Genomic DNA, 113,688 nt, shown 5'->3' with positions numbered 1-113,688 from the left:
CCTTAATTTTGGATACCCGAAAACAAACAAGGCCAGAGCCTTTAGGGCTCTGACCTATAGAAAAAGATGAAACGTTTGGCAAATGAAATTCTTCACCAGACATTTCTGCGCACCACTATGGCTTGGCCTGTGTGGAGGCCTGACCCGGGCGCATATTCAATGCAATGCGCTCAGCGGTTCCGATCGGGATTTCCCCGACCACCGTGGCGAGCATATCGCCATTATTGGTGGTGAGATGCCTTGAAACCGCCGCAGTAGGCCCTAGCTGGACCCGTGTATCAGGGGCTGAAGCGCCATTGAGAGGCTCAAGAAAGACAGAAAATCGTGTCAAACCGTCGTCGTACAAGAGACTGGTGACTTCGGATTTGCTCTTCGGATCACGGTGAACGGTGCTGTTGACCAATTCAAAGCCCGGAGGCAGCCAGTCGGAGTGCCAATTATTGACTTGCTTGACGACAAGGTCTTTGGGCTCCAGAGCAGCGATCTGACGGCATTGAGCGCCGGGGTTGAGCAAGGTGACCTCTGGCGCATGAGGATCGAGTTCGGTGAACTGGAAGCGCTCCAGCAACTGCCCCTTGTCATTGAGTAACAATGACTTGAGCGGCAGACCGGTCTGGTTATCCAGATACAACTCAACCCCATAACGGTGCTGATCCCGAGGGGTCAGTGAGATGATGGCGACGGGACGCCCCGCTACGCGCGAATCACCCGACTTGGCGACGCTGTACCAGTTGCTGATTTTATCGGCATCCAGTTTACGTACCGCACTTGCAGATACCCCTGCGAGCCCGGAAACCAGCTTGCCCGTTACACATTCAGTACGACCATTGGTGCGAACGACCTCTTGCGCAGGGCCGTCAAGTTGCAGCAAGCGCTCACGAACGCTCCCATCCTGCACCAAGTGCCAGATGCTGTGGGTAGAAAAACTACCGTTGCGTTCGTAGACGAAAGTGCCTTGATAGCTCTGCTGCTGCTCAGCCTGACCGAGACGTTTAATCCAGTCCCGGGCTTCATCGGCATGGGCTGGTACTGCAAACCAGCCACTGAGCAACAGCGGTAACAGAGGGAGGACGCGCATGGTGGTCTTAACGGTTTTCCAGGCTGGCTGCACGAGCGTATGGCAGGACACCTTCAGTGCCTTTCATGGCGGCTTGCTGGGCATGCTGACGCAGGTAGCCGGGTAAACGCTGATCCTGCCAGCCGGACTGGCCTTGCAGTACACCGTTAGCCATCGGACCCGTCGCCTGATCGGCGCTTTCGCTGTAGTTGGCCAATACGGCAGGACCTTTAACCATCGGAGCGCTCATGCTTGGCTGGCTGCCTTGCTGGGCAAGTTGCGCACCCACGATGTCATCCTGGTTGTAAAGCCTTACACCTGCCAGTACTGCCACAGTCACCGAAGCAGCAACAGCCAGACGGCCAATGCTCTTCCAGGGACCACGGGCCACTTTGGCCGGGGTTTGCTCTTCGGCCAATGCAGCCGATACGGCCGATGCGATGTCCAGCCGTGGAATCATCAAATCCTTGTGCATTGCCGCACGGGCCACCTGGTAACGCGACCAGGTATCACGTGTGTGCGCATCGTCGAAGGCATTCAACACCCGACGTAGTTCCAGTTCGTCCGCTTCGTTATCCATCACCGCGGACAGCGATTCCTGCAGGGCTTCACGACTCATGGCGGTTCCTCTCTTGGCTGTCGCCGCTGTCTCAGGTTTCCTGCAACAAAGGTTGCAGGGCTTTATCGATGGCTTCCCGAGCGCGGAAAATCCGGGAGCGCACGGTACCCACCGGACATTGCATGACGCTCGCAATGTCCTCGTAACTCAGACCGTCGAATTCGCGTAAAGTTAACGCCGTTCGTAGATCTTCTGGTAATAGCTGAATCGTGCGATGAACGGTCCCTTCAATCTCGTCACGGAGCAATGCGCGCTCCGGCGATTCAAGATCTTTGAGGCCATGGTCACCATCGTAAAACTCAGCGTCCTCAGAACTCACATCACTGTCAGGCGGACGTCGACCGCGTGATACCAGGTAGTTTTTCGCCGTGTTAATGGCGATACGGTACAGCCAGGTATAGAAAGCGCTGTCACCGCGAAAATTACCAAGTGCCCGGTAAGCCTTAATAAAGGCTTCTTGTGCAACGTCCTGGGCTTCATGGGTGTCGTGCACAAAACGCACGATCAACCCGAGAATTTTGTGCTGGTATTTCAGCACTAGCAGATCAAATGCACGCTTGTCGCCACGCTGTACGCGCTCGACCAGCTGCTGATCCTCTTCCTGGGTTAGCATGAATACTCCTCATAAGACCGAGAGGGAGATTGCTTTGCTAAGTGATCAGGCTTGCAAACATAGACTCGGGCATTGCGCAAAAGTTCTCTCCCCCTGGCAAGTTTCCTGCGCACTCGGATTTGGCACGCACGAAAACGCAGCTCGGGCCTTGCCGGCTGCGTCGATAATCTTGTCGTTGAATTTACCTGCTGAAGCCGTACCGCAAGCTCCGCTTCAAAGCCAACGCTGCTCCCCTTCATGATGGGCAACCCTCTATGGAACATTGGCCTGTAGGAAAAGTTCAATATTCCGGCGAGGTGCCGCGCATTGTTTCACTGCATCGTCAGGGTGCTCTACACCCCTGGGGCCCGAACGATTCTGGCAGATTAATTCTGCAAATCGGCATACAGATCCCACACGAGTGAGGCACACTTCGTGCCCGCTGTAGTTTCACAATGCCATAAAGGCCCGGCTATTGTGCCGATCCCCCCCTCTATATACTAGTGGGCGCTTTTTTTGCGGACGTCAGAAGAATGAGCCAACATTTTCAACATGATGTGCTGGTGATTGGCAGCGGCGCTGCCGGTTTGAGCCTCGCGCTTACCCTGCCCAGCCATTTGCGCATTGCAGTCCTGAGTAAGGGCGATCTGGCCAATGGCTCGACGTTCTGGGCACAAGGTGGCGTAGCCGCCGTGCTGGATGATACCGACACCGTTCAATCCCATGTCGAAGACACGCTTAACGCCGGTGGCGGGCTGTGTCATGAAGACGCCGTGCGTTTCACCGTCGAACACAGCCGCGAAGCCATTCAGTGGCTGATCGATCAAGGCGTGCCCTTCACCCGCGATGAACCTGCCGACCCGCAGCATGCCGGTTTTGAGTTTCACCTCACCCGGGAAGGCGGGCACAGTCATCGGCGCATCATCCACGCCGCCGATGCCACTGGTGCGGCCATTTTCAAAACCTTGCTCGAACAGGCACAGCAGCGGCCCAACATTGAGCTGCTCGAACAACGGGTAGCGGTGGACCTGATCACCGAGCGCAGACTGGGCCTGGAGGGCGATCGCTGCCTTGGCGCCTATGTACTCAATCGCAGCAGCGGGGAAGTCGACACGTTCGGGGCGCGCTTCACCATTCTGGCGACCGGCGGAGCCGCCAAGGTCTACCTCTATACCAGCAACCCGGATGGCGCCTGTGGCGATGGTATTGCCATGGCCTGGCGCTCGGGCTGCCGAGTGGCGAATCTGGAGTTCAACCAGTTTCACCCTACCTGCCTGTACCACCCGCAAGCCAAAAGCTTTTTGATCACCGAAGCCCTGCGCGGCGAAGGGGCGCATTTAAAACTGCCAAATGGCGAGCGATTCATGCACCGCTTTGATCCGCGCGGTGAACTGGCGCCTCGCGATATCGTCGCCCGCGCCATTGACCATGAGATGAAGCGCCTGGGCATTGATTGCGTCTACCTGGACATCAGCCATCAGTCCGAAACATTCATCAAAACCCACTTTCCGACGGTGTATGAACGCTGCCTCGGCTTTTCCATCGACATCACCCGCCAGGCCATCCCGGTCGTCCCGGCCGCGCATTACACCTGCGGCGGCGTGATGGTTGACGCCCATGGCCGAACCGACGTCCCGGGCCTGTATGCCATTGGCGAAACCAGCTTCACCGGCCTGCACGGCGCCAACCGAATGGCCAGCAATTCGTTGCTGGAATGCTTCGTGTACGGCCGTGCAGCCGCTGACGACATCCTCTCGCAATTGCAACAAGTGGCCATTCCAGTGGCCTTGCCCAGTTGGGATGCCAGCCAGGTCACCGACTCGGATGAAGACGTGATCATCGCCCACAACTGGGATGAGCTACGGCGCTTTATGTGGGACTACGTGGGCATCGTACGCACCAACAAGCGATTGCAACGCGCGCAACACCGCGTGCGGTTGTTGCTGGATGAAATCGACGAGTTCTACAGCAACTACAAAGTGAGCCGCGACCTGATCGAGTTACGCAATCTGGCGCAAGTCGCCGAATTGATGATCCGCAGCGCCATGGCGAGGAAGGAGTCCCGTGGCTTGCATTACACCCTTGACTACCCGGACATGTTGCCCGAAGCACTGGACACTATTCTGGTGCCAACCACCTACGCCGACTGAATTTGAGCCGTACGCGCAAGCGCCTATGCTGATCGGGCGCCAGCGCGTCGCGGGGAATGCACACCGCTCGCACGCGGCGCTCCCCGCGTCGGCTGAAGCGCACAATCACCAACATCGGCAGCGCCATGCTGTCACGACGCAACTGCACCGCTTGCCAACCCGTGGCGCGACTCCATAGCTGCCAGCCCTCGGCCGTACGGCGCAACCCCGTAATAGCCGTCGGGTGAGTCAAGCGAATATGCCGTGGACACACCCAAATCCCATGAGACAGGCACGCTAAAACACCGAGCATGCGGGCCCAGAGGGGAATCGACAGAAGGCATATTGAGATCAGCGCCAAAGACTGGGCTGCGAGATACGCCGCCAGCAAGTGCCCGGAAGCACGCCAGCGGCATTCGAAATACTTACTTAGGCTGGACACGATCCAGAATCATGCGAACCATGCGCTGCAGCTCAGGGTCCTCAGACTCGCTGCGCTCCATGAACCAGCCAAACATGTCCTGGTCTTCACACTCAAGCAGCCTGCGATAGCACTCGCGGTCAACATCATTGAGGGTGGCATACACCTCTTTAACGAAAGGCACCAGCAGCACGTCCAGTTCAAGCATGCCGCGACGGCTGTGCCAGTAGAGACGATTGAGTTCAACATCTTCGACCATGGAGCGCTCCTCAAATAGAGCGCAAGTATACAGGCCGCTCCAACATAGACCAGTCGGCTTTGGTCGGGCCCCCACAGGTCCTGCGCGAACTATCCATTTGAGGATCGCCCCTCTATGATGTCCTTCAGACTTTTTGACCTGCGATGAACCATGGCCGACTCTGCTTTTTTCTGCACCCTGACCCACGAAGGCGTTCTTGCTGTGATCGGCGCTGACGCCAGCAAGTTTTTACAAGGGCAGCTGACCTGCAATCTCAACTACTTGAGCGACACGCGCTCCAGTCTGGGCGCGCGCTGCACGCAAAAAGGCCGCATGCAATCGAGCTTCCGTATCCTGCTTCAGCCCGACGGCTGCTTGCTGGCCATGGCGCGGGAACTGGTTGAGCCACAGTTGGCCGACCTGAAAAAGTACGCCGTCTTCTCAAAGTCCAAACTCACCGATGACAGCGCTAACTGGGTACGCTTCGGCCTCTCCGGTGCAGACGCAGTGCTGGCCGGGCTCGGGCTCGACCTGCCAGCCGACACCGACAGCGTCGTGCGTGCCAACGGCTTGATCGCGATTCGCGCCAGCCACAATCGTGCAGAACTCTGGGCCCCCGCCGATCAGGCCGACAGCGTCACCCGTGAACTTCACGCCCACTTGCCTCAGGCAAACCTCAATGAATGGTTGCTCGGGCAAATACGCGCCGGCATCGGTCAGGTGATGGAACAGACCCGCGAGCTGTTCATTCCGCAAATGATCAACCTGCAGGCCGTGGGGGGCGTGAGCTTCAAGAAAGGGTGTTACACGGGTCAGGAAATCGTGGCGCGCATGCAATACCTGGGCAAACTCAAGCGCCACCTCTACCGCTTGTCGCTCGACCTCAATGAGGTGCCATTGCCGGGAACTCCGCTGTTTGCCCCGACTCATAGCAGCGCCATTGGCGAAGTCGTGATCGGCGCCCGCAGTGAGCACGGCGTTGAACTGCTGGCTGTCCTGCAATCTGAAGCAGCACACGCCGGCGACGTGCATCTGGGTGATGCGCAAGGCCCTGAATTGACCCTTCTGGATCTGCCTTATCAACTGGACCGTGATCGCGAAATCCAGCGCTAAATTGCAACACCTTGAAACGCAGCATCCTAGAGAACAGAAATGAGCAACCTGGCGCATAAGGTCCAAAAGGATTTGATTCAGGCCATTACCAAAGATGACCTGGTTCTGCCCACGCTACCCGAAGTAGCGTTGAACATTCGCAAGGCCGCCGAAAACCCCGACATCAGCGTCAGCAACCTGAGCAAAGTGATTGGCCGTGACACCGCGCTGTCAGCGCGCCTGATCAAAGTGGTGAACAGCCCGCTGCTGCGCGCCGCTCAGGAGGTCACCAACCTGCACACCGCCATCACCCGATTGGGTGTCAACTACAGCAGCAACCTCGCGATCGGGCTGGTCATGGAGCAAATCTTCCATGCCCGCTCCGAGGTGGTTGAAAACAAAATGCGTGATGTGTGGCGTCAAAGCCTCGAAATCGCCGGCATTTGTTACGCCTTGTGCCGCCGTTGCACCTCCCTTAAACCGGATCAAGCAGCGCTGGGGGGGTTGGTGCATCAAATCGGGGTGCTGCCGATCCTGACCTACGCCGAAGAACACAACGAACTGCTCTCGGACCCGGTTTCCCTTAACCATGTCATCGAAAACATCCACCCGCTGATTGGCGACAAACTGCTGAGCGTCTGGGAATTCCCTGAAATGCTGGTCAAGCTGCCGGGCCAATATCTGGACTTTTCTCGCGAATCCGCAGCAGTGGATTACATCGACCTAGTGCAAATCGCCACGGTTTTCTGCCTTAAGCAGGGCGATTCCGCCCTCTTGAATCTTGAGCTGAGCACCCTGCCCGCCTTCAAAAGGCTGGGCCTTGATGGCATGAGCATCAAGCTGCAGGAAGAACTGAACGCCGCGCGCGTCATGTTCATCTGAGCCACACCGCCTTTAACCCCCTTCAGCAACCCCCTTCAGCGCTGGGCGTACACAAAACTGACCCGTACTTTCAACCCGCCTTGCGCGCCATCATGCAAAGTGATGTGTGCCAGATGGGCGCGACAGATCTCTCCCACAATCGCCAGCCCAAGCCCTGAACCCGCCACAGAGGGATTTCGTCGGTAAAACCGCTCGAATACCCGTTCACGGTCTTCATGGGGAATCCCCGGACCGTCATCTTCCACCTCCAGCACGGCAGGTTCAGTCACGCGCAAAATCACGTTGCCGCCCACGGGTGTGTGGGCCAGCGCATTGTCCATCAGGTTACTGAGCAACTCGTTGAGCAAGGTGGGCTCGCCGTGCAGCCACACAGGCCGGTCCGCTTCAAGTGCCAGCGCCACGCCACGCGCATGCGCCAGGGGCGCCATCGCCATGCCCAGCTCACGCGCCAATTGGCTCAGATCCAGTAACTGCGCGCCGCCTTCGGCAATCGCCCGGGCTCCGTTCTCCACCCGCGCCAACGACAGCAATTGATTGGCCAAGTGGGTCACCCTGTCCGTGCCCTGCACCGCCTGTGTCAACGTCGTGCGCCATACGTTCGGATCATGCGCGCGCAAGCCCAGTTCAAGCTGGGCCTTGAGCACCGCCAGCGGGGTTCTTAGCTCGTGGGCGGCATCGGCAATAAACTGCGCCTGACGTTCAAACTGCCCACGCAAACGCTCGGTAAAGTGGTTGAGCGCCTGCACCAGCGGCCACAGCTCACGCTGCACCGGCACTAACGGTAAAGGGCGCAAATCATCAGGCTCACGCTCCTCCACCGCAGTGCGCAAACGCTCCAGCGGACGCAACGCAGCGCTCACGGCAAACCACACCACCAACAGCGCGCCCAGCCCGAGCATGCCCAGACGCAGCACGGTGTCCGCCATCAGGCTGCGCGCCATCGCAACCCGCGCCTCATCGGTTTCTGCCACCCGAATTTCAGCCATGCCGTTCATGTTCGGCTCGCTGACGGCCTTGAGCAAACTCACTACGCGCACGTTTTGCCCCCGATACTGGCCATCATAAAAACGCGCCAGCGCCGGGTAATCGTCAGTCCGTAACGTACCGGGCGGCGGCGCTGGCAGGTTTTCGTACCCTGAAATCAGGCGCTGATGAATGTCATTGACCTGGTAGTAGATCCGCCCCGCGCTGTCATAGGCAAACGTGTCCAGCGCGACGTAGGGCACGTCGGCGCTCAGGCTGCCATCTCGCTGCGACAAGCCCGCCGCAATGGTGCGCGCCGAAGCCAGCAGGGTTCGGTCGTAAGCGGTGTCAGCAGCCTCGCGGCCGTTGAACCAGGCACTCAAACTGCTGGCCAGCATCAACACCACTAACATCAGCGTCAGGTGCCAGAGCAGTCGCCCGCGCAAACTGTCCAGCTTACGCATCACGGCTTTCCAGCAAGTAGCCCAGGCCACGAAAGGTCACGATCGCCACGGGCTGGCCGTCGAGTTTTTTTCGCAAGCGATGGACATAAATCTCGATGGCGTCCGGGCTTGCGTCCTCGTCCAGACCAAACACCTGCGCCGCCAGTTGTTCCTTGCTCATGACCCGCCCCGGCCGGGCAATCAAAGCCTCCAGCACCGCTTGCTCGCGGGAGGTCAAGGTCAGCAGTTCGTCACCGAGCGTAAAGCGGCGGGTTTCCAGGTCATACACCAACGCCCCGCAGCGTTGCTGACGTTCGCCGCCCAACACACTGCGACGCAACAGGGCTTTGACGCGGGCTTCCATCTCGGTCAGCTCGAAAGGTTTGGCCAGATAATCATCGGCGCCCAAATTGAGGCCGTGTACCCGATCCTTGACGTCACTGCGGGCAGTCAACATCAACACTGGCAGGGTTTTGCCACGGGCACGCAAACGCGCCAGCACCTCAAACCCATCCATGCGCGGCAGCCCCACATCCAGAATCGCTACGGCATAGTCTTCACTGGCCAACGCCAGATCGGCAGCCACGCCATCGTGCAACACGTCCACGGTCAGGCCGGTACTTTTCAACGCCTGAGCCACACTTTCGGCCAGTTGCGGCTGGTCTTCGACCAAGAGCACACGCATCGGATCGTCCTCATTATTGTTCTAGGCACCTGCCCTTCTTTGCGCGGAGTGTACAGACGCCAGCCCGGCTGTGAAGTACGAAACGGCGTGAAAAAGTCTTGAAAGGTTGGTGAAAGGTTGGCCGATTAGGATCCTGAAACGGACAGTTACAACTGTCTTCGCTATGGATGCCGTAGCGACCCGAAAAGCGCCCTGAAGCGTTTTCGCCAATAAGAACAATAATGGAGCACTGCCTCATGCCGGCTTTAAAGCCTTGGGCCACCTGGCCCGTCCGTTTATTGCGTATTCGCCAAATCGCCTCACTCAGCGCCAGGTTGCGCCTGCGACACCTGCTGCCTCGCCCCTCACTGCCACGCAATGCCACTGAAATCAGCTTGCTCATCGGTTTCGGTATCGCCTTGTAGTGACGCGGCCCCGCCCCTCTCTAAAAACAAAAACGCACCGGGAGACACCATGAATCAATCACTGCGCGCCCTTGCCCTTGCGGCCAGTTGCCTTGTGTTGGCGGGCCACGCGCTTGCCGAACCCAAACGCCCCGAATGCATCGCCCCCGCCTCACCGGGTGGAGGTTTTGACTTGACCTGCAAACTGGCGCAAAGCGCGCTGGTGAACGAAAAGCTGCTGAGCAAACCCATGCGCGTGACCTACATGCCGGGTGGCGTCGGGGCAGTGGCCTACAACGCGGTCGTGGCGCAACGCCCCGCAGATGCGGGCACGTTGGTCGCCTGGTCCAGTGGCTCATTGCTCAATCTGGCGCAGGGTAAATTCGGACGTTTCGATGAGGGCGCAGTGCGCTGGCTTGCCGCCGTGGGTACCAGCTATGGCGCCATTGCCGTTAAAAGCGACTCACCTTACAAAAACCTCGATGATCTGGTGCAGGCCCTTAAAAAAGATCCCAGCAGCGTGGTCATCGGCTCCGGTGGCACCGTAGGCAGTCAGGACTGGATGCAAACGGCGCTGATCGCCAAGGCGGCCGGCATCAACCCGCGCGACTTGCGTTACGTGGCGCTCGAAGGCGGCGGCGAAATTGCCACCGCCTTGCTCGGCGGCCACATTCAGGTTGGCAGTACGGATATTTCCGACTCCATGCCGCACATCCAGAGCGGCGACATGCGCATCCTCGCAGTGTTCTCTGACACCCGCCTGGATGAACCCGAAATGAAGAATATTCCCACGGCCAAAGAGCAAGGCTACGACATCGTCTGGCCAGTGGTGCGCGGCTTTTACCTTGGTCCAAAAGTCAGCGACGAGGACTACGCGTGGTGGAAAGGCGCTTTTGACACGTTGCTGGCCTCTGAGGAATTCGCCACGTTGCGCGATCAGCGCGAACTCTTCCCGTTCGCCATGACCGGCCCCGAGCTGGACACCTACGTGAAAAAACAGGTGAGCGATTACAAAGTGCTGGCCAAAGAATTCGGCCTGATCCAGTAACCGCCGCTGACAGTTGATTGCGCGCCGTACCGCCGGCGCGCAGCGCAGGAGTGAACCATGCTCTTACAACGCATTTTTGCCTCGGTGTTGCTGCTGGTCTGCGTCGGTCTGGCGCTGATGGCTTGGCCGTATCAGGCAGCATTTTCCTACGAGCCCGTCGGCCCCCGGGCTTTCCCGCTCTTAATGTTGGGCCTGATGGGGCTGGGCCTGATCTACATGATTGTGCGCCCGACGCCCGTGGTGCACAGCGAAGAAGACCCACAGCTGGACCGCGACACCCTGCTCAAGATCGCGGTATGCGTCGTGCTATTGCTGATCTTTGCCGGCACCTTCGAACCCCTGGGTTTTATCCTCAGCAGCATCCTGATTGGCATTCCGATGGCCCGTCTGTACGGCGGTCGCTGGATGCCCAGTGTCGTGATCATCAGTGTGATGAGCGTCGGCCTTTATCTGCTGTTCGATAAAGCCATGGACGTTCCACTGCCCCTCGGCCTGCTCGACGTTCTGGAGAACTGATATGGACACTTTTGGTTATTTGGGCCAGGGCTTCGGCGTCGCACTCAGCCCCTACAACTTGGTCACTGCGCTGTGCGGGACGTTGATCGGCACGGTCGTAGGATTGTTACCCGGCCTTGGGCCCATCAACGGGGTTGCGCTGTTAATCCCGATTGCATTTGCACTGGGCCTGCCGCCCGAGTCCGCACTCATCCTGCTGGCAGCGGTGTATCTGGGCTGTGAATACGGCGGGCGGATCAGCTCGATCCTGCTGAACATTCCCGGCGAAGCGTCAACCGTCATGACCACCCTGGACGGCTACCCGATGGCCCGCAAAGGCCTGGCGGGCGTCGCACTCTCGCTGTCAGCCTGGAGCTCGTTCATCGGCGCCTTTATTGCGACCTGCGGCATGGTGCTGTTCGCGCCACTGCTCGCCAAGTGGGCCATTGCATTCGGGCCCGCCGAGTATTTCGTGCTGATGGTTTTTGCAATTGTGTGCCTGGGCGGGATGGCGGGCGACCGCCCCCTGAAAACCTTTATCGCCGCGCTGATCGGCCTGTTTCTGTCCAGTGTCGGTATCGATGCCAACAGCGGTGTGTACCGTTTCACCGGGGACAACATTCACCTGACTGACGGCATTCAGTTCGTGGTCCTGGTGTTGGGCTTGTTCTCCATCAGCGAAATTCTGTTGCTGCTGGAAAAAACCCACCGGGGCCAGGAAGCGGTCAAAGCCACAGGCCGCATGATGTTTAACCTCAAAGAAGCGTCTGCGGTATTTGTCGTGAATATCCGTTGCGGGTTATTGGGTTTCATCATGGGCGTGCTGCCCGGCGCAGGCGCGACGCTGGCCAGTGCCGTGGCCTACATGACCGAGAAGCGCATGGCCGGCGCGACGGGTCAATTCGGCCAGGGTGACATGCGCGGCCTGGCGGCCCCTGAAACGGCCATCGGCGCCTCGGCGTGTGGCGCACTGGTGCCGATGCTGACCCTTGGCGTGCCGGGCTCAGGCACCACGGCGGTGATGATCGGCGCCCTTTCGCTGTACAACATCACCCCCGGTCCACTGTTGTTCCAACAACAGCCGGACATCGTGTGGGGCCTGATTGCCTCGTTGTTTATCGCCAACATCATGCTGGTGATCCTCAACATCCCGATGATCCGTATCTTCACGCGCATTCTGTCCGTGCCGAACTGGGCGCTGGTGCCCGTGATTGCCATCATTACCGCGATCGGCGTGTACGCGGTGCATGCGACCACCTTCGACCTGTTCCTGATGATCGGCATAGGCATCTTCGGTTACATCCTGCGCAAGCTCGACTTCCCGCTCTCGCCTGTGCTCCTGGGCTTTATTTTGGGCGGCCTGATGGAACAGAACCTGCGCCGCGCCCTGTCGATTTCCAATGGCGCGCTGGAGATCTTGTGGTCAAGCCCGATCACGCTGGGCGTGTGGATGCTCACGGTCGTGATGTTACTGCTGCCCATCGTACGAATCTGGCGCAAGCGCAGCGCTCAGCGCCGTGCGCTGGCCAATGCCTGACAGCCGTTTCCAACACTGGGGGGCAACGCCGCTGGTCGGGCTGGCTGGCGGTTATCTGGCCAGCCTGATCGGTTGGCCGTTGCCCTGGATGGTCGGCTCATTGCTGGCAGTCATCCTGGTTCGCTGCCTGACACCCTGGCAGTTGGCCGAAATCCCCGGTGGCAGAAAGTGCGGCCAATGGATTATCGGGATTGGCATCGGCCTGCATTTCACGCCAACGGTGATGGAGCAGGTACTCGCGCATTTTTGGCTGATTGTGTGCGGTGCGCTGCTGACGAGCCTGTCGAGCATCATCAACGTATGGATCATGCTTCGCAGCGGAGAAGATCGAGCCACTGCGTTTTTCTCAAGCATGCCTGGCGGCTCGGGCGAGATGGTCAACCTCGGCGCACGCAACGGCGCTGTTCTGAGCCGTGTGGCGGCGGGCCAGAGTTTGCGCGTATTGACCGTGGTCTTATGCGTACCCGCCGCATTTAAATACACGTTGGACACCGGCCCGACGACTTTGCAGGCCGTACCCGTGGATTTCGCCTGGCTGACGCTACTGTTTGCGGCCGGTGCCATGCTGGCCTGGACTTGGCAACGTTTGGGTCAACCCAACCCCTGGTTGTTCGGCCCTCTGCTTGTCAGCGCTTGCGTCAGCAGTGTGTGGGACGTACACACGGGGCTTCCTGAAGGCAGCAGTCAGGCAGGCCAATGGCTGATCGGCAGCGGCCTGGGCTGTCACTTTAATCGCGAGTTCTTTCGCCGCGCCCCTTCTTTTATCGCCCGCACACTCCTTGGTACAGCGCTCACCATGATGATCGCCAGTGCATGCGCTGTGGGGTTAAGCGCGCTCACGCATCTAGACCTGCGCTCCCTGACCCTGGGCATGATGCCAGGGGGAATCGCAGAGATGAGCCTGACCGCCGAGGTATTACAACTGTCCGTGCCTTTGGTCACGGCACTGCAAGTCATGCGCCTGCTGTTTGTGTTGTTTCTCGCGCAACCTGTGTTCCGGCGCTGGACACGGCTTAAATCCTGACAGTCGAAAACAGCCAGCCCCACGTAGGAAAATGCACGCAATGTAAGACCGATTCTTACAGCCTAATTACATTGAGCGCCTGAGACTCAGCATTTACTGTGAAGCCTAATTCCTTCAACAGTGCAGGCTTTGAAATGAAACAGGACGAGTCTTATAAATCATTAATTCTGGATAATGAGCACGCGCCCTGCACGCCAAAAATCACCGTTCGCGAACAGCAAATACTGCAACTTTGTGCAAAAGGTATGACCACCGCAGAAATTGCCAGAACACTTCACCGCGCCGAGAGCACCATCAACTTTCACTTCTTCAACCTCAGAGCAAAGTTTGGAACACGGTGCCGTCACGCCACTGTTTTAAAAGCATTAAAGTTCGGCATCCTGACACACATCTGACGTCTATAAACCTCAAAAAACTGACCGACGCGATACGTATTAATCCGTCTGAAATGCACGTCAAACGATGTTCTGAACCCTGCACAGCCCTACGACAAAAGAGCGTCCCGACATGGCCACTGAAGAATTAGCGTACACAGCCAATAAATACCTAGAACTGTGCCTGCTCGTGCTGGAAAACATGGTGAACAACCCGATGTTCTGGGGAGCTTTTTTAGGGGCATGGCTGGTGGCGAGCTCACGAAAAAATAAAAATATATTCAAAAAAATGGCGAGCTTTTTACTCAGCGCAAGTGTGGGTTACTTATTCTCGCCGGTGGCATCACTTTACTTACCCGTCATACCGCCCGGCGTGTGCGGTTTTATATGTGCATTGGTGGTAATCCCCCTCAGCCGAAAACTGACTGACTGGATACAGGTGACGGACATTGTCGACCTGATACGACGGTTTAGAGGGGGAAAGTGACCTGATGGCTGAGCAGACTACTCGACACGCTGTGACAAAATTTCTATGCGTTCCGTCAAACCCTGCACATGTTGACGATCCTGTATAGCACTTAGCGCCAGCCCTTGATTGAACGTATTTAAGGCGCGGTAAAGCCGTAAAATTTGAAACTCATTTGCATTAAAAACGTCATGCCCTGACGTTACTTGATGGCAGTTAGACAGCAACATGGGGCCATGCCCGCTAAACAACCAGTCAAGAGAAATATCGTGCTTTTCTGCGAGATCAATGCAGTGCGCATAGGGAATCTTTGAGCGTCCTTTCCAACTGCTCAATGTTTGAGGGCTAACCCCCATGGCGCCTGAAAGGTCAGCGTCAGTTTTAACACCGAAGACCTGCTTCAACCTTAAAAGTACTTCAATTGATTTCTTGTTACTCATTTTGAATAATCCAAATTTGACTCAGCGAGATTTTGCTTCAATATCTACTCACATTGAGTACTTCAAGATTATTAAAAAATTGCAACCTTATAAATATTTCGAAAATGACAACACTGACTTACCTCTCATACAACTCGCTTCAGGCTCAAAAAAACGCAACTCATACAAAACTAATCAAAAAATCCTACAAAAAGAAAACCAAAAACTTACTTAATGCCGGAACTGCTTATTGCCGCCTGTTCCGACACTCACCCACCGAGATCAAAGGAGTGGTCTTTTCTATACGCCGTGCCTGCTACAACTGGCACTTAACAACGTTTAACCGGAGTCACTCATGAGCACCTACAAAATGGTTTGCCCACATTGCTTGAGTAAAATGCGGATCCGCACCAGCGAAGGCAGACATATTTTTTTACGTGTTGCCTATTTGCAATGTACAACCGAAGCCTGTGGATGGTCAGTCCGAGCTGAGTTCGAAATGACCCATGAGCTATCACCCAGCGGTATGCCCAATCCGGATGTTCGTCTTCCTCATGTTGATAAAGACCTGCGTCGCGCTGCTATTCAGAACGTTGATAATGCGTGCGGAGTAACACCATGACATCTGCCCATTTAGTCGAGGATGACGAGCAACAGATACAGGCCTCAGCGCTGACATTCTTGCGAAAGTTCCAACCCCAGCATCCGGAAAGCGATCAGATTTTATTTTGTAAAACCGTCAATTACCTGGTCAGTATTTACGCGCTGAGCGTTCCGGCGGCACAGAAGTTGGTCAGTCGCGCCTACGGCGAACTCAAAATCATTGATGAACGGTGCCGACTGGATCTGGATGCCAGTACTGAACATCTGGCCGTTATCACAGACCCGGAAAGTGGAATGACGTGGGCCGTTCCAATTAAAGCCATTGTAGAAAGAGTTATTGAGGCACCCGACAATTGTCGAATGCGACTGGTTTAATTCGCGCGATTTTCACGTGTTATCACTTACACACCAGGCGTCACACCTGGTGTGTCATGCCGCGTTTCTCTGACCACACCTGTAGTGGTCGCAGATCAATCGGCAGGCAATGTCCAATTGATGGGCGTTAAACCGTTTTGCTCAAGAAACTTGTTGGTGCGGCTGAAATGCCCGTTACCGATAAAGCCACGATAAGCCGAAAGCGGCGAAGGATGCACTGAGGTCAGCACCAGATGTTTGGTGGCATCAATCAGCTTTTGTTTGCCCTGCGCATGTGCCCCCCACAGCAAAAACACTAACGTGGGCTGCGTCTCGCTGACCACCTGGATTATCCGGTCGGTGAAGTGCTCCCAGCCTTTTTTGGCGTGAGACGCTGCGTTGGCGCGCTCTACGGTCATGGTGGTATTGAGCAGCAACACCCCCTGATCGGCCCATGACTGCAAACAACCATGCGAAGGAATGTCGATGTTCAGATCGCGCTTGAGTTCTTTGTAGATGTTGACCAGCGAAGGTGGCGCAGGCACGCCGCGCTGCACGGAAAAACACAGCCCATGGGCCTGACCCGGGCCGTGGTAAGGGTCCTGTCCCAGAATCACCACCTTGACCTTGTCCAGCGGCGTAGAGTTCAGGGCATTGAAAATCAGGGGGCCTGGCGGATAAATTTCTTTGCCCGCAGCGTGCTCCTGACGCAGGAACTCACGCAGCTCGCCCATGTAGGGTTTTTCGAACTCCTCGCGCAGCGCCTGCTTCCAGAGGGGTTCAAGTTTTATACGGTCGTCCAGCGTCATGGCTACATCTCGAAAAACAATGATGCGGACACTAAAAAAGCCCACCCGCCTTGTCAATGCAATCAGGCACGTCTGTCGCGGATGACCATGCCGGTCGCCCAACTGTTGTATAAAGGCGGCCAGCTCCCACGGTTTTATTGGATTGACCATGCCAACACCCGCCCTGTGCCCTGCCTGCGGCGCCAGCAATGAATGCGCGATGCTCGCCAGCGACGATGTGCCGACGAGCGCATGCTGGTGTTTTAGCGTCACCCTCGACCCGAGCGTCATTGACGCGTTACCTGCCGAACTGCGCAATGCGACCTGTCTGTGCCCACGGTGCGCCGGTGTGCTTGAGCAACTTCCTGCAACGACTGGCGACGCCTACCGTTAAGCTACGCGCCGGTTTTTCATGTGATCGATGGCTATGCGTTTAGACCGTTTCCTCAGCAACTTGCCGCAATTCAATCGCAAACAGGTGCGCCTGTTGCTGATCGAGAAGCGCGTTCAAGTCGATGGCCACATCGTCTGCGATCCTCACCATGAGGTGCGGGCCTTCAGTCGCATTGAGTGCGACGGGCAATGTCTGCAGGTCGGCAAGCCCGCGCGGTATTTCATGCTGCACAAGCCGCCCGGCTGTGTCAGCGCCACCCACGACCCGCAACACCCCACTGTGCTCGACTGGCTGAACGAGCCGGACAAGGGCGACCTGCATATCGCCGGGCGCCTGGACTTTAACACCAGCGGGTTGATGCTGATTACCAACGATGGGCACTGGTCACGACAGGTCACGCAACCTGAAACCAAACTGCCCAAGGTGTATTACGTTGAAACAGAGCACGTGATCACCGACGCGTATGCCGTCACGTTCAACCACGGCATTTATTTCGCGTATGAAGACCTCACCACCCAGCCAGCCCACTTGCACGTGCTTGGCCCGCGTTGTGCCCGGCTGAGCATCGTTGAGGGCCGCTATCACCAGGTCAAGCGCATGTTCGGCCACTTCAACAACAAAGTGCTGCGCCTGCACCGCGAGCGCATCGGCTCGTTGGTACTCGATGAACGCCTGGCGCCAGGCCAGTACCGGGCACTGACTGCGCAGGAAATCGAGTTGTTCTGAGACCGCAACCCTCTGGCGCAAGCTCAAGCCCCGCACGATTGACTGTCACATTCCGGGTTCACTCTCGGATTAAACGACGTTCGATGTGCTGGAGTCCGACGCCATGAAGCCTGAAATCGCCGTGCTGGATATACAAGGTCAGTATCGAATCCATACCGAGCATTACCGATCCGAATCGGCACACCGCACCATCATTCTGGTCAACGGGTCGATGTCCACAACGGCCTCATTTGCCCAGACCCTCAAGAACCTGCACCCCGCACTGAATGTCGTGCTGTACGACCAACCCTACGCGGGCCAGTCAAAACCCCACAATCCTCATCATTCCCTGCTGACCAATGAGCTTGAAGCCCACGTGTTGCTGGAGTTGATCGAGCACTTTAACGCCCATTACGTGTTGTCGTTTTCGTGGGGCGGACTGGTTGCACTCGCCGCCCTGGCTGAACGACCACAGCGTATTGAGAAAGCCGTGATCAGTTCGTTCTCACCCGCCATCAATACAGCCATGCAGGATTATCTGGAACGAGGCCGTCACGGGCTGGCCAGGGGCGACCGCACCCTGCTGGGCCATCTGGTGAACGACACACTGGGCAAGCATTTGCCGCACCTGTTCAAACGCTTTAATTTTCGTCACATCAGCACCCTTGCCGATCACGAATACGCGCAAATGCACTTCCACATCGACCATTTGCTGGCGAGTGATTACGCGAGTCGGCTCAAGGCGGCTGAACGCATTGCTATTCCCGTGCTGTTCATCAATGGCGAATGGGACGAATACACGGCGGCAAAAGACGCTCGACAATTCGCACACCCTGTTACCAACAGCCAATTTGCCATCGTGGACAACACCGGTCACTTTCTGGACATGGAACACACGGCTGCCAGTCGACACACGAAAAGCGTCGTGCTGGACTTCCTGAACCCAGTGCAATCCCCTTCATCGGCAGGGCTGACAATGACGCCATCCGGTGAGCACATCGGGCTGTAAACGAGGGAATGAACAATTAAACCTTCTCATCCGCGCCGACTTCTGGTACAAAGTCAGCCGCTCTGAGCGGGTGTCGTATAATGGCATTACTCCAGCTTCCCAAGCTGATAACGAGGGTTCGATTCCCTTCACCCGCTCCACTTCTTCATTGCGCTGTCAGCCTTCTGAAAGCGACATTTCTTCGCAGCACTCCTCACACTGCCCGACCACTTTTCTTCACGCTGTACATCACCGTATCCGCGTGGTGTAGCAATTGCTGCGCGACTTCTCCGTTCTCGGGGTAGACCGCAACACCAATGCTCGGCAACACGTGCAGGGTATGGCCTTCTATCAGGAGTGGCTGACTGAGGTTCTGGCGGATTTTTTCCGACACGATCTGTGCATGGTCAGGGTGCTTGAGGTTATCCAGCACGACCACGAATTCATCCCCGCTCATCCTCGCCACGGTGTCGCTTTCACGTACGCAGTGCTTCATGCGTTTGGCAATCTGTTGCAGCAAGCAATCGCCGATGCCGTGCCCATATTGATCATTGATCTGTTTGAAATGATCCAGGTCGACATACAACACGCCGACAAACCCGTACTCCCGCCTCGCTTTGGCCAGTGCCCGGTCGAGCCGTTCATACAGTGATTCGCGATTGAACAGTTGTGTCAGGGGATCGTACTGCGCCAGGTACTGCAACCGGGCGTGAAGTTGCTTGCGCTCGATGGCGGCAGCCACTTGCGTCGAGACATATTGCAGCAGTTCCTGATGCTCCTCGGTATAACGTTCTTCGCCCAGCGAACTCTTGACCAGCAGCGCGCCAATAATGCCCTTAGGCGTGGCCAGCGGCACACCCAGCCTCGAAGGCGCATCCGGTGAGCGGTGCAGCATCGCTTGCCCGGTGCGTATCACCTGCTCGCTCAACTCAAGGGCTTCGTTACTGTGTCGTTGCGGGTGGTCATCCACGTGATAAGGAAAGCTCAACGTGCCTTGCGCCTGATCCCACAGGGCGACCGAAAAATTCAACGCGGGCAGCCATTGCCCGATGAGCAAGTGCACACGTTTGAACAGCTGCATCAAGTCTTCGGCGCCATGGGCCGCTTCAGAGATATCAAACAGCGCCTGCTGCCGCGATTCGGCGTGCTTGCGTTCGGTGATGTCACGTGCAACGGCGATGCGCATCTGCCAGGTCTCGGACCAACGGGCAGACCACAGGATATGCACGACTCGGCCATCCTTGTGCAGGTATCGGTTCTCAAAATTGAGTTTGGGCTCGCCGCCCATGACGTCCTGAGCCGCCTGCAACGTGCGCGCCCGATCAGCGGGCAACACCAGCTCAATCATGTACGTTCCGATCAGTTCCTCCTGCGTGTACCCGAAAATGCGCTCGCAGGCCGCACTTACAAAGATAAACCGCCCCTGACGGTCCACCACGCACACGGCATCAAGCAACAGATCGATGAAGCTGGATTGCGACAGGTAGCTTTTAATATCCATTGGGCAGCTCTATGCCAGAAGGTAAAACCTCACACTCCATCCTCTTGATGCGGCACTCCCCCCGGCTGATTCCTTGCAGCTCAGGTCACACAACACTCATCCACAAACCGGGCAAGGCATGCGCCAGTGCGCTGATCGCAAACCCGATGAACATGACGCCACACAACCGCGTAATCAGTAATTCATGGCGCTGGTACAGCGCGCGAACGTGCCCAGCCCCCACAATCCCGACCAGAATGGCATAGGCCGCCGCGCCGCCCACAAAACTGAGAGCAATCAGCCAGGGCAGCATCGTCCATGTGAGCAACTCTGCGCGGCTGGAGAGCAAAGCCGTGAACGTGGCAACGGCAACGGGATACGCCTTGGGGTTGGTTAAACCGAAGAAAATGCCGTGGGCAAAAGGCTGGCGGGCAGGGCCTTGCTGCGCCCCGCGGCTAGGCTGTGCACGTACGGCACGCACGCCCAGCCAAAAAAGGTAGAGCCCACTGAGCAGGCCCAGCACGTTGAACGCCGTGCTGCCGAACTCACGGGCGCCGACAATGGCGATCAGCGCAGTGCTGCACCACATCACATCGCCCAGCAGGTGCCCGCACAAAAAACCGGCGCCGGCGCGGCGACCACGCGCGGCGCCAATCCCGAATACAGCCAATACGCCTGGCCCCGGCGTGATGCCATAAATGAAGCCCGAGGCCAGTACCGCCCACAACAGCGAAGGTGTCATGCAAAAACGCTCCAGAAATCCCGCTCACGCTCTCCAAGTGCCCGTGAGGCCGCTTGATTTTGCACGTTCTGAAACGTTATGTAACCGCGTGTTGAATAAAACAGCGGCTCGCTTGATAAAACCGCTATCGACGCCCGACCAGATTCACCACTAGCCGGTCCACCCAACCCCAGACCCGCTGTTTGACCCGCCGCCACAAAGGCCGCGATTGCCAGGCCTGCAAACTGACGGCCTGACTCTGCGCGAAGTCGGTGACAAAACTGGCCGCCACAGCGCGAGTCAGTGCAGGGTCCAGCGCCTCCAGATTAGCTTCGAGGTTGAAGTGCAGGTTCCAGTGATCAAAATTGCATGAGCCAATACTGACCCAGTCATCGATCAACACCATTTTCAGGTGTAAAAAACACGGCTGATATTCAAAGATCTTCACCCCGGCTTTGAGCAGCCGCGGGTAGTAACGATGCCCGGCATAACGGACAGAAGGGTGATCGGTGCGCGGGCCAGTAAGCAGCAAACGCACATCCACGCCCCGGTTGGCAGCCCGGCGCAGCGACCGGCGCACTTGCCAGGTGGGCAAAAAATAAGGCGTTGCCAGCCAGATACGCTGTTTTGCACTGTTAATGGCCCTGACCAGCGACTTCAAAATATCGCGATGCTGATGGGCGTCTGCGTAGGCCACACGGCCCATGCCTGTTCCCGACGCCGGCACGCGCGGTAAATGAGGTAACCCGAAGTGGGTGGCGGGTTTCCAGGCTTTACGACTGATATTGGCGCGCCATTGACGGTCAAACAGCATTTGCCAGTCCAACACCAACGGCCCTTGAATGTCGACCATCACTTCATGCCAGTCACAGGTATTGGTGCCCGGCTGCCAAAACTCATCGGTCACCCCAGTACCGCCCACTACCGCCAGACGTTGATCCACCAGCAACAGCTTTCGGTGATCGCGATAGAGGTTATTCAACCCTTTGCGCCAGCTGATGGCGTTGTAAAAGCGCAGCTCCACGCCGGCATCGATCAGCCGTCGACGCAGCCCCAAGGTAAACGCCAGGCTGCCATAGCCGTCGAACAGACACCGTACGCGCACACCGCGCGTGGCCGCTTGCTCCAGCGCCGCCACAATGGCCTCGGCACACGCGCCGCTTTCGACGAGATAAAGCTCCAGGTCAATGTGGGCCTGAGCGTCGTCCATCGCCGCGATCATGCGCGCAAAGAATTGCGGACCATCGATCAGCAATTCGAACTGATTGGCGTCACGCCATGGAAACACTGCGCCAGCCATCTCAGCGGGCCGTGAAGATCAAGACGGCACCCACCGGCACTGAAAAACTGATTGCGGACAATCCCGCCAGTTTGCGCAGTGTTTCAAGCTCGGGCTGCACACCGAAGTCCTCGGCCTGCACCACCAACGGTTCCAGCGTCACTACCTGAAACCGATGCTCATCCAGGCGGGTGGCCAACAGTTGAGCATCATAGGTGTGCTGCTTGCCCCGCAGGCTGACCGTGACCGGCAAACGCAGCTCAAACTGGGCGCCGGGTGCCAGGTCGTTAATCGGTTGCAGGTCTATTTGCGCGGTGATCTGTGCTTCCGGAAAGTGCTTGAAGTCGAACAACACATCACGCATCCGCTCGTCGAGCAGTGGCACCGCGCTGTTGACCGAATCCATCTCGACCCTCAATTGCGCCTGCCCTTTGCTATTCACCTTGCCGTGCAACACCAAAAAACGGTGCACGTTGGCAACGTTGGCATTTTGCGTGGTGATAAACGACAGCCGTGACGACTCGCCATCCAGATACCAATTGGCCTGTGCGGACAGGCTGACACCCAGCGTCAGCAAGAGTGCGCACACAGAAGACAAACACGCTTTGAACATAAGAACTCTTCGGCAATTAAACGTGGGCGAACATTACCCCGAGCCGGGGCACATGCAAGCGGTGCGAGGGATTTTTTTAGCTTATCGGGTAGGACGCCAGCCGGCCCAAACAGTTCATCAGGCCCAAAGCGGCGCGGCGCTTGTCACGCAAGCATCACTCAATTGTCATGGCGATGACATTGCGCCTGCCTAGCCTGACGTTGCGCCCCTCAGTCGATTGGCAGTCACCCTCGGCGGGCACTGGCCTGCATGGAGATTCGCAATGTCTCAAATCGCCCGCATTCGCGACACCGCTCAAGAACGACGCCTGCAAGCAGAACGCCTGATCGGCCCCGAAGCGTTGCGCGAGGCACAGGCCCTGCGCTTCCGGGTGTTCAGTGATGAACTCAAGGCCACGCTTAAAGGCGCAGAAGGCGGCCTGGATCAGGACGACTTCGACAGGCATTGTGCGCACATCGGCGTGCGCGACCTCAACACCGGCCATCTGGTCGCCACCACCCGGCTGCTGGACCACACGGCCGCGCGCGGCATCGGGCATTTTTACAGCGAAGAAGAATTCAATCTGCACGGGCTGGCGCACCTGCAAGGGCCTGTTCTTGAAATCGGACGAACGTGCGTCGACCCCGCCTACCGCAATGGCGGCACCATTGCCGTGCTGTGGGGCGAACTGGCTGAAGTCCTCAATCAGGGCCACTACCGATACCTGATGGGCTGCGCCAGCATCCCGATGCAGGACGGCGGCATTCAGGCCCATGCCATCATGCAGCGCTTGCGCGAACGCTACCTGTGCACCGAACACCTGCGCGCCGAACCGAAAAAGCCGATTCCGCACCAGGAACTGCCCGCCAATGTGATTGCCGAACTGCCGCCGCTGCTCAAGGCCTATATGCGCCTGGGAGCGAAAATCTGCGGCGAACCCTGCTGGGATGAAGACTTCCAGGTGGCCGACGTGTTTATTTTGCTTAAACGTGACGAGCTGTGCCCGCGTTATGCCCGGCACTTCAAGGCGGCCATGTAATGGGTCGCTTGCGGCGTTACGGCCGCGTGATCCACGTGTTGTGCGTCGTAGGGTTGGGGCTGGGCATGGCCAGCGTATTTGGCGTGATGGAACGCCTGAAACTCAACAGCACTCAGGTCAGGCGCCAGCGCTGGTCACAGTTTTTCATGGCGCGCCTGAGCCATGCCCTGCCCTTTCGCATCAGGGTGTTCGGACAGTTGCCGGACACCTCGATGCTGTGGGTCAGTAACCATGTGTCATGGACAGACATCGCACTGCTGGGGCAATTGACGCCACTGTCGTTTTTGTCCAAAGCAGATGTGCGCGGCTGGCCGGTCGCAGGATGGCTGGCCGCCAAGGCGGGCAGTCTGTTCATCCGGCGCGGTGCCGGCGACAGCCAATTGATCCGCCAACAGATGCACCACCATTTGAGTCAGGGCTTGCCGCTGTTGATGTTTCCCGAGGGCACCACGACAGATGGCCACTGCGTGCGCACCTTCCACGGCCGACTGCTCTCAGCGGCGATCGACAGCGGCGCGCACCTGCAACCGGTCGCGATCCGTTATCTGCGTGATGGCTCGACCGACCCGATTGCGCCTTTCATCGGCGATGACGACTTGCTGTCGCATTTGATGCGGTTGTTCAGTCACGACACGGTGGACGTGGAGATCCACCTGCTCGAACCCATTGCGTGCCTGAATCAGGAACGGGCCGTCCTCGCCTTCCGCGCGCAGCAAGCCATTGAACGCGTGCTGGTGCAGCCCCAACAGACAGGGCCTGCGGGTGCAGCTCAGGCCAGCTGGTTAATGCAGCGCTAACTCAACGCGCATTCAGCGGCTCAGCGCATGAGCGGCGTAAGCCTGTAGCTCGGGGTAGAACGCTTGAAAGTCGTCGCTTAAAGGCTGATACAGCGCATCCAGGTCCTGCATGGCGCCCGCCAGTTCCTGGGGGCGTGACAGGCGGCGGGCAATCCCGCTAAACACCCGCTCCAGCGTTGGGTAGTCCTGATAGGAACCCAACCAGTCGTGGGCGGCCATGTGCGGTGCAATGGCCGCCAATCGGGCGGGCAACTGCGGCTCGGCCCCCAACACACGATAAAAACCCGACGTAAAGCGCTCCAGCGGTACATCGGCATAGTGCCCCCAGTCGCGGGCCAGGCAATGGTCGAAAAACACATCGAGCACAATGCCTGCATACCGCCGTCGCGTGTGGGTAAACCGCGACAGTGCCTGCCCGACTAAGGGGTGAGCGTCGGTGAAGGCATCAATGCTGCGGTGCAACTGGATGCCGGACTCAATACCCGGCCGGAATTCACCTTGCAGCGGGCCTTTGACAAAGTCGCCATAGAGGCTACCGAGTAATTCTTCAGGGCGCTGGCCGCCAAGGTGCAGATGTGCGAGATAATTCATGGCGCGCAGTTTAGCACTGCACCCTCCATATCGTTATAACCCGATATACCGATTTGTACTGATCTCAGATCAAAATCATATTTGTATATCGCGATATTACGATTTAAAGTTCGCCTCATCGCGATATAACGTTGTACCTCATTGAGCACTGCCACCATGAACATCGACCTCGACGAAATAATAAAAGCGCTGGCACACCCAGTACGCCGAGAAATCCTTCACCTGCTTAAAGATCCCGAAAAGTCATTTCCTGACCAATTGCATTCCACCGAGCACGGCGTGTGCGCCGGTCAATTTGACCAGCATTGCGGCCTCTCGCAGTCGACGGTCTCAGCGCACCTGGCGACCTTGCAGCGCGCGGGCCTGATCACCAGCCAGAAGCATGGCCAATGGCACTTTTTCAAACGTAACGAAGACACCATCAGGGCCTTCCTCGAACAATTCAACCAAACGCTTTAACAAGGATTTTCATGCCCCTCTCGCTTCTCATCCTGGCGCTCAGCGCCTTCGCTATCGGGACCACCGAGTTCGTCATCATGGGCTTGCTGCCCGATGTGGCTGCCGACCTGGGTGTCTCCATTCCCGGTGCTGGCTGGCTGGTCACCGGTTACGCGTTAGGCGTGGCCATCGGCGCGCCGTTCATGGCGCTGGCGACTGCCAAGCTGCCACGCAAAGCCGCGCTGGTGGCCTTGATGGGTATTTTTATCGTCGGCAACCTGTTGTGCGCTGTGGCCAGCGATTACAACGTGCTGATGTTTGCCCGTGTCGTCACAGCGCTTTGCCATGGCGCTTTTTTCGGCATTGGCTCGGTCGTGGCGGCGGGCCTGGTGCCCGCCAACAAGCGCGCCTCCGCCGTTGCGCTGATGTTCACGGGGCTGACACTGGCAAACGTGCTGGGCGTGCCGTTGGGGACCGCGCTGGGGCAAGCCGCCGGATGGCGCTCGACGTTCTTCGCCGTCACCGTCATCGGCGTGATCGCGCTGATTGGCCTGATCCGCTTCTTGCCGACCAAGCGCGACGAAGAAAAACTCGACATGCGAGCCGAGCTCAGAGCACTCAAAGGCGCTGGCATCTGGTTGTCCCTGAGCATGACCGCTTTGTTTGCCGCGTCGATGTTCACCCTCTTCACTTATGTGGCGCCATTACTGGGTGACGTGACTGGCGTATCGCCGCGGGGCGTGACCTGGACCTTGCTGCTGATCGGCCTCGGGCTCACCGTCGGCAACATCATCGGCGGCAAATTGGCTGACAAGCGTCTGGCCGCCACCCTGATGGGCGTCTTCATCGCCATGGCCGTGATATCGACCGTCCTGACCTGGACCAGCGTGGCCGTGATCCCGGCTGAGATCACCTTGTTCCTGTGGGCTACCGCCTCGTTTGCAGCCGTCCCGGCGCTGCAAGTCAACGTCGTGACCTTCGGCAAAGCGGCCCCCAATCTGGTTTCAACCCTGAACATCGGCGCCTTCAACATCGGTAACGCACTGGGCGCCTGGGTAGGCGGCAGCGTGATTGCACATGGCTTCGGCCTGACCAGCGTGCCGCTGGCTGCCGCAGCGTTGGCGGTCCTGGCGTTGCTGGTGACCCTGATTACTTTTCGCCAGGGCGGGACGCCCGACCTGGCCACTGCCACACACTGATCCGAGAGGCTACAGACATGACCACCCTTTTCGACCCTATCAAACTGGGCGAGCTCGAACTGCCCAACCGCATCATCATGGCCCCGCTGACCCGCTGCCGCGCCGATGAAGGCCGCGTCCCGAATGCGTTGATGGCTGAGTACTACGTGCAACGTGCCAGCGCCGGTCTGATCCTCAGCGAAGCGACTTCGGTGACGCCAATGGGCGTTGGCTACCCGGACACCCCAGGGATCTGGTCAGACGCTCAGGTACGCGGCTGGACCAATATCACTAAAGCGTTGCACCAGGCGGGTGGCCGAATCTTCCTGCAACTGTGGCACGTGGGCCGTATCTCGCACCCCACCTACCTGAACGGCGAAACGCCAGTTGCGCCAAGCGCCATCGCGGCTAAAGGCCATGTCAGCCTGCTGCGTCCGAAAGTGGATTTCCCCACACCGCGCGCACTGGAAACAGCCGAGATCGCTGACATTGTCGAGGCCTATCGCACAGGCGCAGAAAACGCCAAGGCCGCTGGTTTTGATGGTGTCGAGATTCACGGCGCCAATGGTTATCTGCTCGATCAGTTCCTGCAGAGCAGCACGAACCAGCGCACGGATCAGTACGGCGGCTCAGTGGAAAACCGTGCCCGCCTGTTGCTGGAAGTCACGGACGCCGCTATCAGCGTCTGGGGGCCGGGTCGTGTGGGCGTGCACTTGTCCCCTCGTGCCGACTTGCACGATATGGGGGATGAGAACCTGGCTGAAACCTTTGGCTATGTCGCACGGGAGCTGGGCAAGCGCGGTATCGCGTTCATCTGCTCACGCGAAGCAGAGGGCGCTGACAGCCTGGGCCCGCAATTGAAAGCGGCGTTTGGCGGTCCTTACATCGCTAATGAGCGCTTTACCAAAGACAGCGCCAACGCCTTGCTGGCTGCTGGCAAAGCAGACGCCGTGGCTTTTGGTGTGCCTTACATCGCAAACCCGGATTTGCCTGAGCGCTTCAAAGCGGATGCCCCGCTCAATGAACCTCAACCGCAGACCTTTTACTCTCACGGACCGGAAGGCTACATCGACTACCCGGCGCTGTGAGTGGTGCTGAGATGACGCGCCTTTAACGCACGCCATAAAAAACGCCCAAGGCCTTAATGACCTTGGGCGTTTTGTTTTAAATAAGGGGGGTCACACTCAGACGCAAGCGAGATAAATCAAGCATTCGTCTGTGGCACGTAGGCCAAGTAAAAAAAGGGGCGGTTTGACCCGCCCACATTTATTCCCTAATCCCTTTTTTCCCTTTCATCATCCTGATGAATCGCTTCCTGCGATGTCCTTCAACGTCCATCCTTGAACGATGTATCGATCCGTCGATACAGTTCTGATATTAGAGATTTCCAAGTTTGCTGCAAGCGCACCATATATAGATTTTTATTACACGCCAGGCACCTAGCAAAAAATAAAGTCTATATATATCAATAACTTAAAAAACAAAACAAGTAAGAAAATCTAACCACTTAATCCATCCTCAACCTTTAGCTTACAAGAAGAGTAAGTAAAGGCTTACAAAACAGCGAAACAAATATCCAGTTTCGCTCGCAGCACCTCATTTCAAATGCCCAATTCCGAACAGCGAATTAAAAATGTATGCCGTTGCTGGTTACTTTTTCCCATCGACAGAAGGAAAAAAACACATGGCGCGGTAGTTTTCCATTCAATACGCCAGGAACACATAACTGATCGCGCATAAAAAACCCCGGCTTTTAGCCGGGGTTTCAGGTACTGCACGCTCTACTGGAACAATGACTCACTGGAGAGCCCATTACGCTCCAGGATCTCGCGCAAGCGCTTGAGCCCTTCGACTTGAATCTGGCGCACACGCTCACGCGTCAAGCCAATTTCAAGCCCTACATCTTCAAGCGTACTGCTTTCATGACCCCGCAGGCCGAAGCGGCGAATCACCACTTCACGCTGTTTGTCGGTCAGTTCCGACAGCCACTGATCGATGCTCTGGGATAAATCGTCGTCCTGCAACAGTTCACACGGATCTGTAGGACGATCATCTGTCAGGGTATCGAGCAGGGTTTTATCGGAGTCAGGCCCCAAAGACACATCCACCGAGGAAACCCGCTCGTTGAGGCCGAGCATGCGCTTGACTTCAGCAACGGGTTTTTCGAGCAGATTGGCGATTTCTTCAGGGGAGGGTTCGTGGTCGAGTTTCTGCGTGAGTTCACGCGCAGCTCGCAGATAGACGTTGAGTTCTTTAACAACATGGATCGGCAAACGGATGGTACGGGTCTGGTTCATAATCGCCCGTTCAATCGTTTGGCGGATCCACCAGGTGGCGTAAGTCGAGAAACGGAACCCGCGTTCGGGATCAAACTTCTCGACAGCCCGAATAAGGCCCAGGTTGCCCTCTTCAATCAGGTCGAGCAGCGATAACCCACGATTGACGTAGCGACGGGCAATTTTAACCACCAGCCGCAAGTTGCTTTCAATCATGCGCTTACGCCCGGCCGGATCTCCGCTTTGCGACAAACGCGCAAAATGGACTTCCTCTTCGGGAGAGAGTAACGGGGAAAAACCGATTTCATTGAGGTACAACTGAGTCGCATCAAGCGCCCGGGTGTAATCAATGTATTTATGCTGCTTTAACGCAGATGAAGTTTTGGACTTGGTACGAACTGTAGGGGGTGAAGCATCTTCTTCTGACATCGAGTCCATGACGATATCAGGGTCCATAAGGAGCACCTCATCGTCGATGTCAAACCCCGGCGCTTCTTTGTTGAGAGCCATTTTATAGTCCTTTGTTGAGTTCGACCTCAAGCTCTAGCCTCGCCTAATCCTTGGCAATGCTGGAGCCCATTCCTTTACTACATCAAGGAACGGGCTGGTAACTGATCAACGGCGTGGAAGAAATTGCAGTGGATCTACAGGTTTACCTTGGCGGCGAATTTCAAAGTGAAGTTTCACCCGGTCTGTACCAGTTGACCCCATTTCGGCAATTGTCTGTCCAACCTTGACCTGCTGCCCCTCCCGAACCAAGAGCCTGCGGTTGTGACCGTAGGCACTGACGTAGGTATCGCTGTGTTTGATGATGACTAATTCGCCGTAGCCCCTCAATCCACTCCCGGCGTATACCACTGAGCCATCCGACGCAGCTAAAACAGGCTGTCCCAAATCCCCGGCGATATCAATACCTTTATTCAAACTACCGTTTGAAGAGAATTTACCGATCAAAATACCGTTTGCAGGCCAGCCCCAGCCTTTGGGAGCGGGACCGGCAGGCATCGGTGCCGGGGCAACTGCGGTCTTCGTTGCGGTGGCCTGACGCTTGATGACCGTTGTTTTACTGCCCGATGAAGGTGACGTGACAGTACTGGTCGCGACGGCTGTCGGACGGGTGCCAGCTCGTCCGTCAAAGCGGATGGTCTGCCCCGGGACGATGGTGAATGGCGCCCCAATATTGTTACGGGCCGCCAGCGCCTTCCAGTCCCATCCGTAGCGAAACGCAATGGAAAACAGCGTGTCGCCCCGCCGGACAACGTATTGCCCAGTGGTCACGGCCGGACGCTGGGCCACACCATTACGGTCGACAACACGCACGCCATTCTTGGGTGAACTGGAGCAGGCCGCCAACAAGGCAAGCGTGGCACTCAGAAGTAAACCGACCACCAGTCTGTGATAGCTATTGGTTCTCATACGCTGCGCAATGACTGTGAGACTCACCCGCCGCTCCCTTTGATGGTGGCTAAATATTAGATGGCCAGTACCGGCCGAAATGTGGCGCAAGTATAACTGGCAACGCAGCTATTACAGACAGTAAAGCCGATACTTAAACACGCCGTTTAAAGCACGTGTGAGGCTAAACAGAGCCTTGGCGTCGGGCTATATGACCCCCGCCCGCCCCTATAATTCAGCGCAGATGAATGAGGGTCAGGCCAACGGGCCATTCAAAAGCGGCACAAAACGCACATTACCGATCACACGACGCGCAAAACCATGCTCCTCGCGCACGATTAACATCAGTTGCTGCACCTCGCCCGCTCCCACCGGAATCACCAGGCGCCCACCCGGTGCCAACTGATCCAGCAAGGCCTGGGGCACATCCGTAGCGACTGCTGTCACGATAATGCCGTTATAGGGCGCCAGCGCTGGCCAGCCTTCCCAGCCATCGCCCCAGCGAAACACCACATTGCGCAAGTTGAGCGCCTGCAAGCGCTCTTTGGCCCGGTCCTGAAGCACCTTGATGCGCTCGACCGAGAAGATGCGTTCAACCAGCTGCGACAACACGGCGGTTTGATAACCGGAGCCGGTGCCGATTTCCATGACCTTGTCCAGCGGGCCGTCTTCGAGCAGCAGCTCGCTCATGCGCGCCACCATATAAGGCTGGGAAATCGTCTGGTTGTTGCCAATCGGCAAGGCGGTGTCTTCGTAAGCCCGGTGCGCCAGCGCTTCGTCCACAAACAGGTGACGCGGGGTGCGACGAATAACCTCAAGCACGTTTTGATTGACGATGCCTTCGTCAACCAGGCGCTGAATCAGCCGCTCACGAGTACGCTCGGAAGTCATGCCAATACCGCGATGCATCAGGCCACTCTGTTCACGCCCCATCAACCCAAGCCCTCAAGCCAACCCTCGAGACATTTGAATGCCTCGCCAAACGTGCGATCAAGCTGCAACGGCGTGATCGACACATAACCCTGCATGACCGCATGAAAGTCTGTGCCCGGCCCGCCATCTTCCACGTCGCCCGCGGCGGCAATCCAGTAACCCGCCTTGCCGCGCGGGTCGACCACCTGCACCGGCGCCGCAGCACGCGCCCGATGCCCCAGGCGCGTGAGCTGAATGCCGCGAATCTTGTCCAACGGCAAGTTGGGAATATTCACGTTAAGCACGGTACGCGGCGGCAGGTCCAACTGGTCATGGGCTTGCACCAACTTGCGAGCGAAGTAGGCCGCCGTCGGCAAGTTATCGAGCTGACGCGACACAAACGAAAATGCGAATGACGGGCGTTGCAGAAACCGGCCTTCCAGCGCCGCAGCAACGGTTCCCGAATACAGCACGTCATCCCCCAGGTTAGCCCCAAGGTTTATCCCGGAAACCACCATGTCGGGCTGCGGGTCCAGCAGGCCGTGAATGCCTAAATGAACGCAGTCGGTCGGCGTGCCATTAATGCTGACAAAACCATTGGCCAAGGTATGCGGGTGCAGCGGGCGATCGAGCGTCAGCGAGCTGCTGGCCCCGCTTTTGTCCTGATCGGGCGCAATCACCACACACTCGGCATAATCGGCCAGTGCAGCGTGAAGCGCTGCAAGGCCCGGGGCACTTACCCCATCATCGTTAGAAATCAGAATACGCATAGGCTGTCCGTTTGACCCAACGGCACCAGATCAACAAGTTCGCGCACCAGAACAGTGGCGAAGCATCCGGCCGGCAGTACAAATTCCAGTTGCAGAATGTCAGGCTCTGGATAATGCCACGTCAACCGGCCAATGGGCAGCCGCAGAATGCGTCGCTCGTGACTCATGCCCGCTCGGACCAGCCAATCGCGCAGATCAGCTTCACGCTCGGCGATCGACTGTTCCAGTTCATGGGGCGCGCCCTGGGTAGGAGAATCCCCTTCGCCCCACTGCGGCCCGGTCGGGTGCACATCCAGAATGGCCAGACGCGGATCGCTGCATTCAGCCTCACCGGCCGGGAAGAAACTCCGGCTATCGGTAAAGGCCAGAAGGTCGCCCACCTGAGCTTTCTGCCAAGTGCCGTCTGCCACACGGGCCGCCAACACCTGATTGAACAGATAGCTGCGGGCGGTCGACAGCAGCCGTGACCGTACATTGCGCTGTTCAGGCAACGCCTTGCGGGCAGCGTAATCACGCGCCTCCCCAAGATTGCCGCCCTGCCAGCCAAAACGCTGAGTGCCAAAATAGTTGGGAACACCCTGACGGGCAATCAGCTCCAGACGTTGCTGCAACGTGTCCTTGTCGCCTGCCAATTGAGTCAGGCGCAACGTGAAGCCGTTTGCCGCGTGGGCTCCGCGCTGCAACTTGCGCTTGTGACGCGACGTCTTGAGGATGGTCAGCGTGTCATTTTCTGCCGAAGACAGATCCGGATCAGCCTTGCCCGGTAACTGAACGCTAAACCACTGGCGGGTCAGCGCCTGACGGTCCTTAAGCCCGGCATAACTGACTGTGCGCAGTGGCACACCGGCGGCCTTGGCAATCCGGCGCGCGGCCTCTTCGGTGTTCAGACCCCGCTTTTCCACCCACAGCCATAGATGCTCGCCATCCCCGGACAGGGGAATATCCAGGACTTCATCGACCTGAAAATCGTCAGCGGTAGCCTTGAGCACCGCCGTACCCAATGCGTCGCCATACGCGCGCGGGCCCAACAGATCAAATTCGTTCATGCGCGAACCAACAACGCGATCGAATGCACGGCAATGCCTTCCTCACGGCCGACAAAGCCCAGCTTTTCGGTGGTGGTGGCTTTTACGTTTACCTGGTCCAATTCAACCTCTAGATCCGCGGCAATCTGCGCGCGCATCGTTTCGATATGCGGTGCCATTTTTGGCGCCTGAGCAATGATGGTGTTGTCGACATTGCCAACCTTCCAGCCTTTGGCGTGGATCAGGCCAACCACATGACGCAGCAGGGCTCGGCTGTCAGCGCCCTTGAAGGTAGGGTCGGTATCGGGAAAGTGCTTGCCGATGTCGCCCAGCGCAGCAGCCCCCAGCAACGCATCACTGAGTGCGTGCAACAGCACGTCGCCATCAGAGTGAGCCAAAAGGCCGAATTTATGTGGGATTCGCACACCGCCCAAGGTAATAAAGTCGCCCTCAGCAAAACAGTGCACATCATAGCCGTGGCCAATACGCATAAAAAAACGCCCCGATTAAGTCAGGGCGTGATTCTACCTACTTTGACCTGCCTTGGGCGCTATTAGGCACCCAGTGCAGTGGCGTGATGACGCAAGTGATCATCAATGAAGCTGGCGATAAAGAAATAGCTATGGTCATAGCCAGGCTGCATACGCAATGTCAGCGGGTAATCGGCCAGTTCAGCCGCCTTTTGCAGCACGTCAGGTTTGAGCTGGACAGCCAGGAAGTCATCCCGATCGCCCTGATCAACCAACAGCGGCAACTTTTCACGCGCCTGCGCCAACAGTGCGCTGGCATCCCACTCACGCCAGCGCGAACGTTCTTCGCCCAGATAATGAGAAAACGCCTTCTGCCCCCAAGGACAATCCATCGGATTGCTGATCGGTGCCAACGCCGAAACGGACTGATAACGCCCCGGATTACGCAGTGCGCACACCAGTGCGCCGTGGCCGCCCATCGAGTGGCCGCTGATGCCCCGTCGCTGGGAAGCCGGGAAATGCGCTTCAACCAACGCGGGCAATTCGTTCACCACGTAATCGTGCATCTGATAGTGCTGCGCCCATGGCGGCTGAGTAGCGTTCAAATAAAACCCCGCTCCCAGCCCGAAGTCCCAGGCCCCGTCGGGGTCATCCGGTACGCCGTCGCCACGGGGGCTGGTGTCGGGCGCCACAATGATCAAGCCCAGCTCAGCGGCCAGTTTCATGGCCCCTGCCTTGTGCATGAAGTTCTCATCGGTACACGTCAGCCCCGACAACCAGTACAGCACCGGCAAAGTGGCGCCCTGCTCGGCTTGTGGCGGCAAATACACGGCAAACACCATGTCACAACCGAGCACCTGAGACCGATGCCGGTAGCGCTTGTGCCAGCCGCCGAAGCTCTTCTGGCAGGCTATATTTTCCAGTGTCATGGACAACTCCAGGCCGCCAGCCCCGTTTGCGCGAGGCTGGCCGCTGCCGATTAGAAATGGATGACAGTACGAATGCTTTTACCTTCATGCATCAGGTCGAATGCCTTATTGATGTCTTCCAGCCCCATGGTGTGGGTAATGAAGGTATCCAGCGGGATTTCACCGCTTTGTGCCATGTCGACATAGCTCGGCAATTCTGTACGGCCGCGCACGCCACCAAAGGCAGAACCACGCCAGACGCGACCGGTCACCAGTTGGAACGGACGGGTCGAGATTTCTTGCCCGGCGCCTGCTACGCCAATGATCACCGACTCGCCCCAGCCCTTGTGGCAGCATTCCAGTGCCGCACGCATCAACTGCACATTGCCGATGCATTCAAAAGAGAAGTCCACGCCGCCGTCCGTCATATCCACAATGACGTCCTGAATCGGACGGTCAAAGTCTTTCGGGTTGACGCACTCCGTGGCGCCCAGTTGCTTGGCGATTTCAAACTTGGCCGGGTTGATATCAATCGCAATAATCCGCGAAGCCTTGGCTTTCACAGCACCAATGACGGCTGACAAACCAATCCCGCCCAGACCGAAAATGGCGACGGTATCGCCTGGCTTGACCTTGGCGGTGTTAAGCACGGCGCCGATGCCCGTGGTCACGCCGCAGCCCAGCAGGCAAACTTTTTCCAGCGGAGCATCCTTGGAAATTTTGGCCACCGAAATTTCTGGCAACACGGTGTACTCAGAAAATGTAGACGTTCCCATGTAGTGAAAAATGGGCTGACCTTTGTAGGAAAAGCGCGTAGTGCCATCGGGCATCAAGCCTTTGCCCTGAGTCGAGCGAATCGCCTGACACAGGTTGGTCTTGCCCGACAGGCAGAACTTACATTGGCGACATTCCGGGGTGTACAGCGGAATAACGTGATCGCCTACCGCTACCGAGGTAACGCCCTCACCGATCGCTTCAACGATTGCGCCGCCTTCATGGCCCAGAATCGACGGAAAAATACCTTCCGGGTCTGCACCCGACAGGGTGTACGCATCGGTGTGGCAAACGCCCGACGCCACCACCCGCACCAGCACTTCACCTGCCTTGGGCATGGCAACATCCACTTCCACGATTTCCAGCGGCTTTTTGGCCTCGAAGGCTACGGCAGCACGTGACTTGATCATCGATCGTCTCCAGCAAAGTAAAAACAAGACATGGAGTGTAAATCAGCGCTGGCTGATTAATAATCCGGCCAAAAGCAAAACATTATTGCCAGGCAGGGACAATCCTCCATGAACGAGAACCGCTGGGAAGGTATAGACGAATTTGTTGCCGTCGCAGAGTGCGGTCAATTCACGGCGGCCGCCGAACGACTCGGGGTGTCGTCTTCCCATATCAGCCGTCAGGTGGCACGGCTGGAGGAGCGCTTGCAGACGCGATTGTTTTACCGCAGCACCCGGCGCGTGACACTGACCGAAGCCGGGCAGACGTTCCTGCAACATTGCCAGCGTTTGCAGGATGGACGCGAAGAAGCGTTACGTGCGATAGGCGACCTGGCCAGCGAACCCAAAGGGCTGCTGCGCATGACGTGCGCTGTGGCTTATGGCGAACGCTTTATCGTGCCGCTGGTCACGCGATTTATGGCTTTGTACCCGCAGTTACGGGTGGACATTGAACTGAGTAACCGCCCGCTGGACCTGGTGCACGAAAGCCTGGACCTGGCCATCCGGCTCGGCCGGTTGCAGGACTCACGCCTGGTAGCCACTCGCCTGGCCCCACGGCGCATGTACCTGTGCGGCTCCCCTTCCTACCTGGAACGTTACGGACGCCCACACAGTGTGTCGGAACTGGGCCGGCACAATTGTTTGATTGGCAGCTCGGACCTCTGGCAGTTGCAACAAGACGGCAGGGAATTTTCGCAGCGCGTACAAGGCAACTGGCGTTGTAACAGTGGGCAGGCGGTGCTGGATGCGGCGCTGTTTGGCGTAGGGTTGTGTCAATTGCCCGACTACTACGTGCTTGAGCATTTGAAAACCGGCGCGCTGGTGTCCTTGCTGGAACCGCATCAACCCCCCAACACGGCCGTCTGGGCCCTTTACCCACAACAGCGGCACTTATCGCCCAAAGTCAGACAGTTGGTGGATTATCTGAAAGCAGCACTGGCCACACGCGAAGAGTACTCAACCGCCCAGCAGTGAGTTCACTTGCGCACGGGGTTGAGCGCCTTTGGGGAGGAAAACGGATCGATGTTTGCCATGCAATGGATTGCAGCCTTTATGCCGCGGCCGCATCGGCCTAGGCAGGATGCTCCGGTGTTAGCGGTTAACCCACCGTAATCGCAGCCACTCAAGGTCTTCAGGACGCGTCACCTTGATGTTGTCCGAACGACCTTCGATCAAGCGCGGCGACAAGCCTGCCCACTCCATGGCTGAAGACTCATCAGTGATGTTGGCATCCGCGACAAGGCTATCGGCTAGCGCACGATGCAGTGCGCCGAGACGAAACATCTGCGGCGTATAGGCCTGCCATATGCATTGACGATCAACGGTTTCGACTACGCGGCCCTGCTTATCGACCCGCTTCAAGGTGTCGCGCGCCGGCACCGCGAGCAAGCCGCCCACCGGGTCATCCGACAACTCACCGAGCAGTTTATCCAGATCCTCTCGGGCCAGATTGGGCCGCGCTGCATCGTGCACCAGCACCCAGTCATCGTCACTGGCCCCCAACGCATGTAAATGCAACAGCGCGTTGAGCACCGAATCTGCACGCTCACGACCGCCATCCACCCGCACCACACGTGGATCAACTGCGCAAGGTAGCGTCGGCCAGAAAGGATCGTCGCAGGCGACACTGACCACCAGCCCCAGAAGACCGGGGTGATCGAGAAAACAGCCAAGGCTGTGTTCGAGAATACTGCGTCCGCCCAGCTGCAAGTACTGCTTGGGACGGTCCGCGGCCATTCGGGCACCCACGCCCGCGGCAGGAATCACGGCCCAAAAGGCCGGCGAGGAACGGTTCATTGGGCCAACTGATAGAGGGTTTCACCCTCCTTGACCATGCCCAATTCATGGCGAGCCCGCTCTTCAACGGTCTCCATGCCTTTTTTCAACTCTGACACTTCCGCATCCAGCACGCGGTTGCGCTCAAGCAAAATTTCGTTTTCAGCACGCTGATCGGCGATTTGCTGAGTCAGGTCGGTAACCTGCGCCAAACTGCCATTCCCCACCCACAGGCGATACTGTAGGCCAGCCAGCAGCAAGAGCAAGATAAGGAACAACCAATTGGGACTGCGCATCGAATATCAGGTATCCAGTGAAAAGACAGCCATGCCGACAAACCTAAACCACGAATAGTACAAAGCCTGGACGAACCAGGCTTGTACGTGTAGCCACCAGATTAGTGTCAAACCCCTCGCGCTGGCGAGTGTTACGACACAATCTGCTGTCTTTTTATCACTTACCGCTTAGCCGCGAAACTCGCCACGACCGTTGTACTTGGCTTTCGCCCCCAACTGCTCTTCGATACGCAGCAGCTGGTTGTACTTGGAAACACGGTCGGAACGGCACAGGGAGCCGGTTTTGATCTGGCCAGCGGACGTGCCCACGGCCAGGTCGGCAATGGTGGAGTCTTCAGTTTCACCGGAACGGTGCGAGATCACTGCCGTGTAACCAGCCGCCTTGGCCATCTGGATGGCTTCCAGGGTTTCAGTCAGGGTGCCGATCTGGTTGAACTTGATCAGGATCGAGTTGGCGATCTTTTTATCGATGCCTTCTTTCAGGATCTTGGTGTTGGTCACGAACAGATCGTCACCGACCAGCTGTACTTTCTCACCGATTTTATCGGTCAGGATTTTCCAGCCATCCCAGTCAGACTCGTCCAGACCGTCTTCGATGGAGATGATCGGGTAACGCTGAGTCAGGCCTTTGAGGTATTCAGCGAAGCCTTCGGAGTTGAAGACTTGACCTTCGCCCGACAGGTTGTACTTGCCGTCTTCGTAGAACTCGCTGGCCGCGCAGTCCAGTGCCAGGGTCACGTCAGTGCCCAAGGTGTAGCCGGCGTTGGCAATGGCTTCGGAGATCACTTTCAGTGCATCTTCGTTGGACGCCAGATTCGGTGCGAAACCACCTTCGTCGCCCACGGCGGTGTTCAGGCCACGGGCCTTGAGCACGGCTTTGAGGTGATGAAAGATTTCGGTGCCCATGCGCAACGCATCGGAGAAAGTCTTGGCGCCGACTGGCTGAACCATGAACTCTTGAATGTCGACGTTGTTATCGGCGTGCTCACCACCGTTGATGATGTTCATCATCGGAACCGGCATCGAGTAAACACCCGGCGTGCCGTTCAGGTTGGCAATGTGCGCGTACAGCGGCAGGTCCTGGTCCTGTGCGGCGGCCTTGGCGGCAGCCAGCGACACGGCGAGGATAGCGTTGGCACCCAGCGAGCCTTTGTTTTCGGTACCGTCCAGCGCGATCATCGCGTGGTCGAGCGCCTTTTGATCAACCGGGTCTTTACCCAGCAGCAAATCACGAATAGGGCCGTTAATGTTGGCAACGGCTTTGAGCACGCCTTTGCCCAGGTAACGGCTCTTGTCGCCATCACGCAGCTCCAATGCCTCACGGGAACCGGTAGAAGCACCGGACGGCGCGCATGCGCTGCCGATGATGCCGTTGTCGAGAAGCACGTCCGCTTCCACAGTGGGATTGCCACGGGAGTCGAGAACTTCACGACCTTTGATGTCGACGATTTTTGCCATTGTTGTAAATACTCCAAAGTTGACGAAAACGACGCAGCTGAGGGAAATCTGGTCACCGTCGGCAAGGGTCGAATAACAGGCAGCCTTGCGGACGATAAGGCTCGGGCCCTGAGGCCCGAGAAATCGTGCGGTACTTTACCGGAGAATCGAGGGTTAAGCGGTTTCTATTGTCGGAAAACTCTTAACCAACTCATCCAGAGACTTCAGTTGAGCCAGGAAAGGCTCAAGCTTGTCCAGACGCAAGGCGCAAGGGCCGTCGCACTTGGCGTTGTCAGGATCCGGATGTGCTTCAAGGAACAGGCCAGCCAGGCCTTGACTGATACCGGCCTTGGCCAGGTCAGTCACTTGGGCGCGGCGACCGCCGGCAGAATCGGCGCGACCACCGGGCATTTGCAGCGCGTGGGTCACGTCGAAGAAAACCGGGTACTCAAATTGCTTCATGATGCCGAAGCCCAGCATGTCGACCACAAGGTTGTTGTAGCCGAAGCTGGAACCACGCTCACAGAGGATCAACTGATCGTTGCCCGCTTCTTCGCATTTGCTCAGGATGTGTTTCATTTCCTGGGGCGCGAGAAACTGGGCTTTTTTGATGTTGATCACGGCGCCGGTCTTGGCCATGGCCACGACCAGGTCAGTCTGACGCGACAGGAAAGCTGGCAACTGGATGATGTCGCACACCTCGGCGACCACGGCTGCTTGCGCAGGCTCGTGGACGTCGGTGATCAGCGGCACACCAAATGCTTGCTTGATGTCCTGGAAAATCCGCATGCCCTCTTCCAGGCCTGGGCCACGGTAAGAGCTGACAGATGAACGGTTGGCCTTGTCGAAGCTGGCCTTGAACACGTAAGGGATACCGAGCTTTTCAGTAACACGGACGTACTCTTCGCACACCTGCATGGCCATATCACGGCTTTCCAGCACGTTCATGCCACCGAACAAGACCATAGGCTTGTCGTTGGCAATTTCGATATTGCCTACGCGAATAATCTTTTGCGCCATGCTGATTACGCCTTCTTCTCGTGTTGCGCCAATGCTGCTTTGACGAAACCGCTGAACAATGGATGGCCGTCACGGGGTGTGGAGGTGAATTCCGGGTGGAACTGGCACGCCACGAACCATGGATGATCCGGCGCTTCTACCACTTCTACCAACGCACCGTCGCCGGAACGACCGGTGACTTTCAGGCCGGCTTCGATCAGTTGAGGCAGCAGGTTGTTGTTCACTTCGTAACGGTGACGGTGACGTTCGACAATCACGTCCTTGGCATAGCAATCATGCACCTTGGAACCGGCTGCAAGCTGGCAATCCTGCGCACCCAGACGCATGGTGCCGCCCAGATCCGATGTTTCGGTACGGGTTTCGACTGCACCGGTGGCGTCTTCCCACTCAGTGATCAAACCCACCACCGGGTGGCCGCTGCTGCGATCGAATTCGGTGGAGTTGGCGTCTTTCCAGCCCAATACGTTACGTGCGAACTCGATTACCGCCACTTGCATGCCCAGGCAGATACCCAGGTAAGGCACCTTGTTCTCGCGAGCATATTGAACGGCAGTGATTTTGCCCTCTACGCCGCGCAGACCAAAGCCGCCCGGTACGAGGATGGCATCACAGCCTTCCAGCAGTTCAGTGCCTTTGTTTTCGATGTCTTCGGAGTCGATATACCGCAGGTTGACCTTGGTACGGTTGGAAATACCCGCGTGGCTCATCGCTTCGATCAGCGACTTGTACGCGTCCAGCAGTTCCATGTACTTGCCGACCATCGCGATGGTGACTTCGTGTTCAGGATTGAGCTTGGCATCCACGACCTTGTCCCACTCGGACAGGTCAGCGGTGTTGCACTGCAAGCCAAAACGCTCGACAACAAAGTCATCCAGACCCTGAGCGTGCAGCATGCCCGGGATCTTGTAGATGGTGTCAGCGTCTTCCAGCGAAATCACGGCGCGCTCTTCAACGTTGGTGAACAACGCGATCTTGCGACGCGAAGATACATCCACGTGGTGGTCGGAGCGGCAGATCAGCACGTCCGGCTGCAGGCCGATGGAGCGCAATTCTTTAACCGAGTGTTGGGTCGGTTTGGTTTTCGTCTCGCCAGCGGTGGCGATATACGGAACCAGAGTCAGGTGCATCAGCATGGCGCGCTTGGCGCCCACTTCGATGCGCAACTGACGGATAGCTTCGAGGAACGGTTGCGACTCAATGTCACCCACAGTGCCGCCAATCTCAACCATCGCTACGTCGGCATCGCCGGCGCCCTTGATGATTCGACGCTTGATTTCGTCAGTGATGTGCGGAATTACCTGGATGGTTGCCCCCAGGTAATCACCACGGCGCTCCTTGCGCAGAACGTGTTCGTAGACACGGCCCGTGGTGAAGTTGTTGTTCTGGGTCATCGTCGTGCGGATGAACCGCTCGTAGTGACCCAAGTCCAGGTCGGTCTCGGCGCCGTCGTGTGTGACGAACACTTCACCGTGCTGGAACGGGCTCATGGTGCCCGGATCAACGTTGATGTAGGGGTCCAGCTTCAGCATGGTGACCTTAAGTCCCCGCGCCTCCAGGATGGCTGCCAATGAAGCCGAGGCAATGCCTTTCCCCAATGAAGAAACAACACCGCCCGTGACGAAGATGTAGCGCGTCATGAAAAACCCTAGAAGTCTGCGTTAAAGCGGTCAGAGCCGCCGGGGAAAGCGAAGGAAGGCCGAAGCCCCCAATCACCAGCATTAGTCACAGTGCACCTTTCGAAAAACTGCTGCGTTGAAACAGACCAATGGCAACCATCGGTTCGATACAAGCCACACATTTTTTAAAATCGCCCAGCAAAGACTGCTTGGTAATCGGCAACTTCTGTAATTCCGGTGAATCTACAGAAGCTGTATCAAGAAGGGAGCGTAGTCTACCGGAAAGCCCCTTTCAGCTCAAACCTTGATCGCTTGAAGTTGGCAGCCACTTCAATTGCCAGCGTCCATTGGGGTCAGAGTCCAGTCCCTCGAGGTTTGCCACAGCCAATAAGCGCTTATTTTGGTACAGAAGCGGCAATCTGCCACGGGCAAACGGCGGCACCCCGCGCTCATTGAGCAAGCGTTTGAGATCACGATGACCGCGTCCTGCCAGCGACATGACTTCTGCGCCCTGACGATAGCGCACCTGCAAGGCGCCCTCGGGCACCTCGCCCTCTATGCGTAACAGCCCGTTCCCGGGCAATGACACGGGTTGAGCTGGCTCATCCCACGTGATCGGCGCAGTCGGCTGGCGCAGCCATTGTCCCGACAGCCACCAGATCCGTCCGCCCGCTCGATGCACCTCGCCATCCGCCAGACGCCATGCAGGCCGCGCATCGACGCCGGCATCACGCAACGCCTCCCAACCGGCCCAATGCGCGGTATCAGGCAATCGTGTAAGACCGGCCAGCCACTGGCGCAAAGCGTTGCGCTGACGGGCAGCCGACAGACGGTCGAGAGGTTCAAGCTGCAGAGAGGGCAAACCCAGCCAGGCAAAAGGTGCTTCGGCCGCGGCAAGTGCCAGATCCTGCTCAGCGAGTTCATTCAGCAAACCTTGCGCTTCAGCACAATGATCGGCCGCGCGCGACAGCGTTGTGGTCACCTGCGGCCAACGCCGTGACAACACAGGCATCACTTCATGGCGCAAATAATTACGGGAAAAACCGCTGTATTCATTGGACGGATCTTCAACCCAGTGCAGACCATGGGCGTGCGCATATGCCTCAAGATCGGCACGCGAAATATCCAGCAACGGGCGCCCTACTACCCCGCGGCCCAATCTGCGCTCACGCGGCATGCCGGACAGCCCGTTTACACCCGCCCCGCGCAACAACCGGAACAACACGGTTTCGGCCTGATCATCGCGATGCTGCCCCGTAAAGAGCACCTCCTGCGGCTGCAGGATGGCCTCGAACGCCTCATAGCGCGCCTCCCGTGCTGCCCGCTCGACACTTGCACCGGCGGACACCTGCACGCGCACCACCGTGAGCGGCACGCCCAGGGCATCACACAGCAACTGACAATGAGCCGGCCACGTATCCGCTACAGCCTGTAGACCATGGTGAATATGGAGGGCAGTCAGCGGGGGGAGTGCATGGATTGGACGAAGGTGAGCCAGAAGGTGCAGCAGGACAGTCGAGTCAAGACCGCCGGAAAGGGCAATGCGCCAGGCCGGGGCATTGCGCCACGGCTTGAGCGCTTCGAGCAACTGGATTGTCAGGTTGGACATTGCACAATCCTGCAGGGGTGAACGGGCTCACCCCTGCGTCTGTCGGTCTCGCCTTGATTACAGACCGTAACTCATCAAACGGTCATAACGACGCTGCAACAACGTTTCGTTGTCCAGCTTCTTCAACATGTCCAACTGCGAAATCAGCTCTGCGCGAATCGTGGCAGAAGCGGCTGCAGGGTCGCGATGTGCGCCACCTAATGGCTCGCCGATAACTTTATCAACGATGCCCAGGCCTTTGAGACGCTCAGCGGTAATGCCCATCGCCTCGGCGGCATCCGGCGCTTTTTCAGCGGTTTTCCACAGAATCGACGCGCACCCTTCTGGCGAAATCACGGCATAAGTGGAGTACTGCAGCATGTTCAATTGATCGCACACACCAATTGCCAACGCACCGCCCGAACCGCCTTCACCAATAACCGTGGAGATGATCGGGGTCTTCAGGCGCGCCATGACTCGCAGGTTCCAGGCAATCGCTTCGCTCTGGTTGCGCTCTTCAGCATCGATGCCCGGGTAGGCGCCCGGCGTGTCGATAAAGGTCAGGATCGGCATTTTGAAACGCTCTGCCATTTCCATCAAACGGCATGCCTTGCGGTAGCCTTCAGGGCGCGGCATGCCGAAGTTGCGGCGAACTTTCTCACGCACTTCGCGGCCTTTCTGATGACCAATCACCATCACGGGCTGATCGTCCAGACGCGCGATACCGCCCACAATGGCGGCATCGTCCGAGAAGTGACGGTCGCCGTGAAGCTCATCAAACTCAGTGAAGATGTGGTCGATGTAATCCAGCGTGTAAGGACGACGCGGATGACGGGCCAGGCGGGCGATCTGCCAGCTGGTCAGCTTGCCGAAAATATCTTCAGTCAGCGTTTTGCTTTTGTCTTGCAGGCGAGAGATTTCATCGCTGATGTTCAGCGAATTGTCATTACCGACCAGGCGCAACTCTTCGATTTTGGCTTGCAGGTCAGCAATCGGCTGTTCGAAATCAAGAAAATTCGGGTTCATAAGCATCCGTCTTGGGTCGGCGGCAAAGCATGCCAGCAGGCAGAAAGCCCAGTATTGACTGGCACTTTCAAGCCGACTGGGGCAGCCGGTTGATCTGTATCGCGCCTACCTTAAGGGACAGGCGCTCTCAGGTCGAGATTAAAAATTCAGGTCGAGATCAGGACGCGGGTCACGCCCCTGACCGTCAACGGTATTGGAGGAAGACGTTGTCTCGCCCAAACTGGTCACGCAAGGCTTGAATCAAGCTGTCTGCAGGATCGATTCTCCAGTTCTCGCCAAACTGCAACAGGGTCTTCGCCTCCCCGCCGGTGTACTCCATGGTGATCGGACAGGCGCCGCGATGCTTCTTCAGCACGTCGCCCAACTGCCGCAATTGATCACCCTTGAGCGCCGCGTGATGGACCCTCAGGCGCAAACTCTCGGCCAGACTGGTACGCGCATCCTCCATGCTCATGACCCGCTTGACCCGCAGGCGCAAGCCGCCGGAAAAGTCATCATTACTGACCTCCCCTTCCACCACCACCATGGCATCGGTCTGCAACAGCGACTGGGCTGAATGGAACGCTTCGGCAAACAATGAGGCTTCAATCCGGCCGGAACGGTCATCCAGCGTGATGAACCCCATCTTGTCGCCTTTTTTGTTCTTCATCACCCGCAGGGCGATGATCATGCCGGCGACAGTCTGCGTATCGCGGGCAGGCTTCAGATCGATAATGCGCTGCCGGGCGAAACGGCGAATTTCGCCTTCATACTCGTCGATCGGGTGGCCGGTCAGGTACAGGCCCAAGGTGTCTTTCTCGCCCTTGAGGCGTTCCTTGAGAGTCAGCTCCTTGGCCTTGCGATGATTGGCATACACATCGGCGTCTTCTTCGACAAACACGCCGCCGAACAGGTCGTCGTGGCCGCTGTCGTGGGTACGCGCCGTTTGTTCGGCCGCCTTGATTGCCTCTTCCAGCGCCGCCAGCAAAATCGCACGGTTCTGATCAATGCTCGCCTGATAGGCTTTTGGCTCGTCATGGAAGCAAGGCCCCAGACGGTCCAGCGCGCCGCTGCGGATCAAACCGTCAAGGGTGCGTTTGTTGATGCGCTTGAGATCAACCCGCGCGCAGAAATCGAACAGGTCCTTGAACGGCCCATCCTGACGCGCTTCGGTAATCGCCTCCACCGGCCCCTCACCCACGCCCTTGATCGCGCCAAGTCCATAAATGATTCGACCTTCGTCGTTCACCGTGAACTTGTACTCGGAGGCATTCACGTCCGGCGCGTCGAGACGCAGCTTCATCGTGCGCACTTCTTCGATCAAGGTCACGACCTTGTCGGTGTTGTGCATATCCGCCGACAGCACGGCCGCCATGAATGGCGCCGGGTAATGGGCTTTCAGCCACGCGGTTTGATAGGAAACCAGCCCGTAGGCCGCCGAGTGAGATTTGTTGAAACCATAACCGGCGAATTTTTCTACCAGGTCGAAAATGTTACCGGCAAGGTCAGGGTCGATGTTGTTGTTGGCACAGCCTTCAATGAAACCGCCACGCTGCTTGGCCATTTCTTCAGGTTTTTTCTTACCCATGGCTCGACGCAGCATGTCCGCGCCGCCGAGGGTGTAACCCGCCATCACCTGCGCAATCTGCATCACCTGTTCCTGATACAGAATGATGCCGTAGGTCGGGGCCAGAACCGGCTTCAGGCCTTCGTACTGATAATCCGAATGCGGATAAGCAAGCTCGGCGCGCCCGTGCTTACGGTTGATGAAGTCGTCCACCATGCCCGATTGCAGCGGCCCCGGACGAAACAGGGCCACCAGTGCGATCAGGTCTTCCAGGCAGTCAGGCTTGAGCTTTTTGATCAGCTCTTTCATGCCTCGCGACTCAAGCTGGAACACCGCCGTCGTCTCGGCTTTTTGCAGCAACTGGTAGGTCGGTTTGTCATCCAGCGGGATAAACGCAATATCCAGCGGCGGCTCGTCGACCTTGGCGCGGTCGCGGTTGATGGTTTTCAGCGCCCAGTCAATGATGGTCAGCGTGCGCAAACCGAGGAAGTCGAACTTCACCAGCCCTGCGGCTTCAACGTCGTCCTTGTCGAACTGGGTGACCAGGCCGTCACCCTCTTCATCGCAATAGATCGGCGAAAAGTCCGTCAGTTTGGTCGGCGCAATCACCACACCACCGGCGTGTTTACCGACGTTACGCACGATGCCTTCGAGCTTGCGTGCCATCTCCCAGATTTCGGCGGCTTCTTCATCCACTTTGATGAAGTCGCGCAAGATCTCTTCCTGCTCGTAGGCCTTTTCCAGCGTCATGCCGACTTCAAACGGAATCATCTTCGACAAACGATCCGCCAGGCCGTAAGACTTACCCTGCACACGGGCCACGTCGCGAATAACCGCCTTGGCCGCCATCGAACCGAAGGTAATGATCTGGCTTACAGCGTTGCGGCCGTATTTTTCTGCCACATATTCAATGACCCGGTCACGACCATCCATGCAGAAGTCGACGTCGAAGTCGGGCATCGATACCCGTTCCGGGTTAAGGAATCGTTCGAACAGCAGGTCATATTCCAGCGGATCGAGGTCGGTAATTTTCTGCACATAGGCCACCAGAGAACCGGCACCCGACCCTCGGCCAGGCCCTACCGGCACGCCGTTGCTCTTGGCCCACTGGATGAAGTCCATCACGATCAGGAAGTAACCGGGGAATCCCATCTGGATAATGATGTCCAGTTCGAAATTCAGCCGGTCGACGTAGACCTGCCGTTTGGCGTCGTAATCTTCGGTGGTGTCCTTGGGCAGCAGAACGCTGAGGCGCTCTTCAAGGCCATCAAACGAGACTTTGCGGAAATATTCGTCGATGGTCATGCCATCGGGAATCGGGAAGTTAGGCAAAAAGTGTTTGCCCAACTTCACTTCGATATTGCAACGCTTGGCAATTTCGACGGTATTTTCGAGCGCTTCCGGCAAATCGCTGAACAGCTCAGCCATTTCTTCGGCGCTTTTCAGATACTGCTGGTCGCTGTAGTTCTTGGAGCGGCGCGGATCATCAAGCGCTCGGCCCTCGCCAATGCAAACGCGGGTCTCGTGGGCTTCGAAATCCTGCTGTTTGAGGAAGCGCACATCGTTGGTCGCCACCAGCGGCGCACCGATTTTGTCGGCCAGCGCCACAGCAGCGTGCAGGTGCTCTTCATCGTTGGGACGCTGGGTGCGCTGGACTTCCAGGTAAAAGCGGTCCGGGAAGACCTCCATCCATTCGCGGGCCAGCGCCTCGGCTTCCTCGGTATTACCACTGATCAGCGCGACACCGATCTCGCCTTCTTTGGCGGCCGACAACATGATCAGCCCATCGGCGGCTTCGGCGACCCATTCACGCTCGATGATGACCTGGCCATTGCGCTGCCCGTCAATAAACCCTCGTGAAATCAGCTCCGTCAGGTTGCGATAACCCACACCGTTCATCGCCAGCAGGCTGATGCGGCTCAACGGGTTTTCCGGGTCTTTATTGGACAGCCACAGATCCGCGCCACTGATCGGCTTGATGCCGCCACCCATGGCGGCTTTATAAAATTTGACCAACGAACACATGTTGTTCTGATCGGTCACCGCCACGGCAGGCATGTTCATGCCCGCCAGGGTTTTGATCAGCGGTTTGATCCGCACCAGGCCATCGACCAGGGAATATTCAGTGTGCAGGCGCAGGTGAACGAATGAAGCCGGCATGGTGATCCTGTCTATTAGCTTTGGGAAACAACAAGGCCCGGATTGTACCGGGCCTTGGCAAAAACATCAGCCTTGGGGCTAAACCTCGGTCAAGCCTTCACGGGCTTCGTAGGCACGGCGCACCGGCCCGAAGGACCGGCGATGAATTGGCGTAGGACCCAGACGCTCTAGGGCTTCAAGGTGGACCGCCGTCGGGTAGCCTTTATGCCCGCCAATACCGTAACCCGGGTATTGCAACTCGAAGGCTGCCATTTCACGGTCACGGCTGACCTTGGCCAGGATCGATGCCGCCGCAATGGCTGGCACCTTGCTGTCACCCTTGACCACGGCTTCGGCCGGCATGGCCAATGTGGGGCAGCGATTGCCGTCGATCATGGCCAGTTTCGGGGTGATGCTCAACCCTTCTACAGCGCGCTGCATGGCCAACATAGTGGCATGCAGGATATTCAGCTCGTCGATCTCTTCGACTTCAGCCCGGGCAATGCACCAGCTCAAGGCCTTTTCGCAAATTTCGTCATACAGCTTTTCGCGACGCGCTTCAGTCAGTTTTTTTGAGTCATTAAGACCGGCGATCGGCCGGGCCGGGTCCAAAATCACTGCTGCCGTGACCACGGCGCCGCACAACGGGCCGCGACCCACTTCGTCCACACCGGCCACAAGGTCTTCGACCAGATTGAAGTCCAATCCGATTTGCATAGTCACTTTACTCATTTGGAGTGTGCAATCAGCTCAAGCACCGCTTTGGCGGCCTGATTGGAAGCGTCGAGACGCAACGTACGATGAATTTCGTCGAAACCCCGGGTTTGCTCCTGGCCATTGTCCAGCAGTGGCAACAGGGTCTTGGCCAATGCCTCGGGGGTGGCGGCATCTTGCAGCAACTCGGGCACCAGCATCCGCTGGGCCAGCAAGTTGGGCAGAGACACGTAAGGGCTTTTCACCAGACGCTTGAGAATCCAGAACGTAACCCGCGACAAGCGATAAGCCACCACCATCGGCCGCTTGTACAGCAACGCCTCAAGCGTGGCGGTGCCCGAGGCGATCAACACCGCGTCACAGGCAGCCAAGGCCAGGTGCGAGCGCCCGTCGAGCAAGGTCAAGGGCAAGTCCCGCTCAGCCAGCAACTGTTCGATTTGCACCCGGCGCGCAGCATTGGCACAAGGCAATACAAAACGTGTGTCGGGCCGAGCTTCGCGGATTTTTAGGGCAGCGTCCAGGAACAGCCCACCCAATTTGCCCACTTCCCCGCCACGACTTCCCGGCATCAAGGCGACCAACGGGCCGTCAGGCAACCCCAGTTCGGCACGGGCAGCGGCTTTATCGGCCTCAAGGGGAATGGTGTCCGCCAGCGTATGGCCAACAAACCGCACCGGCACGCCATGCTCTTCGTAGAATTTGGCTTCAAACGGCAACAACGTGAGCATCAAGTCGCAACCTTCGCGAATTTTCAGCACGCGTTTCTGCCGCCACGCCCACACGGACGGGCTGACGTAATGCACGGTCTTGATGCCAGCACGCCGTAACTGAAGCTCGATATTGAGGGTGAAATCAGGCGCATCGATGCCGATAAACACATCAGGCTTTTCGGCAATGAGGGTCTGGATCAGCGCTTTGCGGCGTTTGAGCAACTCGCGCAAACGGCCAAGCACCTCAACCAGCCCCATGACCGACAGACGCTCCATCGGGAAGTAAGAGCGCATGCCCTGCGCTTCCATCAGCGGGCCTCCTACACCGATAAATTCAATATCGGGGTGCTGAGCCTTGAGCGCACGCATCAGGCCTGAACCCAGAATGTCGCCAGAGGCCTCACCCGCCACCAGCGCAATACGCAACCTGGCCATGATCAGCGGGTAATGCCGCGGGTCGATGAACGAATCGACTCCACAAACAGCGCAACTTCCGGGAACTGCGCAGAGGGTTCAGCCAGTTCGGCAAGTGCTTGCTCGACCGTCAGGCCCTGGCGGTAAACCACCTTGTAGGCCCGACGCAAGGCGTGAATCGCGTCATCACTAAAACCACGACGGCGCATGCCCTCGAAATTCATGCTACGGGCTTCGGCAGGGCTGCCAAACACCGTGACAAAGGCCGGAACGTCCTTGCCAATTGCTGTGCCCATGCCTGAAAAGCTGTGAGCACCGATATGACAGAACTGATGCACCAGCGTGAAACCCGACAGGATCGCCCAGTCCCCCATGTGCACATGGCCCGCCAGCGCGGCGTTGTTGACCAGAATGCAATGGTTGCCGATTACGCTGTCATGCCCGATGTGGGCGTACGCCATAATCAGGTTGTGGTCACCCAGGGTCGTCTCGGCACGGTCCTGAACCGTGCCGCGATGGATGGTCACACCTTCGCGAATCACATTGTGATCACCGATCACCAGGCGTGTCTCTTCACCCTTGTACTTCAGATCGGGCGTATCTTCACCGACTGATGAAAACTGGTAGATACGATTGTGCTTACCGATTTTGGTTGGGCCTTTAAGAATGACATGCGGCCCAATCACTGTTCCCTCGCCGATTTCCACACCTGCGCCGACGATCGACCAAGGGCCGACCACGACGTCGTCGGCCAGAATGGCCGTCGGATCGATGATTGCGCGAGGGTCAATCAAACTCATAGTTTGCGTTCCGCACAGATAATTTCAGCCGAGCATACCGGCTTGCCATCAACCGTTGCCTGGCACTCGAACTTCCAGATCGAACGCTTGCAGCTCAGGAACTTGGCTTCCAGGATCAATTGATCGCCCGGCAACACGGGCTGACGGAAACGCAGTTTGTCGGAACCGACGAAGTAATACAGCGTCCCGTCTGCAGGTTTCACGTCCAGCATCTTGAAACCCAGAATGCCCGCAGCTTGCGCCATGGCTTCGATGATCAACACGCCGGGCATGATCGGGTGCGCCGGAAAGTGACCGTTGAAGAACGGTTCGTTGATGCTGACATTCTTGTAAGCACGAATGCGCTTGTTCTCGACATCCAGATCCACCACTCGATCCACCAGCAGGAAAGGGTAACGGTGAGGCAGATATTCGCGAATCTCGTTGATGTCCATCATTTCGTGGGGAAGCCTGTAATAAAGATTGGGCGCGCGCTACGAAGGCACGCTCCTCTAGCAAATCAAGAACACAGACCCTTGGCCCTGTGCGCTTGATATGGAAATAGTATTAGCTTTCAGATGAAGCGATACCGTCAGGGGTCACTTCTCGACGCGTTTTTCCAGTTGTTTCAATCGTCGCGCGATGTCGTCCAGCTGGCGAATACGTGCCGCACTCTTGCGCCATTCAGCGGCTGGCTGCATGGCTGTTCCGGAAGAGTAAGCACCCGGCTCGGTAATGGAGTGAGTCACCATGGTCATCCCGGTGAGGAAAACGTTGTCGCAGATCTCAATATGCCCCACCAAACCGACACCACCGGCCAACATGCAGTGCTTGCCGATTTTAGTGCTTCCTGAAATCCCGACACACGCGGCCATCGCCGTATGGTCACCGACCTGCACGTTGTGCGCGATCTGAATCTGGTTATCGAGTTTGACCCCATTGCCAATCACCGTATCTGCCAGGGCACCACGGTCGATGGCAGTGTTCACACCGATCTCGACATCATCACCAATGGTCACGCCGCCGATCTGGGCAATTTTTTGCCAGACACCCTTCTCGTTGGCGAAACCGAAACCTTCGCCTCCCAGCACGGCACCCGACTGAATCACGACACGCTTACCGATGCGAACATCGTGATAAAGCGTCACGCGCGGCGCCAACCAGCCACCCTCACCGATTTCACAGCGAGCACCGATAAAGCAATGAGACCCGACGGTCACGCCAGCCGCAATGCGCGCACCGCTTTCAATCACTGCAAAGGCGCCGATGCTGGCCGCAGGGTCTACCATCGCATCCGCCGCAATCACGGCTGAAGGATGCACACCGGCAACCGCCTTGGGCTTGGGGTCAAACAGGTGGGAAATACGGGCGTATGCCAGGTAAGGATCCGGCACCACCAAAGCATCACCGGCATAGTCTTCAGCGTCGGCTGACTTGAGCAAAACGGCTCCAGCCTGACAATCGACCAAGAACTTTCGGTACTGCGGGTTGGCCAGAAAGCTCAACTGAGATGGGCCAGCCTCTTGTAAAGTGGCTAGCCCAGTGATTTCTTTCTCCGCGCTGCCACGCAAGGTGGCACCGAGGAACTCGGCCAATTGGCCGAGTTTTATAGTCGCAGTCATAATTACTTCAGCTGATTCATGCGCTCAATGACTTGGCGAGTGATGTCGTATTGAGGTTTGACATCGATCACTGCACCACGCTCAAACACCAGGTCATAGGCGCCTTTCTTGATGACTTCTTCAACAGCGCTGTCCAGTTTTGGCTTCAGCTGTTTCAGCATTTCACGGTCAGCAACGGCTTTGGCTTCGTTCAGTTCCTTGGACTGGAACTGGAAATCGCGAGCCTTTTGCTTGAATTCAAGCTCCAGACGCTCACGCTCGCCTTGCTGCATTTTGTCGCCGCCTTTGACCAGACGATCCTGAATGCCTTTGGCACTGCTTTCCAGGGACTTCAGTTTGGTCAGTTGCGGACCGAATTTCTTCTCGGCATCTACGGCGTAACGCTTGGCAGCGTCAGATTCCAGCAGCGCCATCTGATAGTTCAGAACGGCAATTTTCATGTCGGCAAACGCCGGACCTGCTACCAGAACCGAAGCCAGGAGAACCAATTGAGTCAACTTACGCACGATGCACTCCTACTAAATCCGTTGTTTATCTAAAGTCAGGCTTTTAGAAAGTCTGGCCGAGGGAGAACTGGAACACTTGGGTATCTGCGTCATCCGGTTTCTTGATCGGCATGGCCAAGCTGAAGCTCAACGGGCCAAGTGCGGTCACCCACGTTACGCCAACACCCACAGAGCTGGCCATATTACTAAAGCTGATATCGCAATCTTTTGTGGTCGACTTGCAGTTGGTGTCGAAAACATTACCCACATCCCAGAACACGGAGGTGCGCAGGGAACGTTGATCTTTCACGAACGGCATCGGGAACAGAACTTCTGCCCCGCCCTGGATCAGGACGTTACCACCAAACGGCAGCGGATCTTGATCCGGGTCATTCTTGTTCGGGGTACTGCGTGGACCCAGCGCACTGTCCTTGAAACCACGGACCGAGTTGAAACCACCTGCATAGTAGTTCTCGTAGAACGGCAGCCCCGACGTCGAGCCATAGCTGTCACCGTAACCCAGCTCGGTGTGCAGGCGCATCGTGTAGGTGTCGGTCAACGGCTGGAACAACTGGGCGCGGTAATCCAGTTTGTAGAACTGGAGATCACTGCCCGGAATGGTGGTTTCAAGCGTCAAGCTTTGCGAGCTGCCGCGTGTCGGCAACACACCTTTGTTCAGGGTCGATTCGGACCAGCCGGCAGAAGCCTTGAAGTTCAGGAACTTGTCACCTTCTTTGTTGATGAAATCGAAGATCTCGTCAACGGTGTAGGTGCCGGTACTGATTTCATCCTGCTGCACGCTCAGGCCATAGGTCAGGCGCGAGGTATCGCTGATCGGATACCCCATGGTGATACCGGCGCCCAGGCTGTCGACCGAGTAGTTTGCTACATCAACATCGAGGTCTTTGTAGTCGGTCGTGCGGTAGAACGCGTTGTAACCCAGGCTCACGCCATCAGCGGTCCAGTACGGGTCCACATAACTGAAGTTGTAACGGCTCTGGTATTCACTGCGGGTCAGGCCCACGCTGACGCGGTTACCCGTACCCAGGAAGTTGTTCTGGGTAATCGAACCACCCAGGATCAAACCGGCGCTTTGGGCAAAGCCGACGCTGGCGGTGATCGAACCGGAAGCCTGTTCTTCTACGGCGTAGTTCACATCGACCTGGTCGTCTGTACCGGGCACGGCCGGGGTTTCAACGTTCACTTCCTTGAAGAAGCCCAGACGCTCAAGGCGCACCTTGGACTGGTCGATCAGGTAAGTCGACGCCCAACCACCTTCCATCTGGCGCATTTCGCGACGCAGCACTTCGTCTTCCGACTTGGTGTTGCCGCGGAAGTTGATACGGTTGACATAAGCACGCTTGCCCGGATCCACCACAAAGGTGATGGCCACGGTATGGTCTTCCGGGTTTGGCTGAGGCACGCCGTTGACGTTGGCGAAGGTATAACCTTCGTTACCCAGACGACGGGTGATCAGCTCGGAGGTCGTGGTCATCAGCTTGCGGGAGAACACCTGGCCCGGCTGAACCAGCAGCAGCGACTTGATCTGATCTTCAGGAACCTTGAGGTCACCGCTCAGCTTCACTTCGCCCACATTGTACTTTTCGCCTTCATTCACGTTGACCGTGATGTAGACGTTTTTCTTGTCCGGGGTGATCGATACCTGAGTGGAGGCGATATCCATGTTGATATAGCCACGGTCGAGGTAATACGAGCGCAGGCGCTCAAGGTCACCGGACAGTTTTTCACGCGCATACTTGTCGTCATTCTTGAAGAACGACAACCAGTTGGTGGTTTTCAGTTCAAACAGGTCAACGAGGTCTTCTTCAGGGAAGACGGTATTACCCACCACGTTGATGTGCTGGATAGCCGCAACCGTGCCTTCGTTGATATTGACCTTCAAGGCGACCCGGTTGCGAGGTTCGGACACGACTTCAGTGTCGACCGTCGCCGAGTAACGACCCTGGGCAACATACTGACGTTGCAGTTCGTTACGTACACCCTCAAGGGTGGCACGCTGGAAGATTTCACCTTCGGCAAGACCCGACTGTTTAAGACCTTTCATCAGGTCATCAGTGGAAATAGCCTTGTTTCCGTCAATGGTGATGCTCGAAACGGAAGGACGTTCGACAACCGTAATGACGAGCACATTGCCATCACGACCCAGTTGGATATCCTGAAAGAAACCGGTTTTGAACAACGCACGAGTGGATTCCACCAACCGGCGGTCATCCGCTACCTCACCCACGTTCAGCGGCAACGCGCCAAACACGCTACCAGCGGAAACCCGCTGCAGCCCGTTGACACGAATATCAGAGATAGTGAAGGACTCGGCGTGAACTTCGGCGATCATCAGTACGGTGAGAACCGCAGTTAGCAGCAGACGTTTCATGAAGTCCTTTCTTATTCCAACTGGCAATAAACAAACTGCCGCAAAATGCGGCAGATTCGCAATTCAGCGAAGCGTTTACAGACGTCCCAGGTCGTTGACCAGGGCAAGTAACATCACCCCGACCACCAAACTGATACCGATCTGCATTCCCCAACCCTGCACCCGATCCGACAAGGGACGACCACGCGCCCACTCGATCAGATAAAACAACAAATGCCCCCCATCCAGTACCGGGATGGGCAACAAGTTCAGAACCCCAAGACTGATACTCAGATAAGCCAGGAAATTCAAGAAGTCCGCGACACCCGACTGGGCAGAAGCGCCCGCCACTTTAGCAATGGTTATCGGTCCACTCAAGTTTTTTACCGAGAGCTCGCCGAACAACATTTTCTTGAGTGAGTCGAGCGTCAATACGCTCATCGTCCAAGTCCGTTTGGCACCCTCGCCGATCGCGGCGAGCGGGCCGTAACTGACCTCGCGAATCATCTCCGGCGGCCAGTCCACACCCTTGACCCCAGCCCCCAGATAACCGGTTGCGGCCTTGCCTTCACCGCGCGCCGCCAATGCCACGGGGATGTCGATCGGCACACCATCACGCTCGACGCGCAATACGATTTTCGCCTCAGGACGTACCCGGACCCAATCCACCACCTGCTGCCAGTCCTTGACCGGTTGATCGTTCATGGCCAGCAGTTTGTCACCGGTTTTAAGACCCGCGGCCTGGGCCGGGCCTTCAGGATCAAGCTCAGCCAGTACGGCCGGCAACTCTGGACGCCATGGACGAATCCCCAGCGAACTGATTGGGTCAGGCTCGTTAGCCCCTTTTAACCAGTCATGCAGAACCAGCTCATGAGTCGACTCCGAAGTGCTCCCCGCCTCACGAACGGCCACGTGAATCGAACCGCTCTCGCCCAGGCGGCGCACGAGCTGCAGATTCACATTGGACCAGCCCGAAGTGGGCTCTCCATCAATCGAAACGATTTCCTGCCCCGGCACCAGACCGGCTTGCGCTGCCAGGCTACCGCTTTCGACTGCGCCAATGACCGGGCGCACTTGCTGGCTGCCCAGCATGGCCAGAATCCAGAAAAACACCATCGCCAGCATGAAGTTGGCAATGGGGCCCGCTGCAACGATGGCAATGCGCTGCCCGACGGTTTTGCGATTGAAGGATTGGCCCAGCAGCTCAGCCGGCACCTCCCCTTCCCGCTCATCAAGCATTTTCACGTAGCCGCCCAACGGGATCGCTGCCACTACAAACTCAGTGCCCTGACGGTCGTGCCAGCGCAGCAAGGGCGTGCCGAACCCCACAGAGAAGCGCAGAACCTTGACGCCACAACGGCGCGCCACCCAAAAGTGACCGAATTCATGAAAAGTGACCAACACCCCCAACGCAACCAGGGTGCCAACAATCATATAAAGCGCACTCATCTACTTTCTCCGTGATCCTGTCCGGTTACGGCAAGCAGCACTGATCAGCCCTGACGGCTCAACCATTGATCAGCCAACTCTCGCGCCCTGGCATCGGCGGCAAAGACTGCCTCTAACTCATTAACGGGCACCACTGGCTCGTTGTTTAAAACGTCTTCAATCAATTGCGCTATGTGCGGGTAGCGGATTCGCCCATCAAGGAAGGCCGCCACCGCCACTTCATTGGCCGCATTGAGCATGGCCGGCGCGCTGTCACCAGCCGCCGCCGCTTCACGGGCCAGGCGCAGACAAGGGAAGCGCTGCTCATCCGGGCGCTGGAAGTCCAGACGCGCCACGGAAAACAGATCCAGCGGCGCCACACCCGAATCGATACGCTCAGGCCACGCCAACGCATTGGCAATCGGCGTGCGCATGTCAGGATTGCCCAACTGCGCAAGCACCGACCCGTCTATGTAGTCCACCAGCGAGTGAATGACGCTTTGCGGATGAATCACCACCTCAACCTGAGCGGGCTTGGCATCAAACAGCCAGCACGCCTCGATCAGCTCAAGGCCTTTATTCATCATACTCGCTGAGTCGACCGAGATTTTTCGCCCCATCGACCAGTTAGGGTGAGCACACGCCTGATCGGGCGTCACATGCGCCAGATCAGCCAATGGGGTTTCCCGGAAGGGCCCACCAGAGGCGGTCAGCAGAATCCGTCGCACGCCAACCTGACTCAGCCCACGGGCGAAATCCTGCGGCAGGCACTGAAAGATCGCGTTGTGCTCGCTGTCAATGGGCAGCAATACCGAACCGCTACGCCGCACCGCCTGCATGAACAGGGCGCCAGTCATGACCAGCGCTTCTTTGTTCGCCAACAGAATTTTCTTGCCCGCATTCACTGCCGACAAGGTTGGACGCAACCCGGCAGCACCGACGATGGCTGCCATAACGGCATCCACCGCAGGTGCGGAGGCGATATCACATAAACCCTGTTCGCCCACCAACACCTCGGTGTTGAGGCCCGCTGCGCGCAGATCAGCTTGCAGCTGACGCGCGGAACGCTCATCCGGCACCACTGCAACCTGAGGCGTGTGCTGAATGCACAATGCCAGCAGTTGCGCGAGACGGCTATAACCGCTCAGCCCGAACACTTGATAGCGATCCGGGTGGCGAGCAATCACATCCAGCGTACTCAGGCCAATCGAGCCGGTAGCGCCCAGCACCGTAATCTGTTGAGGACGGCTCATGATGCAGCCATCCACAGCAACACGGCGAACACGGGAATGGCGGCCGTCAAACTGTCGATACGATCGAGTACACCGCCATGCCCCGGCAGCAACTGACTGCTGTCCTTAATGCCCGCCTGACGCTTGAACATACTTTCTGTGAGGTCGCCCACCACTGAAATCAATACGATAACGGCAGCGCCTGCCAAGGCAGCAACCATCTGAGAGGCACTCCAGCCGCGCACCACGCCGACAACAGCCGTAATCAGCAGACTCAGCAACAAACCGCCAAAAACGCCTTCCCAGCTTTTGCCGGGGCTGACTTTAGGGGCCAGTTTGCGCTTGCCGAATTTACGCCCGGAAAAGTACGCGCCGATATCGGCCCCCCACACCAGCACCATCACCGCCATGATGAGCCAGTTACCCAGCGGCATCGCCTTGATCATCACCAGCCCTTGCCAGGCCGGTAGCAAAATCAGCAAGCCGATGACCAGCTTGACTGCAGCACTGGACCAGCGTGATGCGGAATCAGGAAACGTGAGCACCAGAAACGTCGCCAACGCCCACCACACCACCGCAGCCACCAACACCCACGGGGCAAGATCAGGCAACAGGTGCAGACCAAACAGCAATAAGGCCACGACGAGGGCAAAACCGACACGGGCCGTTTGAGCTGTAAATCCGGCAAGGCGCGCCCATTCCCAGGCCCCGAGGGTGACGACCAGCCCGATGAAGAGCGCGAAGTTAGACCCATCAAGAAGGAAAAAGCCGCACAAAGCGATTGGCAGCAGGATAAGTGCAGTGATGATGCGTTGCTTAAGCATTAAACCCGGGCTCCAGCCTCAACCTGCTCGCTTGTTTTACCGAAGCGACGCTGGCGAGAAGCGAAATCAGCCAATGCATGACGCATGGCTTCGTGTTTGAAGTCCGGCCAGAACAGGTCGGAGAAGTACAGCTCGGAATAGGCCAACTGCCACAGCAGGAAGTTGCTGATACGGTGCTCGCCCCCTGTGCGGATACACAGGTCAGGCAACGGCAGATCGCCTGTTACCAGACAGGTTTGCAACAAATCCGGGGTGATGTCTTCAGGCTGCAAATGACCTGCCTGAACCTCACGCGCCAAACGTTGCGCAGCCTGCGCGATGTCCCACTGCCCACCATAATTGGCGGCAATTTGCAGGACAAAGCGCCCGCTGCCTGCGGTGATCGCCTCCGCTTCGCGCATCGCCGCTTGCAACTCGGGATGAAAACGGGAGCGATCGCCAATGATGCGCAGGCTGATGTTGTTTTCGTTGAGACGCTTGGCCTCACGACGCAGCGCCTTGAAGAACAAATCCATCAAGGCACTGACTTCAGCCGCAGGACGCTGCCAGTTTTCGCTGGAAAACGCGAACAGGGTGAGCACTTCGACCTTGGCCTCGGCACACACCTCAATCACGGCGCGGACTGCGTCCACACCCGCTTTATGCCCGGCAACACCCGGCATAAAGCGTTTTTTCGCCCAGCGATTATTGCCATCCATGATAATCGCGACATGTCGCGGCACGGATGACGACACAGCCTGCTTGGTCTTTTCCATAAAACGCCCTGACCCTTATACGGCCATCAGGTCCGCTTCTTTCTGCTTGGTAGCCGTTTCGATATCCGCGACAGCCTTGTCGGTCAGCTTCTGGATCTCGTCAGCTGCGCGACGCTCTTCGTCTTCACTGATTTCTTTCTCTTTAACCAGGTCTTTCAACTGGCTCAACGCATCACGACGGATATTACGTACCGCAATACGCGCATCTTCAGCCGCATCACGCGCCTGCTTGGCGAATACTTTACGGGTTTCTTCCGTCAGGGCTGGCATGGAGATCAGCAGCAATTCGCCCAGGTTGGTCGGATTGAGGTTCAAACCAGCGCTTTGAATCGCCTTATCCACGGCTTGAAGCATGTTGCGCTCAAACGCCACGACCTGCAGGGTGCGAGAATCTTTAACGGTTACGTTCGCGACCTGACTAAGCGGCGTATCAGCACCGTAGTAAGGCACCATCACGCTACCCAAAATGCTTGGGTGAGCCTTGCCGGTACGAATCTGACCAAATGCATGGCTCAGCGATTCCAGCGATTTCTGCATACGCGTTTGTGCGTCTTTCTTGATTTCGTTGATCATTGTTGACCTTCCTCGATCAGAGTGCCTTCAGCGCCGCCGTGAACGATGTTGAGCAGGGCGCCGGGCTTGTTCATGTTAAAGACACGTAATGGCATCTGGTGGTCGCGGCACAGACAAATAGCTGTCAGGTCCATCACGCCCAGCTTGCGATCCAGCACTTCATCGTAAGTCAGATGATCGAACTTCTCGGCATGCGGGTCTTTGAATGGATCTGCGGTGTAAACACCGTCAACCTTGGTGGCCTTGAGGACTACGTCGGCGTCGATTTCAATGGCGCGCAAGCACGCGGCAGAATCCGTTGTGAAGAATGGATTGCCTGTACCCGCAGCGAAAATCACCACTTCCTTCGCGTTCAAGTGACGCATGGCCTTGCGACGGTCGTAATGATCCGTCACACCCACCATGGAGATGGCCGACATTACGATGGCGGAGATATTCGCACGTTCCAGCGCATCGCGCATCGCCAGGGCGTTCATCACGGTCGCGAGCATCCCCATGTGGTCGCCAGTAACGCGATCCATACCGGCAGCGCTCAATGCAGCGCCACGGAACAGATTGCCACCACCAATCACCAAACCTACCTGAACGCCGATACCCACCAACTGGCCGACTTCCAGCGCCATGCGGTCGAGCACCTTGGGGTCGATCCCGAACTCTTCAGAGCCCATCAGGGCTTCGCCGCTTAGCTTGAGTAGAATGCGTTTATAGCGAGCTTGATAACCACTGCCCTGCTGAGCCATTGCGAATCTCTCCTGCCGCGTTTTATAAAAAATCTGTGCGAGGCTGTTTTCAGCCTGCGTTTACTCTAGCTTGGCGCCGGATAACAGCACCATCGGATCGCGATTTTGTACACCGGTTCCGCCGGGCGAGGTAAAACCTTCACCCATTTGAAAAGAGGCTGCGCGCGTGAGCGGGCAGCCTCTTGGGTCGACAGTTGAAACCGTCTTATTGCTTGTTGGCTGCAGCCACTTGAGCAGCAACTTCTTCAGCGAAGTTGTCAACTGGCTTCTCGATGCCTTCGCCTACTTTGAAGTAAGTGAAGGAAACGATTTCAGCACCGGCCTTCTTGGCCAGCTCACCGACCTTGATTTCAGGGTTCTTGACGAACGCCTGCTCAACCAGGCTGGCTTCTGCCAGGAACTTGCTGATACGGCCTTTGACCATATTTTCAACAATGTTTTCTGGCTTGCCTTTGATTTTTTCTTCGTTCAGCTGCAGGAACACAGCTTTTTCGCGCTCGATTGCTTCTTCAGAAACTTCCGAAGGCAGCAGGAACTCAGGGTTGCTCGCCGCTACGTGCATGGCGATGTCACGAGCCAGCTCAGCGTTGCCGCCTTTGAGCGAAACCACAACACCGATTTTGTTGCCGTGCAGGTAAGCGTCAACCACGTCACCTTCAACACGCACCAGACGGCGAATGTTAACGTTCTCGCCTACTTTGGCAACCAGTGCTTCACGAGCAGATTCTTGAGCGGCGATCAGCGGAGCTGCGTCGGTCAGTTTGTCCGCGAATGCTTTTTCAACGCTGGCAGCCACGAAGTTTTTGAAGTCTTCTTGCAGAGCCAGGAAGTCGGTTTGCGAGTTAACTTCAAGAATAACGGCAGACTTGTTATCGTCAGCAACTTTCACTGCGATAGCGCCTTCAGCAGCAACGTTGCCTGCTTTTTTGGCGGCCTTGATGGCGCCCGAAGCACGCATGTCGTCGATGGCTTTTTCGATGTCGCCGCCAGCCTTGGTCAAGGCTTTCTTGCAATCCATCATGCCTTCGCCAGTACGCTCACGCAGTTCTTTAACCAACGCTGCAGTAATCTCTGCCATTTCAAAATTCCTCTTGGATAGGTTTTCAACCATTCCACCCGACCAAACGGGCGTTCAATTCGTATGAAGCCTGCCTCGATGCAACCCTGTGTGCCGCAATTTGATACAGCAACGACAGAGGCCTGTCCAACAAATGGATTTCGAGGTGGCAAAAAGGGGGCCAAGCCCCCTTTTTGCGTACTGAGTAAACGCTAGGCGTTTATTACTCAGCCTTCAACCGCTGCAGCTGGAGCGTCTTCGACGAAAACGTCGGTGCCGCCAGCAACGTGGTTACGACCACGGATAACAGCGTCAGCCATCGCACCCATGTACAGCTGGATAGCGCGGATTGCGTCATCGTTGCCCGGGATGATGTAGTCAACGCCTTCCGGGCTGCTGTTGGTATCGACAACGCCGATTACCGGGATGCCCAACTTGTTAGCTTCGGTGATCGCGATACGCTCGTGGTCAACGTCGATAACGAACAGAGCGTCTGGCAGACCGCCCATGTCCTTTATACCACCCAGGCTACGATCCAGCTTTTCCAGATCGCGAGTGCGCATCAGCGCCTCTTTCTTGGTCAGCTTGGCGAAAGTACCGTCTTCTGCCTGCACTTCAAGGTCACGCAGACGCTTGATGGAAGCACGGATGGTTTTGAAGTTGGTGAGCATGCCGCCCAACCAGCGGTGATCCACGTACGGCGAACCGCAACGTGCTGCTTCTTCAGCAACGATCTTGCCAGCGGAACGCTTGGTGCCAACGAACAGAATCTTGTTTTTGCCCTGGGCCAGACGCTCTACGAAAGTCAGAGCTTCGTTGAACATTGGCAGGGTTTTTTCAAGGTTGATGATGTGAATCTTGTTACGCGCGCCAAAGATGTATTTACCCATCTTCGGGTTCCAGTAACGGGTTTGGTGACCGAAGTGCACACCGGCCTTCAGCATATCGCGCATAGTGACTTGGGACATGATAGTTCCTTAGTAAGTCGGGTTAGGCCTCCACGTATCCCAATGACCAACCAGCAGCTTCGAGCTGAAGGCACCCAGGTCATCGTGTCGACACGTGTGTGGGTTTGTGCTCACCGGGCTATACCCGGAAAGCGGCGCATTTTATAACACAAGACGGCCAAAAAACGAAACACGGATTCTGACTTTCTTCCACGCGCTTTTGCGCAAGCCGCGCAATAGCGCCAGAATGCCCCTTTCTATCAAGAGAAGCGATGGCGCAAGGCTCATGATTAACGCCGACCGTCTGTTAGAATCGCGTTTTTTCGCGGTGCGCGACGCCAGCCGTCACTTCGCACCTGCAATTCCGTTGATGAGCGCTAACGCGCAAAGAGAGCCTGTATGACCGTCACCCTCAAAACCCCCGAGGACATCGCAAAGATGCGCGTCGCCGGCAAACTGGCCGCCGAAGTCCTGGAAATGATCGCCGAGCACGTCAAGCCCGGCGTCACCACCGAAGAGCTCGACCGCATTTGCCACGACTACATTGTCAATGTGCAAAAGGCCATCCCGGCCCCGCTCAATTACAAAGGTTTCCCGAAGTCGATCTGCACCTCGGTCAACCACGTTGTCTGCCACGGCATTCCGGGCGACAAGGCCCTGAAAGACGGCGACACCCTGAACATCGACGTCACAGTGATCAAGGATGGCTACCACGGCGACACCAGCCGCATGTTCCACGTCGGCAAAGTGCCGGTCTGGGCTGAGCGCCTGTCGCAAGTGACCCAGGAATGCATGTACAAAGCCATCGAAATCGTCAAACCGGGCTGCCGCCTGGGTGATATCGGCGAAGTCATCCAGAAGCACGCCGAAAAGAACGGGTTTTCCGTCGTGCGTGAGTTCTGCGGCCACGGCATCGGCAAGGTATTCCACGAAGAGCCGCAGATCCTGCACTACGGCCGCGCCGGCACCGGCATGGAACTCAAAGCCGGCATGACCTTCACCATCGAGCCGATGATCAATCAGGGCAAGGCAGACACCAAAGTACTGGGTGATGGCTGGACCGCAATCACCAAGGACCGCAAGCTGTCGGCACAGTGGGAACACACCCTGCTGGTTACCGAGACGGGCTACGAGATTTTCACCCTGCGCAGCGATGACACCATCCCCCGCGTTTCGGCCTGATGTTTGCAGTCGCTTCTTTATAGATAGCCACAACCCAGCCATAGGAAAGCCAATCGATGCCGCAGGTGGATCCCGAACTTTTTGACCGTGGCCAGTTCCAGGCCGAGCTGGCCTTAAAAGCCAGCCCCATTGCCGCATTCAAAAAGGCGATCCGCCAGGCACGTGAAGTGCTCGACGACCGTTTTCGCAAAGGGCGCGACATTCGTCGCCTGATCGAAGATCGCGCCTGGTTCGTCGACTGCATCCTGAATCAGGCCTGGGACCAGTTCAGCTGGAGCACCGACGCCGACATCGCCCTCGTGGCCGTGGGCGGCTACGGCCGTGGCGAGCTGCACCCCTACTCCGACATTGACCTGCTTATCCTGCTGGATAACGCCGATCACGAAATTTTTCGCGACTCCATTGAGCGCTTTCTGACATTACTTTGGGACATTGGTCTGGAAGTCGGTCAAAGCGTGCGCTCGGTGGACGAGTGTGCCGAGCAGGCCCGGGCCGACCTGACCATCATCACCAACCTGATGGAAAGCCGCACCGTGGCGGGCCCTGAACATCTGCGCCAGCGCATGCTGGATGTCACCAGCACGGCACACATGTGGCCCAGCAAGGATTTCTTCCTGGCCAAGCATGCCGAACAGAAAGCCCGGCATCACAAATACAACGACACCGAATACAACCTGGAGCCCAACGTCAAAGGCTCACCCGGCGGCCTGCGCGATATCCAGACCATCTTGTGGGTAGCGCGACGCCAATACGGCACCCTGAGCCTGCGCGCGCTGGCCGGGCAGGGGTTTCTGGTGGAGAGCGAGCACGCCCTGCTCGCCTCCTCCCAGGAGTTTTTGTGGAAGGTTCGCTACGCCCTGCACATGCTAGCCGGGCGCGCCGAAGATCGCCTGCTGTTCGACCATCAGCGCAGCATCGCTGAACTGCTGGGCTTCACCGGTGATGACACCAAGCACCTGATCGAAAACTTCATGCAACAGTATTACCGGGTGGTCATGAGCATCGCGCAGCTCAGCGACCTGATCATCCAGCACTTCGAAGAGGTGATCCTCGCCCCCGAAGACGAAGCGCCACCCGCCCCGATCAACTCGCGCTTCCAGTTGCACGACGGCTACATCGAAGCCACCAGCGACAACGTGTTCAAACGCACACCGTTCGCCATGCTGGAAATCTTCCTGCTGATGGCCCAGCGCCCGGAAATCAAGGGCGTGCGCGCCGATACGATTCGCCTGCTGCGTGAACATCGTTACCTGATCGACGACGATTTCCGCAACGACATCCGCAACACCAGCCTGTTTATCGAGTTGTTCAAATGCAAAATCGGCATTCACCGCAACCTGCGCCGAATGAACCGCTACGGCATTCTCGGGCGCTATTTGCCTGAATTCGGCTTTATCGTCGGCCAGATGCAGCACGATCTGTTCCACATCTACACCGTCGACGCCCACACGCTGAACCTGATCAAGCACCTGCGCAAATTGCAGTACACCCAGGTGTCGGACAAATTTCCGCTGGCCAGCAAATTGATGGCCAAGCTGCCGAAACCGGAACTCATTTACCTGGCAGGCCTTTACCACGACATCGGCAAAGGCCGCCATGGCGACCATTCCGAGATTGGCGCCGTGGATGCCGAAGCGTTTTGCATCCGTCATCAACTGCCCCAGTGGGACACGCGCCTGATCGTGTGGCTGGTCCAAAACCACTTGGTGATGTCGACCACCGCCCAACGCAAAGACCTGTCCGACCCGCAAGTCATCCACGATTTCGCCCAGACAGTCATCGATGAAACCCACCTTGACTACCTGTATGTACTGACCGTGGCCGACATCAACGCGACCAATCCGACCTTATGGAATTCGTGGCGAGCCAGCTTGTTGCGCCAGCTCTATACCGAGACCAAGCGCGCCCTGCGTCGCGGGCTGGAAAACCCTGTCGACCGCGAAGAGCAAATCCGCCAGACCCAAAGCGCGGCCCTCGACACGCTGGTGCGCAACGGCAACGATCAGGACGATGTCGAGCAGCTCTGGTCGCAGCTGGGGGATGACTACTTTCTGCGCCACACCTCCTCCGATGTGGCGTGGCACACCGAGGCCATCCTGCAACAGCCGGCCGACGGCGGCCCGCTGGTGCTGATCAAGGAAACCACCCAGCGCGACTTCGAAGGCGGCACGCAGATTTTCATCTACGCCCCCGACCAGCACGACTTCTTCGCCGTGACAGTGGCGGCAATGGACCAGCTCAACCTGAACATCCACGACGCGCGCATCATCACGTCCAGCAGCCAGTTCACCCTCGACACCTACATCGTGCTCGATAACGATGGCGACTCGATTGGCAACAACCCGGAGCGCATCGAAAAGATCCGCAAGGGCCTGACCGAAGCCCTGCGCAACCCGGATGACTACCCGACCATCATCCAGCGCCGCGTGCCGCGCCAGCTCAAGCACTTCGCCTTTGCGCCACAGGTCACGATCCATAACGATGCACAACGCCCCGTAACGGTGCTCGAACTCAGCGCACCCGACCGCCCCGGCCTGCTGGCCCGCATCGGCATGATCTTCCTGGAATTCGATCTGTCGCTGCAAAACGCCAAGATCGCGACGTTAGGCGAGCGCGTCGAAGACGTTTTTTTCATTACCGATGAAAACAACCAACCCTTGTCTGACCCCCAACTGTGCATACGCCTGCAGGAAGCAATCGTGGAGCAATTAACGGTCAATAAAGATTCCGCCCCAGAACCGTGGCGCCTGAGCATTTAAGCGCCGCCGAGTGAGATCCGCACCCGATGAACAACGCTCTGAACCAGTTGCAGCCTTACCCGTTCGAAAAATTGCGCGCTTTGCTGGGCAGCGTGCAGCCCAATGCCGACAAACGCCCGATTGCGCTGTCGATTGGCGAGCCCAAGCACCGCTCCCCCGATTTCGTGGCCAAAGCCCTGGCCGACAACCTCGACCAGATGGCGGTCTACCCGACCACGCTGGGCATCCCGGCCCTGCGCGAGTCCATTGCCCACTGGGCCGAGCGCCGTTTCAACGTACCTGCGGGCTGGCTCGACCCGGCGCGTAACATCCTGCCGGTCAACGGCACCCGTGAAGCGCTGTTTGCCTTCACTCAAACCGTGGTCAACCGTGGCGACGACGCGCTGGTCATCAGCCCGAACCCGTTCTACCAAATCTACGAAGGCGCGGCCTTGCTCGCCGGGGCCACACCGCACTACCTGCCATGCCTGGCTGAACACGGCTTCAACCCCGATTTCGACGCTGTCCCGGCCGCCACGTGGCAGCGCTGCCAGATCCTGTTCCTGTGCTCGCCGGGCAATCCGACCGGAGCCCTGATCCCATTTGAAACCCTGAAAAAGTTGATTGCGCTGGCCGACGAACACGACTTCGTGATTGCTGCCGATGAGTGCTACAGCGAACTCTATTTCGACGAAACCACCCCGCCCGTCGGCCTGCTCAGCGCCTGCGTAGCCTTGGGCCGCGAAGATTTCAAACGGTGCGTGGTGTTCCACAGCCTGTCCAAGCGCTCGAACCTGCCAGGGCTGCGGTCCGGCTTCGTTGCCGGTGATGCCGACATCCTCAAGGCGTTCTTGCTCTACCGCACCTACCACGGCTGCGCCATGCCTGTTCAAACCCAATTGGCCAGCATTGCCGCCTGGAATGATGAAGCCCATGTGCGCACCAACCGCGACCTGTACCGCGAGAAGTTTGACGCTGTGCTGGAGATTCTGAGCCCGGTCATGGATGTACAACGCCCGGATGGCGGCTTTTATCTGTGGCCGAATGTGAAAGGTGACGACGCCGCGTTCTGCCGCGACCTGTTTGCCGAAGAACACGTGACTGTGGTGCCGGGCTCGTACCTGTCACGTGAAGTCGATGGTTTCAACCCGGGCGCGGGCCGCGTGCGCATGGCGCTGGTCGCCCCACTGGCTGAATGCGTGGAAGCCGCAGGGCGGATTCGCGCGTTTATTGAACGCCGCACATAACCCCTGAAGCTGCAGGAGCGAGCACGCTCGCTCCTGCACACCGGCACGCACCGCGTTACTTCACTGTCCCCAGATTGGCTTCACTCAAGTCCAGATCGCGCAGGATTTCGCCGAGCACGTCATCGCCAATTTCGTGATGTCGACGCAGGCTGTAGAGCTCCAGGCGCTGTGCCCTGAGCGCTTTGAGGCGCAGGCGGCCTTCCAGTTCATCCATCTTCGATGCCAATGCCTGCGCTTCTGCAGAATCATTGAACACGTCAAGTTGATGCCGGTATTCAGACATGATCCGCGCCTTCAGCTCTGCGGCCAACGCCGCCTGGGCAGCGTCCGGCGGATGGTCTGGGTCAATCACCTCCTCGGTCTCCAGCGCATGGATGGCGGCCTCCGCCGTACGGCGCCAGGCTTCACGCACTTCAGTGCGCATCGCGTCATCCGAGCTTTGGGCGATGCCGCGCAACAATAACGGCAAAGCAATACAAGCCACGATCAACGACAGCAAGATCACCCCGGCCGCAATAAAGATCAGCAGCTCACGCTCGGGGAAATCAAGCCCTTCATTGAGCAACAAGGGAATCGACATCACACCCGCCAGCGTCACTGCCCCGCGCACACCGCCTACGGTCAGAATCCAGCAGGAACGGGCCGTCGGCACCATCGTCAGTTCTTGCTTGCCGCGCCAGCGCCGCAATAAGCCGGACAAGCGCCAGATGCTCTGCACCCAGATAAAGCGCAGTGCGATCAAGACCAGGAAGATCACCACCACATCCAGGATGCGATACATCAGCGTGGGCCAGAGGTGGGTTTCCAGCCTGACAACCGCCTTGATGATGTCAGGCAGTTGCAGCCCCAACAGCAAGAAGATCAGCCCGTTAAACGCAAATTCCAATAAGCCCCAGACGCTGCGGTTCAGCAAACGGGTACTGGTTTGACGCGGCAACAGGTCCAGCCAGCTCTGCATCATCCCCGCGGCCACGGCCGACAAAATCCCGGACGCGCCCAGACGTTCGGCCAGTACGTAGGCGGCGAAAGGCAGCAGCAACATGAACACAACGTGCGTTGCCGGGTCGTCCCAACCGCGAGCGATCATCCACGAGCGCATGCGCCCGACCACCCAGCTCAACGCCACACCAATGGCCAGGCCGCCACAGGCCACCAACAGGAAGGTGACGCTGGCATTGGCCAACGAAAAAACGCCCGTGATCGCTGCCGCCAACGCGAATTTGAACGTCACCAGGCCCGTCGCGTCATTCATCAACGCTTCCCCTTGCAACATATGCATCAAGGGCGCCGGTAAACGGTTTTGCGCAATGGCTGAAACCGCCACGGCGTCGGTTGGCGACAGGACGGCAGCCAGCGCGAAGGCAACGGGTAAAGGAATGGTCGGCAGCAACCAGTGAATGAAGTACCCCGCGCCCACCACCGTAAATAACACCAGCCCCACGGCCAGCGTCAGGATCGGCCCCTTAAGGCGCCAGAATTCGCGCTTGGGGATGCGCCAGCCATCCGAAAACAGCAACGGCGGCAAGAACAGAAACAGGAACAGCTCAGGGTCCAGCGCCACGTGCAGCCCCAGAGTGGGCCAGGCCAGCAAGGCGCCCGCGGCGATTTGCACCAAGGGCAGCGGCAAGGGAATCAAACGCCCCAACAGACGCGAGACCCCCACCAGCATCAGCAGGATGAGGACGGTATAGGCGGTTTGCATATCAGCAAGGTTCCCGGACACGCCGCTTTAATCAGAACGGCTTTAAACTAAACATAAGTAGCAACACTTTTCCATCAAGAGCCATAGTAGCCTTTAACCACTAACTCTGACCGCTGAACAAAAGTCGCAATGGCGTGATGACATGTCACAACACTGTGGCAACCTCTACGGCTGGCGCATCCGGCGCGCCGGTCGTGGCATAATCCGCGACCGCTCATTTTCAGCATCTCCAAAGGAGGGGCAATTTCCGTGACCGACTCGAGCAAGACGTTGCACCTTTTTGGCATTAAAGCCTGCGACACCATGAAAAAAGCTCGCACCTGGCTGGATGAACATGGGGTGCCTTACGATTTTCACGACTACAAAAGCAGCGGCATCGACCGCGATCACCTGAACCAGTGGTGCAACGAACACGGCTGGCACGTGGTGCTCAACCGGGCCGGAACAACCTTTCGCAAACTCGACGACGAACACAAAGCCGATCTCGACCAAGCCAAAGCCGTTGAACTGATGCTCGCCCAACCCTCGATGATCAAGCGCCCGGTGCTCGATCTCGGTGACAAAACCCTGATTGGCTTCAAGCCAGATCTTTATGCGGCGGCCCTTCTTCAAAAGGCTTAAAGGCCATGGTTCCGCCCATTTATTTTTGTAAGAGGTAATTGCATGTCTACTACCCTGTTCAGCGCAGCCTTCGGCGTCGGCACCCAAAACCGTCAAGGCGCATGGCTGGAAGTGTTTTACGCACAGCCCCTGCTCAACCCGTCGGCCGAGCTGATCGCAGCCATCGCCCCGATTCTGGGTTACACCGGCGGCAATCAGGCAATCACCTTCACCACGGCTCAAGCCGCACAGATGGCCGAAGCCGCCAAACCTGTGGACGCGGCCCAGGCTGCCCTGCTGACCCGTCTGGCTGAAAGCCACAAGCCGCTGGTTGCCACATTGCTGGCAGAAGACGCCGCGCTGACGTCCACCCCCGAGGCGTACCTCAAGCTGCACCTGTTGTCGCACCGTCTGGTCAAGCCCCACGGCCTGAGCCTGGCGGGCGTGTTCCCGCTGCTGCCAAACGTGGCCTGGACCAGCCAGGGCGCCATCGACCTGAGCGAACTGGCCGAGCGTCAACTCGAAGCCCGCCTGCGTGGCGAACTGCTGGAAGTGTTCTCGGTCGACAAATTCCCGAAAATGACCGACTACGTGGTGCCGGCTGGCGTGCGCATCGCCGACGCAGCCCGCCTGCGTCTGGGTGCTTACATCGGCGAAGGCACCACCGTGATGCACGAAGGTTTCGTCAACTTCAACGCAGGCACTGAAGGCCCGGGCATGATCGAAGGCCGTGTCTCGGCGGGCGTGTTTGTCGGCAAGGGCTCTGACCTGGGCGGCGGCTGCTCAACCATGGGCACCCTGTCGGGCGGCGGCAACATCGTGATCAAGGTGGGCGAAGGCTGCCTGATCGGCGCCAACGCCGGTATCGGCATCCCGCTGGGCGACCGTAACACCGTGGAGTCGGGCCTGTACGTGACCGCTGGCACCAAAGTGGCCCTGCTGGACGAAAACAACCAACTGGTCAAAGTGGTCAAGGCTCGCGAGCTGGCCGGTCAACCTGACCTGCTGTTCCGTCGCAACTCCGAAACCGGCGCCGTGGAATGCAAAACCCACAAGTCGGCCATCGAGCTGAACGAAGCCCTGCACGCTCACAACTAAGCGTCTGTCTGCCACTGACGGGGCCGGCTTCCGGCCTCGTCAACTGAGCCCTGAACACCATGCTTTTGCCTTCTCCCTGGCGTGCGGACTTTCCGGCCATCGCCGCTTTGCAACGTCAGGACCAGACCTATCTGGACAACGCTGCTACCACACAAAAACCCCAGGCCCTGCTTGACGCACTGACGCATTACTACGCCAGTGGCGCCGCCAATGTGCACCGGGCCCAACATTTACCGGGCGCCCACGCCACTCAGGCGTTCGAACACAGCCGCACAAAAGTCGCTCACTGGCTCAACGCCGGCGACTGCGGCACCGTGGTTTTCACCCACGGCGCCACCTCGGCACTCAACCTGCTGGCCTATGGGCTGGAGCACCACTTTACGGCGGGCGATGAAATCGTCATCAGCGCCCTTGAACACCACGCCAATCTGCTGCCCTGGCAACAGCTGGCCCAGCGGCAACACCTGAAACTGGTGATTCTGCCGCTTGACGACGACGGCCTCATTGACCTGCACGCCGCCGCCAAACTCATCACCCCGCGCACCCGTCTGCTGGCCGTGAGTCAGTTGTCGAACGTCCTCGGCGTCTGGCAACCCTTGCCCGCCTTGCTGTCCCTGGCCAAGGCACAGAATGCGCTGACCGTGGTCGATGGCGCACAGGGCGTGGTGCATGGTCGCCACGACGTGCAGGCGCTGGGGTGCGACTTCTACGTGTTCTCCAGTCATAAGCTCTATGGCCCGGACGGGCTGGGCGTGCTGTTCGGGCGCCATGAAGCCTTGGCCCGCCTGCGGCACTGGCAATTGGGGGGCGAGATGGTGCAAGACGCCGACTACCACCACGCAACCTTCCGCCCGGCGCCCCTGGGTTTTGAAGCGGGCACCCCGCCGATTGCCAGCGTGATCGGCCTGGGCGCGACCTTGAGCTATCTGGCGAGCCTGGATCAGCGGGCCGTTGAAGCTCACGAAGCGGCCTTGCACGCCCTGCTGGTCGAAGGCTTGAAGCAGCGCGAGGGCGTTCGCCTGCTGGGCAAGCCGCAACTGGCCCTGGTGAGCTTTGTCGTCGATGGCGTACACAACGCCGACCTGGCGCATTTGCTCACAGAACAAGGCATAGCCGTGCGCGCTGGCCATCATTGCGCAATGCCCCTTCTTAAAGGCATGGGCTTGGCAGGCGCCATTCGCGTGTCCTTGGCGCTGTACAACGACTCTGAAGACCTTGAGAGATTCTTCGTCGCGCTAGACCAGGCGCTGGAGTTACTGCGATGACCTTACCCACAGAGGCGCAAGCAGCGCTCGACAGTTTTGAGCAGTGCTCAGGCTGGGAGCAGCGCGCCCGCTTGCTGATGCAATGGGGCCAGCGCATGCCGGCACTGGATGAGCACGCCAGGACCGATGCGAATCGGGTCCACGGCTGTGAAAGCCTGGTGTGGCTGGTCGCAGAGCTCAAAGACGGTCGCTGGCAGTTTGCCGCCAGCAGCGATGCTCGCTTGATTCGCGGGCTGGTTGCTTTACTGCTGGCGCGGGTAAACGGTTTAACGACCGAAGAACTCCAGCAGGTGGATTTACCGGCGTGGTTCGAACAGTTGGGGCTCAGCCGCCAACTGTCTGCCTCCCGCAGCAATGGCCTGAACGCCGTGTTGCAGCGGATGCGTGAACTGGCGCTCGGTTAACGGTCAGGCGGCCGGCTTATCTGAATTGACGCACTCACCCGCCTCGCTCGACGGGAGCGGGTCTGGCTGAGCACGTGGCGGTTGCTTGAGCTTTTCTGAGGGCCGACGCACGCCCGCCACGATTTTGTCCACCGCCTTGGTGGCCGCGACCATGCCGAAGGTCGCCGTCACCATCATCACCGCGCCAAAGCCGCCCGCACAGTCCAGCTTCACGCCGTCCCCGACAAAACTTTTCTGCAGGCAAATGCTGCCATCAGGCTTGGGATAGCGCAGTTGTTCAGTGGAAAACACGCAGGGCACGCTGTAGTGACGGGTCACCGTGCGCGAGAACCCATAATCGCGACGTAACGTGGAGCGCACTTTCGAGGCCAGCGGGTCGTTGAAGGTGCGGTTCAGGTCGCACACTTGAATCAACGTAGGGTCGATTTGCCCGCCCGCACCGCCGGTGGTGATGATCTGGATTTTGCGGCGCTTGCACCAGGCAATCAGCGCCGCTTTTGCATTCACGCTGTCAATGCAGTCGATCACGCAATCGATGTCCGGGGTGATGTACTCGGCCATGGTTTCACGGGTCACGAAGTCTGCCACAGCATGCACTGTGCAGGCCGGGTTGATCTCACGCAGGCGCTCGGCCATCACCTCGACCTTGTCCCGACCAACGGTCGAGCTCAAGGCATGCAGTTGGCGGTTGGTGTTGCTGACACACACGTCATCGAGGTCGAACAGCGAAATTTCACCCACACCACAACGGGCAATGGCTTCGGCAGCCCACGACCCGACGCCGCCCACGCCAACGATTGCCACGTGGGCGCGACGCAGACGGTCCATGCCTTCCAGACCATACAACCGGGCGACACCGGCAAACCGCGGATCTTCTGTACTCATAACCACCACCCCAAAAACCGGCGCGCATTATAGGGGTCTCACACTGTGCTTGAGTACATTTCCTGCGAGACTTCCGACCAAGCCTGTTTTAATAGCCGACTAAGTCGCAAGATAAGAGCTACAAGTAATAAAGAAAGAACTTAAGTCGACTATCGCTGCCAAACGCCGAACCATATGCCGCCTGCTGTACGCATCGTTAAGAGCCAGTGTAGGATGCGCGCCGTTTGGCACGTGCCGACCGATCTTCGTTCCACACCCTTTGGAACCCAAAACAGTTATGTCATCGCGTAAATTTGGACTCAACCTGGTGGTGGTTCTGGCCATTGCCGCCCTCTTCACCGGCTTCTGGGCGCTGATCAATCGCCCGGTCTCCGCGCCCAACTGGCCCGAGCAAATCTCCGGTTTTTCGTACTCGCCGTTTCAGCAAGGCCAGTACCCGCAGAAAGACCAATACCCGTCCGACGATGAAATGCGTCGCGACCTGGAGATCATGAGCAAGCTGACCGACAACATCCGTACCTATTCGGTCGACGGCACGCTGGGTGACATCCCCAAGTTGGCGGAAGAGTTCGGCTTGCGCGTCACCATCGGTATCTGGATCAGCCCTGACCAAGCGCGCAATGAGCGCGAAATCCAGAAAGCCATCGAGCTGGCCAACAATTCGCGCAGCGTTGTACGCGTGGTAGTAGGCAACGAAGCCCTGTTCCGTGAAGAGATCACGCCAGAAGAGCTGATCGTGCTGCTCGATCGCGTGCGCGCGGCCGTCAAGGTGCCCGTGACCACGTCCGAGCAATGGCACATTTGGGAGAAATACCCGCAACTGGCCAAGCACGTAGACCTGATTGCCGCGCACATCCTGCCGTACTGGGAATTTATCCCGGTGGACAAGGCTGGCGAATTTGTACTGGACCGTGCCCGGGACCTGAAAAAACTGTTCCCGAAAAAACCTTTGCTGCTGTCGGAAGTGGGCTGGCCGAGCAACGGCCGCATGCGCGGTGGCGCAGATGCCAGCCCGGCCGATCAGGCGATTTACTTGCGTAACCTGGTCAACACCCTGAACCGTCGCGGTTACAACTATTTTGTGATCGAAGCCTTCGACCAACCCTGGAAGGCCAGTGACGAAGGCTCTGTGGGCGCGTACTGGGGCGTGTACAACGCCGCTCGCCAACAGAAATTCAACTTCGAAGGCCCGGTCGTGGCGATCCCGCAATGGCGCGTCCTGGCCATTGGCTCGGTCGTCATGGGCTTGCTGTCGCTGGCATTGCTGCTGATTGATGGTTCGGCATTGCGCCAGCGCGGTCGCACTTTCCTGACCTTCACGGCCTTTTTGTGCGGGTCGGTGCTGGTATGGATCGGTTACGACTACAGTCAGCAATACAGCACCTGGTTCAGCCTCACCGTGGGCTTCTTGCTGGGGCTCGGCGCCCTCGGGGTGTTTATCGTCCTGCTGACCGAGGCCCACGAACTGGCGGAAGCCGTGTGGATTCGCAAGAGGCGCAGGGAGTTTTTACCGGTCGATAGCGACAACGCCTACCGACCAAAAGTCTCGATTCATGTGCCGTGCTACAACGAGCCGCCCGCCATGGTCAAACAGACCCTGGACGCGCTGGCCAACCTCGATTACCCGGACTTCGAAGTGTTGATCATCGACAACAACACCAAGGACCCGGCGGTCTGGGAGCCGGTGCGCGATTACTGCGCCACCCTGGGCCCACGTTTCAAGTTCTTCCACGTCGCCCCGCTCGCAGGCTTCAAGGGTGGCGCGTTGAACTACCTGATCCCGCATACCGCGCCGGATGCCGAAGTGATTGCGGTCATCGACTCCGATTACTGTGTGGACCGCAACTGGCTCAAACACATGGTGCCGCACTTCGCGGACCCGAAAATCGCCATCGTGCAGTCGCCTCAGGACTATCGCGACCAGACTGAAAGCACCTTCAAAAAACTCTGCTATTCCGAGTACAAAGGTTTCTTCCACATCGGCATGGTGACCCGTAACGACCGTGACGCGATCATCCAGCACGGCACCATGACCATGACCCGCCGCTCGGTGCTCGAAGAGCTGGGCTGGGCAGACTGGTGCATTTGCGAAGATGCCGAGCTGGGCTTGCGGGTGTTCGAAAAGGGTTATTCCGCCGCCTATTCCCACAACAGCTACGGCAAAGGGCTGATGCCCGATACCTTTATCGACTTCAAGAAACAGCGATTCCGCTGGGCCTACGGCGCGATTCAGATTATCAAGCGTCACGCGGCCAGCCTGCTTTGGGGCAAGGGTTCTCAGTTGACCCGTGGCCAGCGTTATCACTTCCTGGCGGGCTGGTTGCCGTGGGTGGCGGATGGCATGAACATTTTCTTCACCGTCGGGGCACTGCTGTGGTCGGCGGCGATGATTATTGTGCCGACGCGGGTCGACCCGCCGCTGCTGATTTTCGCGATTCCGCCGCTGGCGCTGTTTGTGTTCAAGGTCGGCAAAATCATCTTCCTGTACCGCCGCGCCGTGGGGGTCAACCTCAAAGATGCGTTTGCGGCGGCATTGGCCGGGCTGGCGCTGTCGCACACCATCGCCAAAGCGGTGCTGTACGGATTTTTCACCACCAGCATTCCGTTTTTCCGTACACCCAAGAACGCTGATAACCACGGCTTCTGGGTCGCCATCTCGGAAGCACGGGAAGAAGTGTTCATCATGCTGCTGCTCTGGGGCGCCGCGGTCGGGATCTTTTTCGTCCAGGGCCTGCCGAGCAACGACATGCGTTTCTGGGTGGTGATGCTGCTGGTGCAATCGTTGCCGTATCTGGCGGCGCTGGTGATGGCCTTTATGTCTTCTCTGCCAAAACCGGTGGAAGCGCCTGAAGAACTGCCTGCTGCCTAAATTGACAGCAACCACTAAACGGCGGCCTCTGGTCGCCGTTTTGCTTTAAGATAACCGCCCTTTGGCGCCAGCCCTGCAGGCGCGAGCGTGCTCGCGATGACACCTGCGCCCTTACACGCCCAGCTTCGGAGTCCACCACCATGACGGCCCACGCCGACCTCTCGCCGACCCTGCAACTTGCCTGCGATCTGATCCGTCGCCCTTCCGTGACGCCAATCGACGCCGATTGCCAGAAGCTGATGATGCAGCGCCTGGGTGATGCCGGCTTCACACTGGAACCGATGCGTATTGAAGACGTGGACAACTTCTGGGCCACCCACGGTCGTCATGACGGCCCGGTGCTGTGCTTTGCCGGTCACACCGACGTGGTGCCGACCGGCCCGGTGCAAGCCTGGCAAAACGACCCGTTCGATGCGCTGATCGACGAGCACGGCATGCTGTGCGGGCGCGGCGCCGCTGACATGAAAGGCAGCCTGGCCGCCATGCTGGTGGCCGCCGAACGCTTCGTGGCGGACTACCCGGACCACAAGGGCTCGGTCGCCTTTCTGATCACCAGCGACGAAGAAGGCCCGGCCCACCACGGAACTAAAGCCGTGGTTGAGCGTTTTGCTGCGCGCAAGGAGCGTCTGGACTGGTGCATCGTGGGCGAACCGTCGAGCACGACGCTGGTGGGCGACGTGGTTAAAAACGGTCGCCGCGGCTCTCTGGGCGCCAAGCTCACGGTGCGCGGCGTGCAAGGTCATGTGGCCTACCCGCACCTGGCGAAAAACCCGATTCACCTGGCCGCGCCGGCACTGGCCGAACTGGCCGCCGAACACTGGGACAACGGCAACGACTTCTTCCCGCCGACCAGTTTCCAGATCTCCAACCTCAACTCGGGGACCGGCGCGACCAACGTGATTCCGGGCGAACTGGTCGCGGTGTTCAACTTCCGGTTCTCCACCGAGTCCACGGTCGAAGGGTTGCAGCAGCGCGTCGCTGACATACTCGACAAACACGGCCTGGACTGGCACATCGAATGGGCCTTGTCGGGCTTGCCGTTCCTCACCGAACCGGGCGCCTTGCTGGACGCCGTCTCGTCGAGCATCAAGCAAGTGACTGGCCGCGATACCCAAGCCTCCACCAGCGGCGGCACCTCTGACGGTCGCTTTATCGCCACCCTCGGCACGCAAGTGGTTGAACTGGGGCCGGTCAACGCGACGATCCACCAGGTCAACGAACGCGTGCTGGCCAGCGACCTCGACGTGCTGACCGAAATCTACTACCAAACCTTGATCAAGTTGCTCGCCTGATGCTCGCCTGCCCTATTTGCTCCGAGCCGCTGACGGCGGTCGATAATGGCGTGGTCTGCCCGGCAGGCCATCGTTTTGACCGTGCGCGTCAGGGGTATCTGAACCTGCTGCCGGTGCAGCACAAAAACAGCCGCGACCCCGGCGACAATCAGGCCATGGTTGAAGCCCGTCGCGACTTTCTTAACGCGGGGCATTACGCCCCCGTGGCCAAGCGGCTGGCGGAACTGGCAGCCGAGCGCGCGCCGCAACGCTGGCTCGACATCGGCTGTGGCGAGGGGTACTACACCGCGCAAATCGCTGAAGCCTTGCCTCACGCTGATGGCTACGCGCTGGATATCTCCCGCGAGGCCGTTAAACGCGCCTGCAAACGCAACCCGCAGCTGATCTGGCTGATCGCCAGCATGGCCCGCGTGCCGTTGGCGGACGCCAGTTGTCAGTTTTTGGCCAGCGTCTTCAGCCCGCTGGACTGGCTGGAAGCCAAGCGCCTGCTCAGCCCCGGCGGCGGCTTGATGCGTGTCGGGCCGACCCGCGGGCACTTGATGGAGTTGCGTGAGCGCCTGTACGACGAAGTGCGCGATTACGCCGACGACAAGCACCTGGCGCTGATTCCCGAAGGCATGCAGTTGCAACACAGTGAAACACTGTCGTTTGAACTGCACTTGAGCGAGCCTCAGGACCGCGCCAACTTGTTGGCCATGACGCCCCACGGCTGGCGCGCCAGTGCCGAACGTCGCACTGCCGTCATCGAACACCCCGAGCCGTTAATCGTGACCGTCTCCATGCGTTACGATTTTTTCGTGCTTCAATAACCGACTTAACGGCCAAGGGCGCTCCCCTTGGCCCGACTAATCCGCGAATGGATTTTTCAGACACGCAGTGAGGACATCCATGCGCCAGCCCGATATCGAGATTTACCTGAAAGATTCCGACGTTACTTACAAAAACGTCGAAGCTTGGCTGTCAGACGTTCTGGGCGAATGCTCGGAATGGAAGAAGAAAGGCTGTACGCACCAATGCACGGCGGGCAACGTGCCTGTGACATGGATTCCCAAAGCCGTCGGCAAATGGAACAGCCTGTATCTGGACAGTGACCAAACGCCATGGGAAGACGACATCGCCTGCGCCAAGGCCGCGTTTGCGGCACTGAACATCGAAGTGCGGTGCGCGCCGGGCAGTTGGGCAGAAGAACAGGGCGAAGCAGACGCCGACCGCTGGGTTCGCATCAGCGCAGACGGTGAAGAAGAAATCACCTGGAAAACCGGTTCCTGAAACACTCAAACGCGTAGCGGCTGCTGCAGGACGGGACAGGCCAGCGGGGCAAGTCCTGCGGCTAGGAACCCGGCCTGAAGCAGCGGCTACACGGGGCGATTACAGGCCCACCACATCCTCGGCCTGTAGCCCCTTGTCACCCTTGACCTGGGTGTATTCAACCTGCTGCCCTTCAGCCAGCGAGCGATGGCCCTCGCCACGAATGGCGCGGTAGTGCACAAACACATCAGCGCCACCGTCGCACTGAATGAAGCCATAGCCTTTGGCGTCGTTGAACCATTTCACATTGCCGGTTAACCGCGTCGTCATACTTGCATCCCCTTATTGTTTTTAATGGGCTTGCTCATTCAGCCCGTTGAGAACTTTCGCTCGAACTTATAGTTTGCTGAAAACGTCTTACACTTCATGGCGAAAGAGCACCGAGTATAAGTCAGCAAGAAAAACACTCAATCAATATTAGTTCGCTGCTTTTTTGCCGATTTTCCAGAGATACGGCACACTACGCGACCGAGTAAACACTCGTTTTAATCCACTAATGCAGAAGCCGTATGACCCGTTCCCCGTTTCGCCGTCTTGTGTTTGGCGCCCTGCGTCGCTTGCTGTACCTGTGGGTACGCTCGGAGACCATTAATCAGTCGTCCTTCACCCTGAATCTGGACCGCAGCCGGCCGGTGTTCTACGTCCTGCAAACGCCCTCCATTACCGAACTGGCCGTGGTCGACGCCGAGTGCACCAAGGCGGGCCTGCCGCGCCCGGTGCTGCCGGTGGCCGTCGGGCAGATGGTCGAGCCAGCCGCGTTCTTCTACCTGACGCCCGAGCCCGACTGGCTGGGCCGTCAGGACAAGCGCGGCGCTCCGCCCACCCTGACCCGGCTCGTGGACAGCCTGACACTGCACCCCGGCGAAGACGCGCAAATCATCCCGGTCAGCGTGTTCTGGGGCCAATCCCCTGACAGCGAATCGAGCCCCTGGAAACTCTTGTTTGCCGACAGCTGGGCCGTTACCGGGCGTCTGCGCCGTTTACTGCGCATCCTGATTCTGGGGCGCAAGACCCGCGTGCAGTTTTCTGCGCCCATTCACTTGCGCGAACTGGTCGACCACAACAAAGGTCACGAACGCACCGTGCGCATGGCCCAGCGCATCCTGCGGGTTCACTTTCGCAACCTGAAAACCGCCGTGATCGGCCCCGACCTGTCGCACCGCCGCAACCTGGTCAAAGGCCTGATCAACGAACCGGCCGTGCGTCAGGCGATCCTCGAAGAAGCCCAGCGCGAAAACATTTCGGCCGACAAAGCCAAGGCCCAGGCGCTGCGTTACGCCAACGAAATTGCCTCCGACTACACCTACACCGCGATCCGCTTTCTGGAAGTGGTGCTGAGCTGGTTCTGGAACAAGATTTACGACGGGATCAAGGTTAACCACATCGAAGGCGTGCAAGACGTCGCGCAAGGTCACGAGATCATCTACGTACCCTGTCACCGCAGCCATATCGACTATTTGCTGCTGTCCTACCTGCTGTTTCGCAACGGCTTGACCCCGCCGCACATCGCGGCCGGGATCAACCTCAACATGCCGGTCATCGGCAGCCTGTTGCGCCGGGGCGGCGCGTTTTTCATGCGTCGCACGTTCAAGGGCAACCCGCTGTACACCTCGGTGTTCAACGAATACCTGCACACCTTGTTCACCAAGGGCTTCCCGGTGGAGTACTTCGTCGAAGGCGGGCGCTCGCGCACCGGACGCATGCTGCAACCCAAGACCGGCATGCTGGCCATCACCCTGCGCAGCTTCCTGCGCTCGTCGCGCATGCCCATCGTGTTCGTGCCGGTGTACATCGGTTACGAGCGTGTGCTTGAAGGCCGTACTTACCTGGGCGAATTGCGCGGGGCGAGCAAGAAGAAAGAGTCGATTTTCGACATTTTCAAAGTCATCGGTGCCCTCAAGCAGCGTTTTGGCCAAGTGGCCGTCAACTTTGGCGAGCCGATCAAACTGGCCGAGTTTCTCGACAACGAGCAGCCGGACTGGCGCCAGCAAGCATTGGGGCCGACGTATCGTCCTGAATGGTTGAACGCCACGACCCATCGTCTGGGTGAGAAAGTGGCGCAGCACCTGAACGAAGCGGCCGCGATCAACCCGGTCAATCTGGTGGCGCTGGCGTTGCTCTCCACCAGCAAGCTGGCGCTGGACGATCGCGCCATGGCGCGGGTGCTGGACCTGTACCTCGCGTTGCTGCGTCGCGTGCCGTATTCGCCGCACACCACCTTGCCCGAAGGCGACGGACGGGCGCTGATTGAACACGTGAAGGACATGGACCTGCTGTCCGAACAAAGTGATGCACTGGGCAAGATCCTGTACCTGGATGAGCAAAATGCCGTCCTGATGACCTACTACCGCAACAACGTGTTGCACATCTTTGCCTTGCCGTCGTTGCTGGCCAGTTTCTTCCAGAGCGCGTCGCGCATGACCCGCGAACAGATCCTGCGATACACCCGCGCCCTGTACCCGTACCTGCAATCGGAGCTGTTTATCCGCTGGTCGCTGGACGAGCTGGACGGCGTGGTCGATCAATGGCTTGAGGCCTTTGTCGAGCAAGGTCTGTTGCGCTTCGAAAATGACGTGTACCTGCGCCCGGCGCCCAGTTCGCGGCACTTTGTGTTGCTGACGCTGCTGTCCAAAAGCATCGCGCAAACCCTGCAACGTTTTTACATGGCCATTTCGCTGCTGCTTAACAGCGGCCAAAACACCCTCAGCGCCGAGGAGCTGGAAGACCTGTGCACGATGATGGCTCAGCGCCTGTCGATCCTGCACGGCCTGAACGCCCCGGAGTTTTTCGACAAGAGCCTGTTCCGTCACTTTATCCAGACCTTGCTGGAAGAAGACGTGTTGCGACGCGATGCCAATGGCAAGTTGAGCTACCACGCGTTGCTCGGGGAGCTGGCCGAAGGCGCCGCCAAACGCGTACTGCCTGCCGAGATTCGCCTATCGATCCGCCAAGTGGCGCTGCACCGGGCCGAAGACGCCGATGAGCAGGAGCACCCGCCGCTCTCGCTTGAGAAACACCTGTAAAACGCGGTTAAGCCTGTGCTGATGCCCTATGCGTCACGCAGGCTTGCCCTATTCACCGCATCGTCTTGATGCCTACTGATGGGAAGCCTCTTTATGAAAAAAATCCTGATCCTCAGCCTCACGGCCCTGCTCGGAGCCTGCAGCTCAATGAACTCCACACCTCAAGCCACCCTCGACGGCGAAGTGTTCTACCTACAACGCATCGCCCTGCCGCCCACCGCCACACTGGAAGTAAGCTTGCAGGACGTGTCGCTGGCCGACGCGCCGGCAGTCACGCTGGCCAAACAAAGCGGCCCGGTCAAAGGCCAGGTCCCGCTGCCGTTTCACTTGCGCTATGACCCGGCGAGCGTCAAACCCGGCCATACTTATGCCATCAGCGCTCGCATTGAAGACAACGGCCAACTGCTGTTCATCAACACTGAACGCAACAGCGTGGACCTCAACGCCAAAACGCTGCAGCCGCTGCGTCTGCGCGTCGATCAAGTGGCACACTGATCAACCCGCGCCAAGCCCTGCCGTACCTGACGGCAGGGTTTGCACAGCCAGGCGGGTCAGCCTTTCTTCACCCGGAACCACGCCGCATACAGGGCGGGCAAAAACAGCAATGTCAGCGCAGTCGCCACGATCAGGCCACCCATGATCGCCACGGCCATCGGGCCGAAGAACACACTGCGTGACAGCGGAATCATCGCCAGCACCGCCGCCAGCGCGGTCAGCACAATCGGCCGGAACCGCCGTACCGTCGCCTCGATAATCGCCTGCCAGGTATCCAGCCCCGCCGCTTTGTCCTGCTCGATCTGGTCCACCAGGATCACCGAGTTGCGCATGATCATCCCCGAGAGCGCAATCGTCCCCAGCATCGCCACGAACCCGAACGGCTGATTGAACACCAGCAGGAACAGCGTCACACCGATCAGGCCCAGCGGCGCGGTCAGGAACACCATCGCCATGCGCGAAAAACTGCGCAGCTGCACCATCAGCAAGGTCAACACCACCACGATAAACAGGGGCACCCCGGCCTTCACCGAGTTCTGGCCGCGTGTGGAGTCCTCCACTGTGCCGCCCACGTCCAGCAAGTAACCGTCCGGCAATTGAGCCCGCACCGGTTCAAGGGTGGGCAGAATCTGCTGCACCAGGGTCGCCGGTTGTTCCTTGCCATAAATATCGGCGCGCACGGTGACGTTGGGCAGACGGTTGCGGTGCCAGATGATGCCTTCCTCGAAGCCATATTCCAGCGTTGCAATCTGCGACAAGGCGACGCTCTGGCCGTTATCGGTGGGCACCGCCAGACTCGGCAGCAACGCAAGTTCGGTGCGCTCATGGGGCGTGCCGCGCAACAGGATTTCAATCAACTCGTTGTCTTCGCGGTACTGGCTGACCGTCGAGCCCAACAGCGTGCTTTGCAAAAAGCGCGACAGGTGGGCAGTGCTGACACCCAAGGCCCGTGCGCGGTCCTGATCGACGTTCAGGTACACGACCTTGCTCGGCTCTTCCCAGTCCAGGTGCACGTTCACCACATGCGGGTTTTCACGCACCTTGGCCGCCACTTTACGCGCCAGCGCCCGCACCTCTTCAATGTGCTCACCGGTCACGCGAAACTGCACCGGATAACCCACGGGCGGCCCGTTTTCCAGACGGGTGACCCGCGAGCGCACCGTCGGGAACTGCTCGTTGAGCGTATCGATCAACCAGGTGCGCAAGCGCTCGCGGTCTTCGATGGTCTTTGCCAGCACCACAAATTGCGCAAAGCTGGCCGCGGGCAATTGCTGATCCAGGGGCAAGTAATAGCGCGGTGAGCCAGTACCCGCATAGGCCACGTAATTGACGATGCCGGGATGGTCTTTGAGCAAGGCTTCGAGGCGCTGTACCTGTTCAGTGGTGTTGCTCAGCGATGCGCCTTCGGCCAGTTTCAGGTCCACCATCAGCTCCAGACGGCTGGAGGCCGGGAAGAACTGCTGCGGCACAAACTTGAACAGCACCACCGAGCCGATGAACAGCAACACGGTCAGGGCTATCACGGTTTTGCGGCGGCGCACGCACCACTCCACCAGGCGCCGGATCCGCTGGTAAAACGGTGTCCCGTAGGGGTCGGGAGCGCCCTCGCCCGTACCATGTCGGGCGGCATGGCGCTTGGCCAGATCCGGGAGCAACAACGCGCCCAGGTAGGGCACGAACACCACGGCCGCGATCCACGACGCCAGCAACGCAATGGTCACCACCTGAAAAATCGAACGCGTGTATTCCCCGGTGCTGGACTGCGCCATGGCAATCGGCAGAAAGCCTGCCGCTGTAATCAGCGTACCGGTGAGCATCGGGAAGGCCGTGCTGGTCCAGGCAAAGCTCGCCGCCTTGAACCGGTCGTAACCCTGCTCCATTTTGATGGCCATCATTTCCACTGCGATGATGGCGTCGTCCACCAGCAAACCCAGCGCCAGTACCAGAGCCCCCAGCGAGATCTTGTGCAAGCCAATGCCGAAGTAATGCATGGTGGCAAACGTCATGGCCAGCACCAGCGGAATGGCCAGCGCCACCACCATGCCGGTGCGCACACCCAGCGAGAAAAAACTCACCAGCAACACAATCACCAGCGCCTCGATCAGCACCTGCACGAATTCACCGACGCTGGTGCTCACCGCTGCCGGCTGATCCGAGACTTTGCTCAATTGCAGGCCGGCGGGCAGGTTTTTCTGGAGGCGGGAAAACTCGGCCTCCAGCGCCTTGCCCAGCACCAGAATGTCGCCGCCGTCTTTCATCGCCACGGCCAGACCAATCGCGTCCTGCCCCATGAAGCGCATGCGCGGCGCGGGTGGATCATTGAACCCGCGGCGTACATCCGCCACGTCCTCGATGCGCAAGGTGCGTTCGCCCACGCGTATGGGGAAACGCTCGATCTCTTCAACCGTTTTGAAATTACCGCTGACCCGCAGTTGCACACGCTCGGTCGGTGTCTCAAAAAAACCGGCGGTCGAGACAGCGTTTTGTTCTTCGAGTGCTTTTTGTACCGCCTCCAGGGGCAGCCCCAGGGTGGCCAGCTTGAGGTTGGAGAGTTCAATCCAGATTTTTTCGTCCTGCAAGCCGAGCAATTCGACCTTGCCCACATCGTTGACCCGTTGCAGCTGGATCTGGATGCGGTCGGCGTAGTCCTTGAGCACCGCGTAGTCGTACCCTTCGCCACTCAAGCTGTAGATATTGCCGAATGTGGTGCCGAATTCGTCGTTGAAAAACGGTCCCTGAATCCCCGGCGGCAAACTGTGATGAATGTCGCTGATCTTTTTGCGGACCTGATACCACAGCTCGGGGATTTGGTTGGAGTGCATGGAGTCCCGGGCCATGAACGTCACTTGCGACTCACCGGGGCGCGAGAACGACACGATGCGCTCGTACTCCCCGGTTTCCATCAGCTTCTTTTCGATCCGCTCAGTGACCTGACGTGACACTTCTTCTGCCGTGGCGCCTGGCCACAGCGTACGAATGACCATGGCCTTGAAGGTGAACGGCGGATCTTCGCTCTGGCCTAATTTGGTGTAGGAAAGCCCGCCAACGATGGCCAGCAGTAACATTAAAAACAGCACGATCTGGCGATTGCGCAATGCCCACGCAGACAGGTTAAAGCCCATGGGTATTACTCCTTCGCCGCGGTATTGATCGTTCGGTTGGAGCGATCAATCGGCCGGATCTCTTGCCCGTCGTGCAGAACATGCACGCCAGCCGCCACCACCCAATCGGCGGGCGTCAGCCCTTCCAGCACCGGCACACTGCTCTGGCCATACGGGCCAACCCGCACCGCCACCTGCTGCAACTTGTTGCCCTGACCCACACGCCAGACGTACGTCGCGCCGTTTTCCGCACTCAAGGCTGACAGCGGCACGGACAACGCATTCACCCCCTCCTGCGCAATGAACACCCGCGCACTCTGGCCCAACTCAGCAGGCACTTGGCCCGCCGTGAAGGCGATGCGCGCGGCAAAGGTCCGGGATTTGGTGTCAGCCGAAGGTGAGAGTTCGCGAATCCGCCCGCTGAAACGCTGACCGGGTTGTGACCACAGCTCAACCGACACCGGCAGCCCGATCTTGAAACGGCCGAACGCCTGTTCGGGCAGGCTGATCAACACGTCACGCTCTCCGTCGGCGGCCAACGAGAAAACGGTCTGACCGGCCGACACGACTTGCCCGACTTCCACCTGGCGCTGGGCAATCACGCCATCTTGCGGGGCGCGCAGCACCGCGTAGCTGGCCTGATTACTGGCCACATCCTGTTCAGCCTTAAGCTGCTGCAGCTTGGCTTCGCCCGCACGGTAGAGGTTTTCTGCGTTATCGAACTGCGAGCGGCTGACCATCTGCCGCTCCAAGAGGGTTTTGTAGCGGTCGCGCTCCGATCGCACCAGGCTCAGGTTGGCCTGCGCGGCCGCCACCTGAGCGCGGGTGGCTTCCAGTTGCAGGCGAACGTCTTGGGGGTCCAGTTCGGCCAGCGACTGATTGGCCTTGACCCGTTCGCCTTCATCCACCCACCGTTTAGTGACCTTGCCGCCAATACGAAAGGCCAGTTGTGGGTCAAAGCGGGCACGGACTTCGCCGGGATAACTCTGGGTGGCCACTGCCGAAGGCTGAGGTTGCACCACGATGGCGGGGCTGATGCTCACCTGAACAGGCTCCTCGTGCCCGCACGCAGCTAACAAAAACACCAGACAGACAGGCACAGCGCGGGGCAAGGCATGACGCAACATGGAGACGACCTTTCGCTTATGGGGCTTGGAATATTTATACTGGCCGGCATGTTATTAATACCAAACTCACCAGTCCAGTAATAAACGGAAATGTCTGATCATCCTTTAATGCCCAATGCCGCCGGACGCCCCAAGGACATGGCCAAACGCCATGCGATCCTTGAGGCGGCCAAATGTCTTTTTTTGAGCAAAGGATTTGCCAGCACCAGCATGGACGCGGTCGCCAGCCACGCCGGCGTGTCAAAACTGACGGTCTACAGCCATTTCACCGACAAGGAAAACCTGTTCTCGGCCGCGATCAAGGCCACGTGCTCCGAACAACTGCCGGACCTGTTTTTTTCATTGCCTGAGGGTGTGCCGGTCGAGCAGGTGCTGCTCAACATCGGCCGGGGATTTCATACCCTGATTAACAGCCAGGCCTCCCTGAACCTGCACCGTTTGATGATGACGCTGGGCAGTCAGGACCCAAAACTGTCGAACATTTTCTTTGAGGCCGGACCGCACCGTGTGGTGCGGGAGATGGAAGGCCTGCTGGAGCGCATCCAGCAACTGGGCGTGTTGCAGTTCAACCACCCCCATCAGGCGGCCGAGCACTTTTTTTGCCTGCTCAAGGGCGCGCCGAACTTTCGCGTGCTCTATGGCTGCGGCGACCCGTTGAGTCCAGAAGAAGCCGAAGCCCACGTGCAAGACGTGGTGGCGCTGTTTATGCGGGCTTACCGCCGGGATTGAGCGCCTCACGCACGCCTTCTCGCCAGCAGTGCGCTGGCGTCACGACCGTCAGGGCTTCAGGGCTTTCTTTGGGTAAATATCGTAACGGCTCGACTTGCCGTCCAGCGCATGGCTCGGCTTGGGGCCTGCGATGCAGGGCGCCTTGCGCGGGCGCTTGACCACGACACGGTGGGAGGCCAGTGCCAACGCGGCCTCCAGCAGGGCTGGCGCATCGTTGTCGTCACCCACCAATGGGCGAAACAGGCGCATTTCCTTCTTCACCAATGCCGTTTTCTCACGATGCGGAAACATGGGGTCCAGGTAAATCACCTGCGGCGGTTCGCCTTCCCAGTTGCGCATCACGTCAATGGAGTTGCCTTTGAGCAGCGTCATGCGCGACACAATCGGCGCCACCTCACGGTCATTCAGCCCGCGCGCCAGGCCATCTTCGAGCAAGGCACCAATCAAGGGCTGGCGCTCGATCAGGCTCATTTCGCAGCCAAGGGTGGCCAGAACAAACGCGTCCTTGCCCAACCCTGCCGTGGCGTCCAGCACCCGCGGCCGCACGCCCTGCTGGATGCCCACCGCCTTGGCGATCATTTGCCCGGTGCCGCCGCCAAACAAGCGTCGGTGCGCCGCGCCGCCTTCCACGAAATCAACCCGCACCGGGCCGGGTGCATCCGGCCCCAACTGCTGCAACTGCAAACCCTGGGCCGACACTTGCAGGGCGAACTCGGCCTGCTCCTGGCCCATCGGCAAACCGAGGCGCCCGGCCCACTGCTCGGCCAAGGCTTGAGACCCCTCGTCCAGTGCCTCGACGATGATGCGACAGCCCGCTGTTTGCTCACTCATTTAAAAACACGCTCAAAAATTTAATGATCGGCAAACGCTGCCGATAAATGAAATATCCGGCATTTTGCCAGACCCGGGCGTCGACCGAGAGCTATGTCAGACATTCATTCCACATCGATAGGCTTTATCGCGCCCATTGGCGATTTTGGCCGTCACAATTCGCAAGTCACAGGCAGCGTCAATCACCTGTGGAAGGACTTCTACGCCCAGGCATTGGTCGAGCAGTCCGGCACTGACGAATGTGTGGCGCTCGACACCGAGCCGCTTGAGGTGGAGGAAGACGTCGAGCCGCGCGGTGGCAGCGACCTGCTAAGCAACATCGTGACGCAGCGCCATTGCGAGGTGAAAGACACCGAATTGCGTCCGCCTGAAGCGCTGTTCTTGCCGATCGCCGAATTCGAGCTGGATTTGCTGCCGCCCATTGCCAAGCCGTATCCACCGGATGAGCTGTTTGCCCAACAGCATCAACAAGACTTCGACAGCCACTGGGTGCGCCCGCTCGTGATGGCGGCCGGTCATCCATTGCCTGAACCGGGCCCGGCCCCCGCGCCGCGTCCGTTGCACCTGCCGATTGCCGAGTTCGAACTGGACTTGCTGGACAAGCCCGCCGAACCGTTCGATGCCATGACGCTGATCGAGCAACAGCGGGCCATGGACTTCGATCTGGCGTGGGCACGCCCGCTGATCGTCAACAACCTGCGCCTGGCGGCTTAAAGCAGCCCCAGCTGTTCGGTGGTTTGCGGGGTATACAGCGTGGGCAATGCCGGCAAGCCCGGTAACCGTTCGCTTAATTGCGCGTGAAAACGCCGCGCCAGTTCAGGCGCCAAGTGATTGTCCGGCGTATGAAGAAACACATAGGGCGTGCGCCCCTCCTCGATCCAGCCCGCCACCTTCTCAATCCACGGCACTAAAAACTCATCGTTGGCGTGCAGCTCAGGCCGACCAATAAAGCGCACCTGCGGGCATTGGGTAAACGCTGCCGGCCGGGGCGGCACGCGGGGCTTTTTCGATTGCGCGTCAAGCACCGCAGGGTCGGTGGAGGTGCAACTGAACAGCGCGCGTGAATCAAGACAGATGCGCTCCACGCCCCGGTCCATCAACACCCGATTGAGCACCCGCTCCGCGTCGCCCCGGTCAAAGAACGCCGGATGACGCACCTCCACGGCCAGTGGCCGCTCCAGCGCGTCTATAAAGCCCACCAGCTCGGCGAGCCGCTCAGGGCCGAAGCTCGCAGGCAATTGCAGCCACAAAGGGGCGAAACGCGCTCCCAGGGGCCGCATGAGCTGCAAGAAGGCGTCGACGGCAGGTTGTTGGGTGCGCAAATCACCGCCGTGGCTGATCTCACGTGGCAACTTGGCGGTAAAACGGAAGTGTTCGGGCAGGCTCTGCGCCCAGCGCTCGACAGTGCTCGGCTTGGGGTTGGCGTAGAACGTGGTATTGCCTTCGACCGCATTGAACACGTGGGCGTACAGGCTGAGAAATTGCGAGGATCGCGCATTCTGCGGGTACAGGCCTTCGCGCCAGGAGTGATCACTCCAGGACGGGCAACCGAGGTAATACGGGAGTAAAGGGTGGGTCATGGCTCAAATGTACAGGTCCAGCCCCAACACTTCGGTGTCCCACTCAACAAAACCGGCGGTGGTCAGGTAGCTGGTCAGGGCGCTGGCGACTTTTCTGTTCATCACCCGCTGAAAAATCATGTCTTGCTGACGCGCAGGCACTTGGCTGACACGTTCGCCCGAGGACGAGGCCCGGGAAGGTTGCGGCGCGTTTTCAAAGACGATTTCACTGTCTTCCACCGACTCGTCAACCAGCGCATTGCCTTTACGCGGCTTGCGCTTGATCGGGTAGGACTGTGAGGAAAAGCCGTCTATACGCATGACTGCAAGCTCGGTAGCAATGATGGCAATTTAGCGGCACCGGCCGAACTAAGCAATTGCCCAAGTGAACACTAGACTGCAAAACCCTGAAAAGGTTTAAAGCCTGCTGTCAATCAGTGTAGATGCTGGCAGGCCGGGCATAGGCTGCGCGCCTATCGAGGAGGCCGGGCGGGTGCTGTACACCCGCTCGCACTGCAAAGGAGCGAACCGTTCAGGGGCGGGCTTTGGGGGTCGCGACTTTGTCGCGCAGGTACACCGGCTGCGCCTCGTCTGCAACGATAGCTTCGCCACGGTCCCAGGCAAAACGGGCCAGGGTCAGCAGGTCTTGCGCGTGTGGCAACATGCCAGCCTCGAGGGCGTACGGCGTGGGGTTCAGGCGCTCGGCATAGCCCCAGCCGGTGCCCGCGCCAAACCAGTCACCGCTGGCGTCTTCAGGCAGTTGCGCGGCTTCAGGCGCCAGTACCGCTTCAGCGCCCACCAGGCGCATCTCACCCGCGTCTGCGCGGTAGCAGCCCCAATACACCTCGTCCATGCGCGCATCGATCGCGGCCGCGACCTGAGTAGCGCCATGCTCACGGTGGGCACGCTGTGCCAGCACCGCGAGGTTGGAAATCGGCAACACCGGGCGCTCCAGTGCGAAGGCCAGCCCCTGGACCACGCCGATGGCAATCCGCACACCGGTGAACGCACCCGGCCCGCGACCGAACGCAATGGCGTCGACCGCCGACAGTTCAACCCCCGCATCAGCCAGTAAGGTCTGGATCATCGGCAACAGCTTTTGCGCATGCAGGCGCGGGATCACCTCGTAGTGGCTCGTGACCTTGCCATCGTGCAGCAAGGCAACAGAGCAAGCTTCAGTCGCGGTATCCAGGGCCAGCAAGGTGCTCATCGGTGTTCCCGTCAGAATCAGAATTAAAAAAGTGCAGCAGTATAAACAACAACAGCCCGCAAGCGGGCTGTTGTATCAGAGCAAATCGACGATCAGCTCAGTGCTGCAAGCACCTTGGCGGTGATGGCTTCAACCGAACCCACACCTTCAACGTGGCTGTACTTCGGCTTGCCGTTGGCAGCGGACAGCTTCTGATAGAACTCCACCAGCGGCTTGGTCTGCGAGTGGTAGACCGACAGGCGATGACGCACGGTTTCTTCGGTGTCGTCTTTACGCTGAACCAGGTCTTCACCGGTCACGTCGTCTTTACCTTCCACTTTTGGCGGGTTGTAGACGATGTGGTACACACGGCCCGACGCTTCATGAACACGGCGGCCAGCAATGCGCTGAACGATTTCTTCGTCTTCTACGGCGATTTCCAGCACGTGGTCCAGTTCAACACCGGCTTTGACCAGGGCTTCAGCTTGCGGAATGGTGCGCGGGAAGCCGTCGAACAGGAAGCCGTTTTTGCAGTCTTGCTGGCTAATACGCTCTTTGACCAGGTTGATGATCAGGTCGTCGGAGACCAGGCCGCCGCTGTCCATGACGCTCTTGGCGATCAGGCCCAGCTCGGTTCCGGCCTTCACAGCTGCGCGCAACATGTCGCCTGTGGAGATTTGCGGGATGCCAAATTTTTCAGTGATGAACTTTGCCTGAGTACCTTTACCGGCCCCGGGAGCTCCCAGCAGAATGACGCGCATCGATGTGCTCCTCAAATTTTTTATTTAAATGACAACAGACTCGCCTCTTTGGGCCAATCTCAGAATCGGGTGATGGCCATCAAAATGGCCAAGGGCTGACCAAGATACACAGCAGGCCCGGCCCACACAAGACAGCAAAAGTAGGAATAATCAGAGCCTCATACGCCCTTGCGACGGGGTGTCACAGGTCGCAACCTCACAATAAAGTGTCGCGCCCCGGAGGCCATTGCAGAAGATCGGTCCTCTGCCGTACACACCGGGGCACGCTAACTGAACCGGCTTTTTTCCTAGCCGGTGTTACGCAAGCCCGCCGCAATTCCGGCCACAGTGACCAACAATGCTTGTTCCAGAGGGCTGTCTTGCGTGGCCTCCTGGCGTCGCGAACGCGCCAGCAATTCGGCCTGCAACAGGTGCAGCGGGTCGAGGTAGGTGTTACGCAAGCGTATGAATTCCAAGGTTTCAGGGCTGTGCGCCATGAGTTGCGACTGCCCGGTCAAACCCAATACCACCTCACACGCCTGCGACAATAAGTCGCGCAAGTGCGCACCCAATGGCAGCAGCTCAGGCGCCACCAGACGCTCGTCATACAGCCGTGCAATGTCGGCGTCGGCCTTGGCCAGCACCATTTCGAGCATGTCAATGCGGGTGCGGAAGAACGGCCACTGCTCGCGCATCTGCGCCAACTGCTCGCCTTCACCGCGCGCCAGCGCATGGTTGAGTGCGGTTTCCCAGCCCAGCCAGGCGGGCAGCATCAGGCGCGTTTGTGTCCAGCCGAAAATCCACGGGATGGCTCGCAGGCTTTCAATGCCGCCCGCACGCCGCTTGGCGGGCCGACTGCCCAACGGCAAACGCCCCAGTTCCTGTTCCGGGGTGGACTGGCGAAAATACTCAACGAACTGCGGGTTGTCGCGCACCACCGCGCGATAGGCCTTCACCCCGTCGGCGGCCAGTTCATCCATCAGCACACGCCAACCCGGTTCAGGCAACGGTGGCGGCAGCAAAGTGGCTTCCAGCACGGCGGCCAGGTACAGGTTGAGGTTTTGCTCGGCAATGTCGGGCAGGCCAAATTTGAAGCGGATCATCTCGCCCTGCTCCGTGGTGCGGAAGCGACCCGCCACCGAGCCCGGCGGCTGCGACAGAATCGCCGCGTGCGCCGGTCCGCCGCCGCGCCCCACCGTGCCGCCACGGCCATGGAACAACAGCAATTCGACCTGTTGCTCGCGGCAAATGTTGACCAGTGTTTCTTGTGCCCGGTACTGCGCCCAGGCCGCTGCCGTGGTGCCCGCGTCTTTGGCCGAGTCGGAATAACCGATCATCACTTCCTGCGGGCCGTGCAGCCGCGAACGGTAGCCGGGTAGCAGCAACAGCCGCTCTATGACGGGGCCGGCATTGTCCAGGTCCGCCAGGGTTTCGAACAACGGCACCACCCGCATCGGGCGCTCCAGGCCCGCCTCTTTAAGAAGCAACTGCACCGCCAGCACGTCCGAGGCCGCACCGGCCATCGAGATCACATACGAGCCCAGCGAAGCCCCCGGCGCCGCGGCCACTTCCTTGCACGTGGCCAGCACTTCGGCGGTCTGCGCGCCCGGTTTGAAATAGCTGGGCAACAAGGGCCGACGGTTGGCCAGTTCACGAATCAGGAACGTCAGGCGCGTGTCTTCATCCCAGTCTTCGTACCGCCCAAGCCCCAGATAATCGGTGATTTCAGTCATCGCTGACGCATGCAGGGCCGCATCCTGTCGCACGTCAAGGCGCACCAGAAACAACCCGAACGTCACGGCGCGCCGCAGGAAATCCAGCAACGGGCCGTCTGCGATCACGCCCATGCCGCACGCGTGCAGCGACTGATAACACAGCTGCAACGGGGCCAGCAGATCGTGGTTGTCCTGGAGCACGCCCTCAGGCGCCGGTGGGTTGGCGGCCAACGACCCGTGGGCCCAATGACGGGTGATGCGCAGGCGATCGCGCAGTTGTTTAAGCACGGCGCGATAGGGCTCGGCGCTGTCCCCCGCTGCGGCCAGCAAGGCGGGTGTGGCCTGTTGCATCGACAAGTCGGCGGCCAGTTTATCGAGGTCACGCAAGTACAGATCAGCGGCCATCCAGCGCGCCAGCAGTAATACTTCGCGGGTCACACTGGCCGTGACATTCGGGTTGCCATCACGGTCCCCGCCCATCCACGAGGCAAAACGAATCGGCGCGGCCTCCAGCGGCAGATGCTGGCCAGTGGCCGCGTGCAAGGCTTCGTCGGCCTTGCGCATCATGTTCGGCACGGCGTGCCACAGCGAATGCTCGATGACCGCAAACCCCCACTTGGCTTCATCCACCGGCGTGGGGCGCGTGCGGCGGATTTCTTCGGTGTGCCACGCTTCGGCAATCAGTCGTTGCAGGCGCTGCTCGATGTGGGATTTTTCACTGAGGGTGAGGTCGCGATGATCTTGCGCGGCGAGTTGCGCAGCGATCGCATCGTATTTTTGAATCAGCGTGCGGCGCGTCACCTCAGTCGGGTGCGCCGTGAGCACCAGTTCGATGTGCAGCGTGCTGACCTGCTGCGCCAGCGATTCAGGGCTGTGCCCTTCGGCCAGCAAGCGTTCGAGCAAGGTGGGCAAGACCAGGGCTTCAAAGGGTTCGGGCTGCCCCTCTTCGCGGCGATGAATGAGTTCGTACTGTTCAGCAATATTGGCCAGGTTCAAGAACTGGTTGAAGGCGCGGGCCACCGGCAGCACTTCATCGTCGCTCAAGTCCCCCAGAATCGTGCTCAACTCTTCGCCCGTGGTGCCACGGCGGTCGTCCTTGGCGCCCTGACGAATACGTTCGATCTTGGCGAGAAACGCTTCGCCGTACTGGTCACGAATCGTATTCCCCAACAGTTCACCCAACAGGTGAACGTCATCGCGCAAGCGCGCATCAATATCGGTCATCAGCAATTTCTCCAGCGGTATCCGGGGACAGCTCCTGCCCCAAGAGTGCGTCGCAAGCGTCATCCGTGGCAAGCCGCAAGCCGGATAAAAATAGTCGTAGGCTGACGCGTTTCAGCACCACTCCCGCGATGGCACTTTAATAGCTCCTTGGGCCGAGCAAACCCTTGCTCCCGCTTGCGCGCGCTCTAAATCGGGGCTCTGGCAAAGGGGCTGCCCCTCAGAAATAACTGACTGAGCAGTCACAAGTTTTTAGGCAATTTGCCACCTTTTTTTTGAACTATTCAAAAATCGCTTCGGTCACACCCAGTAACCATCACTGCCGGGGCAGGGAAATCAACACTCCGGGTGACATCACAGGCAATCCTGTTTGACGCCACTGACGTGATGGAATTTGAAGTTTTTCAGGAGTTACCTAATGGAGTTGAAGACCATGATGACCCGCACTGTCAAAACCACCTCACCTCGCCTGCGCGGGCTAAAACTGGCTGCGCTGGCAATCGGTACCAGCTTCGTTCTGGCCGGTTGTGCAGGCAACCCACCGACGGAGCAGTACGCGGTGACTCAATCGGCGGTGAACAACGCCGTGAGCGCTGGCGGCACTGAATACGCCCCGGTTGAAATGAAGGCCGCGCAAGACAAGCTCAAGCAAGCCGAACTGGCCATGCACGACAAGAACTACAAGGACGCCAAGCGTCTGGCTGAACAAGCCGAGTGGGACGCTCGTGTAGCAGAGCGCAAAGCCCAGGCCGCCAAAGCCGAGAAGGCCGCTCAGGATGCTCAGAAAGCCGTTCAGCAACTGCGTCAGGAAGGCATGCGCCCGCTGCAGTAAGTCGCCTCTTTTGACTGCGGCTGACGACACAGCATTCCTCATCGATTGAAAGGACTAAATATTATGCGCAATACCGTACTGATCCCTGCCCTGTTGGCTCTAAGCGTTGGCCTGGCGGCGTGCTCGCACCAGCCAAACGTAAACCTGGAAAATGCCAAGACTAACTTCTCGGCACTGCAAACCAACCCTGAAGCGACCAAAGTCGCGGCGCTGGAAACCAAAGACGCCAGCGAGTGGCTGGACAAAGCCCAGAAGGCTTACCTGGACAAAGAAGACGAGTCCACGGTTGACCAACTGGCTTACCTGACCAACCAGCGCGTTGAAGTGGCCAAGCAAACCATCGCGTTGCGCACCGCTGAAAACCAGATCAAAAACGCTGGCTCCGACCGTGCCCAGGCACTGCTGGATGCCCGTGATGCACAAATCAAGCAACTGCGTGGCTTGAACGCCAAGCAAACCGAGCGCGGTACGCTGGTCACCTTCGGCGACGTGCTGTTTGATTTCGATCAGGCCAGCCTGAAAGCCAACAGCCGTGACAGCATCACCACGCTGGCCAACTACCTGATCAAAAACCCGGATCGCAAAGTGATCGTTGAAGGCTACACCGACAGCAAAGGGTCGGCGGCTTACAACCAGGGCCTGTCCGAGCGTCGCGCCAATGCGGTTAAAAACGCACTGGTACGTGCCGGTGTCGATCCTTCGCGCATCGTCGCTCAGGGTTATGGCAAGGAATACCCGGTGGCCAGCAACGCCACCAACTCTGGCCGCGCCCAGAACCGTCGCGTTGAAGTGACCATCTCCAACGACAACCAGCCAGTCGCGCCGCGTTCGTCGATGCAGTAAGTCTGTACGCGTAAAAACAAAAGCCCCGCCTGAGCGATCAGGCGGGGCTTTTTGCTGCGCGTTCGGGAGCGTTGCGACGTTACTGTTGCAGTTTCGGGGTTTCCTGGCCCATGCAGTGAACGGCTTGCTTCTTGTTGTTCACCAGCACGCCGGTCAGGCCTTTTTGCTCGGTGTCGAACAGCACGATGATACCGTCCACGCACTGGGCGACCTGATTGGCCGGGGTCAGGGAAATTTTGTAGTCCTCGCCGGGGACGGTCTTGAGCATGGTGAAGTCGTTGAGCAGCAAGGCGTCTTGCGGCTTGGCGAAATGCAGGTAGCCGTAGTACCACAGGGCCCCGACGGTGCCGATGATGGTGCAAATACCGGTAATGATCAGCGGGATGGCGTTACGTTCTTCACTCATGGTTGGCTCTCTGGTTCAACGTTTTTCGAATTCGGGGGGGGGCGGGGTAGTTGGGGATTTCCCCCAGGCGCCTCACGCCCGTGAAATGTTGCGGGTCTTGCAGGTAGCGCAGCATGACCTCGCGCCAGGTCGGGTCGGCAAAGGTCTGCACATGCCCGCCACGGGTCAATTGCAACACCTTGGGCGGCGGCGCAGCTTGATACAGTCGGATGCCATTGGAAAGCGGCACGACCGGATCGTCCAGGCTGTGGAAGATCAACAGCGGCACCGGCCTCATGTTCGCGATGGCATACAAGGCGCTGTCCGCGTCCGGCACCAGCCAGGACAGCGGCACTTGCAAAGGCCAGGTCAGCCAGGACGTGCTCAGGGCAAATTGACCCACCTCGCGGTAGCTGGCGGGCACCCCATCGAGCACCATCGCCGTGATGCGCTGGCGTTGCTGCGGGTGCTCACTCAGGTAGTGAACCCCCATCGCGCCGCCCAGGCTCTGCCCCAGCACAATCAGCGGCAGGCCTTTGACCGACGGCTCCTTTTGCAGCCAGTCGAACGCCGCATCGATGTCCTGATACACCTCAGGCAACCGGGGCGCGCCTTGTGACAATCCGTAACCGCGGTAGTCGATCATCAGCACCTGATAGCCCTGCGCGGGCAGCCAGGCCGTGGCGCCCAAGTGGTAAGCGAGGTTGCCGCCGTTGCCGTGCAGGTGCAGCACCGTGCCCTTGAGCGGTACGCCCGGCGCAGCGGGCAGCCACCAGCCGTGCAGCCGTGTACCGTCAGCGGCGGTCAGCGTCACATCGCGGTAGTCCAGACCCGCCGCCGTCGGTGTGATCGGCTGGCCGGGTTCCGGATAAAACAACAGGGAGCTGCATCCGCCGAGTGCCAGCAGCAGGCAGCATGCAGCCAGGGTTTTGATCAAACGAGCCACCATGTGTGAAAGGTTGCACCTCGCGGCGCAGTCGCGGTCGAGGCCCCAGCGGCCCTGAATCCGCTGACCGGGTTACAAGATGTTGGAGTAATCGGCTTCGATCCGGTCCAGGCTCAAGTGGTTGAGGAAGTTGGAGAAGCACATCCAGGCGGCCAGCGCATTCATGTCACGGAACTGCTCCGGCAGGTACTTGGGCGCGACCACCAGGCCTTCGTCGACCAGTTGGCGCAAGGTGCGCATGTCTTCCAGCGTGGTTTTGCCACAAAACAGCAGCGGCACTTGTTCCAGCTTGCCTTTACGTACGGCCAGCTGAATGTAGTTGTAAACCATGATGAAGCCCTTGAGGTAGGACAAGTCTTTGGTAAATGGCAGGCCATTGGGCACCGAGCCACGGAAAACCCGACTCGCATTGCCATAGCTTTCAGGCATTTCAAAGCCTTGCTCACGGAAGAACTCATACACCTGCATGAAGTCCGCGCCCTCCTCCACCATATGAATGGCGCGGGTGCGATTGGTCAGTTTGCGCAGGCGGCTGGGGTAGGAAGCAAACGTGATGATCTCCATCAGGATGGCCAACCCTTCCTGGGTGACCGTCGAGGATGGCGGGCCTTTGGCCAGAAACGTGCAGATAGGCTGGTTCAGGCCGTTGAGCGTTGTGCCCACATGCACCAGCCCTTCGTGGACTTCAAGCGCACGCACGTCGCGGTGGTTGAACATCGCATCGGTGCGGATCTTGATGTAATCGGCACCCGCCGCCGCGTCCGCGACGATGCCGTCGGACTCAAACACCCGGATGGTTTCTTCGGCCTCGCCAAACACCTTGTTCAGCCGCGTTTGCAACAGGTGCACGGCATCTTTGGCGGTGAGGGTTTTCGCTTCGTCCTTGAGCGCGCCACGGTCGTCGATGTTGTCCAGGTAATCGGACATCATCAACCCCAGGTCGGCCAGCGTCGGGTCGCCCGCATGAAACGCATCGGACGCGGCGCCATACAGCTCTTGCGAGATCAGCCCGAAGTCTTCGGTGCCGCGCGCTTCGAGCATGCGCACCACCATGCGGTATTCCTTGCACATGCGGCGCATGATTTGCCCGACCGGGTTGAACTGGCCCAACTGGCGGGTGATGTCGCGCTCGATGTTCTGGAATTCGAGCTTCACCGCGCCCGAATCGAAGGACAACGGCCGCCCCTGGTAATAATCCCGATCCACCGCCGGCATTTGTTTACCCTTGGCCTTGAGAAAGCCCTGACGGATGCTGTCGTCCCACTTCACCGCATCCAGCACGCGGATCGGGGTCTGGGCCAGCACGATGCGGTCTGACAATGTGCGAATCGTGCGTTGGTAATCGTCCACCCGGTGCTCCTTGAAAAAGGCGGTTACTTGGCCGCGCGCTGATAGCGGGCGGTTTCGACAAAGACGTCGGAATTCGCCGGGTCATCCAGATAAGCAAAGACTGTAGACGATGGGCTGTCGATCTGAACGCCTGCGCCTTCGGCGGTTTCAACCGTGTCGCCGGCCAGCGCCGACTGACCGATGGCCTGACGGATTTGCTCAAGGTCCAGCTCGTAGATCACCAACTCGCCGCCGTCGGTCAATTCAAACCCGTTCAGCGTGAAATTACCGCCCAGCCGAGCCGGTATGGCGGCCGAGGCGTACCAGCGGCTGCCGTGTTTGGCGACGATGAACCGATAACGTTGACGCGCCTTGGGTTCGCCTTTGGGGTACACCTCGGCCTGATAGTGGGTTTTATCGATGGCGCTGATGCTCAGGCGTCGCGCCTGCCCCCAGGCGTCCTTGCTGGTCCATTTGCCGAGCAAGGCCTGAGGCGCCGTTTGAGCCACCAGCGGCGCTTCCTTGAACGTAACCAGGCACCCGTTCAACAGTAAAAACGACACCGCCAACAGCATTACGCGCCAACCTTTCATGCCTGCATCCTTCTATAGAGCGGCCAACACCAAGTGCATGTAGCGCGTAAGGAGAGCGAGCCGTTGTGCATCGGCTGCTGGCTGCGCGCCATTAAGTAGGGCCTGATATTCCATCCGACCGATAATCGCCGTCAAGACATTGGCATCGTGCTGCGGCTGTTTGGAGCCCAGCACCTGGAAGATCTGACACGTGCCCTGCAGAAAAATCTGCTCGTGGGCGCGCACCAGCACCGCCAGCCGTGGGTTAAGCAGCGCGGCCTGATGGAACGCCTGCTCGGCGCGCAACTGATCGCGACGGGTCACCAACTGGTGCTCCACGTAGTGGGCGGTCATGGCGGCAATCTCGTCAGCCAGTTGTGAACGTGACTGCGGGCTGCCGTCTCCGTACGCCACCAGCTCGCGCAGCTTGCCTTCCGTGCTTTGCCATAACTTGGCCATAAAGGCGGCACTGCGTTCGACGTACTGCGCAAAGGTGTCGTTGATCAGGTCATCGATGTCCTTGAAGTAATACGTGGTGGCCGAAAGCGGCACCCCGGCTTCGGCGGCGACTGCCCGATGCCGGACGCCGCGTACACCGTCGCGCACCACGATACGCATGGCCGCATCCAGAATCAGTTGCCGCCGCTGTTCACTGCCATGGCGACTGGCTTTGCGGCCCTGGTATTGAACACTCTCGGCCACCGCCGTGGCGACGTCGACGGCACCCGTTTGAGCCTTGGGCAGGTTCACGCATGTTTCCCTTTGTTGAGGACCTTAAGTCGGGTGGTTACGGCTAGCCCCTGTTCGACAGGCAATAAAAAGCCGCCCTTGGCGGCGGCTTTTTAGTCAGCAGCGTTACGCTTGCGGACGCATGTGCGGGAACAGGATCACGTCGCGGATCGACGGGGAGTTGGTCAGCAGCATCACCAGACGGTCGATGCCGATACCTTCACCGGCCGTTGGCGGCATGCCGTACTCCAGCGCACGCACGAAGTCGGCGTCGTAGTGCATGGCTTCGTCGTCACCGGCGTCTTTGTCGGCCACTTGTGCCATGAAGCGTTCTGCCTGGTCTTCCGCGTCGTTCAACTCGGAGTAGGCGTTGGCGATTTCACGGCCACCGATGAACAGCTCGAAACGGTCAGTCACGTTCGGGTTTTCATCGTTGCGACGGGCCAGCGGCGACACTTCGAACGGGTACTGGGTGATGAAGTGCGGCTGCTCCAGCTTGTGCTCGACCAGCTCTTCGAAAATCATCACCTGCAGCTTGCCCAGGCCTTCGAAGCCCAGCACCTTGGCGCCGGCCTTTTTGGCAATGGCACGGGCCTTGTCGATGTCGTTCAGGTCGTCAGCGGTCAGCTCAGGGTTGTACTTGAGGATCGAGTCGAACACCGACAGACGCACAAACGGCTCGCCGAAGTGGAACACCTTGTCGCCGTACGGCACGTCAGTGCTGCCCAGAACCAGCTGCGCCAGCTCGCGGAACAGCTCTTCGGTGAGGTCCATGTTGTCTTCGTAGTCGGCGTACGCCTGGTAGAACTCAAGCATGGTGAATTCAGGGTTGTGGCGCGTCGAAACCCCTTCGTTACGGAAGTTGCGGTTGATTTCGAAGACTTTCTCGAAGCCGCCCACGACCAGACGCTTGAGGTACAGCTCAGGCGCGATACGCAGGAACATTTCCATGTCCAGCGCGTTGTGGTGGGTTTCAAACGGCTTGGCTGCCGCGCCGCCCGGAATGGTCTGCAACATCGGCGTTTCAACTTCAAGGAAGTCGCGCGCCATCAGGAAGTTGCGGATGTGGGCGATGACTTGCGAACGCACACGGAAGGTGTGGCGCACGTCTTCGTTGACGATCAGGTCAACGTAACGCTGGCGATAGCGCTGCTCGGTGTCGGTCAGGCCGTGGTGCTTGTCGGGCAGCGGACGCAAGGATTTGGTCAGCAGGCGCACGTGGGTCATTTCAACGTACAGGTCGCCTTTGCCGGAGCGGGCCAAGGTGCCTTCGGCGGCGATGATGTCGCCCAGGTCCCAGGTTTTGACTTCGGCCAGGGTTTCTTCCGGCAGGGTCTTGCGGTTGACATAGACCTGGATGCGCCCGGTCATGTCCTGAATCACCATGAACGAACCACGGTTAAGCATGATGCGACCCGCAACCTTGACCGGGATGGCGGCTTCAGCCAGCTCTTCCTTGGTCGCTTCGGCGTACTTCTTCTGCAGGTCGGCGCAGTAGCTGTCACGACGGAAATCGTTCGGGAAGGCGTTGCCTTTGGCGCGCTCGGCAGCAAGTTTTTCCTTGCGCAGGGCGATCAGGGCGTTTTCTTCCTGTTGCAAATCTTGCGGGTCGAGTTGTTGGTCGCTCATGTTTTAAAAATTCCATCACAGGTTCGTTGCCCCCGCCTTGCGGCAGGGGGAAGCGGGCTTCGGCGCGCCCTCAAGGCATCGCGTCAGCGGCGCACTTTACGTTTGTTGCGCGACTTACAGCCCTTGTTTCAGGCTGGCCACCAGGTATTCGTCGATGTCGCCGTCGAGCACTTTGTCGCAGTCACTGCGCTCGATGTTGGTACGCAAATCCTTGATGCGCGACGCGTCAAGTACGTACGAGCGGATCTGGTGACCCCAGCCGATGTCGGACTTGGTGTCTTCCAGCGCCTGGGAAGCGGCGTTGCGCTTCTGGATTTCCTGCTCGTAAAGACGCGCCCGCAACATTTTCATCGCGGTGTCTTTGTTTGCGTGCTGGGAACGTTCGTTCTGGCAGCTCACCACGGTGTTGGTCGGAACGTGGGTAATACGCACGGCCGAGTCAGTGGTGTTTACGTGCTGACCACCCGCACCGGAGGAGCGGTAAGTGTCGATCCGCAGGTCCGAGGGGTTGATGTCGATTTCGATGTTGTCGTCGATTTCCGGCGAAACGAACACGGCCGAGAACGAGGTATGACGACGGTTGCCCGAGTCGTACGGGCTTTTGCGAACCAGACGATGGACGCCGATCTCGGTGCGCAGCCAGCCAAAGGCGTATTCGCCCTTGATGTGCACGGTCGCACCTTTGATCCCGGCCACTTCACCGGCGGACAATTCCATGATGGTGGCATCGAAGCCGCGCTTGTCGGCCCAACGCAAATACATCCGCAACAGGATATTGGCCCAGTCTTGCGCTTCGGTGCCGCCAGAGCCTGCCTGAATGTCCAGGTAAGCGTTGTTGGCGTCCATCTCACCGCTGAACATGCGGCGGAATTCGAGTTTTTCAAGGGACTCGCGCAGGCGTTCGACTTCAGCCGACACGTCATCTACAGCGGCCTGGTCTTCTTCCTCGGCGGCCATCAGCAGCAGGTCCTTGGCATCGGCCAGGCCCGTGTGCATCTCGTCGAGGGTTTCTACAATTTGCGCCAACAGGGAGCGCTCGCGCCCCAGTTCCTGGGCGTACGAAGGGTTGTTCCAGACACTCGGATCTTCAAGCTCGCGATTGACTTCGGTCAGACGCTCATGCTTTTGATCGTAGTCAAAGATACCCCCGAATGGTTTCGGAGCGCTCTGACAGGTCCTTGATGCTGTTAAGGATTGGGTTGATTTCCATGGCTGGCGGCACTCGTAGGCGATTTTTACAAAGCCAAAGAGTATACCGAAAATATACCGTTACAGCAGCCCGCCCAGCGGTGGAATGCAGGCCATTTGCCGCAGCCAGCAGGCGTTATCGCCCTCTGCAATCCCCCTGCCCGTTCAAACCTCATCGCAGCGTTACTTGAGAATAGTTACCCGATTTAAGGGAAATGGACTACGCGCCCGCGCATTGCACATCAAACCCGGCTCGCTATACCTAAAACATGACCGCCCCGAACACACACGGCCTGCCCATTGGCCCCCGCACGGGCTGATCCTGCGAACACCCCAGGAGCATGACCATGAACAACCCCAGGCCCAACCCGCAGGGCTTTCAACGCAATTCAAGGCATGTGAAAAAGCGCAGCCTCGAACTGCTGCTGTCGTTCGCCACGCCGCAGGGCAATGTGCTGGACATCGGCTGCGGCACAGGCAACAGCCTGTTGTTTGTGGACGCCAACAATATCGAGCAATACGTCGGCATCGATCACTCCAAAGACAAGATCGCCTACGCCAATCTGGTGCATGCCGCACCCAACGTGCGCTTTATCGTCAGCGATTTTCTGGCGTGCAACCTTGACCGCTTGCCGGTGTTCGACGCCGTGGTGTGTGCCGGTTGCCTGCAAGGCTTCATGCCCCACGAACAAGCGGCGATCGACAAACTGTCGGCCGCCCTCAAACCGGGGGGGTATGTGTTTTTATCCTGCGCGTTCGACTTCGATTACTTGCCCGATGAGCGCTTCATTCAAGAGCGGGCGCTGATGGAGATTCGCCATCAATACCCGTGTATCGGCGAGCCCGTAGTGTTTGATGATTTCCGGCTCAGCCGCCCAGCCCTGCTGGACACATTGAGCGACTTTGAAATCATCCGCTCACAGCGCATTGAAGAAACCGTCGAATTCGAGAACCTCAATGACTTCCGGGACTGGCACTGGGGCGCGAGCGCGAAGGTGCGCAACCAGTTTGACGAAACCATCCGCGAACTGGCCATCACGGACTACTACCAGAAGCTCTACGCCCACTATTGCGTGGGCCGCTACAAAACGGCGTACTCCACGGGCCTGCTGCTGCTCAGGAAAAAAAGTCCTTGAACGCATACCCACGGTGCAGCCGCTGAACAGGCACGCGACTGCGCGACCGGATCAACGCCTTGCACAGCCCGTCAGCGACTACGGGCGGGCTTACGCCCGTGAAGCCGCCGCGCAAGAGCGGGAGCCTTATTCGATTCCGACCTGATTACGCCCGTTGTTTTTGGCCAGGTACAGGCCTTTGTCGGCCGCCGAAATCAAGTCGCGGCAGTTGCCGCTGTGCTGCGGGGTCATGGTAGACAGGCCGATGCTGATGGTCAGGCTGCTGCCATCGGCCGGTGAAATGTGCGGGATTTTCAGCGCCGCCACCGCTTGACGCAGCTTTTCAGCCACCAGCCGCGCACCGCCCTGAGAGGTGTTGGGCAATACAATCGCAAACTCCTCCCCGCCGTAACGCGCTGGCAGGTCAGAAGGCCGGCAGCTGGCATCACGGATCGAGGCCGCCACTTTGCGCAGGGCTTCGTCACCGTCCAGATGACCGAAGGTGTCGTTGTAAGACTTGAAGTAGTCCACGTCGATCATCAATAACGACAGCTGGGTTTGCTCACGCAGGGCCCGGCGCCATTCCAGCTCCAGGTACTCGTCGAAATGGCGGCGGTTGGACAGCCCGGTCAGGCCGTCAGAGTTCATCAGGCGCTGCAACACCAGATTGGTGTCCAACAGTTGTTGCTGGCTGACCCGCAGCGCGCGGTAAGCGGCATCGCGCTGCAACAGGGTCATGTAAGAGCGCGAGTGATAGCGAATGCGGGCCACCAGCTCAATGTTGTCCGGTAATTTCACCAGGTAGTCGTTGGCCCCGGCCGCAAAGGCCGCACTCTTGATCAACGGGTCTTCTTTGGTCGACAACACGATGATCGGGATGTCTTTGGTGGCCGGGTGGTTGCGGTATTCGCGCACCAGCGTCAAACCATCGAGCCCCGGCATGACCAGGTCTTGCAAGATCACCGTCGGCTTGATGCGAATGGCCTGGGCAATGGCATCGTGCGGGTCGGCGCAAAAGTGAAAGTCGATGTTCTGCTCAAGGGCCAAGCCCCGGCGCACGGCTTCGCCAATCATCGCCTGATCGTCCACCAGCAATACCATGGCGGCGTTTTCGTCAGTTTTGACGTCGTCCATCTGCAAGTCATTCATGCGCGTTCACCTGAATTACCACCTTCAAGCCAGTCCTGCCGGGTTGTGTCAGTCATGTATGAAAGATCTCCAGCAAGCGTGGCGCAATCGTGTCCAAGGGTCGAATTTCAACAGCCGCATCAATTGCCGCTGCCGCTTTGGGCATGCCGTATACCGAACTGCTGTGCTGGTCTTGGGCGATGGTCAGAAACCCCTGCTGGCGCATGAGTTTAAGCCCCTGCGCGCCATCGCGACCCATGCCGGTCAACAATACGCCCACGGCCTCACCGTCCCAGTACCGGGCCACACTCTCGAAAAACACATCAATCGAGGGCCGATAAATTTCGTTCACCGGCTCGGCGGTGTAAGCCAGCGTGCCGTTTTTTAACAGACGAATGTGATGATTGGTCCCGGCCAACAGGACCGTACCGGCCTGGGGCGTTTCGCCATCACGGGCCAGCCGGACATTCACCCCGCACGAGCTGCTCAGCCATTCGGCCATCCCGGCGGCGAACACCTGGTCCACGTGCTGCACCAGCACAATGGCCGCCTGAAACGAGCGCGGCAGGCCTTTGAGCAGGGTTTCCAGCGCCGCGGGGCCGCCCGCCGACGAGCCGATGGCCACTAACCTGCGCTGCTCCAGGGATTTGCGCGGCGGGTTCTCGACGGGATGCACCCGTTTCGGGGGCTGCTGGCCCATCAACCAGCCAATGTTCATGATCTTGCGCAACAACGGCGCTGCTGCCTCCTTGGCATCGCCCGCGCCCAAAGCGGGCGTATCGACCACGTCCAGCGCGCCAAAGCCCATGGCTTCAAACACGCGGTGCACATTTTGCTGGCGGTCGACCGTGACGATCACAATCGCACACGGGCTTTGCGCCATGATCCGACGCGTGGCCTCCACGCCATCCATGACCGGCATGATGAGGTCCATCAAGATCAGGTCCGGGGTGTCCTCGGCGCACAGGCGCACGGCTTCTTCGCCGTTCCCCGCCACCCACACCAACTGATGCTTGGGCTCGAATGCCAACGCCCGGCGCAAGGCCTCTACCGCCAGGGGCATGTCGTTGACGATGGCAATTCTCATGTCTGGGCTCCTCCAATGAGCTCAACCACTGCATCAAGCAGCGCATCGTCATGGAAACTGGCTTTCGCTAAATAATAGTCGGCCCCTGCATCCAGGCCGCGCCGACGGTCTTCTTCACGGTCTTTATAAGACACCACCATCACCGGCATCGATTGCAGCCGGTTGTCGCGCCGCAACAGGGTGACCAGTTCGATGCCGTCCATGCGCGGCATGTCGATATCGGTAATCAGCAAATCGAAATGCTCGGCGCGCAGCGCGTTCCAGCCATCCATGCCGTCCACCGCGACCGCCACCTCATAACCGCGATTGAGCAACAACTTGCGTTGCAGCTCGCGCACGGTGAGCGAGTCGTCGACCACCAGAATGCGTTTACGCGCCACCTCAGCGGTGTGCCGATTACGCCGGTCGATGCGCTCCAGACGCCCAGTGTTAAGCAGCTTGTCGACCGAACGCAGCATGTCTTCGACGTCCACAATCAGCACCGGCGAGCCATCATCGAGCAGCGCGCCGGCCGAAATGTCCTGCACCTTGCCCAAGCGCGGGTCCAGAGGCAATACCACTAAAGTGCGCTCCCCGATAAACCGCTCAACCGCCACGCCGTAGACCGCCTCGCGCTCACGAATGACCACCACCTTGAGGGTGTCGTCATCGTTCTGGCCGGGCGGACGTTGCAGCAACTGGCTGGCGGCCACCAGGCCCACGTGCTGCCCTTCGTGCCAGAAGTGCTGGCGGCCTTCGACCTGCACGATGTCGTCAGGCGCCAGATCGCGCATGCGTTCGATGTGCGCCAGCGGAAAGGCATAGGCTTCGCCGCCGACTTCCACCACCAGGCTGCGCACCACCGACAGGGTGAGCGGGACTTCCAGATGGAAACGACTGCCCTGCCCGCTGACCTGCTCCAGCACAATCGAGCCACGCAGCAGGCGCACCATGTGCTGCACCGCATCCAGCCCGACACCGCGCCCGGACACCTCGGTCACGGTGTCACGCAGGCTGAAGCCCGGCAGGAACAAAAACGTCAGCAGTTCTTCTTCACTCAACTGCGCGGCCGTGGCCTCGGTGGACAGTTGGCGCTGCACGATGGAGCGGCGCAAACGCTCAAGGTCAACGCCGCCGCCGTCATCGCTCAACTCCACCACCAGCAGCCCGGCCTGATGCGAGGCGCGCAAGCGAATCTCCCCTTCGGCCGGCTTGCCAGCGCGCAAACGCTGCTCAGGGGGTTCAATGCCGTGGTCCACCGCGTTACGCAACAGGTGCATCAGGGGCGCTTCGAGCTTTTCCAGCACGTCGCGGTCCACCTGGGTTTTCTCGCCTTCAATTTCCAGACGGATCTGTTTGCCCAGGCTGCGCCCCAGATCACGCACCATGCGCTCTTGCCCGGCCAGCACATCCGCGAACGGACGCATGCGGCACGCCAGCGCCGTGTCATACAGCAACTGCGCGCGCTGGCTGGTCTGCCAGCCAAACTCGTCCAGTTGAGCGGTCTGCTCACTGAGCACGTGCTGCGACTCGGCCAATAAACGCCGCGCCTCGGCCAGCGCCTCTTCGGCCTCAGGGGTGAGCGTCAGCACCTTGAGCTGATCGCCCAAATGGTCCAACGCCCGCAAGCTGGTGTTTTGCATGCGTTTGAGGCGCTGCATCGTGGCGAGGTAAGGCTTGAGCCGCTGGGTTTCCACCAGCGACTTGCTCGACAAGTCCAGCAGACTGTTAAGGCGCTCGGCGGTGACGCGCAACACCCGCTCACCGCCTTCAGTCAGGCGTTGCGGGCGACGCGCCGGTTCTGCCGCCGGCTCGGGCAGCGGCGCCAGCTCGACCGGCGCAGGTGCCTCAGGCACCACAGGCTCGGGCGTAAGCAGCAGTTGCGACACATCAAACGGCGGTGGCGCCACCCGTGCCGTCGGGGCAGAAGGCTCGACCAGCCGGTTCATCAAGGCCACGTAGGCCTCGATGTCGGCCGAGGTCACCGTATTGCCCGGCGTCGCAATGCGCATCAGCAAATCAGTGCCCTGCAACAAGGCATCAATGTGCTCGGGTTGCAGGTACAAGCGCCCTTCCTGCGCGCTGACCAGGCAATCTTCCATGACATGGGAAACGCTGACCCCGGCCTCGACCCCGACAATCCGCGCCGCGCCCTTGAGCGAGTGGGCCGCGCGCATGCAGGCTTCCAACTGATCGGCCTGGGTCGGGTTACGCTCCAGCGCCAGCAAACCGGCATTGAGCACTTGGGTCTGGGCTTCGGCCTCCAGACTGAACAACTCCAGCAACGAGGCGTCGCGCATTTGCTCGGGGGTCATGTGAGGCTCCGGGTAATCGCGCCGAGCAACTGCTCTTCATCCAGCCAGCGCAGGCTGCGGGTTTTCCAGTGCAAGACACCCCGGGTGAAAATGGCGCTGGCGTGTTCGCCCGACAACGACGCGGTATTGAGCACACGCTCTTCAATGTTGTGAATGCCATCGACCTCGTCCACCGGCACCACCACCGGCCCGCCGGGCGCGGCCACAATCAGCATGCGCGGCATCACCCGCTGCGCGGGCGTGACACTCACCGTCGGGTCCAGCCCCAGCAGCTCGACCAGCGACAGGCAGGGCACCAGCGCGCCGCGCACATTGGCCACGCCCATCAGGGCCCGGGAGCGTTGGTGCGGCAGCGAGTGAATCGACTGCAAAGGCGCGACTTCATCCAGGCAACGGGTCGCCAGCGCCAGCCACTCGCCACCCATGCGAAACACCACCAGTGAACGGGTCGCGTGGGCGTGCTCAAGGTCCTGCGGCGCGGCAAAATCCTGCTCGTCCTGCACAAAGGCATAGCGATCGAGCAAACGCGTGGCCGCCGCCGCATACACCGAACAGTTACGGCAATGAATGTGTGCTGGCAGCAGCGGGCAGGATTTATCGCCGTACACGCCAATACGGTTCCAGCAATCATCAATCGTCTGGGCTTCGGTGTGGATCAAACTCTGGGCGGACAGACCGTTCATGATTTGCGCTCACTGTGAAGGGCCCGCTCATTGCGCGCAGCCCGGGCCTGCAAACGCTGAGCGCCTGCCACATCGCCCTGCGAGGCCAGCAGTGCCGCCAGATGCGCCAGCGCCTCGGCATGTTGGGGTTGCAGGTACAACGCCTTGCGATAAAAGCCTTGGGCCTGTGCGGTCTGGCCTTCGACATCGCTGAGCAGGCCCAGCCAATAAAACACCTGAGCCTGCGGCCCATGCTGCTGCAACGCCTGTTCGCACAAGGCGCGGGCTTCACGGCTTTTGCCTTCATTGGCCAATTGCGCAATGGTCTCCAGCACCCCGCGCGGCGCCTCGTCGGGCACACGCGCGACCTGAGCCGGCGGCGGGGGCGGTGTGTGAGGGCGCGCCGCAAACGGGCGACTGACCGGCGCCATCGGCAGCGGCAAAGGTTTGACCGGCGCTGTACACTCAACCGGCCTCGGCAACACGGCGGGCGGCTCTTGGCTGTGACAAAAGGCGAAGGATTGCGGGGCGTTGATCGAACGCATGCCCAGCCCGTGCAGCAAACTGCCCTCAGCCGGGCCGATGAACAGCACCCCGTCCAGACGCGTCATACGCGTGAGGGCGTCGAGCGCCTGCTGTTGGGTTTTGAGGTCGAAATAAATCAACAAATTGCGGCAGAACACAAAATCATAAGGCGGCTGACTCGCCGTCAGGGCCGGGTCCAGCACATTGCCGACCTTAAACTCGATCTGCTCGCGCACCCGCGCCGACACGTGATACCCGTCGGCTTCGAGGGTGAAATGCCGCTCGCGAAAACCGATGTCCTGACCGCGAAACGAATTCTTGCCATACACCGCACGCTGGGCACGCTGAATCGAAAGCGGGCTGATATCCAGCGCCTCGACCCTGAACTGGTGCGCGGCAAACCCGGCGTCAAACATCGCCATCGCTATCGAATACGGCTCTTCGCCGGTCGAACACGGCAGGCTCAGCAGGCGCAGCACCCGCGGAGCCGTTTGCGCGGCCAGCCGCTCGCGGGCCAGGCGACCCAGCGTGGCAAATGATTCGGGGTAACGGAAAAACCAGGTCTCGGGCACGATCACCGACTCGATCAGCGCCTGCTGCTCGTCGGCCGAGGCATTGAGCCGCTGCCAATACTCATCGTGATCCTGCATGTTCAGCGCGGTGCAGCGCTGACGCACCGCCCGCTCAATAATCGCCGGGCCCACCGACGCCACATCCAGCCCGATGCGCCGTTTCAGAAAATAAAAAAACCGTTGATCGGCACTCATGGGCGGGCCTGCCGGGTCAAGTCAATGTGCTGCTCGGGAAACAACAACCCGCGCACGGCAGGCGTCAACAGATCATCCACGCGAATCCACTGCAACAGGCCATCCTTGTCTTTACGCACCGGCCCCAAATATGGCGCCTCGCGGTTATCCAGCCCGTATGGCTGAAAATCTGCCACCTCACAGCGCAGGGTTTCACTGGCCTGCTCCAGCACCAGGCCCAGCAAGTGACCGTGATGGCGCACCAACACCAAACGCGTGCTGGTGCGGGCCACGGCGCTCTGGCCGAAGGTCATGGCACTGACATCAATCACCGGCACCATCTGCCCGCGATGGGCAAACACCCCGGCCACCCACGCCGGTGCATGGGCAATGGGCTTGAGCGGCAAACGCGGCAACACTTCCACCACGTCCACCGCTTGCAAGGCATAGCGTTCGGTGCCGATAAAAAACACCAGAAACAGGCATTGCTTCGACGCCTTGACGGCTTCGCGCGGCGCGAGAGGCACGCTCATCAGACTTTAAAACGCGAAACGCCGCTGCGCAGCCCGACCGCCACCTGACTCAATTCATCGATGGCAAAGCTGGCCTGACGCAGGGACTCAACGGTCTGGCTACTGGCATCCCCCAATTGCACCAACGCGTGGTTAATCTGCTCGGCGCCGGTGGCCTGGGCCTGCATGCCTTCGTTGACCATCAACACCCGTGGCGCCAAAGCCTGCACCTGATGGATGATCTGCGACAACTGCTCGCCCACCTGCTGCACCTCGGACATACCGCGGCGCACCTCTTCGGAGAACTTGTCCATGCCCATCACACCGGCCGACACCGCCGACTGAATCTCGCGCACCATCTGCTCGATGTCATACGTGGCCACGGCCGTCTGATCCGCCAGGCGGCGCACCTCGGTGGCGACCACGGCAAACCCGCGCCCGTACTCACCGGCCTTCTCGGCCTCAATCGCGGCGTTGAGCGACAGCAGGTTGGTCTGATCGGCCACCTTCACAATGGTCACCACCACCTGATTAATATTGCCGGCCTTCTCATTGAGAATCGCCAACTTGGCGTTCACCAGATCGGCGGCGCCCATGACCGAGTGCATGGTGTCCTCCATGCGCGCCAGCCCTTGTTGGCCGGAACCGGCCAGAATCGACGCCTGATCGGCGGCCGACGTGACCTCCGTCATGGTGCGCACCAGATCCCGAGACGTGGCCGCGATTTCGCGGGACGTGGCGCCGATTTCCGTGGTGGTGGCGGCGGTTTCGGTAGCGGTGGCCTGTTGCTGCTTGGACGTGGCGGCAATCTCGGTCACCGAAGTGGTGACCTGCACCGAAGAACGCTGCGCCTGCGACACCAGCGCCGTCAGCTCGGCCATCATGTCGTTGAAGCCAGTTTCGACGGCCCCGAACTCATCTTTACGCTCAAGGTTCAGCCGCTTGCTCAAATCCCCGGAGCGCATGACCTCAAGGATCGAGACAATGCGCTGCATTGGCGACATGATCGAGCGCAGCAACAAAAAGCCCAACAGCCCCGCCGCCAGCACCGCAATGGCCAGCGAAATCAACATACTGGCCTTAGCCGTCAGCACCGCATCGGAGATGTTGTTACTGGCCCGGATCGCGGCGTTCTGGTTGTCCTGAATCACCTTATTGAGCTGCACCCGACCGGCGCTCCAGTCGGGGGTCAATTGCGCGTTCAACACCGTGCGGGCCTGGGGCATGTCGTTCTTTTCAAACAGCGCGAGAACCGTGTTCAGCGACTGGTCGTATTTTTTATGCAGCGCGACAAACTCTTCATACAACGTCTCATCCCCGTCACCGCTGATGGTGGCGCGATAGCCGGCGAGTTCGTTGGCCAGGCGGGTTTCGTAAGAGGTGTAGAGCGCTTGTTCGTCCTTGGTCAGGGGACGGCCCTCGCCTTCATTCATCAGGTGCAGGGTTTGCACGTAACTGTCGACCCACGCGCTGCGGATCATGGAGCTGTGGTACAGGCCCGGGATCGAGTCGGTGCGGACTTTGTCTTCGCTGGTTTCGATTTTGACCAAGCGTGAATACGCCGCGACGATCATCAACAGCATGATGGCAATGATTACGGCAAAGCTCGCCAAGATGCGTTGGCGTAACGTCCAGTTCTTCACAGTCGATCCTCGGGGTGCCGTTGAAATGAGGGGGAGTATAGCCGAGGGTAAGGGAGGATTCGTACGGGGTTTGAGACCGATCTCACATGGATCAGTTAAAAAAACGTACACAGGGTTACATCCCGAACGGATGAGCGAAGCACCTAAGGGATCTTGATCGTGCTCGTGAACTTGATCTTGATCTTGATCTTGAAAAGTCTCCCTGCTGCCACGCGATTGCAGGCACACCGCAAAGGCCCCTCACAGCAGGCTGAACGCAGGTGCTGTTGCGGGGGTGGGTCGGCAGGAGCCGAGCCAGCCGTGCTGGGCCATGGA

At 58.8% G+C, this 113,688-nt stretch carries 107 protein-coding genes, 1 tRNA gene and 2 pseudogenes; 40 read left to right on the top strand and 70 right to left on the bottom strand.

All coding sequences use genetic code 11. The features are described 5' to 3' along the window. Positions 1-115: 115 nt before the first annotated feature. From BKD70_RS10885 to rpoE, 3 genes are read right to left on the bottom strand one after another with little or no spacing between them, the layout of a single operon-like run. Positions 116-1,078 carry a MucB/RseB C-terminal domain-containing protein gene (locus tag BKD70_RS10885; protein ID WP_047277102.1) on the bottom strand — a complete coding sequence of 321 codons (963 nt, stop codon included), beginning with the start codon at positions 1,076-1,078 and terminating at the stop codon, positions 116-118. A gap of 7 nt (positions 1,079-1,085) precedes the next feature. Next, complete coding sequence (locus BKD70_RS10880; RefSeq protein WP_047277104.1) at positions 1,086-1,676, bottom strand: sigma-E factor negative regulatory protein; 591 nt, start codon at positions 1,674-1,676, stop codon at positions 1,086-1,088. Positions 1,677-1,707: 31 nt separating this feature from the next. Then, positions 1,708-2,289: an RNA polymerase sigma factor RpoE gene (gene rpoE / locus BKD70_RS10875; protein WP_047277106.1), complete on the bottom strand. Its 582-nt coding sequence runs from the start codon at positions 2,287-2,289 to the stop codon at positions 1,708-1,710. Between the two features lie 512 nt (positions 2,290-2,801). Between rpoE and nadB the strand changes: the two genes are divergently transcribed. Continuing rightward, positions 2,802-4,418, top strand: a complete 1,617-nt coding sequence (gene nadB / locus BKD70_RS10870; protein WP_047277107.1) for an L-aspartate oxidase — start codon at positions 2,802-2,804, stop codon at positions 4,416-4,418. Here nadB and BKD70_RS24200 read toward each other — a convergent pair. Together BKD70_RS24200 and BKD70_RS10865 are read right to left on the bottom strand one after the other, a co-directional pair. Then, the gene (locus BKD70_RS24200; protein ID WP_080960236.1) at positions 4,387-4,839 is read right to left on the bottom strand and encodes a protein YgfX; all 453 of its coding nucleotides are present in this window, start codon (positions 4,837-4,839) and stop codon (positions 4,387-4,389) included. The two genes, nadB and BKD70_RS24200, sit on opposite strands and share 32 nt — an antisense overlap. Then, the gene (locus tag BKD70_RS10865) at positions 4,823-5,077 is read right to left on the bottom strand and encodes a succinate dehydrogenase assembly factor 2 (protein WP_047277109.1); all 255 of its coding nucleotides are present in this window, start codon (positions 5,075-5,077) and stop codon (positions 4,823-4,825) included. Before BKD70_RS10865 ends, BKD70_RS24200 begins: the two co-directional genes overlap by 17 nt. Before the next feature lie 150 nt (positions 5,078-5,227). Between BKD70_RS10865 and BKD70_RS10860 the strand changes: the two genes are divergently transcribed. Beyond that, the gene (locus BKD70_RS10860; protein ID WP_047277112.1) at positions 5,228-6,169 is read left to right on the top strand and encodes a folate-binding protein YgfZ; all 942 of its coding nucleotides are present in this window, start codon (positions 5,228-5,230) and stop codon (positions 6,167-6,169) included. Positions 6,170-6,208: 39 nt separating this feature from the next. After that, complete coding sequence (locus tag BKD70_RS10855; protein WP_047277113.1) at positions 6,209-7,030, top strand: HDOD domain-containing protein; 822 nt, start codon at positions 6,209-6,211, stop codon at positions 7,028-7,030. Positions 7,031-7,065: 35 nt separating this feature from the next. Here the strand turns inward: BKD70_RS10855 and BKD70_RS10850 are convergent, their stop codons facing one another. After that, positions 7,066-8,457 carry a sensor histidine kinase gene (locus tag BKD70_RS10850; RefSeq protein ID WP_047277114.1) on the bottom strand — a complete coding sequence of 464 codons (1,392 nt, stop codon included), beginning with the start codon at positions 8,455-8,457 and terminating at the stop codon, positions 7,066-7,068. Then, complete coding sequence (locus tag BKD70_RS10845; protein ID WP_047277116.1) at positions 8,450-9,121, bottom strand: response regulator; 672 nt, start codon at positions 9,119-9,121, stop codon at positions 8,450-8,452. Before BKD70_RS10845 ends, BKD70_RS10850 begins: the two co-directional genes overlap by 8 nt. Before the next feature lie 236 nt (positions 9,122-9,357). Here BKD70_RS10845 and BKD70_RS25020 point away from each other — a divergent pair, with 236 nt between their 5' ends. The 7 genes from BKD70_RS25020 to BKD70_RS10815 all read left to right on the top strand — a co-directional run bounded on the left by BKD70_RS25020 (position 9,358) and on the right by BKD70_RS10815 (position 14,469). After that, positions 9,358-9,525: a hypothetical protein gene (locus tag BKD70_RS25020; RefSeq protein WP_159434370.1), complete on the top strand. Its 168-nt coding sequence runs from the start codon at positions 9,358-9,360 to the stop codon at positions 9,523-9,525. Between the two features lie 49 nt (positions 9,526-9,574). Next, positions 9,575-10,552, top strand: a complete 978-nt coding sequence (locus tag BKD70_RS10840) for a tripartite tricarboxylate transporter substrate binding protein (protein WP_047277118.1) — start codon at positions 9,575-9,577, stop codon at positions 10,550-10,552. A gap of 57 nt (positions 10,553-10,609) precedes the next feature. Next, complete coding sequence (locus BKD70_RS10835; RefSeq protein ID WP_047277119.1) at positions 10,610-11,068, top strand: tripartite tricarboxylate transporter TctB family protein; 459 nt, start codon at positions 10,610-10,612, stop codon at positions 11,066-11,068. Between the two features lies 1 nt (position 11,069). Further along, positions 11,070-12,584, top strand: coding sequence for a tripartite tricarboxylate transporter permease (locus BKD70_RS10830; RefSeq protein ID WP_047277122.1), 1,515 nt, complete (start codon positions 11,070-11,072; stop codon positions 12,582-12,584). After that, a complete protein-coding gene (locus tag BKD70_RS10825; RefSeq protein WP_047277124.1) occupies positions 12,577-13,608 on the top strand; it encodes an AbrB family transcriptional regulator in 1,032 nt (343 codons plus the stop codon). Before BKD70_RS10830 ends, BKD70_RS10825 begins: the two co-directional genes overlap by 8 nt. 98 nt (positions 13,609-13,706) lie before the next feature. Beyond that, positions 13,707-14,003 carry a response regulator transcription factor gene (locus BKD70_RS10820; protein ID WP_139047525.1) on the top strand — a complete coding sequence of 99 codons (297 nt, stop codon included), beginning with the start codon at positions 13,707-13,709 and terminating at the stop codon, positions 14,001-14,003. A gap of 112 nt (positions 14,004-14,115) precedes the next feature. Then, a complete protein-coding gene (locus BKD70_RS10815; RefSeq protein ID WP_047277126.1) occupies positions 14,116-14,469 on the top strand; it encodes a putative holin in 354 nt (117 codons plus the stop codon). Positions 14,470-14,486: 17 nt separating this feature from the next. Here BKD70_RS10815 and BKD70_RS10810 read toward each other — a convergent pair whose 3' ends face one another. Next, a complete protein-coding gene (locus tag BKD70_RS10810) occupies positions 14,487-14,888 on the bottom strand; it encodes a helix-turn-helix domain-containing protein (protein ID WP_047277128.1) in 402 nt (133 codons plus the stop codon). 334 nt (positions 14,889-15,222) lie between these two features. Between BKD70_RS10810 and BKD70_RS24195 the strand changes: the two genes are divergently transcribed. Next, complete coding sequence (locus BKD70_RS24195) at positions 15,223-15,489, top strand: ogr/Delta-like zinc finger family protein (RefSeq protein WP_080960237.1); 267 nt, start codon at positions 15,223-15,225, stop codon at positions 15,487-15,489. Then, entirely contained in the window at positions 15,486-15,845 is a 360-nt protein-coding gene (locus tag BKD70_RS10805; RefSeq protein WP_047277129.1) for a hypothetical protein, read from the top strand. Before BKD70_RS24195 ends, BKD70_RS10805 begins: the two co-directional genes overlap by 4 nt. A gap of 95 nt (positions 15,846-15,940) precedes the next feature. On the opposite strand, the gene ung is transcribed toward BKD70_RS10805, so the two are convergent. After that, entirely contained in the window at positions 15,941-16,633 is a 693-nt protein-coding gene (ung, locus tag BKD70_RS10800; protein ID WP_047277131.1) for a uracil-DNA glycosylase, read from the bottom strand. Positions 16,634-16,781: 148 nt separating this feature from the next. Here ung and BKD70_RS24190 point away from each other — a divergent pair, with 148 nt between their 5' ends. The 4 genes from BKD70_RS24190 to BKD70_RS10785 all read left to right on the top strand — a co-directional run bounded on the left by BKD70_RS24190 (position 16,782) and on the right by BKD70_RS10785 (position 18,860). After that, a complete protein-coding gene (locus BKD70_RS24190; RefSeq protein WP_080960370.1) occupies positions 16,782-17,006 on the top strand; it encodes a cysteine-rich CWC family protein in 225 nt (74 codons plus the stop codon). Positions 17,007-17,039: 33 nt separating this feature from the next. Then, positions 17,040-17,732: a pseudouridine synthase gene (locus BKD70_RS10795; protein ID WP_047277133.1), complete on the top strand. Its 693-nt coding sequence runs from the start codon at positions 17,040-17,042 to the stop codon at positions 17,730-17,732. A gap of 103 nt (positions 17,733-17,835) precedes the next feature. After that, positions 17,836-18,720 carry an alpha/beta fold hydrolase gene (locus tag BKD70_RS10790; RefSeq protein ID WP_047277135.1) on the top strand — a complete coding sequence of 295 codons (885 nt, stop codon included), beginning with the start codon at positions 17,836-17,838 and terminating at the stop codon, positions 18,718-18,720. Positions 18,721-18,786: 66 nt separating this feature from the next. Next, positions 18,787-18,860: transfer RNA gene (locus BKD70_RS10785), tRNA-Gly, on the top strand. Positions 18,861-18,913: 53 nt separating this feature from the next. On the opposite strand, the gene BKD70_RS10780 is transcribed toward BKD70_RS10785, so the two are convergent. The 4 genes from BKD70_RS10780 to BKD70_RS10765 form a co-directional block, all read right to left on the bottom strand. Next, on the bottom strand, positions 18,914-20,200 hold the full coding sequence (locus BKD70_RS10780) for a diguanylate cyclase domain-containing protein (RefSeq protein ID WP_047277137.1): 1,287 nt from the start codon (positions 20,198-20,200) through the stop codon (positions 18,914-18,916). 85 nt (positions 20,201-20,285) lie between these two features. After that, entirely contained in the window at positions 20,286-20,921 is a 636-nt protein-coding gene (locus tag BKD70_RS10775) for a LysE family translocator (RefSeq protein WP_047277139.1), read from the bottom strand. 124 nt (positions 20,922-21,045) lie between these two features. Next, the gene (locus tag BKD70_RS10770) at positions 21,046-22,200 is read right to left on the bottom strand and encodes a phosphatidylserine/phosphatidylglycerophosphate/cardiolipin synthase family protein (RefSeq protein WP_047277141.1); all 1,155 of its coding nucleotides are present in this window, start codon (positions 22,198-22,200) and stop codon (positions 21,046-21,048) included. A gap of 1 nt (position 22,201) precedes the next feature. Then, positions 22,202-22,792, bottom strand: coding sequence for a YceI family protein (locus BKD70_RS10765; protein ID WP_047277143.1), 591 nt, complete (start codon positions 22,790-22,792; stop codon positions 22,202-22,204). A 262-nt stretch (positions 22,793-23,054) separates the two neighbouring features. On the opposite strand from BKD70_RS10765, the gene olsB reads away from it, so the two are divergent. Then, positions 23,055-23,810, top strand: a complete 756-nt coding sequence (gene olsB / locus BKD70_RS10760; RefSeq protein ID WP_047277145.1) for an L-ornithine N(alpha)-acyltransferase — start codon at positions 23,055-23,057, stop codon at positions 23,808-23,810. Continuing rightward, positions 23,810-24,607, top strand: a complete 798-nt coding sequence (locus BKD70_RS10755) for a 1-acyl-sn-glycerol-3-phosphate acyltransferase (RefSeq protein WP_047277147.1) — start codon at positions 23,810-23,812, stop codon at positions 24,605-24,607. Before olsB ends, BKD70_RS10755 begins: the two co-directional genes overlap by 1 nt. Positions 24,608-24,619: 12 nt before the next feature. On the opposite strand, the gene BKD70_RS10750 is transcribed toward BKD70_RS10755, so the two are convergent. Then, entirely contained in the window at positions 24,620-25,198 is a 579-nt protein-coding gene (locus tag BKD70_RS10750) for an ACP phosphodiesterase (protein ID WP_047277149.1), read from the bottom strand. A 156-nt stretch (positions 25,199-25,354) separates the two neighbouring features. Between BKD70_RS10750 and BKD70_RS10745 the strand changes: the two genes are divergently transcribed. The 3 genes from BKD70_RS10745 to BKD70_RS10735 are packed head-to-tail and all read left to right on the top strand — an operon-like array spanning position 25,355 to position 27,902. Then, entirely contained in the window at positions 25,355-25,657 is a 303-nt protein-coding gene (locus BKD70_RS10745; RefSeq protein ID WP_047277151.1) for a helix-turn-helix transcriptional regulator, read from the top strand. An 11-nt stretch (positions 25,658-25,668) separates the two neighbouring features. Then, positions 25,669-26,835, top strand: coding sequence for an MFS transporter (locus BKD70_RS10740; RefSeq protein ID WP_047277153.1), 1,167 nt, complete (start codon positions 25,669-25,671; stop codon positions 26,833-26,835). Positions 26,836-26,852: 17 nt separating this feature from the next. After that, positions 26,853-27,902, top strand: a complete 1,050-nt coding sequence (locus BKD70_RS10735) for an alkene reductase (RefSeq protein ID WP_047277154.1) — start codon at positions 26,853-26,855, stop codon at positions 27,900-27,902. Between the two features lie 693 nt (positions 27,903-28,595). Here the strand turns inward: BKD70_RS10735 and rpoS are convergent. The 8 genes from rpoS to BKD70_RS10695 form a co-directional block, all read right to left on the bottom strand. Beyond that, a complete protein-coding gene (rpoS, locus tag BKD70_RS10730) occupies positions 28,596-29,600 on the bottom strand; it encodes an RNA polymerase sigma factor RpoS (RefSeq protein ID WP_047277156.1) in 1,005 nt (334 codons plus the stop codon). Between the two features lie 105 nt (positions 29,601-29,705). Continuing rightward, positions 29,706-30,533 (bottom strand): peptidoglycan DD-metalloendopeptidase family protein, encoded by an 828-nt coding sequence (locus BKD70_RS10725; protein ID WP_047277158.1) that lies wholly within the window; start codon positions 30,531-30,533, stop codon positions 29,706-29,708. Positions 30,534-30,740: 207 nt separating this feature from the next. After that, the gene (locus BKD70_RS10720; RefSeq protein WP_162199714.1) at positions 30,741-31,376 is read right to left on the bottom strand and encodes a protein-L-isoaspartate(D-aspartate) O-methyltransferase; all 636 of its coding nucleotides are present in this window, start codon (positions 31,374-31,376) and stop codon (positions 30,741-30,743) included. Positions 31,377-31,417: 41 nt separating this feature from the next. After that, positions 31,418-32,167: a 5'/3'-nucleotidase SurE gene (surE, locus tag BKD70_RS10715; protein WP_047277162.1), complete on the bottom strand. Its 750-nt coding sequence runs from the start codon at positions 32,165-32,167 to the stop codon at positions 31,418-31,420. Then, positions 32,155-33,213 carry a tRNA pseudouridine(13) synthase TruD gene (gene truD / locus BKD70_RS10710; protein WP_047277164.1) on the bottom strand — a complete coding sequence of 353 codons (1,059 nt, stop codon included), beginning with the start codon at positions 33,211-33,213 and terminating at the stop codon, positions 32,155-32,157. The genes surE and truD overlap by 13 nt, the downstream gene beginning before the upstream one ends. Continuing rightward, positions 33,210-33,683 (bottom strand): 2-C-methyl-D-erythritol 2,4-cyclodiphosphate synthase, encoded by a 474-nt coding sequence (ispF, locus tag BKD70_RS10705; RefSeq protein ID WP_047277166.1) that lies wholly within the window; start codon positions 33,681-33,683, stop codon positions 33,210-33,212. The genes truD and ispF overlap by 4 nt, the downstream gene beginning before the upstream one ends. 62 nt (positions 33,684-33,745) lie before the next feature. After that, positions 33,746-34,591, bottom strand: a complete 846-nt coding sequence (gene fghA, locus BKD70_RS10700; RefSeq protein WP_047277168.1) for an S-formylglutathione hydrolase — start codon at positions 34,589-34,591, stop codon at positions 33,746-33,748. A 50-nt stretch (positions 34,592-34,641) separates the two neighbouring features. After that, entirely contained in the window at positions 34,642-35,754 is a 1,113-nt protein-coding gene (locus tag BKD70_RS10695; protein ID WP_047277170.1) for an S-(hydroxymethyl)glutathione dehydrogenase/class III alcohol dehydrogenase, read from the bottom strand. Positions 35,755-35,862: 108 nt separating this feature from the next. Between BKD70_RS10695 and BKD70_RS10690 the strand changes: the two genes are divergently transcribed. Further along, on the top strand, positions 35,863-36,768 hold the full coding sequence (locus BKD70_RS10690) for a LysR substrate-binding domain-containing protein (protein ID WP_047277172.1): 906 nt from the start codon (positions 35,863-35,865) through the stop codon (positions 36,766-36,768). Positions 36,769-36,885: 117 nt separating this feature from the next. Here the strand turns inward: BKD70_RS10690 and ispD are convergent, their stop codons facing one another. The 23 genes and pseudogenes from ispD to rpsB all read right to left on the bottom strand — a co-directional run bounded on the left by ispD (position 36,886) and on the right by rpsB (position 62,909). Continuing rightward, entirely contained in the window at positions 36,886-37,590 is a 705-nt protein-coding gene (gene ispD / locus BKD70_RS10685; protein ID WP_047277174.1) for a 2-C-methyl-D-erythritol 4-phosphate cytidylyltransferase, read from the bottom strand. Further along, positions 37,587-37,865, bottom strand: a complete 279-nt coding sequence (gene ftsB, locus BKD70_RS10680; protein WP_047277176.1) for a cell division protein FtsB — start codon at positions 37,863-37,865, stop codon at positions 37,587-37,589. The genes ispD and ftsB overlap by 4 nt, the downstream gene beginning before the upstream one ends. 168 nt (positions 37,866-38,033) lie before the next feature. Continuing rightward, the gene (gene eno / locus BKD70_RS10675) at positions 38,034-39,323 is read right to left on the bottom strand and encodes a phosphopyruvate hydratase (RefSeq protein WP_047277178.1); all 1,290 of its coding nucleotides are present in this window, start codon (positions 39,321-39,323) and stop codon (positions 38,034-38,036) included. A gap of 153 nt (positions 39,324-39,476) precedes the next feature. Next, positions 39,477-40,322: a 3-deoxy-8-phosphooctulonate synthase gene (gene kdsA / locus BKD70_RS10670; RefSeq protein WP_047277180.1), complete on the bottom strand. Its 846-nt coding sequence runs from the start codon at positions 40,320-40,322 to the stop codon at positions 39,477-39,479. Between the two features lie 5 nt (positions 40,323-40,327). Continuing rightward, complete coding sequence (locus BKD70_RS10665; protein WP_047277182.1) at positions 40,328-41,959, bottom strand: CTP synthase; 1,632 nt, start codon at positions 41,957-41,959, stop codon at positions 40,328-40,330. 271 nt (positions 41,960-42,230) lie between these two features. Next, positions 42,231-43,547 (bottom strand): tRNA lysidine(34) synthetase TilS, encoded by a 1,317-nt coding sequence (gene tilS, locus BKD70_RS10660; RefSeq protein WP_047277184.1) that lies wholly within the window; start codon positions 43,545-43,547, stop codon positions 42,231-42,233. Positions 43,548-43,604: 57 nt separating this feature from the next. Beyond that, positions 43,605-44,552 carry an acetyl-CoA carboxylase carboxyltransferase subunit alpha gene (locus tag BKD70_RS10655; protein ID WP_047277186.1) on the bottom strand — a complete coding sequence of 316 codons (948 nt, stop codon included), beginning with the start codon at positions 44,550-44,552 and terminating at the stop codon, positions 43,605-43,607. Between the two features lie 184 nt (positions 44,553-44,736). Further along, positions 44,737-48,258 carry a DNA polymerase III subunit alpha gene (dnaE, locus tag BKD70_RS10650; protein ID WP_047277188.1) on the bottom strand — a complete coding sequence of 1,174 codons (3,522 nt, stop codon included), beginning with the start codon at positions 48,256-48,258 and terminating at the stop codon, positions 44,737-44,739. Positions 48,259-48,336: 78 nt separating this feature from the next. Next, a complete protein-coding gene (rnhB, locus tag BKD70_RS10645) occupies positions 48,337-48,954 on the bottom strand; it encodes a ribonuclease HII (protein WP_047277190.1) in 618 nt (205 codons plus the stop codon). 11 nt (positions 48,955-48,965) lie between these two features. Further along, the gene (gene lpxB, locus BKD70_RS10640; RefSeq protein ID WP_047277192.1) at positions 48,966-50,096 is read right to left on the bottom strand and encodes a lipid-A-disaccharide synthase; all 1,131 of its coding nucleotides are present in this window, start codon (positions 50,094-50,096) and stop codon (positions 48,966-48,968) included. Positions 50,097-50,098: 2 nt separating this feature from the next. Next, the gene (gene lpxA, locus BKD70_RS10635; RefSeq protein ID WP_047277194.1) at positions 50,099-50,875 is read right to left on the bottom strand and encodes an acyl-ACP--UDP-N-acetylglucosamine O-acyltransferase; all 777 of its coding nucleotides are present in this window, start codon (positions 50,873-50,875) and stop codon (positions 50,099-50,101) included. Further along, the gene (gene fabZ, locus BKD70_RS10630; RefSeq protein WP_047277196.1) at positions 50,872-51,312 is read right to left on the bottom strand and encodes a 3-hydroxyacyl-ACP dehydratase FabZ; all 441 of its coding nucleotides are present in this window, start codon (positions 51,310-51,312) and stop codon (positions 50,872-50,874) included. Before fabZ ends, lpxA begins: the two co-directional genes overlap by 4 nt. A 109-nt stretch (positions 51,313-51,421) precedes the next feature. Continuing rightward, positions 51,422-52,476: pseudogene (gene lpxD, locus BKD70_RS10625) on the bottom strand (UDP-3-O-(3-hydroxymyristoyl)glucosamine N-acyltransferase). A 2-nt stretch (positions 52,477-52,478) separates the two neighbouring features. Then, positions 52,479-52,982, bottom strand: coding sequence for an OmpH family outer membrane protein (locus tag BKD70_RS10620; RefSeq protein ID WP_016781988.1), 504 nt, complete (start codon positions 52,980-52,982; stop codon positions 52,479-52,481). A 43-nt stretch (positions 52,983-53,025) separates the two neighbouring features. Further along, complete coding sequence (gene bamA / locus BKD70_RS10615) at positions 53,026-55,353, bottom strand: outer membrane protein assembly factor BamA (RefSeq protein ID WP_047277198.1); 2,328 nt, start codon at positions 55,351-55,353, stop codon at positions 53,026-53,028. Positions 55,354-55,428: 75 nt separating this feature from the next. Continuing rightward, positions 55,429-56,781 carry a sigma E protease regulator RseP gene (gene rseP / locus BKD70_RS10610; RefSeq protein ID WP_047277200.1) on the bottom strand — a complete coding sequence of 451 codons (1,353 nt, stop codon included), beginning with the start codon at positions 56,779-56,781 and terminating at the stop codon, positions 55,429-55,431. Positions 56,782-56,825: 44 nt separating this feature from the next. After that, the gene (gene ispC / locus BKD70_RS10605; RefSeq protein WP_047277202.1) at positions 56,826-58,013 is read right to left on the bottom strand and encodes a 1-deoxy-D-xylulose-5-phosphate reductoisomerase; all 1,188 of its coding nucleotides are present in this window, start codon (positions 58,011-58,013) and stop codon (positions 56,826-56,828) included. Beyond that, positions 58,010-58,816, bottom strand: coding sequence for a phosphatidate cytidylyltransferase (locus BKD70_RS10600; protein WP_047277204.1), 807 nt, complete (start codon positions 58,814-58,816; stop codon positions 58,010-58,012). The genes ispC and BKD70_RS10600 overlap by 4 nt, the downstream gene beginning before the upstream one ends. Beyond that, positions 58,816-59,571 carry a polyprenyl diphosphate synthase gene (uppS, locus tag BKD70_RS10595; RefSeq protein ID WP_047277206.1) on the bottom strand — a complete coding sequence of 252 codons (756 nt, stop codon included), beginning with the start codon at positions 59,569-59,571 and terminating at the stop codon, positions 58,816-58,818. Before uppS ends, BKD70_RS10600 begins: the two co-directional genes overlap by 1 nt. A gap of 15 nt (positions 59,572-59,586) precedes the next feature. Next, positions 59,587-60,144, bottom strand: a complete 558-nt coding sequence (frr, locus tag BKD70_RS10590) for a ribosome recycling factor (protein ID WP_047277208.1) — start codon at positions 60,142-60,144, stop codon at positions 59,587-59,589. Then, on the bottom strand, positions 60,141-60,884 hold the full coding sequence (gene pyrH / locus BKD70_RS10585; protein WP_047277210.1) for a UMP kinase: 744 nt from the start codon (positions 60,882-60,884) through the stop codon (positions 60,141-60,143). The genes frr and pyrH overlap by 4 nt, the downstream gene beginning before the upstream one ends. A gap of 205 nt (positions 60,885-61,089) precedes the next feature. Next, positions 61,090-61,962, bottom strand: coding sequence for a translation elongation factor Ts (gene tsf, locus BKD70_RS10580; RefSeq protein WP_047277212.1), 873 nt, complete (start codon positions 61,960-61,962; stop codon positions 61,090-61,092). A gap of 206 nt (positions 61,963-62,168) precedes the next feature. Then, entirely contained in the window at positions 62,169-62,909 is a 741-nt protein-coding gene (gene rpsB / locus BKD70_RS10575) for a 30S ribosomal protein S2 (protein WP_047277214.1), read from the bottom strand. A 378-nt stretch (positions 62,910-63,287) separates the two neighbouring features. Here rpsB and map point away from each other — a divergent pair, with 378 nt between their 5' ends. Genes map through dapC form a run of 3 tightly spaced genes read left to right on the top strand, consistent with a single transcriptional unit; the run spans position 63,288 to position 68,055 of the window. Next, a complete protein-coding gene (gene map, locus BKD70_RS10570; protein WP_047277216.1) occupies positions 63,288-64,070 on the top strand; it encodes a type I methionyl aminopeptidase in 783 nt (260 codons plus the stop codon). Positions 64,071-64,126: 56 nt separating this feature from the next. Then, positions 64,127-66,829: a [protein-PII] uridylyltransferase gene (locus BKD70_RS10565; protein ID WP_047277218.1), complete on the top strand. Its 2,703-nt coding sequence runs from the start codon at positions 64,127-64,129 to the stop codon at positions 66,827-66,829. Between the two features lie 26 nt (positions 66,830-66,855). After that, a complete protein-coding gene (gene dapC / locus BKD70_RS10560; RefSeq protein ID WP_047277219.1) occupies positions 66,856-68,055 on the top strand; it encodes a succinyldiaminopimelate transaminase in 1,200 nt (399 codons plus the stop codon). A 55-nt stretch (positions 68,056-68,110) separates the two neighbouring features. Here dapC and BKD70_RS10555 read toward each other — a convergent pair whose 3' ends face one another. Further along, on the bottom strand, positions 68,111-69,757 hold the full coding sequence (locus BKD70_RS10555; RefSeq protein ID WP_047277221.1) for a Na+/H+ antiporter: 1,647 nt from the start codon (positions 69,755-69,757) through the stop codon (positions 68,111-68,113). A gap of 249 nt (positions 69,758-70,006) precedes the next feature. On the opposite strand from BKD70_RS10555, the gene BKD70_RS10550 reads away from it, so the two are divergent. From BKD70_RS10550 to BKD70_RS10535, 4 genes are read left to right on the top strand one after another with little or no spacing between them, the layout of a single operon-like run. Further along, positions 70,007-70,378 carry an ArsC family reductase gene (locus tag BKD70_RS10550; protein ID WP_047277224.1) on the top strand — a complete coding sequence of 124 codons (372 nt, stop codon included), beginning with the start codon at positions 70,007-70,009 and terminating at the stop codon, positions 70,376-70,378. A gap of 42 nt (positions 70,379-70,420) precedes the next feature. Continuing rightward, complete coding sequence (gene dapD, locus BKD70_RS10545; RefSeq protein WP_047277225.1) at positions 70,421-71,455, top strand: 2,3,4,5-tetrahydropyridine-2,6-dicarboxylate N-succinyltransferase; 1,035 nt, start codon at positions 70,421-70,423, stop codon at positions 71,453-71,455. Between the two features lie 59 nt (positions 71,456-71,514). Beyond that, a complete protein-coding gene (locus BKD70_RS10540) occupies positions 71,515-72,720 on the top strand; it encodes an aminotransferase class V-fold PLP-dependent enzyme (protein WP_047277226.1) in 1,206 nt (401 codons plus the stop codon). Continuing rightward, entirely contained in the window at positions 72,717-73,124 is a 408-nt protein-coding gene (locus BKD70_RS10535; protein WP_047277227.1) for a SufE family protein, read from the top strand. Before BKD70_RS10540 ends, BKD70_RS10535 begins: the two co-directional genes overlap by 4 nt. A 90-nt stretch (positions 73,125-73,214) precedes the next feature. Here BKD70_RS10535 and tcdA read toward each other — a convergent pair. Then, positions 73,215-74,009: pseudogene (tcdA, locus tag BKD70_RS10530) on the bottom strand (tRNA cyclic N6-threonylcarbamoyladenosine(37) synthase TcdA); the annotation flags it as partial. 277 nt (positions 74,010-74,286) lie between these two features. Here tcdA and BKD70_RS10525 point away from each other — a divergent pair. From BKD70_RS10525 to BKD70_RS10510, 4 genes are all read left to right on the top strand, one after another. Further along, positions 74,287-76,878, top strand: coding sequence for a glycosyltransferase (locus tag BKD70_RS10525; RefSeq protein WP_047277228.1), 2,592 nt, complete (start codon positions 74,287-74,289; stop codon positions 76,876-76,878). A 140-nt stretch (positions 76,879-77,018) separates the two neighbouring features. Next, positions 77,019-78,170 carry a succinyl-diaminopimelate desuccinylase gene (gene dapE / locus BKD70_RS10520; protein WP_047277230.1) on the top strand — a complete coding sequence of 384 codons (1,152 nt, stop codon included), beginning with the start codon at positions 77,019-77,021 and terminating at the stop codon, positions 78,168-78,170. Beyond that, the gene (locus BKD70_RS10515) at positions 78,170-78,979 is read left to right on the top strand and encodes a putative RNA methyltransferase (RefSeq protein ID WP_047277232.1); all 810 of its coding nucleotides are present in this window, start codon (positions 78,170-78,172) and stop codon (positions 78,977-78,979) included. The genes dapE and BKD70_RS10515 overlap by 1 nt, the downstream gene beginning before the upstream one ends. A 79-nt stretch (positions 78,980-79,058) precedes the next feature. Next, positions 79,059-79,439 (top strand): hypothetical protein, encoded by a 381-nt coding sequence (locus tag BKD70_RS10510; protein ID WP_047277234.1) that lies wholly within the window; start codon positions 79,059-79,061, stop codon positions 79,437-79,439. Between the two features lie 99 nt (positions 79,440-79,538). Here the strand turns inward: BKD70_RS10510 and BKD70_RS10505 are convergent, their stop codons facing one another. Continuing rightward, positions 79,539-79,748 carry a cold-shock protein gene (locus BKD70_RS10505; protein ID WP_047277236.1) on the bottom strand — a complete coding sequence of 70 codons (210 nt, stop codon included), beginning with the start codon at positions 79,746-79,748 and terminating at the stop codon, positions 79,539-79,541. Between the two features lie 239 nt (positions 79,749-79,987). On the opposite strand from BKD70_RS10505, the gene plsB reads away from it, so the two are divergent. Continuing rightward, positions 79,988-82,501: a glycerol-3-phosphate 1-O-acyltransferase PlsB gene (gene plsB, locus BKD70_RS10500; protein ID WP_047277238.1), complete on the top strand. Its 2,514-nt coding sequence runs from the start codon at positions 79,988-79,990 to the stop codon at positions 82,499-82,501. A 93-nt stretch (positions 82,502-82,594) separates the two neighbouring features. Next, entirely contained in the window at positions 82,595-82,996 is a 402-nt protein-coding gene (locus tag BKD70_RS10495; protein ID WP_047277239.1) for a YbaY family lipoprotein, read from the top strand. A 56-nt stretch (positions 82,997-83,052) separates the two neighbouring features. Here the strand turns inward: BKD70_RS10495 and BKD70_RS10490 are convergent, their stop codons facing one another. Continuing rightward, positions 83,053-86,118 (bottom strand): efflux RND transporter permease subunit, encoded by a 3,066-nt coding sequence (locus BKD70_RS10490; protein WP_047277241.1) that lies wholly within the window; start codon positions 86,116-86,118, stop codon positions 83,053-83,055. Positions 86,119-86,123: 5 nt separating this feature from the next. Then, the gene (locus BKD70_RS10485) at positions 86,124-87,224 is read right to left on the bottom strand and encodes an efflux RND transporter periplasmic adaptor subunit (protein WP_047277243.1); all 1,101 of its coding nucleotides are present in this window, start codon (positions 87,222-87,224) and stop codon (positions 86,124-86,126) included. 90 nt (positions 87,225-87,314) lie between these two features. On the opposite strand from BKD70_RS10485, the gene BKD70_RS10480 reads away from it, so the two are divergent. Then, entirely contained in the window at positions 87,315-87,953 is a 639-nt protein-coding gene (locus BKD70_RS10480) for a TetR/AcrR family transcriptional regulator (RefSeq protein ID WP_047277246.1), read from the top strand. Positions 87,954-88,001: 48 nt separating this feature from the next. On the opposite strand, the gene BKD70_RS10475 is transcribed toward BKD70_RS10480, so the two are convergent. Continuing rightward, complete coding sequence (locus tag BKD70_RS10475; RefSeq protein ID WP_047277248.1) at positions 88,002-88,784, bottom strand: class I SAM-dependent methyltransferase; 783 nt, start codon at positions 88,782-88,784, stop codon at positions 88,002-88,004. A gap of 93 nt (positions 88,785-88,877) precedes the next feature. On the opposite strand from BKD70_RS10475, the gene BKD70_RS10470 reads away from it, so the two are divergent. Next, on the top strand, positions 88,878-89,498 hold the full coding sequence (locus tag BKD70_RS10470) for a hypothetical protein (RefSeq protein WP_047277250.1): 621 nt from the start codon (positions 88,878-88,880) through the stop codon (positions 89,496-89,498). On the opposite strand, the gene BKD70_RS10465 is transcribed toward BKD70_RS10470, so the two are convergent. The 5 genes from BKD70_RS10465 to ppc form a co-directional block, all read right to left on the bottom strand. Then, positions 89,495-90,364, bottom strand: a complete 870-nt coding sequence (locus BKD70_RS10465) for a DUF72 domain-containing protein (RefSeq protein ID WP_047277252.1) — start codon at positions 90,362-90,364, stop codon at positions 89,495-89,497. The two genes, BKD70_RS10470 and BKD70_RS10465, sit on opposite strands and share 4 nt — an antisense overlap. A 3-nt stretch (positions 90,365-90,367) precedes the next feature. Beyond that, positions 90,368-90,664 carry a hypothetical protein gene (locus tag BKD70_RS10460; protein WP_047277254.1) on the bottom strand — a complete coding sequence of 99 codons (297 nt, stop codon included), beginning with the start codon at positions 90,662-90,664 and terminating at the stop codon, positions 90,368-90,370. Positions 90,665-90,875: 211 nt separating this feature from the next. Next, positions 90,876-91,553, bottom strand: a complete 678-nt coding sequence (gene tsaB, locus BKD70_RS10455; protein WP_047277256.1) for a tRNA (adenosine(37)-N6)-threonylcarbamoyltransferase complex dimerization subunit type 1 TsaB — start codon at positions 91,551-91,553, stop codon at positions 90,876-90,878. Between the two features lie 92 nt (positions 91,554-91,645). After that, positions 91,646-92,293 (bottom strand): adenylate kinase, encoded by a 648-nt coding sequence (adk, locus tag BKD70_RS10450; RefSeq protein ID WP_047277258.1) that lies wholly within the window; start codon positions 92,291-92,293, stop codon positions 91,646-91,648. A 287-nt stretch (positions 92,294-92,580) separates the two neighbouring features. Beyond that, positions 92,581-95,211, bottom strand: coding sequence for a phosphoenolpyruvate carboxylase (ppc, locus tag BKD70_RS10445; RefSeq protein ID WP_047277260.1), 2,631 nt, complete (start codon positions 95,209-95,211; stop codon positions 92,581-92,583). Positions 95,212-95,626: 415 nt separating this feature from the next. Between ppc and BKD70_RS10440 the strand changes: the two genes are divergently transcribed. Together BKD70_RS10440 and BKD70_RS10435 are read left to right on the top strand one after the other, a co-directional pair. Beyond that, the gene (locus tag BKD70_RS10440) at positions 95,627-96,040 is read left to right on the top strand and encodes a DUF4398 domain-containing protein (protein ID WP_047277262.1); all 414 of its coding nucleotides are present in this window, start codon (positions 95,627-95,629) and stop codon (positions 96,038-96,040) included. Between the two features lie 63 nt (positions 96,041-96,103). Further along, positions 96,104-96,883 (top strand): OmpA family protein, encoded by a 780-nt coding sequence (locus tag BKD70_RS10435; protein WP_047277264.1) that lies wholly within the window; start codon positions 96,104-96,106, stop codon positions 96,881-96,883. A 79-nt stretch (positions 96,884-96,962) separates the two neighbouring features. Here the strand turns inward: BKD70_RS10435 and BKD70_RS10430 are convergent, their stop codons facing one another. From BKD70_RS10430 to prfB, 7 genes are all read right to left on the bottom strand, one after another. Continuing rightward, positions 96,963-97,289 carry a hypothetical protein gene (locus BKD70_RS10430; RefSeq protein WP_047277265.1) on the bottom strand — a complete coding sequence of 109 codons (327 nt, stop codon included), beginning with the start codon at positions 97,287-97,289 and terminating at the stop codon, positions 96,963-96,965. Beyond that, positions 97,282-98,217, bottom strand: coding sequence for an alpha/beta hydrolase (locus BKD70_RS10425; protein ID WP_186350501.1), 936 nt, complete (start codon positions 98,215-98,217; stop codon positions 97,282-97,284). Before BKD70_RS10425 ends, BKD70_RS10430 begins: the two co-directional genes overlap by 8 nt. Positions 98,218-98,286: 69 nt before the next feature. After that, entirely contained in the window at positions 98,287-99,564 is a 1,278-nt protein-coding gene (locus tag BKD70_RS10420; RefSeq protein WP_047277268.1) for a flavohemoglobin expression-modulating QEGLA motif protein, read from the bottom strand. 23 nt (positions 99,565-99,587) lie between these two features. Continuing rightward, a complete protein-coding gene (locus BKD70_RS10415) occupies positions 99,588-100,136 on the bottom strand; it encodes a hypothetical protein (RefSeq protein ID WP_047277269.1) in 549 nt (182 codons plus the stop codon). Positions 100,137-100,148: 12 nt separating this feature from the next. After that, positions 100,149-100,865, bottom strand: a complete 717-nt coding sequence (locus tag BKD70_RS10410; RefSeq protein WP_047277271.1) for a TetR/AcrR family transcriptional regulator — start codon at positions 100,863-100,865, stop codon at positions 100,149-100,151. 105 nt (positions 100,866-100,970) lie between these two features. Next, positions 100,971-102,473, bottom strand: a complete 1,503-nt coding sequence (gene lysS / locus BKD70_RS10405; RefSeq protein WP_047277273.1) for a lysine--tRNA ligase — start codon at positions 102,471-102,473, stop codon at positions 100,971-100,973. Positions 102,474-102,587: 114 nt separating this feature from the next. Further along, a protein-coding gene (prfB, locus tag BKD70_RS10400; RefSeq protein WP_097191388.1) for a peptide chain release factor 2 occupies positions 102,588-103,683 on the bottom strand; the annotation gives its coding sequence in 2 pieces (ribosomal slippage) (positions 102,588-103,610 and positions 103,612-103,683; 1,095 coding nt in all). A 325-nt stretch (positions 103,684-104,008) separates the two neighbouring features. Here prfB and BKD70_RS10395 point away from each other — a divergent pair. Further along, a complete protein-coding gene (locus tag BKD70_RS10395; RefSeq protein WP_047277275.1) occupies positions 104,009-104,797 on the top strand; it encodes a bifunctional 2-polyprenyl-6-hydroxyphenol methylase/3-demethylubiquinol 3-O-methyltransferase UbiG in 789 nt (262 codons plus the stop codon). Between the two features lie 126 nt (positions 104,798-104,923). Here the strand turns inward: BKD70_RS10395 and BKD70_RS10390 are convergent, their stop codons facing one another. The 7 genes from BKD70_RS10390 to BKD70_RS10360 are packed head-to-tail and all read right to left on the bottom strand — an operon-like array spanning position 104,924 to position 113,373. Continuing rightward, complete coding sequence (locus BKD70_RS10390; RefSeq protein ID WP_047277277.1) at positions 104,924-105,925, bottom strand: PleD family two-component system response regulator; 1,002 nt, start codon at positions 105,923-105,925, stop codon at positions 104,924-104,926. Positions 105,926-105,977: 52 nt separating this feature from the next. Next, positions 105,978-106,991: a chemotaxis response regulator protein-glutamate methylesterase gene (locus tag BKD70_RS10385; RefSeq protein WP_047277279.1), complete on the bottom strand. Its 1,014-nt coding sequence runs from the start codon at positions 106,989-106,991 to the stop codon at positions 105,978-105,980. Continuing rightward, positions 106,988-109,285 carry a hybrid sensor histidine kinase/response regulator gene (locus tag BKD70_RS10380; protein ID WP_047277280.1) on the bottom strand — a complete coding sequence of 766 codons (2,298 nt, stop codon included), beginning with the start codon at positions 109,283-109,285 and terminating at the stop codon, positions 106,988-106,990. Before BKD70_RS10380 ends, BKD70_RS10385 begins: the two co-directional genes overlap by 4 nt. Beyond that, on the bottom strand, positions 109,282-109,968 hold the full coding sequence (locus tag BKD70_RS10375) for a chemotaxis protein CheW (RefSeq protein WP_047277282.1): 687 nt from the start codon (positions 109,966-109,968) through the stop codon (positions 109,282-109,284). Before BKD70_RS10375 ends, BKD70_RS10380 begins: the two co-directional genes overlap by 4 nt. Beyond that, on the bottom strand, positions 109,965-111,239 hold the full coding sequence (locus BKD70_RS10370; protein ID WP_047277284.1) for a protein-glutamate O-methyltransferase CheR: 1,275 nt from the start codon (positions 111,237-111,239) through the stop codon (positions 109,965-109,967). The genes BKD70_RS10375 and BKD70_RS10370 overlap by 4 nt, the downstream gene beginning before the upstream one ends. Next, complete coding sequence (locus BKD70_RS10365) at positions 111,236-111,751, bottom strand: chemotaxis protein CheW (protein ID WP_047277286.1); 516 nt, start codon at positions 111,749-111,751, stop codon at positions 111,236-111,238. Before BKD70_RS10365 ends, BKD70_RS10370 begins: the two co-directional genes overlap by 4 nt. Beyond that, entirely contained in the window at positions 111,751-113,373 is a 1,623-nt protein-coding gene (locus BKD70_RS10360; RefSeq protein WP_047277288.1) for a methyl-accepting chemotaxis protein, read from the bottom strand. Before BKD70_RS10360 ends, BKD70_RS10365 begins: the two co-directional genes overlap by 1 nt. Positions 113,374-113,688: the final 315 nt, after the last annotated feature.

Origin of the sequence: Pseudomonas sp. BS-2016, from assembly GCF_001806145.1 — a bacterium.
Classification (GTDB): Bacteria; Pseudomonadota; Gammaproteobacteria; order Pseudomonadales; family Pseudomonadaceae; genus Aquipseudomonas; species Aquipseudomonas lundensis.
This window is presented reverse-complemented; position numbering and strand designations above follow the sequence as displayed.

Coding starts and splice junctions, on each gene's coding strand:
- BKD70_RS10885 (WP_047277102.1), bottom strand. CDS start 1,078: ATGCGCGTCCTCCCTCTGTTACCGCTGTTGCTCAGTGGCTGGTTTGCA.
- BKD70_RS10880 (WP_047277104.1), bottom strand. CDS start 1,676: ATGAGTCGTGAAGCCCTGCAGGAATCGCTGTCCGCGGTGATGGATAAC.
- rpoE (WP_047277106.1), bottom strand. CDS start 2,289: ATGCTAACCCAGGAAGAGGATCAGCAGCTGGTCGAGCGCGTACAGCGT.
- nadB (WP_047277107.1), top strand. CDS start 2,802: ATGAGCCAACATTTTCAACATGATGTGCTGGTGATTGGCAGCGGCGCT.
- BKD70_RS10865 (WP_047277109.1), bottom strand. CDS start 5,077: ATGGTCGAAGATGTTGAACTCAATCGTCTCTACTGGCACAGCCGTCGC.
- BKD70_RS10860 (WP_047277112.1), top strand. CDS start 5,228: ATGGCCGACTCTGCTTTTTTCTGCACCCTGACCCACGAAGGCGTTCTT.
- BKD70_RS10855 (WP_047277113.1), top strand. CDS start 6,209: ATGAGCAACCTGGCGCATAAGGTCCAAAAGGATTTGATTCAGGCCATT.
- BKD70_RS10850 (WP_047277114.1), bottom strand. CDS start 8,457: ATGCGTAAGCTGGACAGTTTGCGCGGGCGACTGCTCTGGCACCTGACG.
- BKD70_RS10845 (WP_047277116.1), bottom strand. CDS start 9,121: ATGCGTGTGCTCTTGGTCGAAGACCAGCCGCAACTGGCCGAAAGTGTG.
- BKD70_RS25020 (WP_159434370.1), top strand. CDS start 9,358: ATGCCGGCTTTAAAGCCTTGGGCCACCTGGCCCGTCCGTTTATTGCGT.
- BKD70_RS10840 (WP_047277118.1), top strand. CDS start 9,575: ATGAATCAATCACTGCGCGCCCTTGCCCTTGCGGCCAGTTGCCTTGTG.
- BKD70_RS10835 (WP_047277119.1), top strand. CDS start 10,610: ATGCTCTTACAACGCATTTTTGCCTCGGTGTTGCTGCTGGTCTGCGTC.
- BKD70_RS10830 (WP_047277122.1), top strand. CDS start 11,070: ATGGACACTTTTGGTTATTTGGGCCAGGGCTTCGGCGTCGCACTCAGC.
- BKD70_RS10825 (WP_047277124.1), top strand. CDS start 12,577: ATGCCTGACAGCCGTTTCCAACACTGGGGGGCAACGCCGCTGGTCGGG.
- BKD70_RS10815 (WP_047277126.1), top strand. CDS start 14,116: ATGGCCACTGAAGAATTAGCGTACACAGCCAATAAATACCTAGAACTG.
- BKD70_RS10810 (WP_047277128.1), bottom strand. CDS start 14,888: ATGAGTAACAAGAAATCAATTGAAGTACTTTTAAGGTTGAAGCAGGTC.
- BKD70_RS24195 (WP_080960237.1), top strand. CDS start 15,223: ATGAGCACCTACAAAATGGTTTGCCCACATTGCTTGAGTAAAATGCGG.
- BKD70_RS10805 (WP_047277129.1), top strand. CDS start 15,486: ATGACATCTGCCCATTTAGTCGAGGATGACGAGCAACAGATACAGGCC.
- ung (WP_047277131.1), bottom strand. CDS start 16,633: ATGACGCTGGACGACCGTATAAAACTTGAACCCCTCTGGAAGCAGGCG.
- BKD70_RS24190 (WP_080960370.1), top strand. CDS start 16,782: ATGCCAACACCCGCCCTGTGCCCTGCCTGCGGCGCCAGCAATGAATGC.
- BKD70_RS10795 (WP_047277133.1), top strand. CDS start 17,040: ATGCGTTTAGACCGTTTCCTCAGCAACTTGCCGCAATTCAATCGCAAA.
- BKD70_RS10790 (WP_047277135.1), top strand. CDS start 17,836: ATGAAGCCTGAAATCGCCGTGCTGGATATACAAGGTCAGTATCGAATC.
- BKD70_RS10780 (WP_047277137.1), bottom strand. CDS start 20,200: ATGGATATTAAAAGCTACCTGTCGCAATCCAGCTTCATCGATCTGTTG.
- BKD70_RS10775 (WP_047277139.1), bottom strand. CDS start 20,921: ATGACACCTTCGCTGTTGTGGGCGGTACTGGCCTCGGGCTTCATTTAT.
- BKD70_RS10770 (WP_047277141.1), bottom strand. CDS start 22,200: ATGGCTGGCGCAGTGTTTCCATGGCGTGACGCCAATCAGTTCGAATTG.
- BKD70_RS10765 (WP_047277143.1), bottom strand. CDS start 22,792: ATGTTCAAAGCGTGTTTGTCTTCTGTGTGCGCACTCTTGCTGACGCTG.
- olsB (WP_047277145.1), top strand. CDS start 23,055: ATGTCTCAAATCGCCCGCATTCGCGACACCGCTCAAGAACGACGCCTG.
- BKD70_RS10755 (WP_047277147.1), top strand. CDS start 23,810: ATGGGTCGCTTGCGGCGTTACGGCCGCGTGATCCACGTGTTGTGCGTC.
- BKD70_RS10750 (WP_047277149.1), bottom strand. CDS start 25,198: ATGAATTATCTCGCACATCTGCACCTTGGCGGCCAGCGCCCTGAAGAA.
- BKD70_RS10745 (WP_047277151.1), top strand. CDS start 25,355: ATGAACATCGACCTCGACGAAATAATAAAAGCGCTGGCACACCCAGTA.
- BKD70_RS10740 (WP_047277153.1), top strand. CDS start 25,669: ATGCCCCTCTCGCTTCTCATCCTGGCGCTCAGCGCCTTCGCTATCGGG.
- BKD70_RS10735 (WP_047277154.1), top strand. CDS start 26,853: ATGACCACCCTTTTCGACCCTATCAAACTGGGCGAGCTCGAACTGCCC.
- rpoS (WP_047277156.1), bottom strand. CDS start 29,600: ATGGCTCTCAACAAAGAAGCGCCGGGGTTTGACATCGACGATGAGGTG.
- BKD70_RS10720 (WP_162199714.1), bottom strand. CDS start 31,376: ATGACTTCCGAGCGTACTCGTGAGCGGCTGATTCAGCGCCTGGTTGAC.
- surE (WP_047277162.1), bottom strand. CDS start 32,167: ATGCGTATTCTGATTTCTAACGATGATGGGGTAAGTGCCCCGGGCCTT.
- truD (WP_047277164.1), bottom strand. CDS start 33,213: ATGAACGAATTTGATCTGTTGGGCCCGCGCGCGTATGGCGACGCATTG.
- ispF (WP_047277166.1), bottom strand. CDS start 33,683: ATGCGTATTGGCCACGGCTATGATGTGCACTGTTTTGCTGAGGGCGAC.
- fghA (WP_047277168.1), bottom strand. CDS start 34,591: ATGACACTGGAAAATATAGCCTGCCAGAAGAGCTTCGGCGGCTGGCAC.
- BKD70_RS10695 (WP_047277170.1), bottom strand. CDS start 35,754: ATGATCAAGTCACGTGCTGCCGTAGCCTTCGAGGCCAAAAAGCCGCTG.
- BKD70_RS10690 (WP_047277172.1), top strand. CDS start 35,863: ATGAACGAGAACCGCTGGGAAGGTATAGACGAATTTGTTGCCGTCGCA.
- ispD (WP_047277174.1), bottom strand. CDS start 37,590: ATGAACCGTTCCTCGCCGGCCTTTTGGGCCGTGATTCCTGCCGCGGGC.
- ftsB (WP_047277176.1), bottom strand. CDS start 37,865: ATGCGCAGTCCCAATTGGTTGTTCCTTATCTTGCTCTTGCTGCTGGCT.
- eno (WP_047277178.1), bottom strand. CDS start 39,323: ATGGCAAAAATCGTCGACATCAAAGGTCGTGAAGTTCTCGACTCCCGT.
- kdsA (WP_047277180.1), bottom strand. CDS start 40,322: ATGGCGCAAAAGATTATTCGCGTAGGCAATATCGAAATTGCCAACGAC.
- BKD70_RS10665 (WP_047277182.1), bottom strand. CDS start 41,959: ATGACGCGCTACATCTTCGTCACGGGCGGTGTTGTTTCTTCATTGGGG.
- tilS (WP_047277184.1), bottom strand. CDS start 43,547: ATGTCCAACCTGACAATCCAGTTGCTCGAAGCGCTCAAGCCGTGGCGC.
- BKD70_RS10655 (WP_047277186.1), bottom strand. CDS start 44,552: ATGAACCCGAATTTTCTTGATTTCGAACAGCCGATTGCTGACCTGCAA.
- dnaE (WP_047277188.1), bottom strand. CDS start 48,258: ATGCCGGCTTCATTCGTTCACCTGCGCCTGCACACTGAATATTCCCTG.
- rnhB (WP_047277190.1), bottom strand. CDS start 48,954: ATGCAAATCGGATTGGACTTCAATCTGGTCGAAGACCTTGTGGCCGGT.
- lpxB (WP_047277192.1), bottom strand. CDS start 50,096: ATGGCCAGGTTGCGTATTGCGCTGGTGGCGGGTGAGGCCTCTGGCGAC.
- lpxA (WP_047277194.1), bottom strand. CDS start 50,875: ATGAGTTTGATTGACCCTCGCGCAATCATCGATCCGACGGCCATTCTG.
- fabZ (WP_047277196.1), bottom strand. CDS start 51,312: ATGATGGACATCAACGAGATTCGCGAATATCTGCCTCACCGTTACCCT.
- bamA (WP_047277198.1), bottom strand. CDS start 55,353: ATGAAACGTCTGCTGCTAACTGCGGTTCTCACCGTACTGATGATCGCC.
- rseP (WP_047277200.1), bottom strand. CDS start 56,781: ATGAGTGCGCTTTATATGATTGTTGGCACCCTGGTTGCGTTGGGGGTG.
- ispC (WP_047277202.1), bottom strand. CDS start 58,013: ATGAGCCGTCCTCAACAGATTACGGTGCTGGGCGCTACCGGCTCGATT.
- BKD70_RS10600 (WP_047277204.1), bottom strand. CDS start 58,816: ATGCTTAAGCAACGCATCATCACTGCACTTATCCTGCTGCCAATCGCT.
- uppS (WP_047277206.1), bottom strand. CDS start 59,571: ATGGAAAAGACCAAGCAGGCTGTGTCGTCATCCGTGCCGCGACATGTC.
- frr (WP_047277208.1), bottom strand. CDS start 60,144: ATGATCAACGAAATCAAGAAAGACGCACAAACGCGTATGCAGAAATCG.
- pyrH (WP_047277210.1), bottom strand. CDS start 60,884: ATGGCTCAGCAGGGCAGTGGTTATCAAGCTCGCTATAAACGCATTCTA.
- tsf (WP_047277212.1), bottom strand. CDS start 61,962: ATGGCAGAGATTACTGCAGCGTTGGTTAAAGAACTGCGTGAGCGTACT.
- rpsB (WP_047277214.1), bottom strand. CDS start 62,909: ATGTCCCAAGTCACTATGCGCGATATGCTGAAGGCCGGTGTGCACTTC.
- map (WP_047277216.1), top strand. CDS start 63,288: ATGACCGTCACCCTCAAAACCCCCGAGGACATCGCAAAGATGCGCGTC.
- BKD70_RS10565 (WP_047277218.1), top strand. CDS start 64,127: ATGCCGCAGGTGGATCCCGAACTTTTTGACCGTGGCCAGTTCCAGGCC.
- dapC (WP_047277219.1), top strand. CDS start 66,856: ATGAACAACGCTCTGAACCAGTTGCAGCCTTACCCGTTCGAAAAATTG.
- BKD70_RS10555 (WP_047277221.1), bottom strand. CDS start 69,757: ATGCAAACCGCCTATACCGTCCTCATCCTGCTGATGCTGGTGGGGGTC.
- dapD (WP_047277225.1), top strand. CDS start 70,421: ATGTCTACTACCCTGTTCAGCGCAGCCTTCGGCGTCGGCACCCAAAAC.
- BKD70_RS10540 (WP_047277226.1), top strand. CDS start 71,515: ATGCTTTTGCCTTCTCCCTGGCGTGCGGACTTTCCGGCCATCGCCGCT.
- BKD70_RS10535 (WP_047277227.1), top strand. CDS start 72,717: ATGACCTTACCCACAGAGGCGCAAGCAGCGCTCGACAGTTTTGAGCAG.
- BKD70_RS10525 (WP_047277228.1), top strand. CDS start 74,287: ATGTCATCGCGTAAATTTGGACTCAACCTGGTGGTGGTTCTGGCCATT.
- dapE (WP_047277230.1), top strand. CDS start 77,019: ATGACGGCCCACGCCGACCTCTCGCCGACCCTGCAACTTGCCTGCGAT.
- BKD70_RS10515 (WP_047277232.1), top strand. CDS start 78,170: ATGCTCGCCTGCCCTATTTGCTCCGAGCCGCTGACGGCGGTCGATAAT.
- BKD70_RS10510 (WP_047277234.1), top strand. CDS start 79,059: ATGCGCCAGCCCGATATCGAGATTTACCTGAAAGATTCCGACGTTACT.
- BKD70_RS10505 (WP_047277236.1), bottom strand. CDS start 79,748: ATGACGACGCGGTTAACCGGCAATGTGAAATGGTTCAACGACGCCAAA.
- plsB (WP_047277238.1), top strand. CDS start 79,988: ATGACCCGTTCCCCGTTTCGCCGTCTTGTGTTTGGCGCCCTGCGTCGC.
- BKD70_RS10495 (WP_047277239.1), top strand. CDS start 82,595: ATGAAAAAAATCCTGATCCTCAGCCTCACGGCCCTGCTCGGAGCCTGC.
- BKD70_RS10490 (WP_047277241.1), bottom strand. CDS start 86,118: ATGGGCTTTAACCTGTCTGCGTGGGCATTGCGCAATCGCCAGATCGTG.
- BKD70_RS10485 (WP_047277243.1), bottom strand. CDS start 87,224: ATGTTGCGTCATGCCTTGCCCCGCGCTGTGCCTGTCTGTCTGGTGTTT.
- BKD70_RS10480 (WP_047277246.1), top strand. CDS start 87,315: ATGTCTGATCATCCTTTAATGCCCAATGCCGCCGGACGCCCCAAGGAC.
- BKD70_RS10475 (WP_047277248.1), bottom strand. CDS start 88,784: ATGAGTGAGCAAACAGCGGGCTGTCGCATCATCGTCGAGGCACTGGAC.
- BKD70_RS10470 (WP_047277250.1), top strand. CDS start 88,878: ATGTCAGACATTCATTCCACATCGATAGGCTTTATCGCGCCCATTGGC.
- BKD70_RS10465 (WP_047277252.1), bottom strand. CDS start 90,364: ATGACCCACCCTTTACTCCCGTATTACCTCGGTTGCCCGTCCTGGAGT.
- BKD70_RS10460 (WP_047277254.1), bottom strand. CDS start 90,664: ATGCGTATAGACGGCTTTTCCTCACAGTCCTACCCGATCAAGCGCAAG.
- tsaB (WP_047277256.1), bottom strand. CDS start 91,553: ATGAGCACCTTGCTGGCCCTGGATACCGCGACTGAAGCTTGCTCTGTT.
- adk (WP_047277258.1), bottom strand. CDS start 92,293: ATGCGCGTCATTCTGCTGGGAGCTCCCGGGGCCGGTAAAGGTACTCAG.
- ppc (WP_047277260.1), bottom strand. CDS start 95,211: ATGACCGATATTGATGCGCGCTTGCGCGATGACGTTCACCTGTTGGGT.
- BKD70_RS10440 (WP_047277262.1), top strand. CDS start 95,627: ATGGAGTTGAAGACCATGATGACCCGCACTGTCAAAACCACCTCACCT.
- BKD70_RS10435 (WP_047277264.1), top strand. CDS start 96,104: ATGCGCAATACCGTACTGATCCCTGCCCTGTTGGCTCTAAGCGTTGGC.
- BKD70_RS10430 (WP_047277265.1), bottom strand. CDS start 97,289: ATGAGTGAAGAACGTAACGCCATCCCGCTGATCATTACCGGTATTTGC.
- BKD70_RS10425 (WP_186350501.1), bottom strand. CDS start 98,217: ATGGTGGCTCGTTTGATCAAAACCCTGGCTGCATGCTGCCTGCTGCTG.
- BKD70_RS10415 (WP_047277269.1), bottom strand. CDS start 100,136: ATGAAAGGTTGGCGCGTAATGCTGTTGGCGGTGTCGTTTTTACTGTTG.
- lysS (WP_047277273.1), bottom strand. CDS start 102,473: ATGAGCGACCAACAACTCGACCCGCAAGATTTGCAACAGGAAGAAAAC.
- BKD70_RS10395 (WP_047277275.1), top strand. CDS start 104,009: ATGAACAACCCCAGGCCCAACCCGCAGGGCTTTCAACGCAATTCAAGG.
- BKD70_RS10390 (WP_047277277.1), bottom strand. CDS start 105,925: ATGAATGACTTGCAGATGGACGACGTCAAAACTGACGAAAACGCCGCC.
- BKD70_RS10385 (WP_047277279.1), bottom strand. CDS start 106,991: ATGAGAATTGCCATCGTCAACGACATGCCCCTGGCGGTAGAGGCCTTG.
- BKD70_RS10380 (WP_047277280.1), bottom strand. CDS start 109,285: ATGACCCCCGAGCAAATGCGCGACGCCTCGTTGCTGGAGTTGTTCAGT.
- BKD70_RS10375 (WP_047277282.1), bottom strand. CDS start 109,968: ATGAACGGTCTGTCCGCCCAGAGTTTGATCCACACCGAAGCCCAGACG.
- BKD70_RS10370 (WP_047277284.1), bottom strand. CDS start 111,239: ATGAGTGCCGATCAACGGTTTTTTTATTTTCTGAAACGGCGCATCGGG.
- BKD70_RS10365 (WP_047277286.1), bottom strand. CDS start 111,751: ATGAGCGTGCCTCTCGCGCCGCGCGAAGCCGTCAAGGCGTCGAAGCAA.